The 114,800-nt window shown below is 62.3% G+C and carries 108 protein-coding genes and 1 pseudogene (1 of these 109 running past the window's edge); 49 read left to right on the forward strand and 60 right to left on the reverse strand.

The window, feature by feature from the left end; translation table 11 throughout:
- Positions 1-144: 144 nt before the first annotated feature.
- The 11 genes from BN2476_RS03690 to BN2476_RS03740 all read left to right on the forward strand — a co-directional run bounded on the left by BN2476_RS03690 (position 145) and on the right by BN2476_RS03740 (position 12,661).
- Complete coding sequence (locus BN2476_RS03690; protein ID WP_235850684.1) at positions 145-618, forward strand: GntR family transcriptional regulator; 474 nt, start codon at positions 145-147, stop codon at positions 616-618.
- Positions 619-679: 61 nt separating this feature from the next.
- Entirely contained in the window at positions 680-2,179 is a 1,500-nt protein-coding gene (locus tag BN2476_RS03695) for an aldehyde dehydrogenase (protein WP_087732813.1), read from the forward strand.
- Positions 2,180-2,183: 4 nt separating this feature from the next.
- Entirely contained in the window at positions 2,184-3,077 is an 894-nt protein-coding gene (locus tag BN2476_RS03700) for a dihydrodipicolinate synthase family protein (protein ID WP_087732814.1), read from the forward strand.
- 72 nt (positions 3,078-3,149) lie between these two features.
- Positions 3,150-4,421 carry an NAD(P)/FAD-dependent oxidoreductase gene (locus BN2476_RS03705; RefSeq protein WP_235850685.1) on the forward strand — a complete coding sequence of 424 codons (1,272 nt, stop codon included), beginning with the start codon at positions 3,150-3,152 and terminating at the stop codon, positions 4,419-4,421.
- Between the two features lie 59 nt (positions 4,422-4,480).
- A complete protein-coding gene (locus tag BN2476_RS03710; protein ID WP_087732954.1) occupies positions 4,481-5,368 on the forward strand; it encodes an ABC transporter permease in 888 nt (295 codons plus the stop codon).
- Positions 5,361-6,476 (forward strand): quaternary amine ABC transporter ATP-binding protein, encoded by a 1,116-nt coding sequence (locus BN2476_RS03715; protein ID WP_087732816.1) that lies wholly within the window; start codon positions 5,361-5,363, stop codon positions 6,474-6,476. The genes BN2476_RS03710 and BN2476_RS03715 overlap by 8 nt, the downstream gene beginning before the upstream one ends.
- A 26-nt stretch (positions 6,477-6,502) precedes the next feature.
- Entirely contained in the window at positions 6,503-7,750 is a 1,248-nt protein-coding gene (gene glyA / locus BN2476_RS03720; protein ID WP_087732817.1) for a serine hydroxymethyltransferase, read from the forward strand.
- Positions 7,751-8,015: 265 nt separating this feature from the next.
- A complete protein-coding gene (locus BN2476_RS03725) occupies positions 8,016-9,017 on the forward strand; it encodes a glycine betaine ABC transporter substrate-binding protein (RefSeq protein WP_087732818.1) in 1,002 nt (333 codons plus the stop codon).
- 99 nt (positions 9,018-9,116) lie between these two features.
- Positions 9,117-10,034, forward strand: coding sequence for a LysR substrate-binding domain-containing protein (locus BN2476_RS03730; RefSeq protein ID WP_087732955.1), 918 nt, complete (start codon positions 9,117-9,119; stop codon positions 10,032-10,034).
- 301 nt (positions 10,035-10,335) lie between these two features.
- Positions 10,336-11,592, forward strand: a complete 1,257-nt coding sequence (locus BN2476_RS03735; protein WP_087732819.1) for an aromatic ring-hydroxylating oxygenase subunit alpha — start codon at positions 10,336-10,338, stop codon at positions 11,590-11,592.
- 160 nt (positions 11,593-11,752) lie between these two features.
- Entirely contained in the window at positions 11,753-12,661 is a 909-nt protein-coding gene (locus BN2476_RS03740) for a DMT family transporter (protein WP_087732820.1), read from the forward strand.
- A gap of 145 nt (positions 12,662-12,806) precedes the next feature.
- On the opposite strand, the gene BN2476_RS03745 is transcribed toward BN2476_RS03740, so the two are convergent.
- The 16 genes from BN2476_RS03745 to BN2476_RS03825 form a co-directional block, all read right to left on the reverse strand.
- A complete protein-coding gene (locus BN2476_RS03745; RefSeq protein WP_087732956.1) occupies positions 12,807-13,232 on the reverse strand; it encodes a VOC family protein in 426 nt (141 codons plus the stop codon).
- Positions 13,233-13,969: 737 nt separating this feature from the next.
- Positions 13,970-15,097, reverse strand: a complete 1,128-nt coding sequence (locus BN2476_RS03755) for a porin (protein WP_087732821.1) — start codon at positions 15,095-15,097, stop codon at positions 13,970-13,972.
- A 170-nt stretch (positions 15,098-15,267) separates the two neighbouring features.
- On the reverse strand, positions 15,268-15,939 hold the full coding sequence (locus tag BN2476_RS03760) for a response regulator (protein ID WP_087732822.1): 672 nt from the start codon (positions 15,937-15,939) through the stop codon (positions 15,268-15,270).
- A 10-nt stretch (positions 15,940-15,949) separates the two neighbouring features.
- Positions 15,950-17,317, reverse strand: coding sequence for a sensor histidine kinase (locus BN2476_RS03765; RefSeq protein WP_087732823.1), 1,368 nt, complete (start codon positions 17,315-17,317; stop codon positions 15,950-15,952).
- A 411-nt stretch (positions 17,318-17,728) separates the two neighbouring features.
- Positions 17,729-18,691: an aldose epimerase family protein gene (locus tag BN2476_RS03770; RefSeq protein WP_087732824.1), complete on the reverse strand. Its 963-nt coding sequence runs from the start codon at positions 18,689-18,691 to the stop codon at positions 17,729-17,731.
- A 21-nt stretch (positions 18,692-18,712) separates the two neighbouring features.
- Positions 18,713-19,792, reverse strand: a complete 1,080-nt coding sequence (yjfF, locus tag BN2476_RS03775) for a galactofuranose ABC transporter, permease protein YjfF (protein ID WP_087732825.1) — start codon at positions 19,790-19,792, stop codon at positions 18,713-18,715.
- Positions 19,789-20,829 (reverse strand): ABC transporter permease, encoded by a 1,041-nt coding sequence (locus BN2476_RS03780; RefSeq protein WP_087732826.1) that lies wholly within the window; start codon positions 20,827-20,829, stop codon positions 19,789-19,791. The genes yjfF and BN2476_RS03780 overlap by 4 nt, the downstream gene beginning before the upstream one ends.
- On the reverse strand, positions 20,826-22,340 hold the full coding sequence (locus BN2476_RS03785; protein WP_087732827.1) for a sugar ABC transporter ATP-binding protein: 1,515 nt from the start codon (positions 22,338-22,340) through the stop codon (positions 20,826-20,828). Before BN2476_RS03785 ends, BN2476_RS03780 begins: the two co-directional genes overlap by 4 nt.
- Positions 22,341-22,450: 110 nt before the next feature.
- Positions 22,451-23,419, reverse strand: coding sequence for an ABC transporter substrate-binding protein (locus BN2476_RS03790; RefSeq protein ID WP_087732828.1), 969 nt, complete (start codon positions 23,417-23,419; stop codon positions 22,451-22,453).
- Between the two features lie 203 nt (positions 23,420-23,622).
- On the reverse strand, positions 23,623-24,633 hold the full coding sequence (araH, locus tag BN2476_RS03795) for an L-arabinose ABC transporter permease AraH (protein WP_087732829.1): 1,011 nt from the start codon (positions 24,631-24,633) through the stop codon (positions 23,623-23,625).
- A 66-nt stretch (positions 24,634-24,699) separates the two neighbouring features.
- On the reverse strand, positions 24,700-26,250 hold the full coding sequence (gene araG / locus BN2476_RS03800) for an L-arabinose ABC transporter ATP-binding protein AraG (protein ID WP_087732830.1): 1,551 nt from the start codon (positions 26,248-26,250) through the stop codon (positions 24,700-24,702).
- A 41-nt stretch (positions 26,251-26,291) separates the two neighbouring features.
- On the reverse strand, positions 26,292-27,296 hold the full coding sequence (locus BN2476_RS03805) for an arabinose ABC transporter substrate-binding protein (protein WP_087732831.1): 1,005 nt from the start codon (positions 27,294-27,296) through the stop codon (positions 26,292-26,294).
- Between the two features lie 48 nt (positions 27,297-27,344).
- Positions 27,345-28,274 carry a Gfo/Idh/MocA family protein gene (locus tag BN2476_RS03810; protein ID WP_087732832.1) on the reverse strand — a complete coding sequence of 310 codons (930 nt, stop codon included), beginning with the start codon at positions 28,272-28,274 and terminating at the stop codon, positions 27,345-27,347.
- Positions 28,275-28,292: 18 nt separating this feature from the next.
- Positions 28,293-29,222 carry a dihydrodipicolinate synthase family protein gene (locus BN2476_RS03815; RefSeq protein WP_087732833.1) on the reverse strand — a complete coding sequence of 310 codons (930 nt, stop codon included), beginning with the start codon at positions 29,220-29,222 and terminating at the stop codon, positions 28,293-28,295.
- Positions 29,223-29,330: 108 nt separating this feature from the next.
- Positions 29,331-30,914, reverse strand: coding sequence for an aldehyde dehydrogenase (NADP(+)) (locus BN2476_RS03820; RefSeq protein WP_087732958.1), 1,584 nt, complete (start codon positions 30,912-30,914; stop codon positions 29,331-29,333).
- Between the two features lie 25 nt (positions 30,915-30,939).
- Positions 30,940-32,691 carry an IlvD/Edd family dehydratase gene (locus tag BN2476_RS03825; protein WP_087732834.1) on the reverse strand — a complete coding sequence of 584 codons (1,752 nt, stop codon included), beginning with the start codon at positions 32,689-32,691 and terminating at the stop codon, positions 30,940-30,942.
- Positions 32,692-32,809: 118 nt separating this feature from the next.
- On the opposite strand from BN2476_RS03825, the gene BN2476_RS03830 reads away from it, so the two are divergent.
- Entirely contained in the window at positions 32,810-33,766 is a 957-nt protein-coding gene (locus BN2476_RS03830) for a LysR substrate-binding domain-containing protein (protein WP_087732835.1), read from the forward strand.
- A gap of 29 nt (positions 33,767-33,795) precedes the next feature.
- Here BN2476_RS03830 and BN2476_RS49890 read toward each other — a convergent pair.
- Positions 33,796-33,935 (reverse strand): annotated as a pseudogene (locus tag BN2476_RS49890) (KUP/HAK/KT family potassium transporter); the annotation flags it as partial.
- A gap of 306 nt (positions 33,936-34,241) precedes the next feature.
- Here BN2476_RS49890 and BN2476_RS03840 point away from each other — a divergent pair.
- Positions 34,242-35,573: a Rieske 2Fe-2S domain-containing protein gene (locus tag BN2476_RS03840; RefSeq protein WP_087732836.1), complete on the forward strand. Its 1,332-nt coding sequence runs from the start codon at positions 34,242-34,244 to the stop codon at positions 35,571-35,573.
- A 16-nt stretch (positions 35,574-35,589) separates the two neighbouring features.
- Positions 35,590-36,762, forward strand: coding sequence for a Gfo/Idh/MocA family protein (locus tag BN2476_RS03845; protein WP_087732837.1), 1,173 nt, complete (start codon positions 35,590-35,592; stop codon positions 36,760-36,762).
- A gap of 92 nt (positions 36,763-36,854) precedes the next feature.
- Here BN2476_RS03845 and nadC read toward each other — a convergent pair whose 3' ends face one another.
- From nadC to BN2476_RS03870, 5 genes are all read right to left on the reverse strand, one after another.
- Positions 36,855-37,742: a carboxylating nicotinate-nucleotide diphosphorylase gene (nadC, locus tag BN2476_RS03850; RefSeq protein WP_087732838.1), complete on the reverse strand. Its 888-nt coding sequence runs from the start codon at positions 37,740-37,742 to the stop codon at positions 36,855-36,857.
- A 136-nt stretch (positions 37,743-37,878) separates the two neighbouring features.
- Positions 37,879-38,469: a MarR family winged helix-turn-helix transcriptional regulator gene (locus BN2476_RS03855; protein ID WP_087732839.1), complete on the reverse strand. Its 591-nt coding sequence runs from the start codon at positions 38,467-38,469 to the stop codon at positions 37,879-37,881.
- An 88-nt stretch (positions 38,470-38,557) separates the two neighbouring features.
- A complete protein-coding gene (locus BN2476_RS03860; RefSeq protein WP_087732840.1) occupies positions 38,558-39,628 on the reverse strand; it encodes a porin in 1,071 nt (356 codons plus the stop codon).
- 101 nt (positions 39,629-39,729) lie between these two features.
- A complete protein-coding gene (locus BN2476_RS03865) occupies positions 39,730-40,722 on the reverse strand; it encodes a PhnD/SsuA/transferrin family substrate-binding protein (RefSeq protein WP_087732841.1) in 993 nt (330 codons plus the stop codon).
- A 46-nt stretch (positions 40,723-40,768) separates the two neighbouring features.
- Positions 40,769-42,115 carry an MFS transporter gene (locus BN2476_RS03870; RefSeq protein ID WP_087732842.1) on the reverse strand — a complete coding sequence of 449 codons (1,347 nt, stop codon included), beginning with the start codon at positions 42,113-42,115 and terminating at the stop codon, positions 40,769-40,771.
- A 250-nt stretch (positions 42,116-42,365) separates the two neighbouring features.
- On the opposite strand from BN2476_RS03870, the gene BN2476_RS03875 reads away from it, so the two are divergent.
- A complete protein-coding gene (locus BN2476_RS03875; RefSeq protein WP_087732843.1) occupies positions 42,366-43,331 on the forward strand; it encodes a PDR/VanB family oxidoreductase in 966 nt (321 codons plus the stop codon).
- An 84-nt stretch (positions 43,332-43,415) separates the two neighbouring features.
- Positions 43,416-43,613, forward strand: a complete 198-nt coding sequence (locus tag BN2476_RS03880) for a hypothetical protein (protein ID WP_143810894.1) — start codon at positions 43,416-43,418, stop codon at positions 43,611-43,613.
- 32 nt (positions 43,614-43,645) lie between these two features.
- Here the strand turns inward: BN2476_RS03880 and BN2476_RS03885 are convergent, their stop codons facing one another.
- The 12 genes from BN2476_RS03885 to BN2476_RS03940 form a co-directional block, all read right to left on the reverse strand.
- On the reverse strand, positions 43,646-44,224 hold the full coding sequence (locus BN2476_RS03885) for an NnrU family protein (RefSeq protein WP_087732845.1): 579 nt from the start codon (positions 44,222-44,224) through the stop codon (positions 43,646-43,648).
- A 146-nt stretch (positions 44,225-44,370) separates the two neighbouring features.
- A complete protein-coding gene (locus BN2476_RS03890) occupies positions 44,371-45,144 on the reverse strand; it encodes an ATP-binding cassette domain-containing protein (RefSeq protein WP_087732846.1) in 774 nt (257 codons plus the stop codon).
- Positions 45,144-46,142 (reverse strand): ABC transporter permease, encoded by a 999-nt coding sequence (locus tag BN2476_RS03895; protein WP_087732847.1) that lies wholly within the window; start codon positions 46,140-46,142, stop codon positions 45,144-45,146. The genes BN2476_RS03890 and BN2476_RS03895 overlap by 1 nt, the downstream gene beginning before the upstream one ends.
- Entirely contained in the window at positions 46,139-47,218 is a 1,080-nt protein-coding gene (locus BN2476_RS03900) for a sugar ABC transporter substrate-binding protein (protein ID WP_087732848.1), read from the reverse strand. Before BN2476_RS03900 ends, BN2476_RS03895 begins: the two co-directional genes overlap by 4 nt.
- Before the next feature lie 399 nt (positions 47,219-47,617).
- A complete protein-coding gene (gene denD / locus BN2476_RS03905; RefSeq protein WP_087732849.1) occupies positions 47,618-48,604 on the reverse strand; it encodes a D-erythronate dehydrogenase in 987 nt (328 codons plus the stop codon).
- 58 nt (positions 48,605-48,662) lie between these two features.
- Complete coding sequence (gene otnI, locus BN2476_RS03910; protein WP_087732850.1) at positions 48,663-49,451, reverse strand: 2-oxo-tetronate isomerase; 789 nt, start codon at positions 49,449-49,451, stop codon at positions 48,663-48,665.
- Positions 49,452-49,528: 77 nt separating this feature from the next.
- Complete coding sequence (locus tag BN2476_RS03915) at positions 49,529-50,866, reverse strand: MFS transporter (protein WP_087732851.1); 1,338 nt, start codon at positions 50,864-50,866, stop codon at positions 49,529-49,531.
- Between the two features lie 131 nt (positions 50,867-50,997).
- Positions 50,998-51,654, reverse strand: a complete 657-nt coding sequence (otnC, locus tag BN2476_RS03920) for a 3-oxo-tetronate 4-phosphate decarboxylase (RefSeq protein ID WP_087732852.1) — start codon at positions 51,652-51,654, stop codon at positions 50,998-51,000.
- Positions 51,651-52,967, reverse strand: coding sequence for a 3-oxo-tetronate kinase (otnK, locus tag BN2476_RS03925; RefSeq protein WP_087732853.1), 1,317 nt, complete (start codon positions 52,965-52,967; stop codon positions 51,651-51,653). Before otnK ends, otnC begins: the two co-directional genes overlap by 4 nt.
- Before the next feature lie 18 nt (positions 52,968-52,985).
- Positions 52,986-53,876 (reverse strand): L-threonate dehydrogenase, encoded by an 891-nt coding sequence (gene ltnD, locus BN2476_RS03930; protein WP_087732854.1) that lies wholly within the window; start codon positions 53,874-53,876, stop codon positions 52,986-52,988.
- A 65-nt stretch (positions 53,877-53,941) separates the two neighbouring features.
- Positions 53,942-54,646, reverse strand: coding sequence for a FadR/GntR family transcriptional regulator (locus BN2476_RS03935; RefSeq protein WP_087732855.1), 705 nt, complete (start codon positions 54,644-54,646; stop codon positions 53,942-53,944).
- A 121-nt stretch (positions 54,647-54,767) separates the two neighbouring features.
- Positions 54,768-55,841, reverse strand: coding sequence for a Leu/Phe/Val dehydrogenase (locus BN2476_RS03940; protein ID WP_087732856.1), 1,074 nt, complete (start codon positions 55,839-55,841; stop codon positions 54,768-54,770).
- A gap of 274 nt (positions 55,842-56,115) precedes the next feature.
- Here BN2476_RS03940 and BN2476_RS03945 point away from each other — a divergent pair, with 274 nt between their 5' ends.
- Positions 56,116-56,574: an Lrp/AsnC family transcriptional regulator gene (locus BN2476_RS03945; protein WP_087732959.1), complete on the forward strand. Its 459-nt coding sequence runs from the start codon at positions 56,116-56,118 to the stop codon at positions 56,572-56,574.
- Between the two features lie 6 nt (positions 56,575-56,580).
- Here BN2476_RS03945 and BN2476_RS03950 read toward each other — a convergent pair whose 3' ends face one another.
- Together BN2476_RS03950 and BN2476_RS03955 are read right to left on the reverse strand one after the other, a co-directional pair.
- The gene (locus BN2476_RS03950) at positions 56,581-58,023 is read right to left on the reverse strand and encodes a sensor histidine kinase (RefSeq protein WP_087732857.1); all 1,443 of its coding nucleotides are present in this window, start codon (positions 58,021-58,023) and stop codon (positions 56,581-56,583) included.
- A 49-nt stretch (positions 58,024-58,072) separates the two neighbouring features.
- Positions 58,073-58,750, reverse strand: a complete 678-nt coding sequence (locus BN2476_RS03955) for a response regulator (protein WP_087732858.1) — start codon at positions 58,748-58,750, stop codon at positions 58,073-58,075.
- A gap of 237 nt (positions 58,751-58,987) precedes the next feature.
- Here BN2476_RS03955 and BN2476_RS03960 point away from each other — a divergent pair, with 237 nt between their 5' ends.
- From BN2476_RS03960 to BN2476_RS03980, 5 genes are all read left to right on the forward strand, one after another.
- Positions 58,988-60,004: an ABC transporter substrate-binding protein gene (locus BN2476_RS03960; protein ID WP_087732960.1), complete on the forward strand. Its 1,017-nt coding sequence runs from the start codon at positions 58,988-58,990 to the stop codon at positions 60,002-60,004.
- A gap of 48 nt (positions 60,005-60,052) precedes the next feature.
- Complete coding sequence (locus BN2476_RS03965) at positions 60,053-60,850, forward strand: ABC transporter ATP-binding protein (protein WP_087732859.1); 798 nt, start codon at positions 60,053-60,055, stop codon at positions 60,848-60,850.
- 24 nt (positions 60,851-60,874) lie between these two features.
- Entirely contained in the window at positions 60,875-61,738 is an 864-nt protein-coding gene (locus BN2476_RS03970; protein WP_087732860.1) for an ABC transporter permease, read from the forward strand.
- 171 nt (positions 61,739-61,909) lie between these two features.
- Positions 61,910-62,587 carry a heavy metal response regulator transcription factor gene (locus tag BN2476_RS03975; protein ID WP_087732961.1) on the forward strand — a complete coding sequence of 226 codons (678 nt, stop codon included), beginning with the start codon at positions 61,910-61,912 and terminating at the stop codon, positions 62,585-62,587.
- Positions 62,587-64,038 (forward strand): heavy metal sensor histidine kinase, encoded by a 1,452-nt coding sequence (locus tag BN2476_RS03980; RefSeq protein WP_087732861.1) that lies wholly within the window; start codon positions 62,587-62,589, stop codon positions 64,036-64,038. Before BN2476_RS03975 ends, BN2476_RS03980 begins: the two co-directional genes overlap by 1 nt.
- Positions 64,039-64,081: 43 nt before the next feature.
- Here BN2476_RS03980 and BN2476_RS03985 read toward each other — a convergent pair whose 3' ends face one another.
- The 4 genes from BN2476_RS03985 to BN2476_RS04000 all read right to left on the reverse strand — a co-directional run bounded on the left by BN2476_RS03985 (position 64,082) and on the right by BN2476_RS04000 (position 67,343).
- Positions 64,082-65,416, reverse strand: coding sequence for an ATP-binding protein (locus BN2476_RS03985; protein WP_087732862.1), 1,335 nt, complete (start codon positions 65,414-65,416; stop codon positions 64,082-64,084).
- Positions 65,413-66,075 (reverse strand): response regulator, encoded by a 663-nt coding sequence (locus BN2476_RS03990; RefSeq protein ID WP_087732863.1) that lies wholly within the window; start codon positions 66,073-66,075, stop codon positions 65,413-65,415. The genes BN2476_RS03985 and BN2476_RS03990 overlap by 4 nt, the downstream gene beginning before the upstream one ends.
- Positions 66,076-66,272: 197 nt before the next feature.
- A complete protein-coding gene (locus BN2476_RS03995; RefSeq protein ID WP_087732864.1) occupies positions 66,273-66,725 on the reverse strand; it encodes a Fur family transcriptional regulator in 453 nt (150 codons plus the stop codon).
- 198 nt (positions 66,726-66,923) lie between these two features.
- Positions 66,924-67,343 (reverse strand): DUF1810 domain-containing protein, encoded by a 420-nt coding sequence (locus tag BN2476_RS04000; protein WP_087732865.1) that lies wholly within the window; start codon positions 67,341-67,343, stop codon positions 66,924-66,926.
- A 283-nt stretch (positions 67,344-67,626) separates the two neighbouring features.
- Between BN2476_RS04000 and cyoA the strand changes: the two genes are divergently transcribed.
- Genes cyoA through cyoD form a run of 4 tightly spaced genes read left to right on the forward strand, consistent with a single transcriptional unit; the run spans position 67,627 to position 71,485 of the window.
- The gene (cyoA, locus tag BN2476_RS04005) at positions 67,627-68,523 is read left to right on the forward strand and encodes a ubiquinol oxidase subunit II (protein ID WP_087732866.1); all 897 of its coding nucleotides are present in this window, start codon (positions 67,627-67,629) and stop codon (positions 68,521-68,523) included.
- Between the two features lie 2 nt (positions 68,524-68,525).
- The gene (gene cyoB / locus BN2476_RS04010; protein ID WP_087732867.1) at positions 68,526-70,544 is read left to right on the forward strand and encodes a cytochrome o ubiquinol oxidase subunit I; all 2,019 of its coding nucleotides are present in this window, start codon (positions 68,526-68,528) and stop codon (positions 70,542-70,544) included.
- Complete coding sequence (cyoC, locus tag BN2476_RS04015) at positions 70,544-71,149, forward strand: cytochrome o ubiquinol oxidase subunit III (protein WP_087732868.1); 606 nt, start codon at positions 70,544-70,546, stop codon at positions 71,147-71,149. The genes cyoB and cyoC overlap by 1 nt, the downstream gene beginning before the upstream one ends.
- Positions 71,150-71,485 (forward strand): cytochrome o ubiquinol oxidase subunit IV, encoded by a 336-nt coding sequence (gene cyoD, locus BN2476_RS04020; RefSeq protein ID WP_087732869.1) that lies wholly within the window; start codon positions 71,150-71,152, stop codon positions 71,483-71,485. It begins immediately after the preceding gene.
- A gap of 105 nt (positions 71,486-71,590) precedes the next feature.
- On the opposite strand, the gene BN2476_RS04025 is transcribed toward cyoD, so the two are convergent.
- Positions 71,591-71,839, reverse strand: a complete 249-nt coding sequence (locus tag BN2476_RS04025) for a hypothetical protein (protein ID WP_087732870.1) — start codon at positions 71,837-71,839, stop codon at positions 71,591-71,593.
- A 385-nt stretch (positions 71,840-72,224) separates the two neighbouring features.
- Here BN2476_RS04025 and BN2476_RS04030 point away from each other — a divergent pair, with 385 nt between their 5' ends.
- On the forward strand, positions 72,225-73,763 hold the full coding sequence (locus BN2476_RS04030) for a complex I subunit 4 family protein (protein ID WP_087732871.1): 1,539 nt from the start codon (positions 72,225-72,227) through the stop codon (positions 73,761-73,763).
- Between the two features lie 96 nt (positions 73,764-73,859).
- Here the strand turns inward: BN2476_RS04030 and BN2476_RS04035 are convergent, their stop codons facing one another.
- On the reverse strand, positions 73,860-74,336 hold the full coding sequence (locus BN2476_RS04035) for an outer membrane lipoprotein (RefSeq protein WP_087732872.1): 477 nt from the start codon (positions 74,334-74,336) through the stop codon (positions 73,860-73,862).
- Positions 74,337-74,554: 218 nt separating this feature from the next.
- Between BN2476_RS04035 and BN2476_RS04040 the strand changes: the two genes are divergently transcribed.
- Both BN2476_RS04040 and BN2476_RS04045 read left to right on the forward strand, forming a co-directional pair.
- Positions 74,555-74,947 carry a RidA family protein gene (locus BN2476_RS04040; protein ID WP_087732873.1) on the forward strand — a complete coding sequence of 131 codons (393 nt, stop codon included), beginning with the start codon at positions 74,555-74,557 and terminating at the stop codon, positions 74,945-74,947.
- Positions 74,948-74,964: 17 nt separating this feature from the next.
- Positions 74,965-75,639, forward strand: coding sequence for an antibiotic biosynthesis monooxygenase family protein (locus BN2476_RS04045; protein ID WP_087732962.1), 675 nt, complete (start codon positions 74,965-74,967; stop codon positions 75,637-75,639).
- On the opposite strand, the gene BN2476_RS04050 is transcribed toward BN2476_RS04045, so the two are convergent.
- Positions 75,640-76,497 carry an oxidoreductase gene (locus BN2476_RS04050; protein ID WP_087732874.1) on the reverse strand — a complete coding sequence of 286 codons (858 nt, stop codon included), beginning with the start codon at positions 76,495-76,497 and terminating at the stop codon, positions 75,640-75,642.
- Between the two features lie 138 nt (positions 76,498-76,635).
- Positions 76,636-76,902, reverse strand: coding sequence for a cupin domain-containing protein (locus BN2476_RS04055; RefSeq protein ID WP_087732875.1), 267 nt, complete (start codon positions 76,900-76,902; stop codon positions 76,636-76,638).
- Between BN2476_RS04055 and BN2476_RS04060 the strand changes: the two genes are divergently transcribed.
- From BN2476_RS04060 to BN2476_RS04075, 4 genes are all read left to right on the forward strand, one after another.
- Entirely contained in the window at positions 76,901-77,143 is a 243-nt protein-coding gene (locus tag BN2476_RS04060) for a hypothetical protein (protein ID WP_087732876.1), read from the forward strand. The two genes, BN2476_RS04055 and BN2476_RS04060, sit on opposite strands and share 2 nt — an antisense overlap.
- On the forward strand, positions 77,119-77,538 hold the full coding sequence (locus tag BN2476_RS04065; protein WP_087732877.1) for a secondary thiamine-phosphate synthase enzyme YjbQ: 420 nt from the start codon (positions 77,119-77,121) through the stop codon (positions 77,536-77,538). Before BN2476_RS04060 ends, BN2476_RS04065 begins: the two co-directional genes overlap by 25 nt.
- An 84-nt stretch (positions 77,539-77,622) precedes the next feature.
- Positions 77,623-77,973: a hypothetical protein gene (locus BN2476_RS04070; protein ID WP_173819583.1), complete on the forward strand. Its 351-nt coding sequence runs from the start codon at positions 77,623-77,625 to the stop codon at positions 77,971-77,973.
- 235 nt (positions 77,974-78,208) lie between these two features.
- The gene (locus BN2476_RS04075) at positions 78,209-78,400 is read left to right on the forward strand and encodes a DUF3562 domain-containing protein (RefSeq protein ID WP_087732879.1); all 192 of its coding nucleotides are present in this window, start codon (positions 78,209-78,211) and stop codon (positions 78,398-78,400) included.
- A 171-nt stretch (positions 78,401-78,571) separates the two neighbouring features.
- Here the strand turns inward: BN2476_RS04075 and BN2476_RS04080 are convergent, their stop codons facing one another.
- From BN2476_RS04080 to BN2476_RS04095, 4 genes are all read right to left on the reverse strand, one after another.
- Complete coding sequence (locus BN2476_RS04080; RefSeq protein WP_087732880.1) at positions 78,572-79,417, reverse strand: CHAD domain-containing protein; 846 nt, start codon at positions 79,415-79,417, stop codon at positions 78,572-78,574.
- A gap of 127 nt (positions 79,418-79,544) precedes the next feature.
- A complete protein-coding gene (locus BN2476_RS04085) occupies positions 79,545-80,159 on the reverse strand; it encodes an arsenate-mycothiol transferase ArsC (protein ID WP_235850686.1) in 615 nt (204 codons plus the stop codon).
- Positions 80,160-80,332: 173 nt separating this feature from the next.
- Positions 80,333-80,737, reverse strand: a complete 405-nt coding sequence (locus BN2476_RS04090; RefSeq protein WP_087732882.1) for an FKBP-type peptidyl-prolyl cis-trans isomerase — start codon at positions 80,735-80,737, stop codon at positions 80,333-80,335.
- 204 nt (positions 80,738-80,941) lie between these two features.
- Positions 80,942-81,475, reverse strand: a complete 534-nt coding sequence (locus BN2476_RS04095; protein ID WP_087732883.1) for a carboxymuconolactone decarboxylase family protein — start codon at positions 81,473-81,475, stop codon at positions 80,942-80,944.
- A gap of 225 nt (positions 81,476-81,700) precedes the next feature.
- Here BN2476_RS04095 and BN2476_RS04100 point away from each other — a divergent pair, with 225 nt between their 5' ends.
- Positions 81,701-82,600, forward strand: a complete 900-nt coding sequence (locus BN2476_RS04100; RefSeq protein ID WP_087732884.1) for a glycosyltransferase — start codon at positions 81,701-81,703, stop codon at positions 82,598-82,600.
- Positions 82,601-82,660: 60 nt separating this feature from the next.
- Here the strand turns inward: BN2476_RS04100 and BN2476_RS04105 are convergent, their stop codons facing one another.
- Complete coding sequence (locus tag BN2476_RS04105) at positions 82,661-82,879, reverse strand: hypothetical protein (protein WP_087732885.1); 219 nt, start codon at positions 82,877-82,879, stop codon at positions 82,661-82,663.
- Positions 82,880-83,435: 556 nt separating this feature from the next.
- On the opposite strand from BN2476_RS04105, the gene BN2476_RS04115 reads away from it, so the two are divergent.
- From BN2476_RS04115 to BN2476_RS04125, 3 genes are all read left to right on the forward strand, one after another.
- Positions 83,436-83,816 carry a response regulator gene (locus BN2476_RS04115; RefSeq protein ID WP_235850687.1) on the forward strand — a complete coding sequence of 127 codons (381 nt, stop codon included), beginning with the start codon at positions 83,436-83,438 and terminating at the stop codon, positions 83,814-83,816.
- 90 nt (positions 83,817-83,906) lie between these two features.
- Positions 83,907-85,466 (forward strand): phospholipase D family protein, encoded by a 1,560-nt coding sequence (locus tag BN2476_RS04120; protein ID WP_087732888.1) that lies wholly within the window; start codon positions 83,907-83,909, stop codon positions 85,464-85,466.
- Between the two features lie 257 nt (positions 85,467-85,723).
- Positions 85,724-86,356 (forward strand): lytic transglycosylase domain-containing protein, encoded by a 633-nt coding sequence (locus BN2476_RS04125; RefSeq protein ID WP_235850688.1) that lies wholly within the window; start codon positions 85,724-85,726, stop codon positions 86,354-86,356.
- Here BN2476_RS04125 and BN2476_RS04130 read toward each other — a convergent pair.
- Positions 86,339-87,238, reverse strand: coding sequence for a LysR family transcriptional regulator (locus BN2476_RS04130; RefSeq protein WP_087732890.1), 900 nt, complete (start codon positions 87,236-87,238; stop codon positions 86,339-86,341). The genes BN2476_RS04125 and BN2476_RS04130 overlap by 18 nt on opposite strands.
- Before the next feature lie 75 nt (positions 87,239-87,313).
- Here BN2476_RS04130 and BN2476_RS04135 point away from each other — a divergent pair, with 75 nt between their 5' ends.
- Positions 87,314-88,072: a sulfite exporter TauE/SafE family protein gene (locus BN2476_RS04135; protein WP_087732963.1), complete on the forward strand. Its 759-nt coding sequence runs from the start codon at positions 87,314-87,316 to the stop codon at positions 88,070-88,072.
- Positions 88,073-88,151: 79 nt separating this feature from the next.
- On the opposite strand, the gene BN2476_RS04140 is transcribed toward BN2476_RS04135, so the two are convergent.
- Entirely contained in the window at positions 88,152-88,766 is a 615-nt protein-coding gene (locus BN2476_RS04140) for a hypothetical protein (RefSeq protein WP_235850693.1), read from the reverse strand.
- Between the two features lie 170 nt (positions 88,767-88,936).
- Here BN2476_RS04140 and BN2476_RS04145 point away from each other — a divergent pair, with 170 nt between their 5' ends.
- Both BN2476_RS04145 and BN2476_RS04150 read left to right on the forward strand, forming a co-directional pair.
- Positions 88,937-89,608, forward strand: coding sequence for a nitroreductase (locus BN2476_RS04145; RefSeq protein ID WP_087732891.1), 672 nt, complete (start codon positions 88,937-88,939; stop codon positions 89,606-89,608).
- A 72-nt stretch (positions 89,609-89,680) separates the two neighbouring features.
- Entirely contained in the window at positions 89,681-90,169 is a 489-nt protein-coding gene (locus BN2476_RS04150; RefSeq protein WP_087732965.1) for a free L-methionine (R)-S-oxide reductase MsrC, read from the forward strand.
- 143 nt (positions 90,170-90,312) lie between these two features.
- On the opposite strand, the gene BN2476_RS04155 is transcribed toward BN2476_RS04150, so the two are convergent.
- Positions 90,313-91,776: a catalase gene (locus BN2476_RS04155; protein WP_087732966.1), complete on the reverse strand. Its 1,464-nt coding sequence runs from the start codon at positions 91,774-91,776 to the stop codon at positions 90,313-90,315.
- Positions 91,777-92,215: 439 nt separating this feature from the next.
- On the opposite strand from BN2476_RS04155, the gene sapR reads away from it, so the two are divergent.
- The 7 genes from sapR (at position 92,216) to BN2476_RS04190 (ending at position 99,061) form a co-directional block, all read left to right on the forward strand.
- A complete protein-coding gene (gene sapR / locus BN2476_RS04160; RefSeq protein ID WP_087732892.1) occupies positions 92,216-93,106 on the forward strand; it encodes a sap1 transcriptional regulator SapR in 891 nt (296 codons plus the stop codon).
- 5 nt (positions 93,107-93,111) lie between these two features.
- On the forward strand, positions 93,112-93,678 hold the full coding sequence (ddpX, locus tag BN2476_RS04165) for a D-alanyl-D-alanine dipeptidase (RefSeq protein WP_087732893.1): 567 nt from the start codon (positions 93,112-93,114) through the stop codon (positions 93,676-93,678).
- A 62-nt stretch (positions 93,679-93,740) separates the two neighbouring features.
- Entirely contained in the window at positions 93,741-95,348 is a 1,608-nt protein-coding gene (locus tag BN2476_RS04170; RefSeq protein WP_087732894.1) for an ABC transporter substrate-binding protein, read from the forward strand.
- Positions 95,349-95,370: 22 nt separating this feature from the next.
- Complete coding sequence (locus BN2476_RS04175; RefSeq protein ID WP_087732895.1) at positions 95,371-96,441, forward strand: ABC transporter permease; 1,071 nt, start codon at positions 95,371-95,373, stop codon at positions 96,439-96,441.
- Between the two features lie 58 nt (positions 96,442-96,499).
- A complete protein-coding gene (gene nikC / locus BN2476_RS04180) occupies positions 96,500-97,414 on the forward strand; it encodes a nickel transporter permease (protein WP_087732967.1) in 915 nt (304 codons plus the stop codon).
- Between the two features lies 1 nt (position 97,415).
- Entirely contained in the window at positions 97,416-98,297 is an 882-nt protein-coding gene (locus BN2476_RS04185) for an ABC transporter ATP-binding protein (RefSeq protein ID WP_087732896.1), read from the forward strand.
- Complete coding sequence (locus BN2476_RS04190; RefSeq protein ID WP_087732897.1) at positions 98,294-99,061, forward strand: ABC transporter ATP-binding protein; 768 nt, start codon at positions 98,294-98,296, stop codon at positions 99,059-99,061. Before BN2476_RS04185 ends, BN2476_RS04190 begins: the two co-directional genes overlap by 4 nt.
- Positions 99,062-99,085: 24 nt before the next feature.
- Here the strand turns inward: BN2476_RS04190 and BN2476_RS04195 are convergent, their stop codons facing one another.
- A complete protein-coding gene (locus BN2476_RS04195) occupies positions 99,086-100,258 on the reverse strand; it encodes a 4-hydroxybenzoate 3-monooxygenase (protein WP_087732898.1) in 1,173 nt (390 codons plus the stop codon).
- Positions 100,259-100,462: 204 nt separating this feature from the next.
- Here BN2476_RS04195 and BN2476_RS04200 point away from each other — a divergent pair, with 204 nt between their 5' ends.
- Positions 100,463-100,816, forward strand: coding sequence for a BON domain-containing protein (locus tag BN2476_RS04200; RefSeq protein ID WP_087732899.1), 354 nt, complete (start codon positions 100,463-100,465; stop codon positions 100,814-100,816).
- A 21-nt stretch (positions 100,817-100,837) separates the two neighbouring features.
- Here the strand turns inward: BN2476_RS04200 and BN2476_RS04205 are convergent, their stop codons facing one another.
- The 4 genes from BN2476_RS04205 to mprF all read right to left on the reverse strand — a co-directional run bounded on the left by BN2476_RS04205 (position 100,838) and on the right by mprF (position 108,170).
- Positions 100,838-101,320: a (2Fe-2S)-binding protein gene (locus tag BN2476_RS04205; protein WP_087732900.1), complete on the reverse strand. Its 483-nt coding sequence runs from the start codon at positions 101,318-101,320 to the stop codon at positions 100,838-100,840.
- On the reverse strand, positions 101,308-103,614 hold the full coding sequence (locus BN2476_RS04210; RefSeq protein ID WP_087732901.1) for a xanthine dehydrogenase family protein molybdopterin-binding subunit: 2,307 nt from the start codon (positions 103,612-103,614) through the stop codon (positions 101,308-101,310). Before BN2476_RS04210 ends, BN2476_RS04205 begins: the two co-directional genes overlap by 13 nt.
- Positions 103,615-104,304: 690 nt before the next feature.
- Complete coding sequence (locus tag BN2476_RS04215; RefSeq protein WP_087732902.1) at positions 104,305-105,582, reverse strand: virulence factor family protein; 1,278 nt, start codon at positions 105,580-105,582, stop codon at positions 104,305-104,307.
- On the reverse strand, positions 105,579-108,170 hold the full coding sequence (mprF, locus tag BN2476_RS04220) for a bifunctional lysylphosphatidylglycerol flippase/synthetase MprF (protein ID WP_087732903.1): 2,592 nt from the start codon (positions 108,168-108,170) through the stop codon (positions 105,579-105,581). Before mprF ends, BN2476_RS04215 begins: the two co-directional genes overlap by 4 nt.
- A 688-nt stretch (positions 108,171-108,858) precedes the next feature.
- On the opposite strand from mprF, the gene BN2476_RS04225 reads away from it, so the two are divergent.
- Positions 108,859-110,523: a tetratricopeptide repeat protein gene (locus BN2476_RS04225; RefSeq protein ID WP_087732904.1), complete on the forward strand. Its 1,665-nt coding sequence runs from the start codon at positions 108,859-108,861 to the stop codon at positions 110,521-110,523.
- A 111-nt stretch (positions 110,524-110,634) separates the two neighbouring features.
- Here the strand turns inward: BN2476_RS04225 and BN2476_RS04230 are convergent, their stop codons facing one another.
- From BN2476_RS04230 to BN2476_RS04240, 3 genes are all read right to left on the reverse strand, one after another.
- Positions 110,635-112,194 carry a DHA2 family efflux MFS transporter permease subunit gene (locus BN2476_RS04230; protein ID WP_087732905.1) on the reverse strand — a complete coding sequence of 520 codons (1,560 nt, stop codon included), beginning with the start codon at positions 112,192-112,194 and terminating at the stop codon, positions 110,635-110,637.
- Between the two features lie 104 nt (positions 112,195-112,298).
- Positions 112,299-113,621, reverse strand: coding sequence for an HlyD family secretion protein (locus BN2476_RS04235; protein WP_087732906.1), 1,323 nt, complete (start codon positions 113,619-113,621; stop codon positions 112,299-112,301).
- 34 nt (positions 113,622-113,655) lie between these two features.
- Positions 113,656-114,800, reverse strand: partial view of an efflux transporter outer membrane subunit gene (locus tag BN2476_RS04240; protein ID WP_087732907.1) — the 3' portion only. It continues 355 nt past the right edge of the window; the window shows 1,145 of its 1,500 coding nt (coding positions 356-1,500); the start codon falls outside the window, past its right edge; the stop codon is at positions 113,656-113,658.

A 114,800-nucleotide genomic window follows, 5' to 3' on the forward strand; every position in this document is an offset into this window, starting at 1 on the left:
GTGAGTGTGTCCGTCGGTTTCGTTTCGTAATCTTCTGGTTCCTTGTCGCCGGCCATTATGACCGACTCACGCCCCAGCTTTTCCACTCAATGAACTGTCCGAATTTCCGGAGCCACCTCTAATCGTGCGGCCCGCGTTGCCTCGATGAACTATGACTCGCTGCGCAACTACTTTCTGGCGGCGCCGCTGATTTACGTTGCGACGACCAAGCTGGCAGCAGCACACGCAACGCAGGCCGAAATTGATGGCCTGAAGCGAGTCCAGGAGCGGTTTCGCGCAGCTGTAGAAGGCGGCAGTGTGGATGAGCGAGTCCTGCAGAACGACGAGTTTCACCTTGCAATCGGCAAGATGGCTCACAACCCGTATCTGTTGCCAAGCCTTTGCCGGTTGCTGATTGACCACGCGCGGCTAGGCAAGACTTTCTACCAGCCGCGTGACGAGCGAATGGATGCTGAACTCGCGGAAGCGATGCAGCAGCACGAAGACATCATCGATGCCATTCAGCGTCGCGATGCCGAAGCAGCTGGAGAAATCGTGCGCGCGCACGTGTATCTGGCGCGCCGAAACATGGCGTCGTACGTGGCACCGGATGGCGTCGATGTGCCGATTGATTTCTAGCTTCGCGAACCGGGTGGTTTGTTCGGTTCCTCATGAAAACCCGCATCACTGAGAGACTGATATGACTGATTTGCTGTCCAGGAGCGAATATAAAAAAATCGCTTGCGAGTTGAAGCTGCCGAGCCGGGCCATCATCAATGGCAAGGCTTGCGGAGCGTCGTCAGGCAAGACGTTCGCAACGTTCAATCCGGCAACGGGGGAGCATCTCGCGGACGTGCCGGCTTGTTCGAAGGAAGACGTGGATGCAGCCGTGGCGAGTGCCCGTGCCGCATTCATCGATGGACGCTGGTCCAGGTTGCATCCCGCTGCGCGGAAGCAGGCGATTCTCCGGTTGGCCGACCTCATCGAGAAGAACGCTCTTGAGCTCTCAGTCATGGAGAGTCTCGATGCAGGCAAGACAATCTTCGACTGTCAGATGGTCGACGTTCCCGAAACGGTCAACGTGCTGCGCTGGCATGCCGAAGCAATCGACAAAATCTACGACCAGGTCTCTCCGGCATCGGATAGCCACATCTCGATGATTGTGCGCGAGCCGGTTGGTGTCGTTGGCCTGGTGTTGCCGTGGAATTTTCCGCTGCTGATGCTCGCATGGAAAATCGGTCCGTCTCTCGCAGCAGGCTGTTCGCTCGTCGTGAAGCCCGCCGAAGAAACGTCACTCACGACTATGCGGGTCGCTGAACTCGCGCTCGAAGCAGGCATTCCCGCCGGCGTCTTCAATGTCGTAACCGGCAGCGGTCCCGCCGTCGGTGAACCCATTGGCCGTCATCGAGACATCGATATGGTGTCTTTCACCGGTTCCACCGATACGGGCCGTCGTTTCCTGACGTATTCGGCGGAGAGCAATCTCAAAGAGATTGTGCTCGAAATGGGTGGAAAGAATCCCAGCATCGTGATGTCCGACGCGACAGACCTCGACGAAGTAGCAGGCCACATCGTGAATGGCGCACTCTGGAACATGGGCGAAAACTGCTCGGCAATTTCGAGGCTCATCGTCCATCGCGACATCAAGGCACAGTTGCTCGACAAAATCACCAAGCTCGCCGATGAATGGCGCGTCGGCGACCCGCTTGACCCTGCAAACCGAATCGGGCCGCTGGTTTCGCAGCAGCATTACGAGAAGGTGCGGTCATATCTTTCCGACGACATCAAGGTGCTCTACGGCGGTCAAACGAGCGTGGGACGCTACGTGCATCCGACCATCATCGACGTCGAGAGCAACGATGTGAAGCATGCACGCGAAGAGATTTTTGGGCCGATTCTGTCAGTTATCACCGTGAGCAGCTTGCAGGAAGCAATCAGCATCGCAAACGACACTGACTACGGTCTTGCGGCTTCGGTGTTCGCCGGCAACGGAAAGCGCGCGTTGCGTGCCGCACGCGCGCTTCGGGCAGGCACCGTGACGGTGAACTCATTCGGCGAAGGCGACATCACGACGCCGTTCGGTGGCTTCAAGCAGTCGGGTTTCGGTGGACGCGATAACTCGCTTCACGCGCATGACCAGTACACCCAGCTGAAAACCATCTGGATCGACCTGAACGACAACGAAGCGGACGAAGAGTAACGACATGAAAGACTTTTCCTTTACTGGCATCAATCTGGCTATTAGCACTCCTTTCGATGCGAACGGGAAGCCGGACCACAATCGACTGGAACAACTGATTGAGCAGTATCTTGCTGCAGGCATTCGCGGCTTCGTGCTGAGTTCGGGAACGGGCATGCACGTCTACCTCTCACAAGAGGAGTCGAAAGCGCTCGTGGCGTTTGGCGCGAAGGTCATCAACGGGCGCGCACGAATCATCGCCCAGACGTCCGCGCTACTCGTCGACGACGTAGTGGAGCGCACGCGTCACGCAGCCGACTGCGGCGCTGGCGCCGTGATGGTGCTGCCACCATTCTTCGAAGGGCCGACGGACGACGACGGTGTCTTCGAGTTCTACGCAGCCGTCGCGCGAGCCGGCCTGCCCATCATCGGCTACAACGTGCCACAGGCAGTTGGCGTGGAAATCACTCCGTCGCTCCTGCGCCGTCTCTGCGAGATTCCAGAATTCCTCGCGGTGAAGGACAGCAGCGGAGACTTGAGCAAGCAGGCGGCGCTTGTTCGCACAGGGCTTCCGATGATGAATGGTGCGGACCCGCTCATGCCTTACGCGATATATGCAGGCGTCCGTGGGCTCATCTGGGGCGGTGCAAACTTTGCCCCGAAGACGTGCACCCAGTTCGTTACGGCGGCGCAAGAACATCGGTGGGACGACGCCAGAGAAATCTGGCGGGCGCTTGAACCTGCCATGTCGCTGATTTGGGAGGGAGACTACGTCCAGTCGGTTTATGCAGCGGCGGAAATGACCGGTTATGGGGCGGGTAATCCGCGTCGACCGCTCGCCCGGCTTTCGGCGAAAAAGGTCGACGCCTTGCGCTGCGCGCTCGGTGACCTGGTTGAGCGCGAAAAGCTCGCTGTTTAAGGACTTGGGCAAAACATCATGTACGTAGCGAGCAAACTTCCGCAACACCTCGGCCAATCCGGGTGGGTGTCCATGCTGCCGCCCAGGACGCCGCGCCCGACGCTCAACGGCACCGTGAACGCTGACATCGCGGTGATTGGCGGGGGCTTCGCGGGACTGTCGGCAGCAAGGCGTCTTTCACAACTCGATCCGAGTCTGAAAGTCGTCATCCTCGAGGCGGGGGAAATTGCGGAGGGCGCTACGGGGCGCAATTCGGGCTTCATTATCGACCTGCCTCACGAAGTCTCTTCCGAAGACTACGGCGGGTCTGATACCAACGAGCGGCGGCACGATATCAAGGTTCATCGCATCGCAATTGCACTCGCGCAAGAACTGGCCAACGAGAAAGGTTGGGGCAAAGACGTCTTCGACCCCTGCGGCAAGTACAACGTCGCGTTGGGACCGCAAGGCGACGAGCATGTCGTGTCCTACGCGAAGCAGTTGGACAAGGTGAATGAACCGTATCGGCTGCTCGATGCGAACGACATTGCTGCTGTGACCGGAACCAACTCGTTCACATCGGCGATTTTCACCCCCGGCACCGTCATTATCCAGCCCGCAGCCTATATCAGGGGCCTGGCCGATTCTTTCCGGGGCCCCGTGAAGCTTTACGAGAACACGCCTGCCTTGTCGTTCGAACGACAGGGAGCGTCGTGGCTGGTCAAGACGCCTAAGGGTGCCGTCAACGCGGGAAAAATAATCCTTGCGAACAACGGTCAGGCGCAAAGCTTCGGTCTTTTCCGTGGGCAACTACTGCACGTCTACACCTACGCCTCGATGACGGAAGCGTTCGACCCGAAGCGGCTGGGCGGCCAGCGCTCGTGGGCGGCGACACCTGCATTCCCGATGGGAACAACGGTCCGTCGGGTTCAAGGCGATAAGGGAGACCGGATTTTGATTCGCTCCCGGTACACCTATAACCCTCGTATGCAGGTGAGCAAAAGCGCGATTACCCGGGCCGGTCGGGTGCACGACCGCAAATTCGAAACGCGCTTCCCCATGCTGAAAGGTGTCCCGATGGAGTACCGATGGGCAGGCGCGATGGCGTTGACCTGGAACGGTGTCCCCGCGTTTGGGGAGATTGAGCCCGGAGTATTCGCCGCAATCGCCTGCAATGGAGTCGGCGCAACGAAGGCAACCGCGTCAGGGATAGCTGCCGCTGAGGCCGCATCGGGACAGGATTCGTGGCTGGTTCAGGTCTTCCGGGGTTTTGCAGCACCGAAGCGGCTGCCGCCTCAACCTTTCCTGACGATAGGCGCAACGGCAAATCTCAGCATGAAGGAATGGTCAGCCGGATTGGAGTAATCACGTTTCACGTCGCAAGACAGGAAGCGCTGGCAAGCGACTGAATGATGGAGGAACAAATGGACTGGATAAACAAATTCCCACATATGCAGGACGAGGCGCTTCTGCACATGAAGCGTTCAATCGATGACGGTTTCCGCGCATTCACGGCGGCATACGGCGACCCGATTGACAGCTTTTTCCATCCGCTGCAGGAGTTCCTGATGGCGGCAGAGCGCTTCATGACCCAGACGCCGTGGCCCGTCATCATGCTGCTCGTGCTGGTCATCGCATGGGGTGCAAGCAGGAACTGGAAGGTGGTCCTCGGGTGCTTCGTCACGCTTGCCCTCATTGGCTACCTCGACATGTGGCAAGACACGATGCGCACTGTGTCGATGATTTTCGTGTGCACGTTCCTGTCGATTGTCATTGGCTTGCCAATCGGGATTCTCATGGCGAAGTCGGACCGGGTCCGCAAGCTGGTGGACCCGATCCTCGACGTGATGCAAACCATGCCGAGTTTCGTCTATCTGATTCCTGTCGTGATGCTGCTGGGTATCGGACGTGTGCCTGGCCTTATCGCTGTGGTCATCTACGCGATTCCGCCGATGATTCGATTGACCAATCTCGGCATCCGGTTGGTCGACCGCGACATCCTCGAGGCCGCTGACGCTTTCGGCTCTTCTGGTTGGCAGCGACTCATCAAGGTCCAACTGCCACTGGCACTTCCGACCATCATGGCAGGGGTTAATCAAACCATCATGATGGCACTTGCGATGGTGGTCGTCGCGGCGATGATTGGTGTTCAAGGTCTCGGACAGCCGGTCCTGAAAGCCATCGCGAACCAGTACTTCACGCTCGGTATCTTCAACGGTCTTGCTATCGTGGGTATCGCGGTTATCTTCGACCGCGTCAGTCAGGCATATGGCAAGCGGCTCCAAAAGCATCAGGAGGTGGTCCATGGCTGACATCAAATCCGGCGGCATCCGAATCCAGCATCTGTACAAGATCTTCGGACCCAAGGCCGCATCCCACGTTGAAGCTGTCAAGAACGGCCTTTCAAAGGCTGACCTGCTGAAAGAGACGGGTCATGTCCTTGGACTTCGAGACATCAATCTGGACATCCCGGCCGGTTCCATTCAGGTCATCATGGGATTGTCTGGTTCGGGCAAGTCGACGCTTATCCGGCATATCAATCGGCTTATCGACCCCACAGCTGGGGAAGTCCTGATTGGCGGCGTCGATGTCTGCAAGATGGGGTTTCGCGGTTTGCGCGAATTCCGTCGACGCCAAACGGCGATGGTGTTTCAGAAGTTTGCGCTGCTGCCTCATCGGAATGTGCTCGACAACGTCGTCTACGGCCTCGAAATCTGCGGCGTGAAGCGCAATGCTTCGGTTGAGACAGCCATGCGCTGGATTGACCGCGTCGGCCTGAAAGGCTTCGAGCAGCGCTTTCCCAATCAGTTGTCCGGGGGGATGCAGCAGCGAGTCGGTCTGGCGCGAGCACTCGCCATGGATGCTCCCGTTCTTCTCATGGATGAGGCGTACTCGGCGCTCGACCCGCTCATCCGCATGGACATGCAGACCGTGCTGCTGGACCTCCAGAAGGAGATCAAAAAGACGATCGTCTTCATCACACACGACCTGGACGAGGCCCTCCGCCTCGGCGATCAGATTGCCATCCTTCGCGACGGCTGCATCGTTCAGCAGGGCACGAAACAGGACATCGTCCTGCGTCCAGCCGACGAATATGTGACGAACTTCGTGAAGCAGGTGAATCGCGGGCGAGTCGTCTGTGTCGAGTCTGTGATGTCTCCGTCGCGTGGGGGAGTTGCATCGGTTGGAAACCACGTCGCGGCCGGCACAACGATTGAGGAAGCGATTTCGATACTGACGCACAACCCCGCAATCGAGCAACTGACTGTTGTTGGCGCAGAAAATCATCCGCTCGGCACCGTGAACCTTCGTCAGTTGGCCTGTGCCCTGATTACTTCGGAAGCAGGTTGCGACGCGGTCCGAATGCCTGCCGCAGAGCGCGTTCGCACGGACGCCCCAGTCGCAGTTTCCCGTGTATGAATTCCATCCCCAATCACCGAGCCGATATGTTTAACCGAGCCGAACACACCCTCGAAGCCATTGACCCGGAATTGCTCAAGGCAATCAACCAGGAAAACCGTCGCCAGGAAGACCACATCGAACTGATCGCGTCGGAAAACTACACCTCGCCGGCTGTCATGGCGGCGCAGGGTTCGCAGTTGACGAACAAGTATGCCGAAGGCTATCCCGGCAAGCGCTACTACGGCGGCTGCGAGTACGTGGATGTCATCGAGCAGATGGCAATCGACCGCGTGAAGCAGCTGTTCGGTGCTGAGGCCGCGAACGTCCAGCCGAACTCTGGATCGCAGGCCAATCAGGGCGTGTTTTTCGCGATGCTCAAACCGGGCGACACCATCATGGGCATGAGCCTCGCTGAAGGTGGCCACCTGACGCACGGCGCATCGGTCAACATGTCGGGCAAATGGTTCAACGTCGTGAGCTACGGCCTGAACGAAGCCGAAGACATCGACTATGAAAAGACCGAAGCGCTGGCCAGGGAGCACAAACCGAAGCTCATCATCGCTGGTGCATCGGCGTTTGCCCTGCGAATTGACTTCGAGCGCCTGGCGAAAATCGCGAAGAGCGTGGGTGCATATCTGATGGTCGACATGGCGCACTACGCCGGGCTCATTGCGGCGGGTCTGTACCCGAACCCCGTGCCGCACGCCGACTTCGTCACGACGACCACGCACAAGAGTCTGCGTGGCCCGCGCGGCGGCGTCATCCTGATGAAGGCCGAATTCGAAAAGCAGATCAATTCCGCAATCTTTCCCGGCATCCAGGGAGGTCCGCTGATGCACGTCATCGCGGCGAAGGCGGTTGCGTTCAAGGAGGCGCTATCGCCGGAGTTCAAGACGTATCAACAGGCTGTCATCGACAACGCGCGTGTGCTGGCCGAGACGCTCGTCAAGCGCGGCTTGCGCATCGTTTCCGGTCGCACGGAAAGCCACGTGATGCTTGTGGACTTGCGCGCGAAGAAGATTACCGGCAAGGCGGCGGAAGCCGCACTCGGCGCCGCGCACATCACGGTCAACAAGAACGCTATTCCGAATGACCCGGAGAAGCCGTTCGTCACGAGCGGTGTGCGTCTCGGCTCGCCAGCAATGACGACGCGCGGCTTCGGCACGAAGGAGGCGGAACTGGTCGGAAATCTGATTGCCGATGTCCTCGAGAACCCGGGCGACGTTGGCACGATTGAACGCGTGCGCACTCAGGTCGCAGAGTTGACCAGGCGTTTCCCTGTATATCGCTAGTGCCACCAGCCATATTGGGCTAGTCGAAACGTAAGCGCATGGAGGTTGCCGCTGAGGATAGGCGGACTTATAGCTGCCGATGCGGTAACCGATGTTGGAATGTGAATTCCGAGGGACGACTGGCAGTTGTTGTCAGGCTGGTGATTCAAAAAATCGCAGGTAATGATCGTAGTGCATTCGTTAGCGATCCGATTCAAATGGAAACTTGAATAGCACATGGACCAACGCATACCGGGGAATCTCCGGCAACTTTTTGGGAACTGCAATGAAACTGAAATTTCTAGGGACGCTTGTCGCGGTTGGTATTTTCTGCACCGGCTCGCAAGCCAACGCCGCCAGTTGTGGGAACGTGACGATTGCGAGCATGAACTGGCAGAGCGCAGAACTCGAAGCCGCTGTCGACAAGGTCATTCTTCAGGACGGTTACGGCTGCTCGGTGAATAGCGTTATCGGCGACACAGTTCCGACGATAACGTCCATGGTGGACAAGGGGAAGCCGGATATCGTGCCGGAAGGGGCAATCGACCTGTTGCCCGCCGTCGCCAAGCAGGGCATTGATTCAAAGAAAATCATCCTCGCGGGCCATGTCATCCAGGAGGGCGCGGTCTACGGCTGGTACATTCCGAAATATGTCGCCGATGCGCATCCCGACATCAAAACGATTCCCGATGCCCTGAAGCACCCTGAGCTGTTTCCGGACCCGGAAAATCCCGGGAAAGGCGCGATTTACAACGGCCCTCAGGGATGGGGCGTGACCGTCAATACCGCGCAGTTGTACAAGGCGTTTGGGGCCGAGCAGAAGGGGTTCCGGCTGGTCGACACGGGTTCTGCGGCCGGTCTGGACGGTTCTCTGGTCAAAGCCTATGAACGCAAGCAAGGTTGGCTCGGCGTTTACTGGGCGCCGACTTCACTGCTTGGCAAGTACAAGATGGTTAAGCTGAGCGAGGGCGTGCCTGTCGACCAGGCTGAGTGGAAGCGGTGCACGACGGTCGCTAGCTGCCCTGACCCGAAGCCGACTGGGTGGCCGGGGAGCCGGCTGTTCACGCTGGTCTCAAAGCCGTTCGCCGACAAGGCGAACCCGGACGTCATGAAGTATCTGAATACGCGCACGTTCACAACCGCCGACGTTCAGCAAGTCATGGCCTGGATGACCGACAATCAGGCAACGGGTGAGGATGCCGCAAAGCACTTCCTCAAGGAGAAGCCGGAAATCTGGACGAAGTGGGTGACGCCGGCCGCAGCCGAGAAAATCAAGGCGTCGCTGTAAAAGCGCGGCAAGATGAGTCTCCGGTGGGCGGCGATTGCCGTCCACCGAAGTCACATCAAGACGAGCTATTTCCCTCATAAGCTCACGATGAAAGCAGCTATGGACAGCGCAAAGGGTTATCGTCGACTGATACCGTCGCTAACGGCGCTGGTCGAGTTCGAGGCGGTAGCGAGACTGCGAAGCTTCACACTCGCTGCCGCCGAGCTTGGCGTCACCCAGGCAGCCGTTAGCCGGCAGGTAAGGCTCCTGGAGGAAATGCTTGGCGTCCGCCTGCTCGACCGGTTGCATCGCACCACAACGCTTACGAGCGAAGGCGAGGCTTTGTATGCGGTCGTTGCAGAGGCGATGGGGAAAATCGCAGGCGTTTTTGACCGCCTGTCGACGGGAATCGAGGACGAGGAACTCGTACTTGCGACAACCGCCGCGTTCTCGCATTTCCGCTTGATGTCCAGTCTCGCGAGGCTCAAGCGTCTTCAGCCCACCCTGCGCATTCGCCTCACGACGACCATGTTCACGGCTGACCTTCGCCACAACGAAGTCGATGCGGTGGTTCGCTGGGGCAACGGGCGGTGGAGCGATGGGACATCACACCTGCTTTTCGGCGAACAGGTGTTTCCGGTGTGTTCGCCCGCGTGGAAAGACGAGTACGGTGCTCCCGCGTCCCTGGAAGAACTCGCGAACATGAAGCTCATCGCGTACGACCCGACGTCTGAAGGATGGCTGACCTGGGAGGAATGGTTCCGGGCCGTGGGCGCGCGTCCAACGAAACTCAAGTATGGCGTGCGTACCTGTCTTTATACGGACGCAGTCCAGGCGGCCCGCCTTGGCCAGGGCGTCGCGCTTGGCTTTGGAAGTCTGCTGCACGAGCACCTCGCATCAGGCGAACTCGTGCGTCTGACTAGCGCTTCCATTACGCTGAACGACGCCTACTATCTGGTCGTGCCACACGGCAAGGCCATGTCCCCGACGATTCAAACGCTGATTGAGACGTTGAGAAACGCGGTCGGGATTTCCTGAGAAGCTACTTTTCGGAAGGTCGGTGCGCAGCGCCTGCACGTCTCGGTGGAGGTACTGTGTGTCAAGCTTTTCGCCGCGTTCTGGCGCCTCCCATTCCAGGCACGGCCTGATATCCTCTCGCCCCGTTCAAAAGCGCCCTCCGCCCGGCCGGCCGGCGTTTGCAAGACACGCCCCACCTATAATTTAAAGTAATACTTCCGCGAAAATAAAGCGCATTGACGCCGTTTTTGGGTAATCCAATACTCAGGGGTAACGCGGGAACATTCGAAGTCCCGATACCCCTAAACGTTGGAGAAAGACGATGTCTGAGTTCGTGTTGAAGCCCCTTGGTGAGCTCGTTCGAAGCCGCGAGCCTGGGTGCGGATTGCCCGGAGAGGTTTTTAGCCGACAAGATGTTTTTGAAACTGACATCGATATTTTTTTCCACAAGCACTGGATTATGGTCGGCGTAACAGCGGATGTTCCGGAGCCCGGTGACGTTTCCGTCGTCGATATCGGTAAGGCGTCGGTCATCATCGTGCGCGATGACGACGAGAACATTCGCGCATATCGCAATGTGTGCCGCCATCGTGGCGCTCGGCTGAAAGAAGCCGGGAAGTCGACGGTAGGCATGCTCGTGTGCCCATATCACCAATGGACGTACGACCTTGACGGCAGCTTGCGTCACACCAGGCACATGGGGAAGGACTTCGATGCTACCTGTCGCAGTCTGCGGCCAGTGCATCTCAAGGTTGTCGGCACACATGTATTTGTGTGTTTCGCAGAAGAGCCGCCGGTTGACATTGCGAAGCTCGAACAAACGATGGCGCCGCGCTTCGCTCCATACGAGTTGCAGAACACGAAGATTGCGTTCGAGTCGGAGATAATCGAAGACGGCAACTGGAAGCTGGTAATGGAGAACAACCGGGAGTGCTACCACTGCGAAGCGGGGCATCCGGAGCTGAAGATGTCGTTCATTCCCGAGTCCACCAGCTCGACCTCGGACGGCATGGATGAAGAAGCGCTGAAAGCCTTCGACGAATATAACAAGCTCACGGCCGACAGTCAGAGAGATTGGGAAAGCGAGGGATTGTTTTGCTCGGCGGTTGAAGAACTCAGCGGAGACGTCGCCACACATTTCCGCACCCAGCGGCTGGTCATCGCAGGCCATGGCGAGTCGCAGACGATGGACACCAAGGTCGCATGTCAGAAACTGCTGGGTAATCTCACCCGTCGTGACCTCGGCGACACACATATGTGGACACACAACTCATGGACGCATGTGATGAGTGACCACGCGATGATTTCCTACATCATTGCGCTCACTCCGGAAAAGACCCTTGTTCGTACGAAGTGGCTGGTCCACGCCGACGCCGTGGAAGGCGTGGACTATGACCTCACGAAACTGACCGAGGTTTGGGTTGCCACGAACACCCAGGATGCAAGTCTCGTCGCAATCAATCATCGTGGCGCGCAGGACCCGGGCTATATCCCGGGACCGTACTCGCCGTCGACCGAAACCTACGTCGACCAGTTCGTCGACTGGTATGCGGGGCGTCTGAAAGCGCACGGAATCTAACTCTTCAGACACGCACGAGCAAGCGGACAGTCGATGTGTCTGTCGGGTCGGCACGAGCCCACCGCACACAGGTTCTTATCCACATGCGAACGCATGTTCTTCACGAAGGAAGGACGGGCTTGCCCCGTCCTTCGTTGTCTCTTTGCCACCAGAAGCGTCCATGAAACTTTCAACGGTTGCATTCGTTTTCCTGGGCCTCCTCGGGGGTATGAATCTCGTTTACATGAAATGGGCCACGGTACTCATCAGCCCGATTCAGGTGGCGTTCTTGCGGGTCTTATTTGGTTTCCTGCCGCTGGCACTTGCGGCATGGCATCAACGAGCAATTACTCGGCACCAGCTGCGGCTTTTGCCGCACTTTCTGATTATGGCGGCGGGAGCAACGGCCTTCTACTTCATCGCTATCATCAAAGGCACGGCAATGGTTCCGTTAGGAATAGCTGGAGTTCTTGGCGGTTCGATTGCACTATTCACTGCGATTTTTTCTCTGGTCCTTCTGCGAACAGAGAAGCTAACCGTAGTCATGGCTACTGCTGTGGTGCTTGGCTTCCTGGGTATCGTTCTAATTGCTCGCCCGTGGGAGGGCGAAAGTGGCGCGATAAACGCGGCAGGTGTTCTGTGGTTACTGGCGAGTGCCAGCGTTCTGGGACTTTCCTATATATACGTTCGAATATTTTTGTCTCCAGCGAATCTACCCCCTCTCGCCTTGGCCACATGGCAAATGGGCTTGGCGCTGCTTATTCTGTCGTTATGCACAGACTTCACAGGGATGGGACGCTTGCTCCAGGACTGGCGTGCGACCGCTGGTGTCGTTGTCGGTCTTGGCGTTCTGGGGACTGGCGTGGCCTTCCTCATCTACTACTACTTGCTGGAGCGGCTTGGTGCTGTTGCATCGTCGAGTGCAAACTACCTTGCTCCCGCAGTGGCCTTGTTGATAGGCTGGGCACTTGGTGAGAGATTCGGATTTCTGGAGCTCGTTGCCATTGCTCTTGTTTTTGCCAGCATTGTCCTGGTTCAGATTGCGCAACAACGGGCAGTGATACTTCCTGCGTCGCGCAGTGACACATAGTCGAAGTCGACGGCGCCGTTGGAATACAGCTCGTTGAACTATTGCTCTATCGTCGGCTTTGGATCAAAACATGCAGCCGGAAAACAATCACGTACGTTCGCACCAGATCAGTCATCGCACGCAGGAAGGCCACTGTGGCGGCCATTTAATTCTCGTGCCGCATCGATGGCGTAAAGGTGATTCCTACCAGCAATCCTTCCGGCCCAATGAAGCGACTCACGGTCTGGCCCCACGGCTCATTCCGGTTCCTCACCAGCATACGATATCCTCGTGATTCAAGTTCTTCCGTAGCCGCTCCGACGTTGTCGACATCAAACTCAATCCAGGCTTGCGGGATGGGCATGTCACGCGGCCACGAATCCGTGCCGAAGCACGACTGAGCGGCCTGAGAGAGCGGCCACAAGGCGAAAGTGTTCGCGCCTTTCAAACTCTCCGTATGGAGGTAGCCGCCTTTCTCCTCCTTGAAGGGAATACCGAAGGCCCGACTGTAGAGCTCGCGGCTTGCCTGGGCTTCAATCACAATCGGGCCAAAGCCTGCGATGAACAAGGCCGTGGATTTTAATTTTTCCATGACTGCTCCTTTGCCGCGAATAAGCGGCGCCATGAGGAACGAACATGTCCGCCCGCGCCTGTCGAACCGATGTGGCGGTATTCACATCGCGCGGGGCATGGATGAGTGTAGGCCTGTTTCAGGTGGTCGGCAGGTACTCCACCCCCGCAGCGAACGGCGATCGGGCGAGGTCGGTAGCGCTCGCGGCATCGACTGTGTGCCTCACGTCACAAGCGTACTACTGACGCTGTATTGTCCCTTTCCGCAAAATCGGTCGCACCACCTCGCAGCCGCAATGTCTAAGTCAGGTGGAAATAAGGAGCGAATCATGCGGACTCGAACCTTGAACATTGCTTTCGCCACAATGGGCACCGTCTGGTGCATCGGTTCCGTTGCAGCGCAACCAGACTACGCGTATACGACGACGGTACGTGTCAGCGACGGTAAGACGCTGAGCTGCGCAGTGAATGAGCCACTGCCTGACGCATATTCGTCAGGCCAAATGCTCACGCGACGCGAGCAACGTGAAGCGGACGTGCTGGCGACCCAGCCGTTGCGCATGCTCAGCGGGCCGTCTTCCGAGTATCCGTCGCCCTATACTGCGCCGTCCGTGAATTGCAAGTCGATCAGCTGATGCGATAGCCGCATCTGCGGGCTTTAGCGCGAACGGGACGGACGATTCACAAGCGTGCGTCCCGTTCGCGGGGGACGCGTTTGACTGCCGGCAAGCGCATGCCTTCTCCCCCTTGAACGTACGCTCAGAATCGCGTACGGATGCCCGTTGTCAGTTCGAGCTGATTCGACGCGCCGAACGTGCTCGCGACCGTATAGCCGCCGTGCAGTCTCATGTAGTCGCCAGCCAGATAAAGTTCCGTGCGCTTGGACAGGTGATAGAACGCCGACCAGTACAGCGTTTCCTTATACCCCTTATGCAGGCCCGAGGCAGGATCGAATGTGCCGATGTTGGCATTCGGAATGTCACCGTCTGCGTTATAGGCGGCATTCTTGACGCGCATCTGTTGATAGCCGAGTTCGTAATCCAATGGACCCTTCGGCGCGACCTTCAGCGATACCGTCCACGCATCGTCATGTCGTTGTCCGAGCGCGCCCTGATCGCCGAGATAATGGAAATAGCCTGCATTCATGCGAACAATGCTGAATGTGTAATTGCCACCGACCGAATAAGACTGGTTGGTATTGCCAGCTTTGTTCGCGTGACTGTAGAAAGCGGAGACGGCGAACGGCCCACCGTTATAGCCGACGGCTGCCTGGTAGTTCGAACCAGTCGGAAAAGACGTCGTGTTGCCGAACGCATAACCTGCCGCGAGGAACAGACCATTGTCGAAGAGCTTCTTCCAGGCTACGCCGTTGGTGTAGCGCGTACCCGTTGCACTCGCCGCATAGAAGATCATCTGCTTGAAGTTGTTCGCGTTCGTCCAGCCGCCTTCTTCCGTGGTCAGCTTCGCGTTGCCATAAGGATCGCCATAAATCGCGGACGCATCGCGTGCAATTGTGTTCTGGAAGCCGAACGTGAGCTTGCCGAAGCGGTCGTCCTGAAGGCCAACCCATGCATCGCGATCGAAGATCTGGCCGGGGTCTTCCATCTGGCCGTCGCTCACGCGGTACTCGCTTTCGAGCCTGAAAATGATCTTCGAGCCGCCGCCGATATCTTCCGCTCCTTTGAGGCCCCATCTGCTCCCGCTGAACCAGGGTTCGCCGTCAATACCCATCCCCACTACGTGATCACCTTTTTCGTCGGCGTGAGTGACGTAGGTGGGCACACTCAGATCGATCAGGCCGTACAGCTGAACGCTCGACTGCGCATGTGCGCCCGTCGCCGCGATCGCACCGGACGCGAGAGCCAAGGTCAAGTGCCGTTTCTTCAAGATTGTCTCCTCTGTTTGCCGCGTTGAGATTGTGTTTCCTTGTATGGTCCTGGTCCGTTGACACAGCCAGAACCTGTCTCAATGCTAGCGAGGCCAATCCTTCATGGCGCTATCGCGATCGTCTCGGATTTCTAAGTACATTTACCGATAGAGGCTCACTCCAGGTCGATTCAAACATCGCGCGTCCGCAAGATATAACCCAGTCCTCTCAACGTCATGATCTGCGCGGTCGACGCGGATAGATGCTTGCGGAGGCGATGGATATAGATATCGATGGCATCGACGCTCGGCTCGTCATCGAGACTGAATGCACTTTCCATCAGCGTCGCCTTGGATACCGTCTTTCCCTGCTTCAACATCAGTGTTTCGAGAATCGCGTGTTCCCGGCGGCGCAACGGAAGCGGCGTATCGTTATGACGGAATTCGCGCGTATTGAACTGATAGTGCAGATCCCCGCAATTCAGTGACACGGCCTTCTCGGAGCACTGGCGCCGCACGAGTGCCTTGATGCGTGCAACAAGTTCGCGCGCATCGAACGGTTTGACGACGTAGTCGTCCGCACCTGCTCCGAAGCAGTCGACCTTGTCGTCGATCGACCCGTGGGCGGTCAGCATCAGGATGGGCACATTGTTGCCGCGCCGTCGCAAGCGTGCCAGCAAATCCTTTCCGCTCATGCACGGTAAGCGCATATCGAGCAACAGGACGTCATAGCTTTGATTCCCCGATATCGCCTCAGCCCGCTCGGCATCGGGCACGCTATCCACGATGAAGTTCTCCGCGCGCAACAGATTGACGATCCAGTGCGCGAGGTCAGCGTTATCTTCCACCAGCAGTAGTTTCATTGCGACGTCCTTAGCTGCTCCATGCGGGCATTCGCACGGTCACGACCAGCCCCCTGGAATCCTGGGCGTGCCCCAGCGTGACCGCACCGCCGTGCAGTTGCGCGATCTCCCGCACGATCGACAGGCCGAGACCTGTTCCTTCGACACGCGTCGCGCCGCGATAGAAACGCTCGAACACATGCGCGCGCGCTTCGGCGGGAATGCCGGGACCGTTATCGATGACCTGGAGCACGGAATCGTCGCCCTGGCGGGTGCATAGCGCCGTCACGTGTCCGCCGTTCTGTGTATATCGGATCGCGTTATCGATGAGATTCGCGACGAGCGCGTGCAACAGGTTTGCGTTGCCTTCGACATGCACGTCGGCTGCAAACTCTGCGCCCAGATCGATGCCACGACGATGTGCGACCACAATAAGTTCTTCGAGCACCGATGCGACCACTACGGACAGATCGACCCGCGTATGGTCGTGCGCCGGTGCAGCTTCCGCCTGTGCCAACAGCAGTAGCTGATTCGTCATGTCCGTCATTTTCTGCGTGCTGCGCCGCATCCCGTCGAGCGCAGCGGAAACTTCGAGATCGCGATGTTCGCGCAGGGACGCATACTGGATCTGCGTATCGAGCAGCGTCAACGGCGTGCGCAACTGATGCGCGGCGTCCGCGATAAACTGGCGCTGCCTCGCCGTATGAACCTTGAGCTGCGCAATACATTGATTGATCGCATCGACGATGGGACGCAGTTCCCATGGCAGCCCTTCGGCGCGCATCGGTTCGATTTGCATGGGCTCGCGATCAGCGACGTTGTTCTTGAGCTTCATCAGCGGGCGCAACTCGACGGTCAGGCCGAGTGGCACGAGTGTCGCCACGAGGGCAAGCATCAGGCATTCGCGAAGGAAATGCGGCCGCCAAAGCTGTTCGAGCATGGCGTGATGCGATGCCTGAGTCTTGCCGACCACGACCGTGACAGGCTCGACCTTGCCGGAGTCATACAACTGGCGCGTGTACGCGACCACTCTAATGTTGCGCCCATCCAGCGTCGAATCGTAAAAGACGGGCTGCGCCGTTTCTTGCAACGGCAACACCAGATCCGGGTCGCCGCCGAGCAACTGCTTGTCGGCGGCGACTATCTTATAGAACACCTGGTCCTGATAGGGCGACTCGAATATTTCCAGTGCAGCGGGCGGAACATTGGCAGTGAGCCTGCCTTCGACCCAATCGATATCTTCGCCAATCGTGCGCGCCGACGAAAGCAACGCCGCATCCTGAACAACACTGGCGGTGCTGCTGGCCGAGTCATATGAAATCATCGCGGTTACCGCGACGAATACCGCCAGCGGCAAGATCAACCACAACAGCAACCGCGCGCGCAAGCTTAGCGTCAATTTGAACTCCCTGTTTCATTCATCGACGCCAACCGCTGATTCCCCGCATGCCTCGCGTCTATGGCGCGATTCTATGATGCTCAACCCTTCTTATTACTTTCACTGCAGATCGATTCACGTACGGGATTTCCACTATCACGAGTGCTCTCCGCGCGAGTAACAGCGCGCGATAGGCTTTGGAAGAATTTCAATCGGACATTTTCTGAAGAACACATTAAGGCGTCGAAATAGAACTCAAAACTTTCAGAGCCTTTCTTCACTTGATCGACTTCAGTACGCGTTTACGCCATGCCTCGCATTCGAAGAATTTCGGACTCGAGCGTGCAGCCTGATCGTCATATGCGCTGTTTAACGCCGCGTGAATCATAGCCCGCACATCCCGTAGAAGGAACGGCTTTACGCCCGTCAGAGTCATGCGTGGTGCACGCCGAACTTTGTTAGCGATCCAAGGCGTCCGACAGTGAAATCGAACCGGCGAGAAACTCTTGCCCCGGCGTGAACACTTGCAGTGCCATCAAGCGTGTCGTAGGGCTGAAAAGAGAAGAAGCGCTCCTGACGTGGCGCATGAAGTCTATAGCTGGCAGCGTCTGATGAAATCTCGAGCGAGAACTGGCGCGTGGGCCATTCGAACAACGCACGGCCGCCCCAACCCTTGAATACGTGATCAACCCGTGACCGAGGCAACGGATAGGTCACGCCGAATTGCCAGGCGGGTGGTGTCGGTACGTACCGCGAGCACACGTCCCCATCCCCTGAAAGCCACAGGGAACTGGCCGGTGCGCACACTGAGGTATCTGCATCACGGATCAGGAACGGACGAATGCCAATCGAAATCGGTATCGCCCTTTCCCTCCTGTTTTCGATCTCGATCTTCACGGTTAGCGTTGGACCGTCAAGCTGATATTCCAGAATTGCGTGATACGCTTTTTGTAAGGCACTCACGGCACTCAGCTTTAAGCTTCTCGCGTCTATCTGTTCGATCTGCCAGTCCTGCAAACCAACGACCTCCGCAAAAGCATGCTCTTCCGCGCAACTCCGGATTGTCCCGAGCAGATCTTTCGGAAGGTGCGACTGACGTCGATGAACGCCGGGACTCTGCAATAGCGGATAACACGCCAATTGATTCTTTTCCACGCCCGATGTCACCATCGAAGGCCGCACAAACACGGGTGTCCATATACCGCGATCATTCCACTCGAACCGGGAAATTCCTCCGCCCAAGCCTGGCAGAACTTCAAGCTTCAGGTACGCGTTCGCAAGCGTCGCACGACTACTGAAATGACTCGCTTGATTTGTATGTCCGATGACCGTCGGTGTGGTGTCGATGACGACCGAACCTGTCGCGTCGATTTCGTGCGCTCGCAAGGTAGACATATCTTCCTTCCTGTCGGTGGGTCATACCGTCTTGACAAGCGCTGTCTCGTCGTGAACGCCGGTGTCCGGTCGCGGGGTGCCAGGCGGCGAATCGGGTTTCGTGCCCAGACCCGTGCCACCCGATTGCCGTCGCGCCGCATGACGCTCGATGATTCGTTGCAGCAGACAAAAGACACATAGCAATGCGCCGATCACGATGCGCGTCCACCAGGAACTGAGCGTGCCGTCGAACGTGATCAACGTCTGGATCGTGCCGAGTATGCCGACGCCGAACAAAGATCCGATCAGGTAGCCAACCCCGCCAGTCAACAACGTGCCGCCAATCACGGTGGCTGCGATCGCGTCGAGTTCCATGCCCTGGGCCTGCAGCCCATAGCCGCTTAGCACATAAAGGGTAAATACGACCCCTCCCAACGCGGAACACAACCCGCTGAGCGCATACACGCTCACCTTCGTGCGCGCGACGGGCAGCCCCATCAACAGCGCCGACCGTTCATTGCCTCCGACCGCATAGACATTCCGGCCGAAGCGCGTGAAGTGCGCAACGTAGAGCGAGCATGCGAGCATGCCGATCGCGATGAGCGCACCTGCGTTGAGTGATCCGCCGCCAACTGGGAAATTCAGGCTGGCGATCGCATGAAAGGTCGGTTCGTGGATCGTGATCGACTGCGTCGTAATGAGGAAGCACGCGCCGCGTGCGAGAAACATGCCGGCGAGCGTCACGATAAACGGCTGCAGCCTGAAGAAGTGAATCAGTGCGCCCATCGCCGCGCCGTACAGTGCACCAAAGGCCAGTACGAGCGGCGCGATGACCCAGATCGGCCAATGCAGCCGTTCGGCGCCCATCGCGCAGAGAACCGTCGTCAACGCAACCACTGCACCGACGGACAGATCGATGCCGCCCGACAGGATCACAAACGTCATGCCGATCGCGACTATCAGAAGAAATGCATTGTCCACGAACAGGCCCGTCAGCACCTGCATCGAGAAGAAGCCGGTGTACATGATCGAGCCGAATCCGAACAGCGCGGCAAACAGCAGGATCGTCACGATGATGGGCAGCGTACGAGGGTCGGCCAGGCGGCCAATGAGCTTGTTCATGACGTCGTCGATCCCGTGGCTGCGCCCGGCTGCGCGGAAGGGAGGACCCGCCTGATCTGCCTGACCAGCAAGCGGCGAGTGGCTTCTGACTGGATCATGCTGACCACGATCACGACGACCGCTTTGACGACCAGCGTCGCTTCTGGCGGAACTCCGATCGAGTACGTCGTGTAGGTGAGCGTCTGGATGATGAGTGCGCCGAGCACCGTGCCGGCGAGGCTGAAGCGGCCACCGAGCAGCGATGTACCGCCGAGCGTCACCGCCAGGATCGCGTCGAGTTCGAGCAGCAGCCCCGCATTGTTGCCGTCCGCACTGCGCACGTTCGAGCTCGCGATGATCCCCGCAATCGCCGCCATCGCTCCGCAAAACACGTAGACGCTAAACACGATGGCGCCAGAGCGCAGTCCGACAAGCCGGGTCGCGACGGGATTCACGCCGATCGAGCGGATGAAGAGACCGAGTGCCGTGCGATGAATGAGCAGCGCCGTCACCGCGGTCACGGCTATCGCGATCCACACCGAACACGGCACCGTTGCGAAGTAGCCGTCGCCGAGCTTCAGGTAGCCCGGCGCGCCGATAGGAATGATCTGTCCACTTGTCAGCAACTGCGCGACCCCGCGCCCCGCGACCATCAGGATGAGCGTGGCGATGATCGGCTGCATGCCGACGAATGCGACGAGCACGCCGTTCCAGACGCCCGCGAGCACGCCGACGCCGAGCGCCGCAAGCAGTGCACCGCCGACGCGCGATGGGTCCTCCTGCAAGACGATAGCGGCCGCCGCGCCCGCAATCGCAACGATCGCGCCGACCGAGATGTCGATGCCGCGTGTCGCGATGACGAGCGTCATGCCGAGCGACACGATCACGAGCGGCGCCGCGCGGTTCAGGATATCGATTGGCGCGCCGAAAAGATGGCCGTCGAGCAGCGTGACGGAAAGGAAGCTGGCCCGATGCGCGAGGTCGAGCGCGAACAGCAGTACGAGCGTCAGCGCAGGCCAGACCAGTTGATGGTGAAGCAATGTCCTGATCCGGTTCATGACTGCCCTCCTGCGATGAGTCGATACACCTGGTCTTCCGACAGTCCTTCGCCAGAAATCTCCGCGATCTTGCGCCGGTCGCGCAGCACGGCTATCCGGTGACTGACACGCACGACCTCGCTGACTTCCGACGAAATGAAAAGAATCGCGAGACCTTTCGCGCACAGTGAAAGCACGCGATCCATGATGTCGAACTTCGCCGCCACATCGATGCCGCGCGTGGGTTCATCGAGGATCAACAGCCTGGGTTCGGTGGCGAGCCATCGTGCAAGCAGCACCTTCTGCTGGTTGCCGCCCGATAGCAGGCCGATGGGTTGCTCCGCATCGCGCGCCTTGATATCGAGCCGCGCGATGTACTCGTCCGCGATCTCGCGCTGGCGCGACGGCCGGATCATGCGCCACCAGCCGCGTCGTGCCTGGAGTGCGAGAACGATGTTCTCGCGAATCGACAGCGCGGCAACGATGCCCTCCTTCTTGCGATCCTCTGGACAATACGCAATGCCATGGCGCACCGCGTGATGCGGCGACGTGAGCTTCACGTTCGCGCCGTCCACCTGCGTCGTGCCCGTGTCGGCGCGCTCCGCGCCGAACACGAGGCGCGCGGTCTCGGTACGCCCCGAGCCGAGCAGTCCCGCAAGGCCCACGATCTCCCCTGGCCGCACTTCGAGATCGACGGGATTCATCAGTCCGCGCCGGCCTACGCCGCTCATCGACAGGAGCGGCTGCGTGTGATTGTCTTCGCGCGCCGCCTCCGACGCGCCTTCCTTGAGCCGCTCGCTCATCCGTTCATGGCCCGTCATCTTCGCGACCAGCACGTCGACGGGCAAGTCACTTGCCAGATACTCGCCCTCACGCTCGCCGTTACGCATCACGGTAATGCGATCGGAGACGGCATAGGTCTGTTCGAGAAAATGCGTGACGAAAAGTATCGCCATCCCCGATGCCTTGAGTCGGCGCAAGACGGAAAACAGTCGCGTGACCTCACCGTCGTCGAGGCTCGATGTCGGCTCGTCGAGAATCAACACGCGCGCGTCGACCGAGACCGCGCGCGCGATCGCAACCATCTGCTGCACGGCGATCGGATAGGCGTCGAGCGAGCGCGTGACGTCGAGGGAAAGATCGAGGTCCGCAAGTACCTTGCGGGCGCGCACATGGATGGTTTTCCAGTCGATCGCACCGCGCTTCATCGGCTGCCGGCCGACGAAGATGTTCTCCGCTACCGACAGGTTCGGGCACAGGTTCACTTCCTGATAGATCGTCTGGATTCCCGCTGCTTCAGCGTCGAGCGGGGCCGCGAAATGGACGGTCTGCCCGCCTAGCCGGATCTCGCCTCGATCATGTCCGAGTACGCCCGTCAGCACGTTGATGAGCGTCGATTTGCCCGCACCGTTCTGGCCCATCAGCGTATGGATCTCGCCCGGAAAGAGCCGGAAATTCACCTGCTGCAATGCCTTCACGCCCGGGAACGCTTTGTCGATGCCGGACATTTCAAGGATGGGTGTTTGGTTCATGGCCGTTACGCACCTGAAAACCGCGCTGCCAGAATGATCGCGAATATGCGGCAGCGGTCTGGCTGGCAGCACCAGACCGCCTTGCGAAAGCAGTCAGCTTCGGGCGCCCGTCAGTACTTTCGGCTCGGGAGAGTCTGCGCCGCGACGTTCATTGGGAAAACCGTCTCGTTCGTCACGATGCGCTTCGGCACCTGCTTGCCCGCAACGACGTCCTTCACGGCCGACATCAACTGTGGTCCGAGAAGCGGGCTGCATTCGACGTCCACGTTGATCTTGCCGGCGATCATCGCCTCGAAGCCGCCTTTGGTTGCATCGAACGATACGACGGTCACGTCCTTGCCCGGCTTGATGCCCGCCTCCTCCATGGCCTGGATCGCGCCGAGCGCCATGTCGTCGTTATGTGCGTACACGACGTTGATCTGCTTGCCGTAGGTCTTGGCGAACGCTTCCATGACCTGCTTGCCGCCAGCGAGCGTAAAGTCGCCGCTTTGCGAAGCTATGATCTTGAACTTCGGATCGTTCTTGACCACTTCCATCAGGCCTGCGTGACGATCGTTGGCTGGTGCCGAACCGACTGTGCCTTGCAACTCCGCAATATTGATCGGGCCTGGCTCGTTCTTGTAGCGTTCTTCGAGCCACCGGCCGGCTCGCCGTCCTTCCTCCAGAAAGTCGGAGCCAATCATCGTCACGTAGAGCGACGTATCTTTCACGTCGACAGCACGATCGGTGAGGATCACCGGAATGTGCGCTGCCTTTGCTTCGTTCAGCACCGGTTCCCAACCCGATTCCACAACCGGCGAGAACGCAATGACATTCACCTTTTGCGCAATGAACGAACGGATTGCCCTGATCTGGTTTTCCTGTTTCTGTTGGGCATCGGAGAACTTCAGGTTGATCCCCGCATCCTTTGCCGCACTTTTCACCGACACGGTATTTGCCGTACGCCACGCGCTTTCTGCGCCGACCTGTGAAAACCCGAGCGTAATCTGCTTTTCCTGAGCCGACGCGCTGGTGCCGGCCGCAAATGTCATCGCCGTACTGACGAGCGTGCCTAACGCAAGCCTGCTGATGAGTCTCATGTTCTGTCTCCTATGTACTAAATCTGTTAGTACTGCCTTCCCGCTTGATACGGGCCGACGTCTCGACGTGGCATAACGACCATCTGCGCGGTCAGAGCGCGTCTGCGAGGCCCTACTTCGCTCGTGTCCTCCTTTCCGGATCACTGATTACAAGTACCCGCGCATGCTCGTCCGGAATCTTCGCCGCGCGGGTCCGGTTAAAGTCAGACCGCCCGCTTGCTACGCCGGAACTGGTCGAACAGCACCGCGAGCAGCAGAATGCCGCCGCGAATCAGGTATTGATAAAAAGTGGGCACGTTCATGAGGCTCATGGCGTCCTGGACCGCGCCCATGATCAGCACGCCGACCAGCACGCCCGAAATCGTCGCCACGCCGCCCGTGAGTGACACGCCGCCCAGCACGCATGCGGAGATCACACCGAGTTCCAGTCCCACCGAAGTCTTAGGGTCCCCGAGGCTCATCCGCGATGCGAGCATGACGCCGGCAAAGCCCGTCACGAGACCTTGCAGGACGAACACCGCGACCTTGATGCGCGTGACGGGCAGGCCCGCCAGCAGCGCTGCTTCGCTATTTCCGCCGACCGCGAGTACGTTCTTGCCGAACACGGTCTTCTTGAGCAGAAAGCCGAAAACGGCGAAGCCGATAATGTTGCTCCAGATAGGAAAGGAGATGCCGAGGAAAGAACCGCCGCCGAGATCGAAGAAGCGCTCCTCGGAAATCATCACGGCATCGCCATTCGAAGTCAGGAACGCGAGACCGCGCACGGCTTCCATCATCGCAAGCGTGGCGATCAGCGAGTTGATCCTGAAGCGGGCAATCAGCACGCCGTTGACGAGCCCTACGGCTCCGCCCGCGAGCACGCCCGCGGCGACACCGAGCAGCACGCTATGCGACTGTGTAATCACGGTCGACGCAACGACACCCGAAAACGCGACGATTGAAGCAACGGAAAGGTCGACCTCGCCCAGCGCGAGCACGAACATCATCGTGACCGCGATCGAGCCGATCAGCGTAACCGAGAGCAGAAGGCCCTGGATGTTACGGGTCGTGAGGAAGTCCGGCACCGTTGCGGAAAGCACCGCAAACAGCACCACGAATACCACGACGATGCCCGACCTGTTGATCATGTCCCACGCGCGTGCGCGCGAAGGCGTGATGGGCGCGGCGGACTGGTTGGCGGCGGAAGTGCCCTGTGATTGCATGGCTTGACTCATCTCTGGTTCATCATTCGAATCGTGAGCGCCGCAGATGCTGCGAGCACGCACGGCAAATCAGTTGCTTCAGTGCGGCAGCGCCATTCTGATCAGTTCATCAGGCGACGCCTGGGCCTTCGGCACGCAGCCCGCTATGCGCCCTTCGCGCATGACGATGATGCGGTCCGCCACGCCAATCACTTCGGCGAGATCGCTTGACACCATCACTACCGTGCGCCCCGCCTCGGCCAGCTCGTACAGCAGGTTGTAGATCTCGGCACGCGCGCCGACATCGATGCCGCGCGTGGGCTCGTCCATCAGAAAGACTTCAATGCGTTCGGCGAGCCAGCGAGAGAGGATGACCTTCTGCTGGTTGCCGCCCGAGAGCGTGCCGATCACCGTTTCGCCGTTGCGCGTCTTGATCGCGAGCTTCTGGATGTAGTCCTGCGCCAGTTCACGCTCGCGTCGCGGATCGAGCAGGAACCGTGCGGGACTGAAGTGACGACGCGCGCTGATATTCAGGTTGTCCGCCACTGAGGCGATTGCGACGATGCCTTCCTGCTTGCGGTCTTCGGGACACAGCGCGATGCCGGCGCGCACGGCATCGCGCGGGCTCGCGAAGTTCACGCGTTTGCCGTCGAGTTCGACGTGCCCTGCACTGGCGCGCGTTGCCCCGTAGATCAACTTCATGAGTTCCGAGCGGCCCGCGCCAACGAGCCCGAAGAAACCGACGATCTCGCCGCGCCGTGCCGCGAACGAGATCGGTTCGGCCAGTCCCGGCCCGAGCAGTCCCTTCGCTTCGAGCAACACGTCTCCCGCCTCGCGCGGACGATAGCCGTAGACATCGGAAATCGAACGGCCCACCATCGCGGCGATCAGCCGGTTGCGGTCGAGTTCGGCGACGGATTCGAAGGTCTCGATGCGCTTGCCATCGCGAAACACCGTGACGCGGTCGCACAGCTCATCCACCTCGTCCATGCGGTGCGTGACGTAGATGATCGCGCGCCCTTCTGCACGCAGCGCGTTGATGATGCGAAAGAGGTTCTCGGTTTCGCGCGCCGACAGCGAACTCGTGGGTTCGTCGAAGGCGATCACGCGCGCGTCGCGCATCAGCGCCTTGCCGATCTCGATCATCTGGCGCTGGCCGATCGAGAGGTTCTTGATCGGCGTGCGTGGATCGATGCGCTCGCCGAGACGCTTGAGCTCATCCATCGCACGCTCGACGAGCGCGCGCTCGTCGAGCACGCCAAGGCGGTTAGGAAGTTGTCCGAGCATCAGGTTTTCGGCGACCGTCAGCTCGGGCACGAGATGCAGTTCCTGATAGATGATGGCGATGCCAGCCTCGATCGCAGCCTTCGTCGTCGTGAACCTGTGTTCGACGCCGTTCAAACGCAAGGTCCCTTCCTGCGGCTGATTCACACCCGACAGCACCTTGAGCAGCGTGGATTTACCCGCGCCGTTCTCTCCCATCAGGCCGTGCACTTCACCAGCGCGCACTTCCAGCGACACTCTGTCGAGCGCGCGCACGCCCGGAAAGCTCACGGTGATCCCGTGAAGTTCCAGATATGCGCGCTTGCCCTCTTGAGCTTCAGCGTTCGCCGCTTCCGTCGCGCCCGCACAAGTCATGGTTTCAGTCATTGCATCCCTGCTCTTCTTTCGCCTTTACGCTCGGGCAATCGTCAGATACCCAGTTCCGTGCGCACGGCCTGCCAGTTGTCGCGCGTCATCAGCTTGCCGGTGGTCTGCGTGTCCGCGGGCGGCTCTTTGCCGTTGCGAATCCAGTCGATGAGGTTCTGCGCGCTTTGCTTGCCGTGGTTCGTCGAGCTGACGGCGATCGTGCCGAAGAAGCCCGTCTGATCCTTCTTCTGGAACTCGGCGAACGCTTCACCTGCGCCGTTGATGCCAACGCCAATCACGTCCGCTGAAGGAATGTGCAGCTGCTCGGTCGCGCGCACGCCGCCCAGCACGCTTTCCTCGTTCAGCGCGAAGACCACCCACTTCTTGATGTTCGGATGTTTGGACAACACGGGCGATGCCGCATTGAAGCCACCTTCGTCGTCAGTGGTCTTTTGCGGCGCGTCGAATATGTTGTCCTTCTTGAAACCGTTCGCGAGCAGAGTCTGCGTCGCACCATCCGTGCGCAACTTTGCAGTCGGCAGCTCATAGTCGGTGATGCGGATCGCACCCACTTCTTCCGGCTTCCAGCCGCGCTTCTTCATTTCGTCGGAGATCGCCTGCCCGACCTGATTGCCGATCTTGAACGCGGACATGCCGAGGTGCGGGACGTCCGCAAGCGGCTTGCCCGAGGAATCGACCAGCTGGTCATCGACGGTGACGACCTTCATGCTGTAGCGCTTTGCTCTTGCTCGAATGGCCGGTCCGAGACGTACGTCGGGCGCGCAGATCACGAAGCCCTGTGCCCCTTGTGCGCCGAGATTGTCGATCGCGGCGAGCACCTTCTCGCCGTCGGGCGTGCCGATGTTGACGACCGAGAAGTTCTCTTTCTGGCCAAGCGCCGTAGCAGCCTTCTGCTCGTTGATGAACCACGCCTGTTCCGGCATCTTGACGAGAAAGCCGATCTTGGTTGGCGAATCGGCGTGGGCCGCCATGTTCATGCCGAGCGGCGCAATGCACATTGCCGCAAACATCGCACGAAGCGTGAATCGGCGGATTTTGCTGGTCATGTTGCTAGTCTCCTCTGATATGGTTGTTGCGAAGGGTCGATAAAGCGTCTAGCGGCCGAAGGCCTCAACTTCAATCTGCTTGCCAAGCAGGAATGCGTCTGCGACGAGGCGCAACGGTCGCACGTCCACGTCGTCGGTGCCGTGCGCGATGAGCCAGTGAAAGCGTTCATAGAGCGCCGCGTATTCACGCTCCGGTTCGAGCGCGACAGGGTCGCCCGCGATTGCGAGGCGCTTGCCGCCTTCGCTGATCGAAAGCAGGCCATCCGTCGTTTCGACATCGATTTGCCATTGCTCGACAGGGCCGTGGCGCCAGTCGAATTCGACGTGCACGGGCGCGCCATTGGTGTCGATGCAATCGAGTTCGGCAGCGATGGGCGTCGAGCAATCTGCCGGCACATGAAGCGTCGCGTCGCGCAGAAGAACTTCATGCGGCAGGATGCGTGTCACGATCGACAGCGCGTTGATGCCCGGATCAAACACGCCGAGGCCGCCCGATTCCCAGATCCATTGCTGCCCCGGATGCCAGCGGCGCACGTCTTCCTTCCAGCGCACGTGTACAGCGCGGATCTCGCGCTCGGCGAGCCAGTAGCGCGCGGGCTCGACAGCGCTGGCACAACGGGAATGCCACGTGGCGAACAATGTCCGGTTCTGCTTGCGTGCAAATTCAGAAAGCGCTATGACCTCGCTCACGCTCGCACCAGGCGGCTTTTCGAGCATCACATGCTTGCCCGCTTCGAGCGCGGCGCGCGCCTGTTCATAGCGGACCTGCGGCGGCGCACACAGCGAAACCGCGTCGAGGTCGGTTTCGGCCTCGAGCATTGCGCCAATGTGCGTGTAGTTGCGCACGCCGTTGACCTGCGCGTTGCGGCTCGCGGTCGCGACGAGCGCAAACCCCGGGTTGCCCGCGATCGCCGGCAGATGTTGGTCGCGCGCGATCTTGCCCACGCCGACGATGCCCAGTCTATAAGGTCGGTTCATGCTACTCGGCCCAGAAATTTATTTGCCCCACTGCAGCACAAGCGGATTCAGACGACGCGCGATGTCAACCAGCTCGGCGCGTGTGTCCGGATGCATCGCGGGCAGCGGATGGCGCGGCAGTTCGCACGCAATCACGCCGCCCTCTTTCATCAGCGACTTGCAGGCGAGCAGACCGGCCTGGCGGTTCTCGTGATTGATGAGGGGCAGCCACTTTTGATAAAGGTCGAAGGCGTCGTCGATGCGGCCCTCGCGATGCGCTTCGATGATCGGGCGAATGCCGTCCGGAAACCCGCCGCCCGTCATCGAGCCCGTCGCGCCCGCGTTCAGGTCCGCTAGCAGCGTGATCCCTTCCTCGCCGTCCCACGGTCCTTCCACCGCATCGCCACCAAGCCGGATCAGCTCTCGCAACTTGTTTGCCGCGCCCGGCGTCTCGATCTTGAAGTACGAGACCTGCTCGATCTCGCGCGCCATGCGTGCGAGCAACGCCGCCGAAAGTACGGTGCCGCTTGCGGGCGCGTCCTGAATCATGATCGGAATATCGATGGCGTCGGACACGCGCGCATAGAACTCGAAGGTCTGCGACTCGGGCACGCGGAACGTGGCGCCGTGATACGGTGGCATCAGCATGACCATTGCCGCGCCCTGCTCCTGTGCGCGCCTGCTGCGCGCGGCGGCCACGTTGGTGCCGTAATGCGTGGTGGTGACGATCACGGGCACGCGGCCCGCGACGTGTTCGAGCACGGTGCGTGTGATGACTTCGCGTTCCTCGTCCGAGAGCGAGAACTGCTCGGAGAAGTTCGCGAGAATGCATAGGCCGTCCGAGCCCGCGTCGATCATGAAATCGACAGCGCGCTTCTGGCTGGCCAGATCGAGTTCGCCGGTTTCCGTGAACGTGGTCGGCACGACGGGGAAGATGCCCCGGTAGCGGGGCGTACGGCTCATATTCATGTTGTCAGTCCTGCTTCAAAAGTTTCGTTACCCCGCGCGATCGTTGCTCTCACCACGTTCATGATTCGCAACGCGCACTGGCGCGCGCGGATCTTCCTGGTCCGCGCTTCACGGAGTGCGCTGCGTTTCCGGTTTGCCTGCGACGCGTCGGCGCAGGTCGAGTGGATTGGCGTCGCGCAGTGCGTCGGGCAGCAGGTTATCGGCGAGATTCTGGTAGCAGACCGGGCGCAGGAAGCGCTCGATGGCCGCCGTTCCCACTGAGGTGCTCCGGCCGTCCGAAGTGGCCGGAAACGGGCCGCCGTGAACCATCGCGTCGCAGACTTCGACGCCAGTCGGGAACCCGTTCGCGAGCACACGGCCCGCCTTGCGCTCGATGAGCGGCAGCAGCGAGCGCACGAGTTCGCCGTCGGCGGATTCCGCGTGCAGCGTGATCGTCAGCTGACCTTCAATCTTGCGCAGCACCGCGCGCAGCTCGAGCGCATCGGCGCATTCCACGAGTACGCTGCTGGGCCCAAATACTTCTTCGCCGAGCGTCGGGTCCGCGAGCAGGTCCTTTGCGCTCACGCGCAACAGTGCCGCTTGTGCGCGGCCGGGCGCTGCGTTACCACGTGCGAGCGTTGTCACCTGCGGGTGTTGTATCAACCGCTCGATGCCGCGTTCGTAGTTGCGCAGAATGCCCGGCGTCAGCATCACGCCCGCGCTCGCGCCGCTGAATTCCCGCGCGGCGTTGGCAGCGAAGGCGTCGAACTCGGTGCCCGCGAGCCCGAGCATCAAGCCGGGATTGGTGCAGAACTGCCCGCAGCCCAGCGTCGCCGATGCGGCGAACTCGCGCGCCAGCGTCTCGCCGCGCGCGGCAAGCGCGCCGGGCAGCAGCACGTTTGGATTCACGCTGCTCATTTCGGCATAAACCGGGATCGGTTCGGCGCGCGCCACCGCGAGCTTGATCAACGCAAGGCCGCCCGCGCGCGAGCCCGTGAAACCGACTGCGCGGATTGCAGGATGCTGGACCAACGCGCTCCCGGCTTCGTGGCCCGCGTCGAACAGCAGCGAAAAGACGCCCGCAGGCAAACCGGCAGCCGCGACCGCGTCCTGGATTGCGCGGCCCACGAGTTCCGATGTGCCCGGATGCGCGGGATGGGCCTTCACGACAACCGGACAACCGGCAGCGAGTGCCGAGGCGGTATCGCCGCCCGCAACCGAAAACGCCAGCGGAAAATTGCTCGCGCCGAAGACCGCCACAGGACCGACGCCGATGCGCCAGAAGCGCAGATCGGTGCGCGGCGGCTGACGCTCGGGCAACGCGGGTTCGATGCGCGCATCGAGTGCGTCGCCGCTGCGCACGAGTTCCGCGAACATGCGCAACTGGTTCGCCGTGCGCGCGCGTTCGCCTTCGAGACGTGCGCGCGGCAGACCGCTTTCCGCCATCGCGCGCTCGATGAGTCGATCGCCGAGCGCTTCGATACGCGCCGCGCAATCGTCGAGAAATTGCGCGCGCTTTTCGGCGCTCAACGCGCGATACACGTCGAACGCTTCGTCGGCAAGCTCGCCGACGTGATCGACGTCGGTGCTCAATGCGCTGTGGAACACGGGTTGCGCAATGGGTTCGCCGGTTGCCGCATCGAGCGCCTGAAATGGCGCGCCTTCGCCGCGCTTTGCGCGGCCCGCAATCAGCAGTTCACCCGTGAGTTGGATCGTCATGATCTGCCTTCGATGCGCGTCAGTGCGAATGGCGCGGCACGGCAGCGCCACGTTTTCCAACGAGGAAATCGAGGTCGCAGCCTTCGTCTGCCTGCAGCACGTGATCGACGTAGAGGCGCGCGTAACCGCCCTTACCCATCTGCTCGGCGACGCCCGGTGCAGCAGCCGGATCGGTGTCGGAGAGACGGCGCTTGAGTTCTTCCTCGCTGATGTCGAGATGCAGGCGCCCCGCTTCGCAATCGAGTTCGATCCAGTCACCGTTGCGCACGGCGGCAAGCGGGCCGCCCGCCGCCGCTTCGGGCGCGACGTGCAGCACCACCGTGCCGTATGCGGTGCCGCTCATGCGCGCGTCGGAGATACGCACCATGTCCTTGACGCCCTGGCGCAGTAGCTTCGGCGGCAAGCCCATGTTGCCGACCTCGGCCATGCCCGGATAGCCTCGCGGTCCGCAGTTCTTCATCACGAGGATCGAGTCCTTGTCGACGTCGAGCGATTCGTCTCCAATCGTTGCCTTGTAGTGATCGAAGTTCTCGAACACCACCGCGCGGCCGCGATGCTTGAGCAGCTCAGGTGTAGCCGCCGACGGTTTGAGCACGGCGCCACGCGGGGCGAGATTGCCGCGCAGAATGCAGATGCCGCCGTCCGCGATGAGCGGCCTGTCCAGCGGGCGAATCACCTCGTCGTTGAAGTTGGGCGCCTCGCGTACGTTGTCCCAGATCGACTTGCCGTTGACGGTCAGCGCGTCGGGATGCGGCAGCAGATTCGCCTCGCCCAGGCGCCGCAGCACCGCCGGCAAGCCCCCTGCGTAATAGAACTCCTCCATCAGGAAGCGACCCGACGGTTGCAGATCGACGATGGTCGGCGTATTGCGGCCGATGCACATCCAGTCTTCCAGTTCGAGCGGCACGCCGACGCGTCCCGCGATCGCCTTCAGATGGATGACGGCATTGGTCGAGCCGCCGATCGCCGCATTCGTGCGGATCGCGTTCTCGAATGCCTCGCGCGTGAGGATCTTCGAGAGCTTCAGATCTTCGAGCGCCATTTGGACGATACGGATGCCCGACATGTGCGCGAGCACGTAGCGGCGCGCGTCCACAGCCGGGATCGCCGCGTTGTGCGGCAGCGATACGCCGAGCGACTCGGCCATGCAGGCCATCGTCGAAGCCGTTCCCATCGTGTTGCACGTACCCGCCGAGCGGGACATGCCCGCTTCCGCCGACAGGAAATGGTGGAGATCGATCTCACCCGCCTTGAGCGATTCGTGCAGTTGCCACACTGCGGTGCCCGAGCCGATGTCCTTGCCTTCGAGCTTGCCGTTGAGCATGGGACCGCCCGTCACGACGATCGCGGGCACGTCGACGCTCGCCGCGCCCATCAGCAATGCGGGCGTGGTCTTGTCACAGCCGCACAGCAGCACGACAGCGTCGATTGGATTGCCGCGAATCGCTTCTTCCACGTCCATCGACGCGAGATTGCGCGTGAGCATCGCTGAAGGACGCAGGTTCGATTCGCCGTTCGAGAACACCGGAAACTCGACGGGGAAACCACCTGCTTCATAGATGCCGCGCTTGACGTGCTCTGCGAGCTTGCGGAAATGCGCATTGCAGGGCGTAAGTTCCGACCACGTGTTGCAGATGCCGATGATCGGACGGCCGTCGAATTCGTGATCGGGAATGCCCTGATTCTTCATCCAGCTTCGATACATGAAGCCGTTCTTGTCAGTGGTGCCGAACCACTGTTGTGACCGCAATTTGGGTTTGGTTGCCGACATCGTCCGTCTTTTAGGTAGGCCAGATTTGCGTGCAGTGTATGAACAAAGTTGATAACCTACTAATGAAAAGTTGGACGTTTCCCATATCAGTTCATATATCGGTATTAATACTTAGTCCATGCTGGATACGAACCCCTGGTACGTGCGCACGCGCCTGAAAACACGGCAATTGCTGCTGGTCGTCGCGCTTGCAGAGGAAGGCAACATCCATCGCGCCGCGGCGGCGCTGAACATGACACAGCCAGCCGCTTCGAAGCTGCTGCGTGAACTGGAAGAGATGGTCGGGGCCGTTCTATTCGAACGCATGCCGCGCGGGGTGCGGCCAACGCTCTATGGCGATGCGCTAATCCGGCACGCACGTATCGTGCTGGGCAGTCTCGAACAGGCTCAGGATGAACTCGCCGCTCTCAAGGCCGGACGGCTCGGTCACGTTGCGGTAGGCGCCATCACATCGCCAGGTGTGCGCGTTCTTCCGGCGGCTGTCGCGGCTGTCAAGCGCATGCACGCGAACATACGTATTTCGGTCGAAATAGACACCAGCAATGTGCTGCTCGAGCATCTGGGGCAAGACAAGCTCGACATAGTAATCGGGCGGCTGTCGGCCGAACACGACAAGCTTCAGTTGCGTTACGAGGCGCTTGCAGGCGAACCGGTCCGCGCCGTGGTTCGCCGAGGTCATCCGCTGCTGACCGGGGCGCCAATGGAGCTGTCCGACGTCCAGCGCAGCGCGTGGATCGTGCCACCAGCGGGCAGTGTGCTACGGCACCGTTTCGAGCTGATGTTTCAGCGCGCAAGCCTCCCTCCGCCGTCGAATGTCGTCGAAACGGCCGCTCTGCTCTTTGTCACGCGTGTGCTGGAAAAAAGCGACATGATTGCCGTGCTCGCAGAAGACGTTGCGCGCTACTACGCGTCTCACGGCATGGTTCAAATTCTGCCTCTGCCGATGGAGTGCAGGATGGACGACTTCGGGTTGATCACCCACGGTGAAAAACTGCTCTCCCCCGCTGCTGCCCTGATGATCGACGCGCTGCGCGCAGCGAGCCGCGAGACGTATGACCTGCCCTATCCCGCCTGAACACGCGCGATCGATGCCGGTTCAAACGACGGATTGAGCGCGACCAGAATGACGGGGGCCGCGAACGTGTTGACGGGTCCCGCGATGCCGATCACGAAAACCAGAACACCATCACAGGACCGAACACGGCGCCGATGCCGCTAGCGCCATGCTTTCGCATGGTGAAGACCGGTTCCTTGAACGCTTCGTCCGACATGACGACATCATGCGCGCACCCCGCGCCGATGAAGCCGATTATCTGGCCGCCCCACTCGATTGCGGCGTAGAGCCCGCTTTGGCGCGATCTCCCGTCCGGGTACTGATTCCACCACCCTTTGCTCCTCTGGCTGACCCCATATCCCCGCCCTGTTCTCGCGCGCCAATACGTCCGTAGTTACCCGAAGTCCCCCGCAAACGGGCTTGCGATTTTTCCTAGATATCTAATAGAATTTGGCAACACCTGTTGATGAAGGCGACCTCTCGCCGGGAGACAAACATGCTGACCCACGAAGAAAATGAACTGCTGTGCCGTGTTGAAGGCGATGCCCCGATGGGGCAGTTGATGCGCCGCCACTGGACCCCCGTCTGTCTGATCGAGGAAGTGAGCGAGCCGGACGGCGCGCCGGTGAAAGCGCGCGTGTTTGGCGAGGATCTGGTCGTGTTTCGCGATACGGAAGGCCGCGTTGGCGTGATGGACGAGTATTGCCCGCACCGCCGGGCATCGCTGGTTTATGGCCGCAATGAAGACTGCGGCCTGCGCTGCCTGTACCACGGCTGGAAGTTCGACGTGCTCGGCAACGTGATCGAAATGGTGTCCGAGCCCGCCTCGAGTTGCATGACCGACAAGGTCAAGCACAAGGCCTACCCGGTGCAGGAATGGGGCGGCATGGTGTGGGCATACATGGGCCCGCAGGACGCCGCGCCCGAATTCGTTCCGCCCGCGTGGGCGCCGGGCGCGGACACCCGCGTGAGCATCGCAAAGGCGCTGCTGCCCTGCAACTGGGCGCAGATTCTCGAAGGCGCGATCGATTCCGCGCACAGCTCGAGCCTTCATTCGTCGGACTTCGTGCCGGCGCGCGTTGGCGGCGCCGAGGCAACTTCGAAGAACTGGCTGCGTCCCTCCACCGACAAGGCGCCGCGCCTGCAGGTCGAGCGCACCGGTTACGGTTTTCGCTACGCCGCGCTGCGCCGCCCGATCTTCAACGCCAACACGCACGACTACGTGCGCTCGACGGTATTCGTTGCGCCGGCAACCGTGCTGATTCCGCCGAACAATCTCTACAACGTCGCGAACATCAACGTGCCGATGGACGACACGAACACAGCGTTCTACTTCATCGCATGGGGCGATCCGGCGACCACGCCGGAAACCGAATCCTGGCGCAAATTCCTGCATCAGCAGGTCGGTATTGATCTGGACGAACGCTACCGTCCGCTGCGCAATCACGAGAACCGCTTCTGGCAGGACCGCGCGGCGATGGCGACCGGAAACTTCACCGGCATCACGGGTTTCCCGAACCAGGACATCGCGATGTGGGTCACGATGGGTCCGATTGCGAACCGTTCGGACGAGCGTCTAGGCGCGAGCGATCTCGCCATCGTCGAATTCCGCCGGCGCATGCTCGACGCGCTCGCCGAATTCAAGCAAGGTGACGAAGCGATCGGCACGGGTGCGAAAGCGATTTCACACGACGTCTGCTCGTATCAGGCAGTCGTGCCGAAGGAGATCGACTGGCGCACCTATGAGGCGCGCTATGTCAGCACGAAGCACGCGCTGCCCGACGACCAGTCGGCCGTAGTCGCGACCGACTACCAGGTCTCGCAATAACGGAGGGCGCACGGCCATGGAAGATCGCCGCTTGCGCATTGGGGTAGCAGGACTGGGGCGGGCGTTCTCGCTGATGTTGCCCACCTTCCTGCGCGACCCGAGAGTCCAGCTCGTTGCCGCGTGCGATCCGCGTGAAGAAGCGCGGCGGCAGTTCGCCGCCGACTTCGACGCGCGAACCTACGCCGACGTGCTGCAACTGGCCGACGATCCCAACGTGGAAGTCGTCTACGTGGCGAGCCCACATCAGTTCCACGCGCAGCACACGGAAATTGCCGCGGCGAAAGGCAAACACGTGCTGGTCGAAAAGCCGATGGCGCTCGACGCGGCCGACTGCGAACGCATGATCGCCGCGTGCCGCGCCGCGAACGTGCATCTGATCGTCGGCCATTGCCACAGCTTCGACACGCCGTATCTGCGCGCACGCGAACTGATCCGGGAAGGGGATTTCGGCGCGGTGAAGATGATCCAGGCGGTCAACTACACCGACTACCTTTACCGGCCGCGCCGGCCCGAGGAGCTGATGACGGCCGAAGGCGGCGGCGCCGTTTTCAGCCAGGCGGCTCACCAGGTCGATATCGTGCGCTTGCTCGCCGGCTCTCGCGCGGTTCGGCTACGCGCGAGCGTCGGCCGGTGGGACCCGGCACGCCCCACCGAAGGCGCGTATTCCGCGCTGATCTGGTTCGAAAACGGAGCTTACGCTTCCCTCTCCTACAACGGATACGGCCATTTCAACAGCGACGAGTGGACTGGCTGGATCGGCGAGATGGGCGACCAGACGAGCCCGGATGCGTACGGCAATGCTCGCAGGCGTCTGGCGACGCTCGCCTCGTCGAACGACGAGGCAAAGTTGAAGGCCGCCGGAACGTACGGCGGATCGGCATACAAACCGCCTTGCGCCTCTGCGGACGAACCGCCTCGATTTCATCAGCATTTCGGTCCGGTCATCGTCTCGTGCGAACGTGCGGACTTGCGGCCCCTGCCCGACTCTATCGTCGTGTACGGCGACCGGCGCGAGACGCTGCCGCTTTCGCGCCCCGCCGTGCCGCGCGCCGAGGTCATCGACGAACTGTATGGCGCCGTTGTCGAGGGACGACCGCCTCTTCACGACGGAGAATGGGCAAAGGGCACTCTGGAAATTTGCCTCGCCATACTGAAGTCGAGCGAGGCGGGCGCAGACGTCCTGCTCTGATATCGACCTGCTGCTCCGCCAATCGGCGACAACGAAAAAGCCTTCGCACGCGAAGGCTTTTTTACTTCTGTGCGAGCGTCACCGATTCACCGCTACGCGGCGCACTCGCGCGCCAGGTCGGGCTGCGCGACGCATGCCCCGACGTACGCCCCAAAGCGCAGCGAAAAATCGACCGCCCTCACGTGCTTCGTGAGCCCACCCACGGAAATGCGGTTCACGCCCGTCTCGGCAATCGCGCGCAGCGTTTCTGTCGAGACACCGCCCGACACCTCCAGACTGGCACGCCCCACGTTGAGGCGCACGGCCTCGCGCATGGCATCGTGCGAGAAGTTGTCGAGCAGGATCGACCTGGCGCCAGATTCCAGCGCCTCGGCCAGCTCGCCGAGCGTTTCCACTTCGACCTGAAGCGGCACTTCCGCACCAAGCGCCTGGGCGGCGCGAATCGTCGGCGCAATGCCGCCGCCCGCTGCGATGTGGTTTTCCTTGATCAGCATGCCGTCGTAAAGTCCGCGCCGATGGTTCTCTCCGCCGCCCACGCGCACCGCGTACTTTTGCGCAAGGCGCAGACCCGGCAGCGTTTTTCTCGTATCGAGAATGCGCGCCGCCGTGCCTTCGACAATGCGCGCCATGGCGTGCGTTGCCGTGGCCACGCCCGAAAGCAGCTGGAGAAAGTTGAGCGCGGTGCGCTCGGCGGTAAGCATGCCGCGCGCGGGCCCGGCGATCTTGCACACGGCCTGTCCTTCACGCATCCATTCGCCTTCGCCGACGAACCATTCGACAGCGATGCGCGGGTCCGTCTGCAGGAGCGTTTCGTCGAACCATGGCCTGCCGCACAGGAGCGCGGCCTCGCGCACGGTGAGGACTGCCTCGGCCGAACCGGCAGGGTCGATCAGTTGTGAAGTCCAGTCGTTATCGCCGACATCTTCCGCGAGCGCTTCGCGGACATTGCGCGCCACGGCCGCGCGGGTCATTGCATCCATTTCAGGGTCCGTATATTGAGCGGGAAAGCAGCTTGAAGCCACCTGCTGCCGCGCACAGGCGCGGCCGTCAATATTACTAGATATTTAATAAAATGGAACCCGGAAAACGACCTATGAAATCATGAAACCGCCGGCCTCAGTTGCTTTCGTACTCCTCGCCGCGCGTTGCGATCAGGTTGCCCATTTCTCGTGTCGACGGAATGCGGCGCGCCGGATCGCTCGACTCGGCTTCGTCGCGCGCCATGTTTTCGATAATCGTTAGCAGGACCTTGCGCGCGACGTTGATCTCGGTGGTTTTCAATCCGGCGACGCTGATCTCGTTGACTTCTTCCGCAAGCGGAACAAGCTTTTTTTTCAGGCCCCGGCCGCGCGGCGTGAGATACACGTGCGTGTTCTTGCGATTGCCGGGCGCATAGCGGCGCTCGACGTACCCGAGCTTTTCCATTGCCGACACCGCGCTGAACGTGGTGGGCGTAGTGGTGCCCGTCTCGTCGCTGAGCTCCTTCTGCGTGAGCCCGTCGGTGACCCACAGCACACGCAGATACGCCCAGTGGCCAAACGAGACTTCATGCTGCGCCAGGCGCATTTGCAGACCGCGAATCATCGCGCGGCCCGCATCCTTCACCAGGTGAGCAAGACGATCATCCGGCACCGCCTCGCGCCAGTGCCGCAGGATGGGGTCCTCGCTCGCGACCCCGCCCTTTCCCGAAGTACCTGCTGCTGCCATACCTTCCTCGCCGTTATTGTGACCAGACTGGCGACAATCATAGCGCTTTAGCCGGCGCGAGAGGCACTGTTCCGCAGCGCGCGGCCGCTCAGAAGGTGTGGCGAATGCCCACAGTCACGCCCGCCTGGTCCATGCCGGGAGCGATGTCCACGCCTGTGCCCCGAATGCCGACATTGGAAAATGAACGATTGGAGACATACGCGCCTTCCGCGTACACATCGGTGCGCTTCGAGAGCGCGTAGTCGACCAGCAACGCCCCCATCGTCGGGCCGCCGTGCGGATTGCGAAACTGCGTGTGATAGACGCTGGCGGAAACGGAGAGCGGCGTATTCACCCGCCAGGTCACACCGCCCCAATAGAGCAGCGAACTGGGTGGCACGTCCGTGTTGCGTGTGTTCAGCCAGCGCAGGCCCGCCAGCGCCTTGACGGGCCCGATGTCGTACGAAAGGCCGAGCAGCGCGCGCTGCTGCGTGTTGCTCTGCGTGGCGATCGAGGTGCCCTGCAACTGGTCGTACGTCACACCGATGCTGAACGGCCCACGGTCGTACAGCACCGCGGCGCTCATCTCGCGGCCCACTTTCGTCGCGCCGGGCACGTTGGCACCGTTTGGAATCGTCGAGTCAAAGCCCGTGCTGTACAACGCCGCGAACGTCACGTCGCCGAGATGCACGCCGTAGCGCACCGAATTGTCCGCGCGGTTCACGAACTGGCTATCCATGCTTTGCGCGGAATAGCTCGGATTGAACGTCAGCGCGTCGTACTTGTACATCAGCTCGTAGAGCAGGTTCTGGTGACGTCCGAGCGTAAGCGTGCCGTACGGTGTCGCGAGGCCAACGAACGCCTTACGGCCGAACAGCCGCCCGCTCTGGCCGAGCGTTCCGTTGTTCACGTTGAATCCGCCCTCGAGCGTGAACAAAGCCTTGTACCCGCCGCCAAGATCCTCCGAGCCTTTGAGCCCCCAGCGCGATCCGGCAAGATTGCCCGACTGCTCCCGGATCACCGAGCCCGTCTGTTTACCCTGGGCCACGCGGTTGACGTATTCGACGCCCGCATCGACGATGCCGTACAGCGTGATCGAACTTTGCGCATGGGCCGCCGTGCAGGCGAGCACCAGCAGCCCGCCGCACGCGCGCGGGAATGTGTGTCCCTTCATGTTCATTTGTATTATGGATTCCTGATTATATTGTGTTGTCCCCTTCCACGCTGGCGTCGCGCAGCCGGTAACGGGCGGATGCGCGACGCGACGACTGCCGCGGGAGGTCAGATCTTGAAGCTCTCGAGGCTCGCTGGATGGAACAGCTCAGCGGGTTGAAGGCGCCGGCTCGACAAGCCCTCGGCGTGGTGCTGCGCAAGGAAGCGGTCGATCACGTGCTCGTTGCTGGCGAATCCGTACGACCAGAAGTCGGAGCCCATCAAACGTCGCGCGTTGCGCAACTGGTCTTCGATGAACGGCAGTGTCACCTTGGTCGCCGAGGTGTCGCTCAAACGCGCGAGCGCCACCTGCTTCGCGTGCTCGAACGCCTTCGCGATAGCGCCAGGCAGCCACGGATGCTGCTCCGCCAGCGTCTTGCGGATGCCGAGCGTGTGCATGATCGGAAAGAGCTTCCTGCGCTCGTACCACTCGGCAGCGCGCTGTTGGGGGTCATCGAAGAGGTACTTGACCTTGGGATGCCCGCGCTCGAAGCACGACGGCGCGCGCGGCCCGATCACGCCGTCGATCTCGCCGTCGGCCAGCAGGTTCGAGATCGTCTGCCCTTCGGGCGCATTTTCCAGCACGACGCCTTCGGGCAGCTTGAGCGCGATCTTCTCCACACGCGTCGGGTCCTCGTAGCCGCCGCGCACCCAGCGGATATCCGAAGCCTTCACGCCATATTCCTCTTCGAGAAAGAGCCGCACCCACACGTTGGCCGTGAGCTGGTATTCCGGCACGCCGATGCGTTTGCCCTTCAGGTCCTCGGGCCGGTCGATCCCACGGTCGGAACGCACGTAGATCGAGCTGTGCCGGAACGCGCGCGACGGAAACACCGGCACGGCGATGTAGGGCGAGGTGCCCGCGGCCGTCTTCACCGAATAGCTGCTCAGCGAAAGCTCGCAAATGTCGTAATCCGCGTGCCGGAACGCGCGAAAGAAAATTTCCTCCGGGTCCTGCAGCATGAACACAGGATCGACGCCGTCGATCTGGACGTCGCCGTCGATCAACGGCCGCATCCGGTCGTAATTGCCCACGGCGATCGAAAGTTGAAGCTTGCTCATTCCTGCTCCTGTCTGACTGTCAAAATGCGGTCCGTCACGTGCATCGTCACGCGCCGGACTGAGGCGCCTGCCGCTCGCGCGGCACGCCGAAGAAGACGGCAATGCCGCCAATGAACACGAGCGCCGCGACCAGCAGGATGCCGGCCGAGAAGCTGCCGGTTACGCTCTTCACCCAGCCAAGGACGATCGGCGCGAAGAAAGCGCCCACCTGCCCAAGACTGCTGATGACGCCGATTCCGCCCGCAGCCGCCTCGCCTTTGAGGTAGTTCGGCGGAATGGTCCAGATGATGGCGGCGGCCGCGAAATAGCTCACTGCAACGAGACTCAGGCACGCGATTGCGGCAGCCGAGTTGTGCGTGAGAATCGTGAGCAGCACCGCGCCCGTTGCGCCCGCTGTCGTCGACAACACGAAGTGCCAACGGCGCTCGAGCCGCAGATCGGAGCTGCGCGCGATCAGCAGCATGGCGACGGCGCCGACGATGTATGGCAGCGCGGACAGCAAGCCGATCTGCAACATGTTGGAAACGCCCGCCTGCTTGATGATGGTAGGTGTCCAGTAATTGAGGATGGTCCCGCAAATGGGCACCGTGGCCCAGCCTGCGGCGATCACATACACGCGCGGGTCGCGCAGCGCGACGAGCAGACGGCTCGGCGCATCGTGCGGCTTCTGCCGGTGTTCTTCCTCGAGCGCGTCCATGACGATGCGTTTTTGCTCATCCGTGAGCCACGACGCATCCTGTGGCTTGTCCGTCAGGTAAAACCACGCGACCACGCCGGCGATCACGGCGGGCAAGCCTTCGAGAAAGAACAGCCACTGCCAGTTGCGAAAGCCCCATACACCCATGAAGTTTTCGAGGATCAGCCCCGAAAGCGGGCCGCCGATAATACCCGCGGCGGCAATCGCGAGCAGAAATCGCGACGTGATGCGCGCGCGGCGTTTCGCGGGATACCAGTACGAGAGGTAGAGAATGATCCCTGGCCAGAAGCCCGCCTCCGCGGCGCCGAGCAGCGTCCGAGCGAGGTAGAACTGCCAGGGTGCGGTCATGAAGGCCATTGCGGTGGAAATGGCGCCCCACAGCAGCATGATCCGCGTAACGGTCCGGCGAGCGCCGATGCGCCTGAGCAGCAGCGTGCTCGGAACTTCCAGCAGGATGTAGCCGATGAAGAACAGGCTCACGCCGAGCCCATACGCGGCATCGCTCAAGCCGAGGTCGTGCTTCAACTGCAACTGCGCGAAGCTGACGTTGACGCGATCGAGATAGTTCAGGACCCAGCAAAAGAAAAGAAAGGTCATCAACCTTAGTGTGACCTTGCGATACGTCGCCTCGACGACCGCCGAATCGGCGACACGAAGCGGGGGCGCATCCTCGTAGCTCAACGTTGAATCTGTCATGTCCGGGGCTCTCCTGGTTTCAGACTTTTTTGTCTGCGGAAACGGACAAACATTCCCTCCCGACGAGGGTCTTGCGTCTGCGTTCCGCATAATTAGACATCTAGTAATTAGGCTACGGGGCGTTGGTCACGCTGGCAAGTGGGGGTTTATACCGACGGGGGGATTGCGCTGGATCAACTTGCTTAATTAGATCTCTAGCAATATCATACGCTCCATGGTAGCGAAACGAATCGAGCGGAAGGAGACAGGCATGACCACCCCCGAAGGCGGTTTTCTGCATCTGAAGATTGCGGAAAAGGAGAAAATTGCGCGCGACATCTGGCGCTTTGAGCTAACCCATCCGCAGGACGCCCCGCTGCCGCCGTTCGAAGCAGGGTCGAATTTGACCGTCGTTGTGCCCAACGGCGCGCGTCGCAGCTATTCGCTCTGCAACGACTCACAGGAGCGAGATCGCTACGTCATTGCGGTGAAGCGGGACCGCCACGGGCGAGGCGGTTCCATGAGCCTCGTCGACGAAACCTCCGCAGGGGACGTGATCGAGGTCTCGCTGCCGCGAAACGAATTCCCGCTCGACGAGCGGGCGAAATCGTTCATTCTCGTCGCTGGAGGCATCGGCATTACGCCCATGCTGTCGATGGCGCGCCAGCTCCGGGCGGAAGGCCTGAGACAGTTCAAGCTGTATTACCTGGCCCGCGATCCGGAGGGCACCGCGTTTCTTGACGAACTCAGCAGCAATGAGTGGCGCGCGGCGGTAAAGATTCACCACGACTTCGGCGACCCGGCGAAATCGTTCGACTTCTGGCCCGTATTCGAGAGGTCGAAGTCGGCACAACACGTCTACTGCTGCGGGCCGCAGGCGCTGATGGACACCGTGCGCGACATGACGGGCCATTGGCCGTCCGGCACCGTGCACTTCGAGAGCTTCGGGGCGAGCAACGCCAACGCACGGGAAAGCACGCCATTTACGGTTCGGCTCAAGCGCAGCTGCACGTCTCTGGAGATCCCCGCCGACCGCTCGATCCTCGACGTGCTGCGCGCCACGAACGTGCGGGTGCCAAGCTCGTGCGAAAGCGGCACCTGTGGCTCATGCCGCACAGGACTATGCTCGGGAGAGGCCGACCATCGGGATCTCGTACTGCGCGATGACGAAAAGGAAACTCAGATCATGGTCTGTGTTTCGCGCGCGAAATCTGCGGAGCTAGTGCTGGATCTCTGAGCACGCATCGTCGGAGTTACGTTCGCCCCCTCACAGTTCGTGCGCCCACGTCGAACCTGCTCGCGCCAGATCATGCGGATGCCTGTGTCCCAGACGAACGCGACCTATGGCACCAAGGCTGCAAGAAGCCGCCGTCACCTGGCTGCTCTCGACATCGAGTTCGCCCGTCAATGGTGCAAGGCTGCCGAAACGGCGCACGAACTCGAAACGCGCTACACGCTCGTGCTTCCCGATGAAACGATCATGCGGCCCAGCAACCTGTCATCGCCGTTGAGCCCATGACGCTTCACCTTGCCGCTAGCGCGAACTGAAGCTCACCCCATCGGCTTCACGCCGATCCACCACCCGTGCAGGAAGAACGCGAACACGACCCAGGCGACGACGCCGACCACGACGGGAATCACATCTCGCGAGAAGCTCCCGCCCGGATAGACGATGCCTTCGACGCGATCCCGCCTTCGCGCGGCGGCGACATCGGCGAGCGCCCAGACGAGAAACGCGCCGAACAGGATGACCGCGTTCAGCGTCCCGTTCGCCAGCAGATGCGCGAAGGCCCACAGCGCGACGCTGATCGTCATCGGATGCTTGACCAGCGCCTTGAAGTGATTACCCGGCACGTACGCGGCCGGAAAGAGGATGAACGCAACGAGCGTGAGGATGCCCGCGAGATGCGGCGCCCATGCGGGCGGCGACCAGAGCATGACGGGCTCGCGCCGCGCGAGTCCATATCCCCAGATGATCAGCACGAGTCCGATGATGGACACGATGGAATACGCGCCCTTCCACGGCTTCTCGCCCATCTGCGCGATCCGCGCCTTGCGCCAGTCGTCCGCGAAAATGCGGACGGAATGCGCACCCAGGAACAACAACAACCCCAATATCAATGCGATCACGGCGGCTCCTCGTGTCGGATGTCGACAGGTTGCCGCGATTGTCCCGCATGATGTCTGCCGTGCCAATACGGGCGCCGATTGAAAGCGGGCTGATCGTGCGCGTGCAACGGATTGTGTCGGCAACCAACAACACGCCGAGCCGCCGCTCACGCCCCTTGCGTGCGCATCGCGCGATATTCGCGCCTGACGATGTCCATCAGCTCGGCAACGGACGTGCTGACCGTCTCGCGCTGATACGTCACGCGCCCGCGTTGCATCAGCATCACGCGATCGGCGATATCGAGCGTCTGCGCGTAGTTGTGCATGATCATGATGATCGACAGACCGCCCTTCTCCTTCAACCGCAGGATCAGATCGATGATGAGCCCCGCTTCGCGCGCGCCCATCGCAGCGAGCGGCTCGTCGAGCAGCAGGATCTTCGCGTTCGAGTTGACCGCGCGCGCCACCGCGATAGCTTGCCGTTGTCCGCCCGAAAGCTGCTCGACAGCGAGGTCCACCGACGGCACATGCACGCCGATCTCTTCGAGACATTCCGCGGCGCGCTCGCGCATCGCGCGGTGGTTCAACAGACGGAACGGCCCGGGCCTGAGAATCTCCCGGTTCAGGAACATGTTGTGGTAGATGCTCAGCGAGTTGGCGAGCGCGAGATCCTGATACACGCATTCGATGCCGAGCGAACGCGCGTGATCGACGGAACGCAGCATCGTTTCCTGGCCGCCGAGAAACAGCTTGCCGCTCGTCTGCTGATGAAAACCGGTGAGGATCTTGATGAGCGTCGATTTGCCCGCGCCGTTGTCGCCCAGAATGCCGAGGATTTCCCCTTGCCTGAGCGTCAGCGACACGCCGTCGAGCGCGGTCACGGCGCCGAAGCGCTTGACGATGTCCTCCCCGCGCAGCGCTTCTTCCGGCGACGAGGACATCACAGCTCTCCTTTGCGCGCGAGACGTACGACGTGGATATTGAAGATCATCGCCGCGAGAATCGCCGCGCCGAGAATCATGTTGAACGTGAACGCGTTGATGCCGATCAGCGTGAAGCCATCGTTCAGAATGCCGAGCACGGCCGCGCCGATCAGCCCGCCGATGATCGTCCCCGAGCCGCCCGCGAGCGGCGTGCCGCCGATCACGGCAGCGGCGACGGCAAGGAACATGATCTGGTTGCCGCCCGCTTGCGGATCGATCGACGAAATGCGGAAGCATTCGAGCATGCCCGTCAATCCCGCGAGCACCGCCGCAAGCACGAAGTTGCCGAGCTTCAGGCGCCTGACATGAATACCCGCCTCGCTCGCGCCGAGCGGATTCGCCCCGGACGCGATCGTATGCAGGCCCCAGCGCGTGTGACGCAGCAACACATGCATGATCACCGCGAGCGCGATCGCCCAGATGATCTCGCTGTAGCCCCACGCTCCCATGAACTCGGCAAAGAGACCGTCCTCGGGCGGGGAAACGGGCGTGCCTCTCGATATCGTCAGCGTGAAGCCGTTGACGAAGAAGAGCGTGCCGAGCGTCGTGACGAACGACGGAATCCGCAGATAGACCGTGACCGCTCCGTTGACGAATCCGATCAGGCCCGCCGCGACCAGCCCCGCGATCACCGAGAGCCATGCCGGCAGGCCCGCCTCGTTCGTGAAATGCATGATGAAAGGCGCGAACGCGAACACCATGCCGGCGGAAAGATCAATCTCTCCGCCGATCATCAACATGATTTCGCCGAATGCGATGATGGCGACGGGAGCGATGAACTGCGACAGGTTTTGCAGGCTCGCCGACGTCAGCAGGAAGTCGTGATTGGCCGTCTCGAAGTACGCGCACAGAATGACGGCGACCGCGAGGATGCGAAGCTCGCTCGAACGCAGAAACGACCGCGACGAGCGTCGCGGCCGTTGCGCCTTCTTGATGTCCGCTACAGGAGACGTCACCCTTTGATCGCTCCCGTGTGCGGAACGATTTGCGGCTTCGTGCTCTTGCCTTCGTAGCGTGTCGACGTGTTCAGGTAAGGATCGACGGAGGCCTTCGTCACGAACTTCAAACCGGTGTTGACGTTGGCCGGTCCGACGAGCCCGCCCGATGCGAGATACACGAACGCCTGGACCACGGTATAAAAGCCTTGCACGTAAGGCTGCTGATCGATCGTGAAGTCGAGGAAGCCATCGTGGATCAGCTGCACGGTGCGCGGCAACAGGTCGAAGCCGCCGCCGTGCACGCCCTTCGCCGGCAGGTTGTTCTCTTTCATCACTTCGGCGACGCCCTGGGTGCTGCCCGCGTCGACCGCGAACATCCCCTTCAGGTCCTGGTGGCCCAGATAGAACGACTTGATCTTCGAAAGCTCTTCGTTGACGGTCGCCCCCGTCGCGATGGTCTGCACGTCGATCTTCTTGCCCGACTTCTTGATCGCGGCGACGGCGCCGTCCAGCCGCGGCTGGATGTTCAGCTGGCCGGGCGTCGCGATGAAGAGTCCGACCAGACCGCTGTCGATCAGGCTCGCGATTCGCTCGCCCATCTGATAGCCGGACAGATACAGGTCCTGGCCGATGTACGACAGACGCGGATTCGACGAGCCCTGGGGCGCGTCGGCGTTATAGGCGAACACGGGAATGCCCGCGTCGAGCGCCGCCTGGATCGGCTTGTCGAAAGCCTTCGGATCGACGATCGGCACGGCAATCGCATCGGCCTTCCCGGCGATCGCCGCGTTGACGGCATTCACCATCTCGGCGATGTCGGCGTTGGCCGAGCCCGTCCACTGGTAGTCCATGCCGAGCAAAGCGGTGGAGTCCTGAATGCCGTACTGCGTCGGGACAAAGAATGGGTTTGTCGTCACGTGATTGACGAATACGATCTTCCAGCGCTTGTGAGCCGGAAACGGCCCCGCCTCGGCAGCCTGCGCCGGCGTGATCGCGCCGCCGAGCACTGCCAACGCTGCACCGAGGCCAGCGCCCTGCAGCATTCCACGACGCATGCTCTGGACTTCGTCCTTGGGTTCCTGCTTACCGGCCATGTCATTCTCCAGTCTTTGAGTTATTGAATAACTTGCTGTGCATGACGGCGCAGGCGAGGGAAGCGCCGGTGCCGGGAGGCACCACACTTCACGAACCCCGTGTGCATGCGTGTGCCCCTGACAACCCTGCGGAAAATCCTATATCACGTACTTTTGCCGATTAATCAACGTATACCCTAAAGTAGTCGGACTATTTAAGGGCTGCCTATAGAGTGCTGCTTCCGGACCGTTTCAGGGGCCGCTCCACAACGACGAAAAGACCGGCTGTGCGGTCTTTTCGGAGTGTGTTGTGTCAGATAGTGGGCCGGAAGCTAACGCAGATGTCAGATGCGTGAAGTCATCTTGCCAATACGCGCGGCCTTGCGTCGTAGGCTTTCGTATGACCGCGACCCGCGCGGATCACGCCGGAATCGTCCCGCCCAGTTCGTCGTCGATAAACGCGCGGACGATATCCTTGAACGACGCATCGCCGGCAAAGCCGAGCCGCTGAGCGCGCGACGTGTCCCACTGCGCAGGCCAACTACCGACGATCTTCTCGACGCGCTCATCCGCCTTCCATTCGATCCGGGCCGCGACGGCATCGCCTGCCACATCGCGCAGCGCCGCGATCATCTCGTCGACGCTCACCGATACGCCCGGCAGATTCACCGTGCGCCGGTTGCCGAATGCGGCCGCGTCGATCTCGCATCCGGCCACGAGGCATTCGATCGCCTTGCGTGGCGACAGCAGCCACAAGCGCGTCGCGCCGTTCACGGGACACACGGCCTTTTCGCCCGTCAGCGGCTCGCGGATGATGCCGCTCGCAAACGATGACGCCGCCGCATTCGGCTTGCCCGGCCGCACGCTGATGGTCGGCAGGCGCAGCACGCGGCCATCGACGAAACCGCGCCGCGAATAGTCGTTCAGCAGCAGCTCGGCGCCCGCCTTCTGCGCGCCATATGACGACTGCGGATTCAGCGCCGTATCGTCGAGCACGACCTCGGGCAGCTCGCCGCCATAGACGGCGACCGAGCTCGTAAACACGACACGCGGCTTGTGTCCGCGCATCCGGCACACGTCGAGCAGCAATCGGGATGCGTCCAGATTGATGCGCATGCCCAGATCGAAATCGCTTTCGGCCTGGCCGCTGACGATGGCGGCGAGGTGGAATATCGCCGATGTCTTTTCATCGATCAGCCGTTCGAGCACGCTGCGCTCGGCAATATCGCCGACTTCGATCCGCACGCGCGCGTCGTCCGGGCCGGGCGCGGCCACGACGTCGAGCAACACCAGTTCGGTGATCGGCTGGCGCTGCCCGTCCGTGCCCTTCAGTTCGCGGCGCGCGAGCAGTTCGCGCGCGAGACGCTGCCCCAGAAAACCCGCGCCGCCTGTGATCAGTACTTTCATGTGCCGTCGTTCCTCAATATGTGGGTCTGTCTGTGGATCTGTCGTACGCGCCTGTCGGTCAGCCGCGTGCCTTCACATACGGCCTGATCCATCCAAGGCCCGCCGACGTGCCCGCGCGCGGCCGGTACTCGCAGCCGATCCAGCCGTCGTAGCCGAGCTCGTCGATCAGCGAGAACAGATACGGATAGTTCACTTCGCCGATATCCGGCTCGTGCCGCTCGGGCACGCCCGCAATCTGGATATGGCCGACGCGCGGCATGTCGCGTTTGAGCTTTACAGCGAGATCGCCTTCGACGATCTGGCAGTGGTAAAGATCGAACTGCACCTTCAGATTCGCCGCGCCGACTTCGGCGCAGATCGCCTGCGCGTCGTCCTGGCGGTTCAGAAAGAAGCCGGGAATGTCGCGCGTGTTGATCGGCTCGATGACGACGGTGATGCCGTCCGCCTGCGCGGTCTTCGCGGCATACGCGAGATTCTTCAGGTACACGTCGCGATGCGCGGCGCGCGATTGCTCCGGCCTGATCAGACCGGCCATCACATGCAGCTTGTCGTTGCCGAGCACGCGTGCGTACTCGAGCGCGGTATCGACGCTGCGGCGGAACTCGTCTTCGCGGCCCGGCAACGACGCGATGCCACGCTCGCCCGCTGCCCAGTCGCCGGGCGGCGCGTTGAAGAGCGCTTGCGTAAGGCCGTGCTCGTCGAGACGCGCTTTCAGATCGGCGGCGGCGTATTCATAAGGAAACAGAAACTCGACGGCCTCGAAGCCGTCGCGCGCGGCAGCGGCGAAGCGGTCGAGGAACGCGTGTTCGTTGTACATCATCGTCAGATTGGCGGCGAAGCGAGGCATCGAAGCAACTCCTGTATCTATCTCTATCGAACGTTAGCCGGATACGCGACGCATCCGGCCTTCACGCAATTGTGCGTTTAGCGGTTCACGAGCCGCGCGGGCGTCAGCCATACGGCGATCGCGCCGAGCACGAGCATCGCGGCGAGCACGTACATGCCGGACTGCGTGCTGTGCGTGACATCCTTAAGATAGCCGATCATGTACGGGCTCGCGAAGCCCGCGAGATTGCCGACCGAATTGATGATCGCGATGCCCGCCGCAGCCGTCGCGCCCGACATGAACGCCGTCGGCAGCGACCAGAAGAGCGGCGCGCACGTCAGCACGCCCGCTGCGGCAATCGACAGGAACGTAATCGACACGGCCGTGTTGTTCACGAACGATGCCGCAATCGCAAAGCCGACTGCGCCCGCGAGCGCCGGGCCGATCAGATGCCAGCGTCGTTCGCGGTACTTGTCCGCGCTGCGGCCCATTACGTTCATCACGACGATCGCGGCGAGAAACGGAATCGCGCTCAAGAGACCGATTTCGAATGCGCCCGTCACGCCCGTCGATTTGACGAGCGTCGGCATCCAGAACGTGAGTCCGTATTGGCCCGTGACGAACGCGAAGTAGATCAGCGACATCCACCACGTGCGCGGATCGCGGAACACCGCGCCGAGCGAATGTGACTTCGCTTTTTCGTGCGGCTGCGCGGCGATTTCATCGGCGAGCAGTTTCTTCTCGCGCGCAGTCAGCCACTTCGCGTTGGCGATGCCGTTGTCGAGATAGAGAATCGTCGCGATGCCAACCGCAATCGCGGGCACCGCTTCGATGACGAACATCCATTGCCAGCCGGCAAAGCCGTGATGCGAATCGAAGGTCTGCATGATCCAGCCCGACAGGGGATTGCCGAAGATGCCTGACACCGGAATCGCCGACATGAACACAGCGATGATCTTCGCGCGCCGGTGCGACGGGAACCAGTAGGTCAGGTACAGGATCACGCCTGGGTAGAAACCGGCTTCGGCAAGACCGAGCAGAAAGCGCAACGCGTAGAACTGCGTCGGCGTCTTCACGAACACGAACAGTGCAGAAAGCACACCCCATGTGATCATGATCCGCGCGATCCAGATACGCGCGCCGAGCTTGTGCATCAGGATGTTGCTGGGCAATTCGAACAGAAAGTAGCCGAGGAAGAACACGCCCGCGCCGAGTCCGAACACGGTCTCGCTGAACGCGAGGTCCTGCGACATCTGCAGCTTCGCGAAGCCCACGTTGACGCGGTCCAGATACGCGACCACGTAGCACAGCATCAAAAATGGCACGATGCGCCAGAAGACCTTGCCATAGGTGCGTTCGATTTCAGCGGCGCCGGGTTGGTTGGCGGCTTCGGCGGGTGAAGCGGGGCGAACGGATGCCGCCTGATAACCAGTCATGTGTTGTCTCCTTCGGAATGGCGCCGGTTTCGGACCGCTCGCGTCACGTCGGGCGGTCTCCGGCTTTTTTGCCTGGGTTGATTGATACGGGCGGTTCGCGTCGTTTCGCGGACCAGTTGAACATCGCCGCTTTACCAGCGCGCGCCGAACACTTCGCGCAGTTCCTTGAGCGCCGCTTCGTCGAGCGGCGCGGGACGCGGGTTCGTCATCAGCCACAAGCGCGCCGTCTCTTCCAGCTCCTCTAGCGCATACGAAGCCTGCGATACCGAGCGCTCCCACACGACGGGCCCGAGCCGTTCGAGCAGCACGCCGCGCACGCTGTCGGCGAGCGCCGCGATCTGCTGCGCGACCTGCGGATCGCCGGGACGTTTGTAGCGGATCAACGGAATGTGGCCGACCTTCATCACATAGTAGGGCGTGATGGGCGGCAGCACGTCGGCGTCGCTCCATACGCCTGCGAGCGTCAGCGCGACGAGATGCGACGAATGCGTGTGGACGATGCCGCGCGCGTCGCGATTGCGCTCGTAGACGCCGCGATGCAGCGCGAGCGTCTTCGACGGCTTGCCGCCCGAAACCGCGTTGCCCGCAAGATCGACCTTCGCGATCTGCGCGGGGTCGAGCCTTCCGAGACAGGCGTCCGTCGGCGTGATCAGCCAGCCATCGTCGAGGCGCGCGCTGATGTTGCCCGCGCTGCCGACCGTGTAGCCGCGCTCGTACAGGCTCGCGCCCGTCACGCAGATCTCTTCGCGGATTCTCGCTTCTTCGCCGATGTGAATGGCAGGCGTCATTGCGCGCCTCCATCCAGATGACGCAGCGCCTTCGCGAAGAAATCGACGGCGCCGAAGTTGCCCGATTTCAGCGCGAGCGCAAGCGGCGCAGCGCCGATGCTCGCCGTCGCGGGAACACCCGGATCGATCTGCCTGCCGATGCGCAGCATCTCGACGCCGAGCGCCTGCACCACGGCCCCCGAGGTCTCGCCGCCCGCGACGACGAACTTGCGCACGCCGAGGTCATGCAGGCCGCGCGCGATCGAAGCCAGCGTGCGCTCGCCTAGATGCCCCGCTTCGGCCACGCCGAGCTCGCGTTGCGTGGCCTTCACTTCTTCAGGCGTTGCCGTTGCGTAGATCAGCACGGGCTGCGGCTGCGCGGCGTTCATGTGCTCGCGCGCGAAGGTCAGCGCCTGTTCGACGACAGGCTCGCCGCGCGCCGCCGCAAGCGGATCGATGCGGAACGCGGGACGCGTCTCGCGCCACGCGGCAACCTGCGCGTTCGTCGCCTTCGATGCGCTGCCCGCCAGCACGGCCGATGTGCCTTCGACGCGCGGCAGCTCGCCCGCATCATCCGTATCGCCGAGCAGGCCCGCGCGGCGGAAATTCGCGGGCAAGCCGAGCGCGACGCCCGAACCGCCCGTGATCAGCGGCAGGTCCGCGCACGCTTCGCCGAGCGTGTAGAGATCGGCATCCGAAATCGCATCGGCGATGGCCATGCGCACGCCGTCGCGCTTCAACGCATCGATCGATGCCCGCACCGCTTCGGCGCCTTGCGCGACGGCGTCACAGCGCACGAGCCCGACCTTCGATTGCGTCTGCCGCTGCAGCACGCGCACGAGGTTCGCGTCCGTCATCGGCGTGAGCGGATGATGCTCCATGCCCGACTCGTTCAGCAGCACGTCGCCGACGAACAGATGCCCGCGATACACCGTGCGCCCATTCTCCGGAAACGCGGGGCACGCGATCGTGAACGGCGTGTCGGCGCGCGACGCATGCAGCGCATCGAGCAACGCATCGGCGACGGGGCCGATGTTGCCCTTGTCGGTCGAATCGAAGGTCGAGCAGTACTTGAAGAAGAACTGGCGGCAGCCTTGCGCGCGCAGCCACTCGAACGCGGCCAGCGATTGCGCGACGGCATCGGCGGCGGGTATCGTGCGCGACTTCAGCGCGACCACCAGCGCGTCGGCTTCGATGCGCGTGTCGGCGGCAGGCACGCCGATGGTCTGCACGGTGCGCATGCCGCCGCGCACCAGCATGTTCGCGAGATCAGTGGCGCCCGTGAAGTCGTCGGCGATGCAGCCGAGCAGCGGCTTGTTGGCAGAGATCGTCATGTCGTGCAGTCCCCTCGCTTAGCGCGCTGCCGGAACATCGATGCCCGGGAAAATCTTGATCACGGCGGAATCGTCTTCGCCGCCGTGGCCCGCCGTCGACGCCATCATGAACATCTGATGCGCCGCCGCCGACAACGGCAGCGGAAACTTCGAACGCCGCGCGGTATCGAGCACGAGGCCGAGGTCCTTCACGAAGATATCGACGGCCGACAGCGGCGTGTAGTCGCCATTGAGGATGTGCGGCACGCGGTTCTCGAACATCCACGAATTGCCCGCGCTGTGCGTGATCACGTCGTAGAGCGCAGCGGGGTCCACGCCTTCGCGCAGGCCGAGCGCCATCGCCTCGGCGGCGGCCGCGATGTGCACGCCCGCGAGCAACTGGTTGATGATCTTCACCTTCGAGCCCGCGCCATGCTGCTCGCCCAGCCGATACACCTTGCGCGCCATCGCGGCGAGCACGTCTTCGCAGGCAGCATAGGCGGCTGCGGGGCCCGAGGTCATCATCGTCATTTCGCCGGATGCCGCGCGCGCCGCGCCGCCGGAAACGGGCGCATCGAGCATCAGCAGGCCGGCCGCTTCGACGCGGCGTCCGAGGTCGATCGCGAAGTCGGGCGCGACGGTCGCGCATGCGATCACGACGCTGCCGGGCTTCATCGACTTCACGGCGCCGTTTTCGCCGAACAGCACAGCATCCGTTTGCGCCGCGTTGACGACGAGCGAAATGACGACGTCGCATTGCGCACCGAGTTCGGCGGGACTTACGCAGCGCGTGCCGCCATCGGCCGCGAACGCGTCGAGCACTTCGCGGCGGACGTCGCATGCATGGACATTGAACCCGCCGCGCAGCAGCGAGCGCGCGACGCCCATGCCCATTGCGCCAAGACCGATCACTCCGACTTTTCTGGCCATAACTTTCCTCTACGAACGTTGCTTCAGATTGCGGCTTGCGGCTTTCGAACAGCCGCATGTCCGGATCAGCAGATGCCTGCTTCGGCGAGCCGGCGCGCTGCGTTGTACATGTGCGTCTGCGCGGCGTTGCGCGCGGCCATCGGGTCGCCCGCGCGAATCGCCGCGACGATCGCCGCGTGCTCGTCGCGCACCTGACGCGAAAAGTCCTCGCGCAGCGCTTCGTTGCGGCGCGTAACGACGGTGCCCGCTTCGAGATACTGATTGAGGAACGCGAGGGTCTTCATGAAATACGGATTGCCCGTGACGGCCGCGATCGCGCGATGAAACGCGACGTCCTCGGCCACGCCGTCGCGGCCTTCGACGACGGCTTCGTCGATCTTGGCGAGCGCGGCGTCGATGGTCGTCATATCGGCGTCCGTGCGGCGCATCGCGGCCTCGGACGCCACCTCGGCTTCGATCGCGCGCCGCACCGCGAGAATCTGCAAGACCGAGCCGCCTTCCATCGCCTCCGCATAGTCGATCCGCAGCGGCCGGATCGCGCCATGCACGGACACATAGACGCCGCTGCCCTGGCGCGGCTCGACCACGCCCTCGTTCTTCAGGCGCGAGATCGCTTCGCGGATCACCGTGCGGCTCACGCCGAACTCCTGCGCGAGCACGGCTTCCGTCGGCAGCTTGCCGCCGCGCGCAAACGCGCCCTTGTCGATCTGCGCGAGCAACTGCTGGGCGACCGTGTCGCTCAGCGCCTTGTTGGGGATTTTCTCGAACATGTTCCGCAAATTCGCGATGTCATAAGGTCATCATACAAATTTGCGAAAACGAAGGGCCATCCGTTTTAACCCTTAGCCCAACGCGCCGCGAGGCATCGCCCCGCGACGCGGCACATCGAAATCAGACGGCCTTCATCTGCTCCCGCGCCCAGGCCACGGCCGCGCGCGCCGGCGCGATGCCCGTCGTCTTCACGCGTTCCGCGAGTTCGAACACGCGCGGACCGATCTGCGCGACTTCCGCGAGCACGGCCTCTTCGTCGGCCGAGCCCTGATACTCGCGCACGCAGCTGATGATGCCGCCCGCGTTCACGAGGAAATCGGGCGCGTAGAAGATGCCGCGCTTGTGCAGCGTGTCGCCCTCGGCGAGCGACATCAGCTGATTGTTCGCGCCGCCCGCGATCACCTTGAACTCGCATTGCGCGGCGACGGCTTCCGTGATCGAGCCGCCGAGCGCGCACGGTGCGAACACGTCCGCGTTGACGCCCGCGATGCGTGCCGTGTCCGCGACCTGAGCGCCGAACAGATGCTTTGCGCGCTCTGTCTTGCCTGCGTCGATATCCGCGACGATCAGCTCCGCGCCCGCGTTATGCAGCCGCTCGCACAGATCCCAACCCACGGAGCCGAGCCCCTGCACCGCAACCGACACGCCGTCGAGCGTGTCGCGCCCGAGCGCGACCTGCACGGCTGCCTTGAGGCCCACGAACACGCCGTACGCGGTGCGCGGCGACGGGTTGCCGCCGTACACGTCGTTGTCGCGCGGAATGCCGCTCACGTACGGCGTTTCGCTTTGCACGGCGCGCATGTCGTCGGCCGTCGTGCCGACGTCTTCCGCCGTCAGATAGATGCCGCCGAGCGATTGCACGAGACGGCCAAACGCCTTGAACATCGCGGTGCGATCCATCTGTTCGGGACGCTTCAGGATCACAGCCTTGCCGCCGCCGAACGGCAGACGGGCCAACGCGTTCTTGAACGCCATGCCTTGCGACAGGCGCAGCGCGTCGTGATACGCCTCGTACTCCGATGCGTACTGCCAGTAGCGGCAGCCGCCGAACGCGGGGCCGCGCGCCGTGCTGTAGACGGCGATCACGGCCTGCAGGCCGGATTGCGCGTCGCTGGCCACGACAATGCGCTCGTGGGCGGGTTCGCCGTGAAGCCCGAAAAGCGTTCCGGCGAAATTCGTCGTCAGTCGGTCCATCTGTGTTCCTTCCTCGTGGGCAGGCGGTTGAGTCGGCGCGAAGCGATGGCTACGCGGCGGCGGGTCGCATGTCGTCCGGGTTGCGAACGCATGCGTCGAATCGCGAGGGCAGCGGATGCGCCGAACCCCCGATCGCAAAAGTGTAGGCGGCCAAAATCGGAGATTCGTTCTGTTTATCTGGAATTCGGTGCGTCATGGCAGAATAATCGCCTATGCAAAACCGACCGTGAAGACGATTCGTCTTCCGATTCATCAGCAAGCCTCGGCCGCACACATGAAACTCGACTCCACCGACCAGCGGATACTGCGCGAACTGCGCAACGACGGACGTCTTTCCAACGCAAAGCTCGCCGAGCGCGTCGGCCTGTCGGCGACACCATGCTGGAACCGCGTGCGTGCGCTCGAGGAAGCGGGTGTCATCGAAGGCTATGCGGCGTTGCTGAACCAGAAGGCGCTCGGCCTGCCCGACACGGTGATCATCGAAGTGAAGCTCGCGAAGCACGATGAGCGCACGCTGGAGCGCTTCGGCGAAGCGCTCGCCGATCTGCCCGAAGTGGTCGAGGCATTTCTGGTGTCGGGGGAGTACGACTACCTGATCAAGGTCGCGGTCGCGGGCACGGAAGGCTACGAATCGTTCCTGCGACGCAAGCTGTATCGGCTGCCGGGGTTCCAGGACAGCCGCTCGATCTTCGCGTTGCGGTGCCTGAAGCGCTCGGTATCGGTCGAGCCGTGATGCGCGTCATGCCGCCTTCGCCGATGCCGCGGCAAACGTGACCCGCGCTGTCAGGCCGCGCGCGTCGCCGATCGCGCCCGCCGCCTTCTCCCCTGTTTCGAGCGAGATCTCGCCGCGATGCGCCTGCACGATCTCGCGCACGATGGCGAGGCCTAGACCCGTGCCTTCCGTATCGGCGGATGCGCGGTAGAACGGCTCGAACACGCGGCTGCGCGCTTCGGCGGGAATGCCTGGGCCGTTGTCGGAGACGGCCAGCGTGATGTGCTCCGCGTCGCCGCGCACGGCGACCGTCACGTGCCCGCCGGGCTGCGTATAGCGAATCGCGTTTTCGGCGAGATTCGATACCAGCGCGGAAAGCAGGCCCTCGTGTCCGATCATCCACGCGGACGCGTCGAGTTCCGCACCGAGATCGATGCCGCGATTCTGCGCGAAAAGCGCGAGCTCTTCGACGACGTCTTTGGCGATCGCCGCGAGATCGACGGGCTCGTTCGCGAGCCGTGTGTAGTCGGCGGCTTCCGCCTGCGCGAGCAACAGCAGCTTGTTCGTGAGGCCGACCATCGAGCGGTTGCTTCGCTGCATCGCGGCCAGCGCTTCGCCCAGCGACGGCTCCAGCTCGCGATGCTGCCGCGCGTACTGCAACTGCGTGTCGAGCAGCGTGAGCGGCGTGCGCAACTGATGCGCGGCATCCGCGATGAAGCGCCGCTGCGCGGCCACCTGCAAGCCGAGCCGCGCAATGCATTGATTGATCGCATCGACGATGGGCCGCAATTCCGTATGCAGGCGATCGACGCGCAACGGTTCGAGCTGCATCGGATCGCGGTCCATCACTTCGTCCTTCACCTTCAGCAGCGGACGCAGTTCGAACGTCAGGCCGATGCACGCGAGCGCCACGGCAAGCAGCATCATCTCGATCTGGCGCACCAGTTGCGGCCGCCACAGTTCGCGCACCATTGCATCGCGCGAAGCCTGCGTCTTGCCGACCGACACCAGCACGCGCCGCGTCGCGCCGCTGTCGTACATGCGCCGCACGTAGCCGATCGCGCGTATCGTCGAGCCGTGCAACTCGGCGTCATAGTACATGGGCCTATCCTGCCCATCGTTCGAATCGGGCGTCGTGGAAGCGGATGACGGCGCCGATGCGCTCAGCGGAAAATCCGGCACGCCCGCGAGCAGCCGATCGTCGTCGACGCTCACGTTGTAGAACACCTGATCGCCATACGGCGACGCAAAGATTTCCAGCGCGGCGGGCGGGATATCGACGCGCAGCATGCCGTCCGCCCATTCGACTTCGCCCGCGATCATCCGCGCCGACGACAGCAGCGTGTTGTCCTGCACGAGATCGGCAGTGCGGCGCGCGTTGTCGTATTCGGCCTTGCCCGTGACGAACACGTAGATCGCCAGCGGCACGAGCAGCCACCACAGCAGACGGATGCGCAGGCTGCTAGTCATCGCGCGTTGCGCCTCGGGTCGTGCCTTGGATTGCGCCTTGAATGGTGCTTCATTCGACGTCGTCCTTCTTGCGCAGCAGATAGCCGAGCCCGCGCAGCGTGACGATCGCGGCCGAGCTGCCGTCGAGCTTCTTGCGCAGCCGCGATACGTAGATTTCGAGCGCGTCTTCGCTGGGCTGATCGTCGTGCGTGAAGATCGAGTCCATCAGCGCGGCCTTCGACACCGTCTTGCCCATGCGCAGGATCAGCGTTTCGAGCACGCTGCGCTCGCGCGGCGTGACGTTGAGCGGCGCGCCCTTCAGCGCGAACTGGCGCGTGTCGATGTCGAACACGAGATCGCCGCACGCCACCTCGTTCGCGGTCGAAGCCGTCTGCCGGCGAATCATCACCTTCACGCGCGCGACCAGCTCACGCACTTCGAACGGCTTCACCAGATAGTCGTCGGCGCCCGCGCCCAGCAGCTCGACCTTTTCGTCGATCGAGCCGCTCGCCGTCAGGATCATCACGGGCGTCGCATCGCCGCGCTGACGCAGACGCCGCAGCACGTTCTTGCCCGACAGCCTCGGCAGGTTCAGATCGAGCAGCACGACGTCGTAACGGTTCGTGCGCAACAGTTGATCGGCGGCTTCGCCGTCCTGCACCGCATCGAGCGCGAACGCCTCCTGCTCGAGCATGCGTGCGAGCCAGTGCGACAGCGTCGGATTGTCTTCGATCAACAGCAGTTTCATCGGTCAACGGAATGCATGTAAAAGCAGCGCCGGGTTCGCCATCGCGTGTGTGCGGCACTGCCGCGCGATTGTATGTCGACGGAATGTCGGTGCTTGCATCGGGTTAACACCCATATTTCGGCGTTGCTCCCGAAAGCTGACAGAAGGTTTGAGCTTTCTATAATCGCCCCACTCATTCAAAAAGGCGCGATGCCGCGATGCCAAAGCGGCCGGCGCCTCACCACAAGGAGACTGATGATGCGTACCTTCCGCCAGATCGCAGCCGTGTCCGGACTCGCTTTCGCCCTCGCCGCTGTTTCCGCCAGCGCTCACGCCGAGAAGATCTCGATCATGGTCGGCGGCGCCGCCAAGATCATCTATCTGCCCGCCAAGCTGACGGAGCAACTCGGCTACTTCAAGGACGAAGGGCTCGACGTCGAGATCCTTTCGCAACCGGCGGGCGTCGATGCCGAAAACGAACTGCTCGCGGGCGCCGTGCAAGGCGTGGTCGGCTTCTATGATCACACGATCGATCTGCAGAGCAAGGGCAAGGAAGTGCAGGCGCTCGTGATCTTCGGCCAGGTGCCGGGCGAAGTCGAAATGGTGTCGACGAAGGCAGCGGGCGAGATCAAGAGCATGGCGGACGTGAAGGGCAAGACGCTCGGCGTGACGGGCCTCGGTTCGTCGACGAGCTTCCTCACGCAATACCTCGCGCAGCGCGCGGGCGTCCCGTCGACGCAATACACGCTGCTGCCCGTCGGCGCCGACAACAGCTTCATCGCGGCGATCAAGCAAGACCGCATCCAGGCGGGCATGACGACCGAGCCGACCGTCTCGCAACTGCTCAAGATGGGCGACGCGAAGGTGCTGGTCGACATGCGCACGATCGAAGGCACGCGCGCGGCGCTCGGCGGCACGTACCCCGCTTCGAGCTTCTACGTGCAGCGCGCGTGGGCCGAATCGCACAAGGCCGAGGCGACGAAGCTCTCGCATGCGTTCGCGAAGACGCTGAACTTCATCGCGACGCATAGCGCCGACGAAATCGCCGCAAAGATGCCGAAGGACTACTACGGCGCCAACAAGGACCTGTACGTGGCCGCGCTGAAGGCCTCGCTGCCGATGTTCACGAAGGACGGCAAGATGCCCGCGGACGGTCCCGAGACGGTGCTGAAGGTGTTGTCGGCGTTCAATCCGTCGGTGAAGGGCAAGCATATCGATCTCGCGAAGACCTACTCGAACGACTACGTCTCGACGGTCGCGACGGCCTCGAAGTAAGCCGTATCGTCGTCCACCTATCACCCGCAAGGAAAGAGGCAGCACGCGATGAATCAATCCAGGCCGCACGGCGCACCCGCCATCGAGCTGCGCAACGTATCGTGCCGGTTCATTTCACCGGACGGCAAGGCGACGGTCGCATTGCGCGACTTCAGCATGTCGGTGGCGAAGGGCGAGTTCGTCGCCGTCGTCGGACCGACGGGCTGCGGCAAGTCCACGACGCTCAGCATGATCACGGGCCTGCTCAAGCCGACGACGGGCGAAGTGCGCGTGATGGGCGCGCCCGTCGACGGCATCGATCCGCGCATCGGCTTCGTGTTCCAGGCCGATGCTGTGTTTCCGTGGCGCTCGGTACTCGACAACGTGGCGGCCGGTCCGCTCTATCGCGGCCGCTCGAAATCGGCCGCGTACGACGAGGCGAACGAATGGCTGCGCCGCGTCGGGCTCGACAAGTTCGGCAAGCATTATCCGCATCAGCTGTCGGGCGGCATGAGAAAGCGCGTCGCGCTCGCGCAGACGTTCATCAACAAGCCGGAAATCCTGCTGATGGACGAGCCGTTCTCCGCGCTCGACATGCAGACGCGCACGCTGATGCAGGACGAACTGCTGCAGTTGTGGTCGGCGAATGCGGGCTCCGTCGTGTTCGTCACGCACGATCTCGAAGAAGCGATCGCGCTCGCGGACCGCGTGTTCGTGCTGACAGCGCGGCCCGCGACGCTGAAGAAGGTCTACGAGATCGATCTGCCGCGTCCGCGAATCACGTCGGAAGTCCGCTATGACCCGCGCTTTATTGAAATCTCGCGCGACATCTGGCACGACCTGCGCGAAGAAGTGCAGATCGGTTAATTCAATCAGGCTGGAGCTCGCTTAATGTCTACTACGCCTCAACAAATGATGCCCGCCGGCCTCGACGCCAGTTCGCTCGCGCAGGTCGAACGCATTGCGCAGAAGCGCATCCGTCAACGCAACGCGCTCGTGATCGGGCTGCGCATCGCCGTCCTCGTGATCGTGCTGGGCGGCTGGGAACTGTCGGCACGCATGAAGTGGATCGATCCGTTCTTCTTCTCGATGCCGTCGGCGATCTTCGAGCAGATCGTCGACTGGTTCGTGAACGGCACGTCGCAAGGGCCGCTGCTCACGCAGGTATGGGTCACGCTCGAAGAGACGGGACTCGGCTTCATCATCGGCTCGGTCGCGGGCGTGTTCTGCGGCATCGTGCTGGGACGCAACAAGCTGCTCTCCGATGTGTTCAGCCTCTACATCAAGATCGCCAACTCGATTCCGCGCGTGGTGCTCGGTTCGGTGTTCGTGATTGCGCTGGGTCTGGGGATGGCGTCGAAGGTGGCGCTAGCCGTCGTGATGGTGTTCTTCGTCGTGTTCGCAAATGCGTTCCAGGGTGTGCGCGAAGCGGACCGCTACATGATCGCGAACGCGCAGATTCTCGGTGCGTCACGCCGCCAGGTGACGACTTCCGTCGTGATTCCTTCGGCGCTGAGCTGGATTCTCGCGAGTCTGCATGTGAGCTTCGGCTTTGCGCTGGTCGGTGCCGTGGTCGGCGAGTTTCTTGGCTCGAAGCAGGGCATCGGCCTGCTGATCTCGACGGCACAAGGCGCGTTCAATGCAAGCGGCGTGTTCGCGGCGATGATCGTGCTGGCCGTCGTCGCATTGGCCGCCGATTATCTGCTGACGGCCGTCGAGCAGCGCTTGCTGAAGTGGCGGCCGAATATCAGCTGATTGAATTTCTCGCAGTGGTTGTGTTGTTGCAATTGAGCGCCTCCTTCTGGAGGCGCTTTTTTTATTCGCACGGCTTGCCAACGCGCTAACGCCCGCACATTACCGAAATGTAATCAGCCCTCATCCCCACGCCGGTATGATTAAAAAATCAATCCGCAGCGGAGCATGGCGATGCGCATCCTCGTGATCGAAGACGAGCCCAAAACGGCCGCGTATCTGAAGAAGGGGCTGGAAGAATCCGGCTATTCGGTCGAAGTGGCGAACGACGGCTCTCATGGGCTGATCCTCGCGCAAGAGGAGGACTACGACGTCATCGTTCTCGACGTGATGCTGCCATGGATGGACGGCTGGACCGTCGTGAAGACGCTGCGCGCGACGCGCACCACGCCTGTGCTCTTTCTCACCGCGCGCGACGACGTCGACGACCGCGTGCGCGGCCTCGAACTCGGCGCCGACGATTATCTCGTCAAGCCGTTTGCATTCGTCGAACTGCTCGCGCGCGTGCGCACGCTTGCGCGACGCGGCCCACCGCGCGAGAGCGAGCTGATCAGAATCGGCGACCTCGAAATGGATGTGAACCGGCGGCGCGTCAAGCGCGGCGGAATGCGCATCGATCTCACGCCGCGTGAGTTCTCGCTGCTGCAACTGCTCGCGCGCCGCCACGGCGAAGTGTTGAGCCGCACGCAGATCGCGTCGTACGTGTGGGACATGAATTTCGACAGCGACACGAATGTCGTCGAAGTCGCGATTCGCCGTTTGCGCAGCAAGGTCGACGACAACTTCCGCGTCAAGCTGATTCATACGGTGCGCGGCGTCGGCTACGTACTCGAAATCAAGGAACCGGCCTGATGCGCGGCCGCTCGATCACCGCCACGCTCGCGCTCGCATTCGGCGCGACGACGCTCGCGGTGTTCGTGCTGGTCGGCAACTTTCTCTATCGGGCGCTGGAACGCGAAGTCAGCTCGCAGGATGACATGAGCATCGTGCTCGCCGCGCGCCACGCTCGCCGCCTCGCCGAAGAGATCGATACGACGGCGGGCATTCGCGAGCACGGCGACCGCATCACGAGCATCGTGCTGGGCAATCCGGGCATGTCGATGGAAGTGTTCGATCCCGATGGACAGCTCGCAATCGAACACAACGTGGTGAGCACGCTCGGCGCGGCGATGCCCGTCGGCGACAGCTCGATTCTGTCGGCGGGGCGCTCCATTGCGCGAGTGCCCGAAACGGCGCGCATCACGGAGACTTCGATCGCCGGCTGGACGAACGGGACAGGCTCACCGATACGCGGCATCGCCACGGATGCGAAGCTGCGCGACGGCGAAATGGTCAGCATCCTGATCGCGCGCAACATGAGCGACCGCTATGCGCTGCTCGATCACTATCGCGATACGCTCAAGATCTACGGCATCATCGGCGTGATACTGACGACGGTGCTGAGCTATCTGCTGATACGCGCGGCGATGCGGCCCGTGCGCGATATCGCGGCGAGCGCGAGCGAAGTCACCGTCAACCGCCTGAATACGCGTATCGCCGTGGCCAGCGTGCCGCGCGAACTCGAAACGCTGGTGACGACGCTCAACGCGATGCTCGAACGCATGGACCATGGCTTCAAGCAGATGTCGCGCTTTACGGCCGACCTCGCGCACGACATGCGCACGCCGCTGAGCAACATGCGCGGCGCAACGGAAGTCGCGCTCGCGCGTCCGCGTTCCGCCGACGAGTATGAGGCTTTGCTCGCGTCCAACCTGGAGGAATGCGAGCGGCTGTCGCGGATGATCGAGAACGTGCTGTTCCTCGCGCGCGCGGAGCATCCGCAGTTCGTCAAGCACATGCGCGTATTCGATGCCGTGCAGGAACTGACGCATATCGGCGAGTACTTCGAGGGCGTCGCCGAAGATGCCGACGTGCGCATACGCGTGACGGGCTCCGCGATGCTCACCGCCGATCTCGAACTGTTCCGCCGCGCGGTCAGCAATCTGCTCGCCAACGCGTTGCGCTACACGCCGCGCGGTAAGGAGGTCGTGCTCGACGCACATCAGATAGACGATCGCGTGCGCGTCACGGTGTCGAACGAAGGCGAGCCGATTGCGCCCGAACACCTCGAACGGATTTTCGATCGCTTCTATCGCATCGATCCGTCGCGCAGTTCGCTGACTTCATCGCGCTCGTCGCAAGGATCGCCGGGATCGACGGGCCTTGGGCTCGCGATCGTGCGCACGATCATGGAGCTGCATGGCGGTACGGTGCATGCGGAAAGCGATGCGAGCGGGACGCGGTTTGTGCTGGTGTTTCCGTGATGGCTGGTTCGCCTGGCCATTCATGCAAGCCAAAGCCAACCCCCTACTCCCCCCGCAAACCCGCCAACGTCACCCGCAGCCCCGGCCGCTCATCATTGTTCTCCATCCGAAGCACCGCGTGGTGCCGCTGCGCGATATTCAGCGCAATCGCGAGCCCCAGGCCGCTGCCATGCTCCTTGTTCCCCGCGCTGCGATAGAAGCGGTCGAACACGCGCTCGCGCTCCGCCTCCGGAATGCCCGGACCGCTGTCCGATACGCCGACGCTGATGTCCGCGCTGCTGCGCGACAGGATCACGTCGACCTTGCCGCCCGGCGGCGTGTAGCGAATCGCGTTGTCGATCAGATTGTTGAGCAGCACCTCGATGCCTTGCGCTTCCGCCCGAACCTTATAGGCATCGTCGACGTCACGTGCGTGATGGCATTCCAGGCCGAGATCGATTCGCCTCGCCTCCGCAATCAGCGAAAAATCTCCGACTGTGCGCTCGCACAGTCTGCGCAGGCTCACCGGCTCGAACCGCGCGCTGCGCTGCGCCTCCTCGCGCGCGAGCGTCAGCAACTGATGCACGAGATGAATCAGCCGGTTCAGGCGCCCTTCGATGCGCTCGAATGTCTGCTTGCTGCCGACCAATGAGCCGTCGCGCTCGGCCGCCTGCAACTGCAATTTAAGCGCGGCAAGCGGTGAACGCAGCTCGTGCGCGGCGTCGGCAACGAACGTGCGTTGCGACTGCGACGCGATGTTCAGGCGGTTCAGCAGATCATTGAGCGCATCGACGAGCGGCTTCATTTCGACGGGCATGCGCCCATCGAGACGCAAGGGTTCCAGCGAATCGAACGAACGCGTCGCGAGCGCGCGCGAAATGCTGCCGAGCGGCGCAAGCCCACGCCCCACGACGAAAAGCACGATCAGAATGATCGCGGGAATGAGCAATGCCAACGGCCAGAGCGTGCGCAATGCGAGCCGCAGCGCCAGGTCGTCACGCACTGACACGGGCTGCGCGACCTGCACGAAACGGTCGCCTTCCTCAACGCCGAACACGCGCCAGTGATACTCATCGCGCTCGATCGTGCGCAGGCCCGCGGGAAAGCGCTGAAGGTCGATGCCGTCCAGCGACTTGTAGATGCTCATGCCCCCCTGATCCCAGACCTCGATGAAGAGACGATCGTCGGAAAGGCCCTCGAAATCCGGCGTGCTGTGCGTAAGCGTATCGATGCTGCTGATGTTCGCGGGCACGGAAAGCGCGACCGTGCGGAGCTCATAGTCGAAGAGTTCGCTTGCCTCCACGCGCGCGGTATAGAAGATGCCGTACCCCGCGATCAGCGCTGCAGCGGCCAGGCCGGCAATCAGCCAGCCCAGCAGCCAGCGCCGGATCGATGTCACTCGCACCTCTTCAGCCGATAGCCGACGCCGCGCACCGTCACGATCTGATCCGCACCGATCTTGCGCCGCAAGCTGTGCACGTGCACTTCGATCGTGTTGCTGCCCACTTCCTCGCCCCAGCCATACAGCTTCTCTTCGAGTTCGGGGCGCGTGAAGACGCGCATCGGTTCTTCGATCAGCGCCTGCAACAGGCTGAATTCGCGCGGCACGAGCGACAGCAGTTCGCCGTTGAGCGTGGCTTCATGCGTGGCTGGGTTCAGCGTCAGATCGCCGTGCGAATAGACGGGATTGGTGTGCCCCGTGCGGCGGCGTAGCAGCGCGCGCACACGTGCAGCAAGCTCGTCGAGATCGAATGGCTTGACGAGGTAATCGTCGGCGCCCGCATCGAGTCCGACGATGCGGCTTTCGACGGCATCGCGCGCCGTCAGGATGATCACGGGTGCGCTGCCGCCGCGCCGCCGGTAGCGGTTCAGCACATCGATGCCATCGGCCTTCGGCAAGCCGAGATCGAGCAGAACCAGATCGTAGACGTCGTTGTCCAGAGACAGCTCGGCTTCGCGTCCGTCGTGCGCCCAATCGATCGCATATCCGGCGCGCCGCATCGTCTCCACGACGGGCTCGCCGATCATCTCGTCATCTTCCACCAGCAGCAAACGCATCGCGCTGTCTCTCCTGAATAGCCTCCATTGTCGGCACCATTAGCTTAACGCGCCCTTAGCAAACTGGGCGGCGCGTCGTGCCGACACGAAGATCGCGGCAATCCGCGTGCGGATGCTGCTCGTGCTGCTTCAGTCGTCGATGAAGACGCGTCGCCATGACGGCGACGCGGCGTGAAAGATGGTTCGAAACGAATGCGTCAGCTGGCGCCCGCCCGCCGCGCCGATTCGACGGGCAAGCCTTCGCATTCGGCGCAGCGACCGAAGATCACCAGATTGGAACTGGAGTAGTGAAAGTGATGCTCGGCTGCGATCTTCGCCTGCTGCTCTTCGAGGCCCGGATCGTACGCGTCCTGGATGCGCCCGCAACGATTGCAGACGAGATGATAGTGGCGCTTCCCGCGATTCAGTTCGTAGACGATGCGCGCGTCGCCAAGGGACGCACTGGAGATGAGATCGGCCTCATGCAATTGCGCGAGCGCGCGATAGACGCTCGCGAGACTGCACGCTTCCGTATCCTGCGAGAGCCTGCGGAACACCTGATCGGCGCCGAAGTGCTCGTTCGGAAATTCATGGAAGAGCTTGAGTACGGCAGCCCGGCTGGACGTCGGACGCAAGCCGGCCGTTTTCAACGCCGCGTAGATCGCAATCATGTATGTGCCCCGTCATGATGGCAAAGCCTCGTAGCGGGCTTCGCGACGCAACATTGTGGCCGTGCGAACCTTAAGAATCGCTTATCGGCGCTGACGTATCGGGGCTGACAAGATGATGCGCATAGCGACGCTGCGTGGACTGATGCGCGCGGCGGACGCGGCTTCATGCGCGAGCCGCTGGCCGCCGTTGGATCACGTTCAGATGAGTTCGAGTGTCCGCTCGTCGGGCTCGCCGTTGAAGTACTTCGCCAATGCATTCGCGAATACCGGGTCGCCTGGCGCCGCCCTCGAAAACAAGGTCATCGACGAACGGAACTTCAGATAATCCGGGTAGCCGAAGATGGTCTCGATCGTCGACCCTTCGACTTCATTGACCGCCTGCGTGGCCTCCCGCAAACGGGGACCGAGCACCGGATGTTGCAAATATGCGACAGCTTCGGGCAATGACGTGATCGCAAATTTTTGGGACATCGGACTATCTCCGAGCCCCTGAATCTGCGGAAACACGTACCACATCCAGTGGCTTCGCTTGCGTCCGGCGCGCAATTCCGCTAGCGCCTGCGCATAAATCGGGGCCTGAGCGTCGACGAAACGTCGAAGGTCGAACTGATCGTCCATCGCGTCCTCCGTAGTCCTGTCGCATGCCGCTCGGGATGCATCCGGCATGCCCACCATCTCCATACATAGACCTTACAGAGCCGCTTTTTCGGCCGCGCGACCGAGCCGGAAATCGAAAAAATGCGGCATTGCGACACTATGTCTCACCGCTTATTACGCAATAGTTCGTTCGCATCAAAGTGCTGTACTGCAACACGGGTTCTTCGTATTATGCGAGCGCTTATAAAAGGAGCAAGGAAATGCAAGCGTTCGTTTGTTTGATTTTGTAGAGAGGGCCGCGACGATGAAAAAAATCGCGGGCCGGTTAGTCGGTCTCGTTTCAATTGCCCCAGCGTTCCTGCTATCGGGGTGCAACCTCGAAGTGCTCATGCCGAAAGGCCCCATCGGCGCCGCCGAGAAGTCGCTGATCGCGACTTCGACGTGGACGATGCTGATCGTCGTGATTCCCGTCATCCTTCTGACGCTGCTGTTCGCCTGGCGTTATCGCGCCTCGAACAAGGCGGCCGAATACCGTCCGGACTGGGCGCATTCGACCGCGATCGAAGTGGCCGTCTGGGCGATCCCTGCGCTGATCATTCTGTTCCTCGCCGTCCTGACGTGGAAGAGCACGCACGAGCTCGACCCGTACAAGCCGCTGGAATCGGATGTGAAGCCGATCAACGTCGAAGTCGTCGCGCTCGACTGGAAGTGGCTCTTCATCTATCCGGATCTGGGCATCGCTTCCGTGAACCAGCTCGCGATTCCCGTCGGTACGCCGGTGAATTTCCGCATCACGTCCGACACGGTGATGAACTCGTTCTTCATCCCGCAACTGGGCGGCCAGATCTACGCGATGGCAGGCATGCAGACGCGTCTGCATCTGCTGGCGAACGAAGTCGGCGACTATGCCGGCGCGTCGGCCAACTTCAGCGGCAAGGGCTTCTCGGACATGAAGTTCCGCACGCTCGCCGAAACGCCTGAAGACTTCAACGCATGGGTCGCGAAGGTTCGCGCATCGACGGATCACCTCAACATGGACCGCTACTACAAGGTGGCGCAGCCTGAAGAGAAGGCGCCTGTGTCGTACTTCTCGTCGGTCGATCCCAAACTCTTCAACAACATCGTCGCCCGCTACAACAACGGTCACGTCGTCGACAACATGAAGGACGCGAACTGTGGGCCTAACGGTACCAAGGGGTAAGCATGTTCGGTAAATTAACCCTCGCGGACATTCCGTACCACGAGCCGATCATCATGGTCGCAGGCGCGGGCATGATCCTGGGCGCGCTCGCGGTGCTCGGCGCAATCACGTATTTCGGCAAGTGGCGCTATCTGTGGACCGAATGGCTCACGTCCGTCGACCACAAGAAGCTCGGCGTGATGTACATCATCGTCGCCCTCATCATGCTGCTGCGCGGCTTCGCCGACGCGATCATGATGCGCACGCAGCTCGCGCTCGCGTATCACGCGCCCGGCTATCTGCCGCCGCATCACTACGATCAGATCTTCACGGCGCACGGCGTGATCATGATCTTCTTCATGGCGATGGCCTTCATGGTCGGCCTGATGAACATCATCGTTCCGCTGCAGATCGGCGCGCGCGACGTCGCGTTCCCGTTCCTGAACTCGTTGTCGTTCTGGATGACGGCGATCAGCGCGGTCCTGATCAACATCTCGCTTATGATCGGCGAGTTCGCGCAGGTCGGCTGGCTCGCGTATCCGCCGCTGTCCGAGCTGCAATTCAGTCCCGGCGTCGGCGTCGACTACTACCTGTGGAGCATTCAGCTCTCGGGTATCGGTACGCTGCTGACAGGCGTGAACTTCTTCGTGACCATCATCAAGATGCGCGCGCCCGGCATGACGCTGATGAAGATGCCCGTGTTCACGTGGACTTCGCTGTGCGCGAACGTGCTGATCATGGCATCGTTCCCGATCCTGACCGTCGCGCTCGCGCTGCTCGGCCTGGACCGTTACCTCGGCATGCACTTCTTCACGAACGAAGCCGGCGGCAACGCGATGCTGTACCTGAACCTGATCTGGGCATGGGGCCACCCTGAGGTCTACATCCTGATCCTGCCGGCGTTCGGCATCTTCTCGGAAGTCATCGCGACGTTCGCGAAGAAGCCGCTGTTCGGCTACAAGACGATGGTCTGGGCGACCTGCGCGATCATGGTCCTGTCGTTCCTCGTGTGGCTGCACCACTTCTTCACGATGGGCTCGGGCGCCGACGTCAACGCGTTCTTCGGTATTGCGACGATGATCATCGCGGTCCCGACGGGCGTGAAGGTGTTCAACTGGCTGTTCACGATGTACAAGGGCCGCATCGAGTTCACGACGCCTGTGCTGTGGACGGTCGGCTTCATGGTCACGTTCACGATCGGCGGCATGACGGGTGTGATGCTGGCGATTCCGGGCGCGGACTTCATGCTGCACAACAGCCTGTTCCTGATCGCTCACTTCCACAACGTGATCATCGGCGGCGTGCTGTTCGGCTATGTCGCGGGCATGAACTACTGGTTCCCGAAGGCCTTCGGCTTCAAGCTCAACGAGAAGCTCGGCAAGGCGGCATTCTGGTTCTGGCAGATCGGCTTCTGGGTCGCGTTCACGCCGCTGTACGTGCTCGGCTTCATGGGCATGACGCGCCGTCTGAACCACTACGACAACCCGGCATGGCATCCGTGGCTGCTCGTCGCCGAAGTGGGCGCCGTGCTCGTCGCAATCGGTATCGCATGCCAGCTGCTGCAACTCGTCGTGTCGATCCGCGATCGCAACAAGCCGGAAAACCGCGACATGACGGGCGACCCGTGGGGTGGCCGCACGCTCGAATGGGCGACGACCTCGCCGCCGCAGATCTACAACTTCGCGACGCTGCCCATCGTGCGCGAGCTCGATGCATTCGTCGAGATCAAGGCACGCCGCAAGGTGGAACGCAGCGAGCCCGTGTACCGCGACATCCATATGCCGTCGAACACGAGCGCTGGTGTGTGGATCGGCGGGTTCAGCCTCGCGCTGGGCTTCGCGCTGACGTGGCACATCTGGTGGCTCGCAATCGTGAGCTTCATCGGTGCGATCGCGACTGTGATTGCCCGCAGCTTCGATAACGACATCGACTACTACATCCCGGCCGATACGGTTCAACTGATCGAAGAGCGCCACGGCGCCGGATCGGGTGCAGGTGCAGGCGCAGCCAAGCGCATGCCCGAGCCTGAGGAGATTGCCTGATGCTTCAAAAAGCTATTCTTGCGGAGCCGCATCACCACGCGGAACACGCTCCGTCCCATTCGGTGTTCGGCTTCTGGCTGTATCTGATGACCGACTGCATTCTGTTCGCGGCGCTGTTCGCGACGTTTGCAGTGATGAGCCATCAGTTCGCCGGCGGTCCGAGCGGCAAAGACCTCTTCGAGATTCCGGGCGTCGCGATCGAGACGGCAATCCTGCTGTTCTCGAGCATCACGTACGGCTTCGCGATGCTGGGCGCGCACAAGAACAACAAGAGCGCGACGCTCTTGTGGCTCGCGGTGACGTTCGTGCTCGGCGCGGCGTTCGTCGTGCTCGAAGTGCGCGAGTTCTCGCATCTGATCGCCGAAGGCGCAGGTCCAGACCGCAGCGCGTTCCTGTCGGCGTTCTTCACGCTGGTCGGCACGCACGGCCTGCACGTCTCGGCCGGTCTGCTGTGGATGATCGTGATGATGGTCCAGGTGGTGCGCGCGCACGACCTCGGCGAACGCGAACTGCGCCGCCTCACGTGCCTGAGCCTCTTCTGGCACTTTTTGGACATCGTGTGGATCGGTGTCTTTTCGTTTGTCTATCTTGCGAGCGTGATCTAAATGAGCAGCCATTCTCACTCGTCACATTCGGAAGAAAGCCACGGCAGCTTCGGCAGCTACACGATCGGCTTCGTGCTGTCCGTCATCCTGACGGCAGCCGCGTTCGGCGTGGTGCTGACGGGCGCATTGACGGGCACGCAGGCGATCTATGCGATTGCCGGCCTCGGCCTCGTGCAAATCATCGTGCACGTGATTTTCTTCCTGCACATGAACGGCTCATCGAGCCAGCGCTGGAACCTGACGGCGTTCGCATACACCGTGCTGACCGCCGTGATCGTAATCGGCGGCACGCTGTGGGTCATGCATAACGTCAGCATGAACATGATGTCGCGCTAAGCGCGCACATCGTCCGGTGCCGGTTGCACACGTCGTATCGTGCAGCCGGCACGTTTCCCCTGCCCTTCCGCCTCAATAGCGCCGCAATAGCGCCTCGATGGCGCATCAATTACGCGCCAGCATCTCCGTCGGACGGCCGCGCCCCGTCACGAGACACCCCGACCTGAACGCCTCGCCCTGGCTGCTCGCAGCAGCGTCGTCGAATCCCCGGCCTAGCGCATCCAGCTTCACTTGCTCCGCGCCCTGAGCGCAAGCGAACGTGCTGGCTTCGCGAGCCTGCGCGTGCAGAAGCGCCCGGTCAGCAACCAGGTAGGCTAAAACGGTAATGACAGCGATGTGGAAAACTTTTCTCATGGTTCGGCTCCTCGCGACTTAAGCGTATCGCGAACAACGGCCGCTTCAATCTAGGGCAACCCCTGTAAGCAACTGTTGAGTTCGATCGCATGGAAGCGCTTCCACTGCCATTTTATTGTGCAGCGCAAATTACCTGCTCAGGCCTATGCATCAATGTCAATAGCGAGTTCTGCAACAAATTAAATTGGACCTTGTGGCATCGCAACATTATCGTTTTGCTGTATGCTCGTTAACCCTGACCGTCTCATGCGTTTGGGTTACGCGTGTGCGCAAGACCGCGCATCGTCCCGCTCCGCTCAGGGGCCGACCGTCGAAATGTCCATGTAAGGTTTCTTCTCCCTTCGCCTTTTCAGGCGAGGGCCTGCTATTCGCGTCGAACGAGTAAATGCACTTCCCATCAGTCCTCGACCTCCTGATCTGGGTCCCGATCCTCGCCGGCCTCGTCGTGCTGGCCTCCGGCTCCGAGAGCGCCCCGAACCGCACGCGCTGGCTCGCGCTGGCGGGCGCCGCCGTGAGCATCCTGCCCGTCATCCCGCTCGTGTCGGGCTTCGATTCGTCGCTGGCGACGATGCAGTTCGCCGAGCAGCTGCCCTGGCTGCCCGATTTCGGCATCTCGTATCACCTCGGCGTCGACGGCATTTCGCTGTGGTTCACGGTGCTGACGTCCGTGACGACGCTGATCATCGTGATCGCGTCGTGGGAATCGGTCACGAAGCGCGTCGCGCAGTACTACGGCGCGTTCCTGCTGCTGTCCGGCTGCATGCAGGGCGTGTTTACGTCGCTCGACGGCATGCTGTTCTTCGTTTTCTTCGAAGCCTCGCTGATCCCGCTCTACCTGCTGATCGGCACATGGGGCGAAAAGCGCCGCGTCTATGCGGCCGTGCGTTTCTTCTTCTTTTCGCTGGTCGGCTCGCTCGCGATGCTGGCCGCGCTGATCTATCTGTGGGCGCAGTCGCATACGTTCGACATCGCCGCGTGGCGTGCGTTGAAGCTCGACTTCACGCCGCAGTTGCTGGTGTTCATCGGCTTCCTCGCCGCGTTCTCGGTGAAGGTGCCGATGTGGCCCGTGCACACGTGGCTGCCTGACGTGCACTCGGACGGCCCGACGGGCACGGCCGTGTTGCTCGGCATGCTGAAGATGGGCGGCTACGGCCTGCTGCGTTTCGCGCTGCCCATCGTGCCGGACGCCTGCCACTTCTTCGCGCCCGCAATGATCGCGCTGTCGCTCGTCGCCGTGATCTACGGCAGCCTGCTCGCGCTCGCGCAAACCGACATGCGCAAGCTGCTCGCGTACTCCGCGGTCGCACACATGGGTCTCGTCACGCTGGGCCTCTTCACGTTCGATCGCATGGGCACGGAAGGCGCGGTCGTGCAGATGCTGTCGTACGGCATCGTGGCGGGCGCGATGCTGCTGTGCACGGGCATGCTGTTCGACCGCACGAAGAGCGGCGCAATCGATGCGTACGGCGGCGTCGCCAACTCGATGCCGAAGCTCGCGACATTCGCGATGCTGTTCTCGATGGCGAACGTCGGGCTGCCGGGCACGTCGGGCTTCGTCGGCGAATTTCTCGTGCTGATGGGCGCGATCCGCTTCAACTTCTGGATCGGCGCAACGGCTGCACTGACGCTGATCCTGAGCGCCGCCTACACGCTGTGGATGTACAAGCGCGTGATGTTCGGCGCGATCCGCAACACGCGCGTCGCAAGCCTGCGCGATCTGTGCAAGCGCGAGTTCGTGCTGCTCGGCGCGATGGCCGTGCTGGTGCTCGCGATCGGCGTTCATCCGAAGACGTTCACCGACGCGATCGGCCCGTCGGCGGAAAATCTCGTCGCGCAGGCACAAGGCTCCGCGCTGCCGACGGATACGGGCGTCGCGTCGAACAGCCATGCGACGGTGGCCGTTGCGAATCGCCTGCCGGGTTGAGCGCGGTTGCCTGGATTCCAGACAATAGCGGCCTGAATGAACCATGAAACGGCCTCGCATTGCGAGGCCGTTTTGCTTTTGAGCGTCACGCGTCATTCAAACCGTCACGCGCGTCACGCCGCCGCTCGACAGCAGGCGGACGCGTTCGCCCGCACGGAACATCGGACCGTCGACGCTTTGCGTCACGGCGCGCAGCGAGCCGTCGTCGAGCCGCACGGTGATTTCCACGCCATGCTTCTGCGCGAAATGGCTCTGCACCTGATCGCCCGCCACCGCGCCCGCAATGCCGCCGATGGCACCCGACAGCAGTGAGCCGTGCCCTCCGCCGATCGCGCTTCCCGCGACGGCACCCAGCAGCCCGCCGCCGAGCGCGCCGAGTACGCCGGGCTGCCCGTTGCTCGCATCGATGGTGACGCCGCGCACGCTTTCGACGGTGCCGAAGCGCACCGTTTCTTCACGCTGCGCTTGCGAGGCCGAATAGACATTGGCGGACCCGTCGAACGTCGCACAGCCGCTCAGCGCGAGCGAAACGACGAGTGCCCATGCACATGCTTTAACCCATGACCTGTTCATGATTTTCCCCTCTCACCACAGCGCGCCGGATGATGCGGCGCGCTGCGCGTTGAATCGATGGGTGCATCGTAGGCTTGACGAATGAGCGAAGAATGAGCAAGGTTTTCTGCACGCATTCGCGCTCATGCGCGCCCGTCTGTCATTTCGCTTCGGTCTGAAACATCGTCGCAGCCGATGGCGTTACGATGGCTTCGACATCACGCACGAGGAGCACCGCGATGAAACGCGAGATCATCCGGGTCGAACCGCTGTCGAACTGGCTCGAACGATTCAAGGCGCCGACTTCCGTCGTCACGCGGCACGGCGACACGATCTATGTATCGGGTCTGCCGCCGTTCGATCCCGTAACGGGTGAAGTCGTGCATGCGCCGCTCGAGCGTCAAACGGAACTCGTGCTCGAACAGTTGAAGCTGTGCGTCGAGACAGCGGGCTCGTCGCTCGACAATATGTTGAAGTGCAATGTCTACTGCACTTCGGTCGAGCAGTTCGCGACCGTCAATGCCATCTATGCCCGCTATTTCCCGAAAGATCCGCTCGCGCGTATTTTCGTTTGCGTGCCCGCGTGGCCAGGGCACTTCGATATCGAAATCGATTGCATTGCAGCCGTCTGAATACGGGGGAAAACACGATGTTTTCAGTGCTGTTCGAAGTGAATCCGCGCGCCGGTCAATGGGACGCGTATCTCGGCTACGCGAAAAGGCTGAAGCCGGAACTTGAGCAGATCGATGGTTTCATCGACAACATTCGCTATCGCAGTCTCACGCGCGAAGGGTGGCTGCTGTCGCTATCGGGTTGGCGCGATGAGAAAGCGCTCGTGCGCTGGCGCACGCAAACGCTGCATCACGGGATGCAGGAGAAGGGCCGCGCGCAGACGTTGCGTGACTATCATTTGCGCGTCGGCCAGGTGACGCGCGACACGCACCCGCCCGAAGGCTATGCGATCGAGGAACAGCGGCTCGACGAAACGCAAGCAGGTGACGCGACGACGATCATGCTGATCGACGCGCGCCGCGAAGCCGAATGGGTGAAGCAGACGAGCGCACACGACGTAGCGATCGCATTGGGCCTACGTGACGACGCAGCGGGCCTCGTTTCGTGGGACGCGTTCGAAGCCGTCCTGACACCGGGGGACGTGATTCTTCTCACGGCATGGCGCGACAAGCAGGCCGCCGACAGCTACGCAAATACGCTCACGCTACCCGACGGCGCGCGGCTGCGCAGCGTGCGCGTGATACGCGATTACGGCATGCACGACCGGCGCGAAGCGCCGCAATACTATCCCGACGCGCCACAGCCTGAGTGACTACTTTGCGCCATCGGGAAAGTCTGCGCCGAGGCTCGTCTTGCGCCACGCGTCGATGTCGGCGAGCGCCGCATGCAGGCGCTTCGACACCGCATCCACGCCGAACGCGCCCAGCACGAGGTGACGCGGCGGCTCGTCGGTTTCGGTGATGCGGATCATCGCCTCAACTGCGCGCGCCGGATCGCCCGGCTGATGGCCGCTGGTTTGCGCCGTCGCCTGCATGCGCTTGCCCGCCGTCTCCGCGTAGTCGTCGATGCGGCTCGGCGTCTGCTTCAGCGAGCGGCCGGCCCAGTCGGTGCGAAACGGCCCCGGTTCGATGCAGGTCACGCGGATGCCGAGCGGCGCGGCTTCCGTTGCGAGCGCATCGGACCAGCCTTCGACGGCGTGTTTGGTCGCCGCGTAATAGCCCGAGCCCGGAAAGCCCACGAGACCCGCGACCGACGTGATGTTCAGCACATGTCCGTTGCGGCGCGCCCGCATGCCCGGCAGCACCGCGCGCGTCATCGCGAAGAGGCCGAACACGTTCACGTCGAACTGCGCGCGTATCTCGTCTTCGTCGCCTTCTTCGACCGACGACTGATAGCCGTAGCCCGCATTGTTCACGAGCACGTCGATCGCGCCGAAACGCTCTTGTGCGGCATCGACGGCGGCCGCGATCTGCGCGTCGTCAGTCACGTCGAGCTTCAGGCGCAGCAGACGCGCATCGGCATCGCTGCCGGGCTCGGCAAGCTCCGCAAGCGACGCGACGTTGCGCGCCGTCGCCACGCAGCGCCAGCCACGCGCGAGCACCGCGTGGGTCAATTCCTTGCCGAAACCGGTTGAACAGCCAGTGATGAACCAGACGGGCGTCGTCGTCATTCAGGGCCTCCTCGAAAGTGAAGTGATCGGTAACGCGCAGGCGCATCGCACGTCAACGCGCGCTCCAAAAAAATATTAACGGCTCGACACAGACCTTGCAGCCAGGCTGCCATCACCCCTCGCGGACTCCCGCTGCCTTCACTTGCGGCCAACCAGATATTGAACGCCGTCAGCCCCGAAACGCTCCGAATGGCTTTCGTTTGCGCGCAAATGAAATACGTCGCCCGTCCGGTAGACGTGCTCCGTATCGCCGACTCGCAACGTCAACTGGCCATGCAGAATCAGCGCTTTCGCTTCGAAAGGATGAGCGTGATCGTCGAGCGTGCCGTGCGCATCGCGTGTCACGGTCACGATTTCAGCGAAGCCTTCGCGCTTCAGCGTGTCGATGAATTCGTCGCGTTCCATGGCGGCCTCCTTTCAGTTGCCGTTCGACGGCGAGCGATTCGGCATCACCAGCATAGCCCGTTTTGCAAAGCGAAATCGGCTGCGCGAACGCGTAGCAATCGATGTGCCGCCACTCCCCCGGCCGCAGAAGATGAAACGCGAAGCGCGCGGTAAACTCATCGACAAGCATTGCATTTGGCAACGACACAAGACATACGGCACATCGGAGAACGATTCATGCGCCAGGCTATTCGACATCTGAACGTGCGGGCGCGCGCTCGCGGATTATTCGATTTCACTGCGGAGGTCGCCGCGTTCGTGCGCGACGAATCGATGCAAACGGGCATGCTGACGGTCTTTTGCAGGCACACGTCGGCGTCGCTGTTGATTCAGGAGAACGCGGACCCTTCGGTGCAACGCGATCTCGAACGGCACTTCGCGATGCTCGCGCCCGAAGACCCGGGCCGATACGAGCACGACACGGAAGGCCCCGACGACATGCCCGCGCATCTTCGCACCGCATTGACGCAAGTGCAGCTCTCGATCCCCGTCGAACACGGCCGCATGGTGCTCGGCACATGGCAGGGCATCTATCTGTTCGAGCATCGCGCGCGGCCGCAGGAACGCGACATCGTGCTGCATCTGATCGGCGAATAAACGCGTCGCTCTTTTCGACCCGAGTGCAATCATTCGCAGGACGCACCCGCTTATGATCCGACATCATCAATAAGGAATTGAATCATGAGAATGCGCGCCCATGTTCGCCACGTCCTGCACGCACGTTTCGCGGCGGCGGCGCTCGCGATGCTGGCGACGGCCTGCTCCCACACGGGTCCCGTCGAATTTTCGGCGACAGGCGCGGACGCGCCGTCGCTGCACCACTCGAGCGACATGGACTTCGGACCGATGGACCACTCGATCGCGCAATGCAAGACGGTCGCGATGAACTCGGGTCCGGGCCAGTGCACGAAGGTGCGCGCGTACGAATCGTGCATGAAGAGCAGGGGCTATATCACGGTGCTCGGCCCCGAGAACCCGAAAGGTTGTGGCGAACCCGACTGGGAAAAAGACGTACGCAAGTGGCTTCAATGACGGCGAGCTTTCATCGTCGATTCGGCTCCGCGTTATCCACAATTTCTGTGCACAGGCCTGTGGAAAAGTTCTTGTGCACGCGCGCTATCTGTCTGATCAATCAGGCATTCTTCGCGCGGTGCGGTACAACGGCACCGGTCCGGGCCCGTCGATTGCGAAGTTCTATTGGCAGTCACCGGCCGTGTGTTCTTCAATTCAAGCTCTCGACTACTGACTGAACGATGGGAGACCCCGGATGAAGACGGCCGACTCGCAAAAGATCGTGCACGAAATTGCAGAATCCACGGACAGCCCGGAGGAGGTCGTATCGCAGATGTACACAGATGCCGTCGAGGACTATGAGCGCGAAGCACGCATCCTCGACTATGTGCCGCTCTTCGCGGCGAAGCGCGTCCGCGAGACATTGCGCTCGCGAACAGGGCACTAACAACAGGACGTCAAACGGCCGCCAAGGCCCGCGCGATTGCCTTGACGCATCCGTCGCGTTGCAACGCGATTGCATTTCTATCGATATGACACATGACGTGTGAGCGTTGGAGCGCTACCCGGTAGCGCTTCTGCATTGACGCGTCATCACGAGCGGCATCGTTTGCGCCTGTCATAACAGCCTGGCTGCCGCGCGCATGCGGCGCTTGCGTTCCTTCGCAAGTGAGTCGAGCGCACGAGCGCTCAACGCTTCGTCGGAAAACACACTCTGGTTGTCGCGCAACAATTGCTCGCTCGCGACGACGTCGTTCAACTCGCCAAAGCGCTTCTGAAGCTTCTTCAGCGAAGTGACGGACTTCACCTGTTTCTTCTTCAGCACCGGCTCGAAAAACTCGATCAGATAGCGGAGCTTCTTCCCTGCCTTGCGCACTTCGTGATAGGACGCGTAGTCCGAGCGCTTCGCGTGTGACGCCCGCTTCATGCGCTTCTTCATCGACTTTTGCGCCGACGCGAGCCGCTGTTGCGCGAACTTCGACAGCGGCGTGCGATCGTGCGAGGTATTCAGTTTGCGGTTCGCTTCCTTGAGCGCATCGCGCAGCGCGCTCTTCACGTTGGCGCGCGCAAGCGTTTCGCGGCTCGCGTCGAGCGACTTTGCACGCGCTGCTTCGAGCGCCTCGCGGGGTTGACCTTGCGCGTCGGATGTCTCTTCGAGCAAGCCGATCAGAATGTCCCAGTCGCGGGTCTTGCCGGCCGCGTTCGCGAAGAACTTGAAGAGCGCGCTCTGCTGCGCGTCGAACGTGTCGTCAAGAAGCGGCCGGTACGCCCACAACAACGTACGCAAGCGCCTCAACGACGCGCGCAGATCGTGCAGCACTTCCGCGTCCGGATTGGCGCGCAGCGCGGCCGCGCAAGCGAGTGCGCGGTCGATCAACGGTGCGGCGTAGTGAGAAAAATGGGCTTCGGCCATGCCGTCGTGCGGCAGTGCACGACTGGCTTCGGTATTGGCTTCGACTTTCATCGGGTTCCCTGATTGTGTGAGCACTCGGTGCCGATCATGACTGACCAAGCAAATCAGGTTCCCGATGTAGCTGCGTCCCGTGGCTGCGCTTTGAGCCGTCGCTCTGGGCCGTTACTACTTTAAGCCGTTACTGGCCGCTCAATAGCAGGTCGCACGCATCGGACGCGCAAGGTGCAACCGACGGCAATGTCAACGAGGGCCAGGGGCGGCGTTCGGCGGCGATGAAATCTTCGACGCGCTTCAATATCTGCCAGAACGCGTATTCGAACGCGCCCGAAGCGGAGCGCGCGGACGGCGTCAGCGTCCAGTGAAGCAATTGCGGGCGGCCGTGAAACGCGCGCATGTCGACGCGCGACGACTCTTCGCACAAGGTAATGACGAAGTCCATGTGCGGCGCCCATTCGCTCGTGAACTCCAGCCAGCTCTTCGGATTGAGCAGCTCCAGGCTGGAAAAACCATGACGCAACTCTCCCATTGCCGCCGCGTGGACTTTGTCGGCGGGTTCGAGACCTGCGCTGAAAGCGTCGAAATGCAATCCATCCAGCTCGCGTAGCAAGGCTTCCGCCAAGATGCTAAGCGCTGCGTTGTCCCGGCAGAGGAACAGCACCCTTTGTTTTCTGGTCACCCTATACCCCGTCATGCAAATCTTATTTTTTGCGGGATTCTGAGCGCGCAGTTTTTCATATTGGTGACAGAATCCCAATCGTCCATCTGACTCGCCGCAAGACCAATTAGGTATCACGCCAATTTGACTTCTGCCAACCAGCGTTAACGATAATCAAACGATTCAATACGGGATTTGCGCCGCCAGAGCTTTCGCTCCTCACGATGTGGAATGCGAGGCGGGAAGAAGTGCAGCGCCCACGCCACAATAGAACCACGTGGTGAACCAAGGCGCTGCGCGAAGAGAGATCGTTACTTGACGATCGCGAGCAGTTCGACTTCGAACGTCAGATCGCTGTTCGGCGGGATCGGGCCGACGCCGCGCGAGCCGTAAGCCGTTGCGGCCGGGCAGGTCAGCTTCGCCTTCTCGCCCACTTTCATCGTGGCGACGCCTTGCGTCCAGCAGGGAATCACGCGGCCGAGCGGAAATTCTGCCGGACCGCCGTGCTTGGCCGAGCTGTCGAACTCCGTGCCGTTCGCGAGCGTGCCGCGGTAGTTGACGCGCACGACATCGGCGGCCGTGGGTTGCGGGCCGCTTCCCTGCGTCAGGTGTTCGACGACGACGCCCGAGGGCAGCTTTTCCGTCGATGCAGCTTGAGCGGTGAGCGCCGTTGACGCGAGCGCGGCTGCGGCGAGCAGGGCAACAACTGATTTCACGCGAATCTCCTTGGTTTAAAAAAGCGAGCCTCATTCTAGCGGATCGAACCTATGCAGCCCGAGCGCTGAATCAAATCGCTACAAATGAAACCAGGGAGACGCGCTGCCGCGCAGCCATACGCGATCAACTGAAAACGCCCGTGACGGGCAGTGGCCAGTCACGGGCGCACGGCAGCCACCCGACGCGAGCGGCGTGCCGTTGCGTCAGACCTTCGGAAAATCCACGACGGTATCGTTCACGCGATTGAACAGGTTCGTGAACGTGATGTCGGCGATTGCGAGCAGCGTCTCGACGATCTGCTGGTTGCTATAGCCCGCGGCCTTCACGGTATCGACGACTTCGACGGGCACGGTGCCGCGCGTCGTGAACACCGTGCGCGCAAACGCTGCGATTGCATTCAGATGCGCGTCGGCGGAATCGCGCCCTTCGCGCAGCGCGGCGATATCGTCGGCCGCGATGCCGGCCTTGCGGGCCGCCAGCGAGTGAGCCGCGAGACAGTAATCACAATCGGCGACGCCGCTGATCGCGAGCTTGACGGCTTCCACTTCCTTGCGCGACAGCGCACCCTTGCTCAGCGCGTCGCCCGTGGTCAGCACGACTTGCAGTGCAGCGGGGCTGTTCGTGCCGATGTCGACATACGCATTCGGCACCATGCCGACAGCGCGCTTGATGCCCGCAAAAAGATCGGCGGCCTGGCCGGTGGCTTCGCTGACGGTTTGGCTATTGAGACGTCCCATGATGTGCTCCAGAGAATTGACCGAAGGGTGGTTGCGTGACGGTGTCAACGCATGGAAGCCATTCTAGGAACGAACGATGCTGCGATGAATGCCGGTTCAAATCAGCTTTATGCTCGAACGGCTCATCCGCATTTCAGCGCTTCTCTGCTAGCTTCTCTGCTATATTCGTGCGAAATTTGCCCAGCCGGATTGACCAGCCACGAAGCTGTCAGCGGGAGCGCCGTCATGAGCACTCAGCGGATCATGCGTATCACGAGGCGACTTGCGTTCATGGTCCTCGCGCTTTTGGGCCTGTCGCTCGGCGCGCTGACATGGGCCGACGACAACGCCACGGCGCTCAGGGACAAGTACGATGCGCTCGCGCCGCAACTCAAGTCGAACGCTTTTCATCGCCCGATCCATCTCGACTCGGAAGAAACGCAGAGCACGTTGAAGGGCGATATCTACGCCGTCGTCGATTACCCGTTCGAGCTCGTCAACAGCGCGCTCAACGATCCGCAGCAAGGCCCCGCCAACTGGTGCGAAGTGCTGATCCTGCATCTGAACACGAAGTACTGTCACGCTGCTTCAGGCAGCAACGGCGCGATCATCAGCATGAACGTGGGCAAGAAGACGGAACAGGAACTCGGCGACACGTACCGTGTGCAGTTCAACTACCGTTCGGTGGCGACGGGCCCCGACTACTTCCAGGTCGAACTGAGCGCGGCGACGGGACCGCTCAGCACAAAGGACTATCGCATCGTGCTCGAAGCCGCCGACATCGGCAATGGGCGCACCTTCCTGCATCTCACCTACTCGTATGGATTCGGCACAGCAGGGCGCATCGCGATGAAGGCCTATCTCGCGACGATAGGCAGCGGGAAAGTGGGCTTCACGAAGGCGCCGGACGGCGATTACATCGGCGGCGTGCGCGGGCTCGTCGAACGCAATACGATGCGCTATTACCTCGCCATCGACGCGTATCTGGCTTCGCTCGCGATGCCCGCCGACAAGCGCGTCGCTCGACGCTTCGCAACATGGTTCGATGCAACCGAGCAGTACCCGCGCCAGTTGCACGAGCTCGACCGGCAAGAGTACCTTGAAATGAAGAAGAACGAGCACCGGCGCCAGCAAACGGCGCAATAGGTATTGCGTGTTCTTCCACGCGGCGTGGGACTGCAGAAGCCGGGCGATAAAGCTGTCCGGCTAGTCCCAGTTTTCATCGATCCATTCGATCGCCCACGTTCGCGCGCATGTCACCGCGTCCGATTCGTCGACGAATGAATCGATGTCGCCCGATTGATGCACTTCGGCGGGCGTATGCGCCGTCGCCGCTCGAGTGAGCTTGGCCTGGGCGACGTAGTGACCGTCTTCGTCGTGCCTCGCCCGGCAGTCGATGCGAAATCCCTTGTAGTCGAAGTGCATGGCAAGCCTCCTGCAGCGAAGAAAGTGCGATGCAATCCGGGGCTGGGTTTCTCCCGGCGGATGACGGCATCGTAGCATGGCAAATCGCCCGCCAGGCCTTTGTCTATGTGCCCATCGACACACGCAGCCGTGCGTTGCAGACCGCGTTCGCCCTGTTGCGTTCCGCGCTTGCGCCGCCGCTCGCCGATTCGGCCCTCGTGGCATATGGAAAAGCTGCAATCCGCGTGACGGACTTTCATGGTAGACGCGCGGCGCTTCTGACATGCCGCGTGCGCGATGCGGCTTCCGGAGCCCAACGAACCGCGCGCGAACTCGCTGAAAAATCAGCGTTTTCCGGCATTGCGCGGCGGCTCATGTTCAGGGTTTGAAAGCTCGCCGGATGCGTGGTTGGAATGGCCGTTGCTGTGTCTGCTTACAAGACAGACGACCAACCGCAAACAGCGACGGACCAATCAGGGGGAGCAGCATGCGCAACACGAGCTTCAGGCCAACGCGAAATCGCATATGGACGGCAGCGCGCTTCGCCGCGCATTCGATCCCGCCACGCGTACTCGTCGTGGACGATTTCATCGATTCGGCCGACTCGCTGGCTGCCTTTCTCGCCAGCACCGGCTTCGACACGCACGTCGCCTACAACGGTTGCGACGCGCTGAAGATCGTGAACGAATGGCATCCCGACGGTGTCGTGCTCGACGTCGCGATGCCGTGCGTGTCGGGGCTCGCTGTCGCAAGGACATTGCGCGCGTCGCCCGAGACCGCGTCGGTGCCGCTGCTTGCGTACACGGCCTATGAAACCGACGACAACTTCGACGAGCTTCGCGCCGGCGGTTTCGACGCCGTCTGCGCAAAGCCCGTCGATCCCATGATGATCGTAAAGATCCTGACGCTGCTGATAGGCACAGCGCCGACGAACCGCACCTCTTCGCTCGACTCGTAAAGCGGTGCCACGGCAGCGCTCCCCTTGTTCCACTTGTAACCGCCCAACGCTCCCGCTAATCTGACGCGCATCCCGTTGCGGAGCGCGCACATGAGCAAGCTACGAAGTCTTCTCGCGGCCTTCACCGTCGCATTGCTGACTTCGTGCGCAAGCTTGCCGCCGCAGACGGACCGCGTCGAGACGCATGCCGTCGCCGATACGCAGAACACGCGCCTTGCCAACGCGTTCACGCGGCAAGAGCAGCAGCACCCGGACGAAAGCGCGTTCCATCTGTTGCCCGACGCCGTCAATGCGCTCGTCGCGCGCCTCGTGCTCGCGCAAGCCGCCGATCGCACGCTCGATCTCCAGTACTACATCTGGCACGACGACCTGACGGGCCGCGCGCTGGGCGCTGCGGTGCTGCGCGCCGCCGATCGCGGCGTGCGCGTGCGCATCCTGCTCGACGACCTCGGCACCAACGCCGACGACAAGCTGCTGCTCGCGCTCGACTCGCATCCGAACGTGCAGATCCGCCTCTTCAACCCCGTCGCCAGCCGCACGTTCAAGAAGCTCGGCATGGCCACCGAGTTCTTTCGCGTGAACCGGCGCATGCACAACAAGTCGATGATCGCGGACAACGAAGGCGCGATACTCGGCGGGCGCAATATCGGCGACGAGTACTTCGGCGCGTCGACCGACGTCGCGTTCGGCGACCTCGATGTGCTCGTGCACGGCCCCGTGGTGCGCGACGTATCGACGGCATTCGACCTGTACTGGAACTCCGACGCGTCGTATCCCATCGCCAGCCTGATGGGCCGCAAAGCGGATGCCAACGCGCTCACGGAGGTTCGCGCGAAGCTCGACGCGTATCTCGCATCCGAGGAGAACAACCCGTACGTCGTCAATGCGCGAGCGCGGCTCACGCAGGTGATCCATTCGCAGGACGCGGCGCAATTCTCGTGGGGCAAAGCCACGCTGCTCTACGACGACCCTGCGAAGATCACGCGCTCGCCGACCAACGCGCAAGGCCATCTGATGACGCAACTGAAGGCGCTCCACCTTCAGCCGGAGCATCGGATGCTCGTCGTCTCGCCTTATTTCGTGCCCGGAAAAGAAGGCGTCGCGTGGCTTACGGGACTCACGCACAATGGCGTGCGCGTGACCGTGCTGACCAACTCGCTCGCCGCCACGGATGTCGCCGCCGTGCACGCGGGCTATCAGCGCTACCGCAAGGCTTTGCTCGAAGCGGGCGTGCGGCTGTACGAACTCAAGCCCGTGGCCAGCGCGAATACCGGCGAGGACAAGAAGCATCTGTTCGGCTCGTCGAAGGCATCGCTGCACGCGAAGACCTATGTGTTCGATCGCGACACGCTCTTTATCGGCTCGATGAATCTCGATCCGCGTTCCGTCGAACTCAATACGGAAATCGGCGTGTATTGCGAAAGTGCGGCGGCCGCATCGCAAGTCGTCGATACGCTCGAGCCGAGCTTGGACCACATCGCATGGCGGCTAGAACTGCGACCGAATCCGAACGGCACGAACAGCATCGTGTGGATCGATACGGCGCCCGACGGCAGCACGAAAGTCCTCGACAGCGAGCCGGACGTATCGGCGCTGCGCAAGGCGGGCGTCTGGCTGCTCGGCATACTGCCGATCGAATCGCAGTTGTAGCGGCGTTTTGCCACCGCGTTCTGCCAGCGCGTTCTGCCACCGCGTTCTGCCAGCGCGTTCTGCCAGCGCGTTCCACCAGCGCGTTCCACCAGCGCGTTCCACCACCGCGTTCCACCAGCGCGTTCCGCGGCACGTTTGCGCGGCATTCAGGTCGCCAATGCCTTTACGCGATCTTTACGCGCCGAACGCACATCTTTTGAAAATCTCGATGGCAGAGTGCCTAGAGTGCTTGCATTTGGGCTCGCACCAGACGAGACATGCAAGAACAACAACACGCACGGCGTGCCCTCGCCAGCGCAAAGTGGAAATACACGCTTCTCAGGTTCGCGCTGATGGCGGCAAGCCTCGCGCTATGCAGCGCGTTGCCGTTCGCGCATGCGCAAGCGGAAACCGCGCCCGCCGCCACCGATGCGTCCTTTCTGCCCGCGCCTGAAGATATCGTCGCGACGTTGCGCGCGCAGTTTCGCGTATCGGCTGCGGATGCGCTGACCATCGCGCAAGCCGTCCTCACGGAAGCAAACCGCTATTCGATGTCGCCCGTGCTGCTGTTGTCCGTGATGGCCGTCGAATCGGGATTCGATCCGCGCGCGGTGAGCACGCTCGGCGCGAGAGGCCTGATGCAGGTGCTGCCTGCCGCCCATCCGCGCGCCGTCGCCGACGTCAGGCAACTCGATGATCCCGCGATCAATGTGCGCATCGGTTCGTCGATCCTGCGCGGCTATCTCGACGAATCGGGCGGCGACATCGATGCCGCGCTCTTGCGCTATAGCGGCGGCGGCAAAGGCTACGCGCGCCGCGTCGCGCTGCGCATGCAGCGTTTCAATGCGACGTTGCGCGGCAATGGCAATGCGCAGCCGCTCGAAAAGGTGTCGCTAGGCGCGATCCGCTAGCGTCATCAGCTGTTTCGCGAGTGCGTGCGCATGCGGCGTGAGCGCCGCAAAGTCCCGCGCGCACAAGTGCAGGCGCCGCGATGTCCAGGCTTCGGACAACGGCAAGATCGCGAGATTCGCGTCGCGCAGCGGCTGTGTGCACGCAGCAGGCAGAATCGCGATGCCGACGCCCGCTTCGATCAGCCGGCCGAGATCGGCGACGTTGCGCAGACGCACGCGGTATTGCATCTGCCGCCCGAGCCGCGATGCGCGCTCCGTAAGATGCCGCTCCAGCGCTGCATCGGAAAGGCCGACAAAGGCCTCGTCGACGATATCGGCGAACGCGACGCGCGCTTCGTTGGCAATGCGATGCGCGCGGCTCGCGACAACCACCAGTTGATCGTCCGCGATCAGATATGTTTGCAGCGCGGCCAGATCGGCGATATCCGCGACGATGCCAAGGTCGGCGCGCCCTTCGGCCACGGCGCGCACGATGTCGGCGCTCGGCCGTTCGTCGATGTCGACGGAGAGATCGGGATGCGCGCTCAAGAAGCGGCAGAGCTGCTCGGGCAGAAACGATGCGAGGGCGGCCGTATTCGACATCAGATGCACGCGGCCTTTCAGGCCCGTCGCATAGCTGCGCAGCTCGCCGCGCATCTGCTCGATCTGCCCGACGATCAGCCGCGCGTGACGCACGAGCGCCTCGCCTGCGGGCGTCGCGCGCACGCCGCGTCGCGTGCGTTCGAGCAACGGCGTGCCGAGCGCGGACTCCATGCCCGAAATGCGCTCGCTCGCCGAAGCAAGCGCGAGATGCATCGCCTGCGCGCCGCGCGTGAGGCTGCCGTGCTCGACGACCATCAGGAATAGCCGCAGATCGGTAAGGTCAAAACGCGACGTCGTCATCTTCGGTTGGGGCGAACGCTGGCATCGGAGAATCCCGATTGTATCCGCGAAGCCGCCGCCGCTATGATGCGTCGCATGAACGGTCTATTCCTTGTAGCGGGCGCGGGGCTGCTCGCAGGCGGCATGAACGCGCTGGCGGGTGGCGGCTCGTTCGTCACGCTTCCCGCATTGATTGCAGCGGGCGTGCCTTCGGTTCAGGCGAACGCTTCGAGCACTGTCGCGCTCTATCCCGGCGGCCTCGCGAGCGCGTGGGCGTATCGCGACGGACTCGGGCCGATCGGCTCCGTGTCGTTGCGCGCGATGATTGTCACGACGCTGATCGGCGGTATTTGCGGCGCGTTGCTGTTGCTGCTCACGCCTGCAAAGACATTCGATTTCGTCGTGCCGTGGCTGCTGCTGTTCGCGACACTCGCGCTCGCATTCGGCCGGCGCTTCGGCGAATGGATGCGCGAGCGCTGGCACATCGGGCGAGCGGCCGTGCTCGTCATCCAGTTCGTGCTCGGCGTGTATGGCGGCTATTTCGGCGGCGCAGTCGGCATCATGATGATGGCCGTGTGGGGCCTGCTCGACAGCCGCGAACTGAAGCTGCTCAACGCGCCGCGCACGCTGCTCGTGAGCGCGGCCAACACGATGGCCGTCCTCGCGTTCATCGTCGCGCACGCGGTGCATTGGCCCGAGACTCTCGCGATGCTGATCGGCGCGACGCTCGGCGGATACGGCGGCGCACACGTGGGACGGCGCGCGCCCGCGCGCGTGATCCGCTACGGCACGCTGATGCTGACGGCGTGCATCACGATTGCTTTCTTCGTGCGCGCGTACGGTTCGGGAAAGTGAACTGAGCCATCGCTAACATCGGCGCTGCACGGCGATGATCGCGCCGTGCACGACGCCCGACCTTACGATGAACGGGCGCTCAGCCCGCGTGCCCCTGCCGGTGCGGCACCTGCTGCTGGGCCTCGTCGACGTGCGGCGGCCGGTTGTGGCCGCGCGGTCCGCGATCGTTGCCGTGATGCTCCGCCACGCGCGCCGCTCCCGGCTGCAGACGATGCCCCGCTGATGCATGCCGCGCAGGCGCGCTTTCACGACGATCAGCCCGATGCGGCACACGCATGTCACGATGCGCGACGACCGCGTGGCTCGGCGCGTGACCGCCACGACGAGCCATCTCGGCGCGCAGATGCTCGCGTCGTCGGAACACTTCAGCGCGACGGTCGCCGTGCGCGTAGAAATGCCGATGACGCCGGCCATCCAGGCCCACCACCCATAGATACGTGTTGCCGCCGACGAACACCACGTCGCGATCCACGACGCCTGCGATATAAATGTCGCTGGGCGCGGACACGTACACGGGCTGCGCAACGGGCGCAGGCGCCGGCGCGCGCACGACGACGGCAGGCGGTGGAGCCTGCACCGCGACGACCGCGGGACGCGGCCGTGCAGGCGCGGCGGAGATCTGCTGCTCGCTCGTGACGCAACCGGCCAGCGCAACAAGTGCAGCGATCGCGGCGACATGTGTTGCCAGCTTCATCGTATTCAAATGCGGCTCCCCGTTTGTGTTTGCGTATGTGGTCATCGTGGTTTGGTCGCTGGGTTTTGGTCCAATTAACGGCACCGCCTTACAGAAGCTTTAGCAGGACACGCGGATCCTCGCCTGTATCATCGGCATATCTCGTTGGCCATGACTCGTGGAGAAAAAGCTTGAACGTCAGTGATGCAGTCACCAGCCGCAAATCGGTGCGCCAGTTTCTGCCCAACCCCGTCGCGCCCGACGTGATCCGCCGCGTGCTCGCCACCGCTGCGCGCTCGCCTTCGGGCGGCAATCTGCAGCCGTGGCATATCCATGTCGTAGGGGGCGACGCGCTCGCGCGACTCAAGCACATCATGCGCGAGCGCATCGCGGATGCGCCGGGCGGCGAAGAAACGGAGTACCACGTCTATCCGCCGAATCTTCATTCGCCGTATCGCGAGCGGCGTTTTGAGGTCGGCGAAGACCTGTATCGCAGCATCGGCATCGCGCGCGAGAACCGGCCTGGACGTCTCGCGCAATTCGCGCGCAATTTCGCGTTCTTCGATGCGCCGCTTGCGCTCTTCTGCACCGTCGATCGCCGCATGGGACCGCCGCAATGGTCCGATCTCGGCATGTTCATGCAGTCCGTCATGCTGCTGTTGCGCGAGGAAGGGCTGCATAGCTGCGCACAGGAATGCTGGGCAATGTATCCGAAGACGATCGGCGCGTTTCTCGACTTGCCCGACGAGCGCATGCTGTTCAGCGGCATGGCAATCGGTTACGAGGATACGGGCGCCGCGATCAACCAATGGCGTGCGCAGCGCACGCCACTCGACGAGTTCACGGAGTTCATCGGCATCTGACACGCCTGCCGTCGCGTCGCGCCCATTGATGCGAGAATGGTTGCTTCGATGAAGCAGACGCGAGTGCATCCGATGTTCGAAGCCACCATCAATACCGCGCTGCCCAAGGCCGAGTTCTATCGCGAACTGGCCTCGCAGGCGCGCTCGCTCCTTGAGGGCGAATCGAATCAGATCGCCAATGCGGCGAATCTGTCAGCACTGATTTTTCACAGCCTGCCGCAACTGAACTGGGCGGGCTTTTATTTCGCCATCGACGGCGAGCTCGTGGTCGGCCCGTTTCAGGGCAAGCCTGCCTGCGTGCGCATTCCGATGGGCCGCGGCGTGTGCGGCCACGCGGCGCAGACGCAACAAACGCAAGTCGTGCCGGATGTCGACGCGTTCCCCGGGCATATCGCGTGCGACTCGGCCTCGCGTTCGGAGATCGTGATTCCGCTGCAAAAGGCGAATGGCGAACTGGTCGGCGTGCTTGATATCGACAGCCCCGTGCTTGCGCGCTTCGACGACGATGACCGGCGCGGACTCGAAGAGGTCGCGCGCATTTTCGTCGCGTCGCTTGAGTGACCTAAGCGCGCGTCGGCTCTTTGGTGCGGCCCCGAAGATCGGCCTCGCAGCCGACCTTCGGGGAGCGCTCAGGCTAAACGCTACCTTGCATCGCCACATCACGTGCGCTGCGCGGTGCTCATCTTATAGCGGCTCATAGTGGCTCACACCGCGCGATTCGGCGTAGCGCTGCTTTTTTTGATCGACTCAAGCGCTGCCGTAACGCCTTTTCCATAAGCTGGATCGGCCTTCGTACAATGCTCGATGTGCAGCTTCTGGATCGGCTCCGAAACGCCCGCGAGCGAGCGCGCTGTATTGTCGAACAGCGCCTGCTTCTGCTCAGCACTCATCAGCCGGAACAGCGCGCCCGGTTGCGAGTAGTAGTCTTCGTCGACGCGATGATTCCAGTGATCCGCAGCGCCTTCGATCGACAACGGCGGCTCGCTGAAATCCGGCTGATCGAGCCATTCGCCGCGCGTGTTCGGGTTATACGGCGTGGCGCCGCCCATGTTGCCGTCCACGCGCATGAAGCCGTCGCGGTGATAGCTGTGCACCGGGCACCTCGGCGCATTCACGGGAATCAGGCTGTGATTCACGCCGAGGCGATAGCGCTGCGCGTCGCCGTATGAGAAGAGCCGGCCTTGCAGCATCTTGTCGGGCGAGAAGCTGATACCCGGCACGATGTTGGCCGGATTGAACGCGGACTGCTCGACATCCGCGAAATGATTCTCCGCGTTACGATTCAATTCCATCACGCCGACTTCGATCAGCGGATAGTCTTTTTTCGGCCACACCTTCGTCAGATCGAACGGGTTGTACGGGCACTTCGACGCGTCCTTCTCCGGCATCACTTGCACGTACATCGTCCACTTCGGGAATTCCTTGCGCTCGATCGCTTCGTACAGGTCGCGATGCGAGCTCTCGCGATCGGCGCCGACAAGCGCGGCCGCTTCCGCATCGGTCAGATTCTGGATGCCCTGCTGCGTCTGGAGATGGAACTTCACCCAGTAGCGCTCTTTCGCCGTGTTGATAAAGCTGAACGTGTGGCTGCCGAAGCCATGCATATGACGGAACGACTTCGGAATGCCGCGATCGCTCATCACGATGGTCACCTGGTGCAGTGCTTCGGGCAGTTGCGTCCAGAAGTCCCAGTTGTTTTCCGCGCTGCGCAAGCCCGTGCGCGGATCGCGCTTGACCGCGTGATTCAGGTCGGGGAATTTCAGCGGATCGCGCAGAAAGAACACAGGCGTATTGTTGCCGACGAGATCCCAGTTGCCTTCCTCCGTATAGAACTTGATCGCGAAGCCGCGAATGTCGCGCTCGGCATCGGCGGCGCCACGCTCGCCCGCGACCGTCGAGAAGCGCACGAACAGTTCCGTCTTCTTGCCGACTGCGGAGAAGATCTTCGCCCGCGTGTACTTCGTGATGTCGTGCGTGACAGTAAACGTGCCAAATGCGCCCGAACCTTTCGCGTGCATCCGGCGCTCGGGAATCACTTCGCGGTCGAAGTGCGCGAGCTTTTCGAGGAACCACACGTCCTGCAATAACGCCGGGCCACGCGCACCCGCCGTCTGAATGTTCTGGTTGTCTACTACAGGTGCGCCAAAGGCAGTAGTCAGCTTGTTCACGTTCAGCCCCTCCAACACTAATAAGAAAGTCCGGCGGACCTTCTGCCGGAGCGTACAGTGGGTCTTACATGGGCAGCGGGCAACTGCGCCGTTGCTTCCAAAGGCGAAATCCGGACGGCATGCCAATGCAATGCTGTCGGTGTTACGTCGGGATTAAAGTCGCGTGGTGCTCGACACACGCGACCCGGATGCTCCGGCGTTGATCTTAGCGCCATTCGGATCGGCGAGTAGATAAGGGCGACTATTACTCGCGCTGCAACGCATGACAAAAGAATGACACTCAACGCGCGGCGCATCCCTTTTCTATTGGTTTTTGGAATTCGATTAAAAATTTAAGTTAGCACTCGCTTTATTGTCCTTGTCATATACATACCAGCTCGCCGAGCAATGACAGATAACTAACCGACACGACGCAGAACAAGACCCGGAAGACGACTCGATGTCCACCGCGTTCGCCCACACAGTCGAAGCGAGTTTCGCGACGCTCACGCCCACGGCCAAGCGTATCGCCAGTTATATGCTGGCGAACCTGGAGCGCCTTGGCCTCGAGACGGCGGACCAGATCGCGCAGCAGACGGGCACAAGCGGCATTTCGGTCGGACGCTTTCTGCGCAGCGTCGGCTATCGCAATCTCGACGACCTGAAGCGCGAATTGCGCGGCGCACAAGCGCGACCGTGGTTCATCACCGACCGGCTCGACGCGTGGCGCAGCGAGCGCCACCACGGCAACGCAAACAACAATATCAGCGACGACGCCACGCGCGACACCGCTCTCGCCCGTTCGCTCGATCTCGAAGTCGATGCAATCCGCTACGTGTACCAGCTTGCGCAAGCCGAAACATTTGCGCGCGTCGCGCAGCGCATCGCCACGGCCGATGCCGTCTTTATTCTCGGCATTCAATCGACGCGCGGCATTGCGAACGCGTTCTACAGCTACCTCGAATATCTGCGGCCGCGCGTGTTCTACTCCGACGGCATGTCGGGTTCGTATGTCGATTCGCTGAATTCGGAATTCGCATCGCCCTATCTGATCGTCACGGACACGCGCGCGTATTCGCGCATCGCACGCCGGTATTGCGAAGCGGCCGCGCGGCGCGAATTGCCATTTGCGCTCGTCACCGATCTGTATTGTCCGTGGGCGCGCGACTTTCCCTCCGATCTGTTGCAGGTGAAGACGGATGTCGGCCAGTTCTGGGACTCGCTCGCGCCGCTCACCTGCCTCTTCAATCTGCTGATTACGTCGATCGTCGAACGGCTGGGTCCAGCCATCGACGAACGCGTCGCGCGCAACCGCGAGTTGCAGCGCGAGCTCGATCAATTCGACCTTTGACTCTCATGACCGACAAACCTCAACTGATTCATATCACGCAGGAAACACACGGCGTCAACATCGACCTCGTTTATGCGACCGACCGCAATTTCACCGGCAAGGCCATCTATAAACAAGCGCACTGCCTGCTGCTTCCACCCGCCGAAGCGGGCTTGCGCAAGGCCGTCGAACTCGCCGCGACCATCGGCATGAAGCTGCACATTTTCGATGCTTACCGTCCGCCGCAAGCGCAACAGGTGCTATGGGACTTTCTTCCCGATCCGACCTATATCGCCGAGCTTGGCCGCGGCTCGAACCATAGCCGCGGCACCGCGCTCGATCTGACCTTGCTCGACAGCGACGGCGAGCCCCTCGACATGGGCACGGGCTTCGACGCGATGGTCAAGGAGTCAGAGCATTTCCATCAGGGCCTGCCGCAGCACGTGCAGCGTAATCGGCTGTTGTTGCTCGGCATCATGCATGCGGCCGGCTTCACGCATATCCCGAGCGAGTGGTGGCATTACGAATTGCCGGGTTCGCGCGCGCTGCCCGTGATCGACAACAGCGAAAGCGGCCCTTTGAAATTGATGTAATCGCGTTGGTGCTGTCCGTTAGCAGGTCTCTCACCGCACTTTCCTCTCGATACGGAGCGAGTATGAATCTGGTTTTGCGCAATGCGCTGGCGGCAGTCGCGGTCGTATCCGCGCTGACGCTTACGATGACGACAACAAGCACCGCATTTGCGGCGACACCGAAAGACATGCTGGTGATCGCCACCACGCTCGACGAATTCTCGACGCTCGATCCGGGCGAAGTCTACGAGCTGGTGCCCGAGGAATACGTCGCGAATACGTATGACCGTCTGGTGCGCGTCGATCTGAAAGACCCATCGAAATTCAACGGCGACGTTGCGCAATCGTGGACGGTCAGCCCCGACGGCCTAACCTTCACGTTCAAGATTCGCCCCGGCCTCAAGTTCCACTCGGGCAATCCGCTGACAGCCGACGACATCGCGTGGTCGATCCAGCGCTGCGTGCTGCTCGACAAGGGCGCGGCCGCCGTGCTGCAAGGCATCGGCCTGACGAAAGACAACGCGCTGCAAAACGTGAAGAAGATCGACGACACCACGGTCAGCATCACGACCGACCAGAAATACGCGCCTACGTTCGTGCTGAACGTGCTGGGCGCCTGGCCTGCATCGGTCGTCGACAAGAAGCTGTTGATGTCGCATCAGAAGGGCAACGACTTCGGCAATGAATGGCTGCGCACGAACGAAGCCGGCTCCGGCGCGTACAAGCTCGTCAAATGGACGGCGAACGACAGCATCATCCTGCAGAAATACGACGGCTACCGCGTGCCGCTCGCGATGAAGCGGATCGTGATGCGCCACGTGCCCGAAGCGTCCAGCCAGCGCCTGCTGCTCGAAAACGGCGACGCGGATGTCGCGCGCAATCTGAGTCCCGACGATCTCGCCACGCTCACGAAAGCGAACAAGGTTCAGGTGATGTCGGTGCCGCAAGCGACGCTGCTCTATCTCGGCCTCAATGTGAAGAACGCAAATCTCGCGAAGCCGGAAGTGCAGGAAGCGATGAAGTGGCTGATCGACTACGACGGCATTCAGAAGAACGTGACGAAGAGCACGTTCAAGGTTCATCAGACGTTCCTGCCCGAAGGCTTTCTTGGCGCGTTGAATACCAATCCGTACCACCAGGACGTCGCGAAGGCCAAGGCGCTACTCGCGAAAGCGGGCTTGCCGAACGGCTTCAACATGACGATGGACGTGCGCAGTGCTTACCCGTACAACGAAATCGCGCAAGCGGTGCAGGCGAATCTCGCGCAAGGCGGCATCAAGGTCGAGATCATTCCGGGCGACAACAAACAGACCCTCGCGAAGTATCGCGCGCGCCAGCACGATATCTATATCGGCGAATGGTCGGCGGATTACATCGACCCGCACAGCAACGCCCAAGGCTATGCGTGGAACCCGGACAACTCCGACAAGTCCTCGTACAAGATGCTCGCGTGGCGCAATTCGTGGGACATTCCCGATCTGACGAAAGAGACTAACGCGGCGCTCGCCGAATCGTCGACGACGAAGCGCGCGCAGCTCTATCAAACGATGCAGAAGGAAATGCTCGCGAAATCGCCGTTCGTCATCATGTTCCAGCAGGTATCGCAGGTGGCGATGCGTCCGGGCGTATCGGGTCTCGAAGTCGGTCCGATCAACGACCTCGTGTCGTATCTGCATGTGAAGAAGCAGTAAGCGCACGCGACTCTCCAGGCACATGTCGACTACGCTCACTCCGATCGATCGCATTCGCGCTGCGTCCGCGCGCAGCGCGAGCGTGCGCTGGACGCTGCGCGTGCTGCGCTGGGCGCTCACGCTCGCCGTCACGTTCACGGGCCTGCTCGCCGTGACCTTCGTGATCGGCCGCAAGGTGCCGATCGACCCTGTGCTCGCGATACTCGGCGATCGCGCGTCGGCGAGCGCGTATGCGGCGGCGCGCATCCAGCTTGGGCTCGACAAGCCGCTCGCCGAGCAGTTCTTCATCTACGTGCGCGCGGTGCTGCACGGCGATCTGGGCGTATCGCTGCTGACGGCGAACCCGGTGATCGACGACATCAAGCGCGTGTTTCCCGCGACGCTGGAACTCGCGACGCTGTCGACGATCATCGGCGTACTGGTCGGCGTGCCGCTCGGCGTGATTGCCGCTACGCGGCACAATCGCTGGATCGATCACGTCGCGCGTTTCATCGGCCTGATCGGCAGTTCCGTGCCCGTGTTCTGGCTCGGGCTGATGGGGCTGCTGCTCTTCTATGCGAAGCTGCATTGGGTGTCGGGACCGGGACGAATCGATCCCGTGTTCGACGGCATGGTCGACACGCACACGGGCAGCCTGCTGATCGATTCGCTGATCGCGGGCGAATGGGATGTGTTCTTCAATGCGCTGTCGCACATCGCATTGCCCGCCGCGATCCTGGGCTACTACTCCGTCGCCTATCTGAGCCGGATGACGCGCTCGTTCATGCTCGACCAGTTGAACCAGGAGTACATCACGACGGCGCGCGCGAAAGGCCTGTCCGAGCGGCGCGTGGTGTGGGTGCATGCGTTCGGCAATATCGCGGTGCCGCTGCTGACAGTGATCGCTCTGTCATACAGCTTTTTGCTCGAAGGCTCGGTGCTGACCGAAATCGTATTCGCGTGGCCCGGCATCGGTTCGTATCTGACGGGCGCCCTGCTCAATGCCGACATGAATGCCGTGCTCGGCAGTACGCTCGTGATCGGCATCACATTCATTGCGTTGAACCTGCTGACGGATGCGCTCTATCGCGTGTTCGATCCGCGCGCCCGCTGATGCAACGGAGAACTTCTACGTGCGTCCCACTGTTGACCGCTCGAAGCAGGACTGGCCGATGAACGCGTCGCGCCCGACGCTCAGAGCATGGCTGCTGACCGATACGCCCGCTTCGCGCAGACAGGCGGCGCTCGGTCTCGCGTATCGGCGCTGGCGGCGCTTCGCGGGCAATCCGCTGTCGGTATTCGGCCTGTCGATCCTCGCGCTGCTCGTGATCGTCGCGATCATCGGACCGTGGATCGCGCCGCATGATCCCCTCAGGCAGATATTGTCGGATCGCCTGCTGCCACCCGGTTCGGCCTCTCACTGGCTCGGCACCGATCAACTCGGCCGCGACATTCTCTCGCGCGTGATCTATGGATCGCGGCTCACGCTGTCGATTGCAATTCTCGTCGTCGTGGTCGTCGTGCCGATCGGTTTGATGATCGGCACAACGGCGGGCTTCTTCGGCGGCTGGGTGGATAACGTGCTGATGCGCGTGACTGACATTGCGCTCGCGTTTCCGAAGATCGTGCTCGCGCTCGCTTTTGCAGCAGCACTCGGCCCGGGCGTGTTCAATGCGGTGATCGCAATTTCGATTACCGCGTGGCCCGCCTACGCGCGTCTCGCGCGCGCCGAAACGTTGAGGCTCGTGCAAGCCGACTTCATTCACGTTGCGCGCCTGCAAGGCGCCTCGAATCTGCGCATTCTGCTGCGCTATATCGTGCCGCTGTGTTCGTCGTCGGTGATCGTGCGCGCTACGCTCGACATGGCGGGCATCATTCTGACCGTCGCGGGTCTTGGCTTTCTGGGGCTCGGCGCACAACCGCCCAGTCCCGAATGGGGCTTCATGGTCGCGTCGGGCCGCAACGTGCTGCTCGACGCATGGTGGGTCGCGACGATACCGGGTTTTGCAATCCTGCTCGTGAGCCTCGCATTCAATCTGCTCGGTGACGGGCTGCGCGACGTTTTCGATCCGCGTCATGGAGACTGACATGCGCACGAACGAAACGACCTCCCCGCTGTGCGAGATCGACGATCTGCGCATCGCGTTTCGCATGCACGACGGCACGTTGAACGAAGCGGTGCGCGGACTCTCGCTGAGTCTGCGCAAGGGCGAGCGCCTGGGCATCGTCGGCGAATCGGGCTCGGGGAAGTCGCTGACGGGCCGCGCGCTGCTCGGCCTGTTGCCGCCCGCCGCGCACTGCACGGCGAAAACATTGCGCTTCGACGGGCACGATCTGCTGACGATGCGCGCCGACAGGCGCCGCCAACTGTGCGGTCAGCAAATGGGCATGATCCTGCAAGACCCGAAATACTCGCTGAACCCCGTGATGACCGTCGCGCGGCAGATGCGCGAAGCGTTCGCGCTGCACGACCCGAAACTGGGCCGCCGCGCGATGCGCGAAAAGATCGTCGCGGCGCTCGAAGCGGTGCATATCCGCAATCCCGAGCGCGTCGCGGATTCGTATCCGCACGAGCTTTCGGGCGGCATGGGGCAACGTGTGATGATCGCGATGATGGTGTCGACGGGACCGCGCCTGCTGATCGCCGACGAGCCGACCAGCGCGCTCGACGTGCTGGTGTCGATGCAGGTACTCGCCGTGCTCGACGAGATGATTGCGAAACATGATACTGGCCTCATCTTTATCAGCCATGATCTGCCGCTCGTGATGTCGTTCTGCGATCGTGTCGTCGTGATGTATGCGGGCCGTGTCGTCGAAACGTGTGCGGCGCGCGATCTCGTGCATGCGCAACACCCGTACACGCGTGGCCTGCTCGCCGCCAATCCGCCGCTTGCCGATCCGCCCGCCGAACTGCCCGTTCTGTCGCGTGATCCCGCATGGCTCGACGATGCGCAAGGAGCGTCCGCATGATCGACGTCGATGCATTGACAGTGCGCTTCAAGACGGCGGCGGGCACCGTCGACGCCGTCCGCAACGCGAGCTTTCATGTCGCGCGCGGCGAAGTGTTCGGGCTTGTCGGCGAATCGGGCTCGGGCAAGTCGACCATTCTTCGCGCGCTAAGCGGCCTTTCGCCTATCGCGCAAGGGACCGTGCGAGTCGAGCAGCAAGGCGAATACGAGAGAAAGCGCAACGTGCAGATGGTGTTTCAGGACCCGTACGGCTCGCTGCATCCGCGCTTCACTGTGGACCAGACACTGCGCGAGCCGTTGCGCATCAATGGAATCGGCCAGCATGAAGAACGTATCGTCAATGCACTGCGCGAAGTGGGACTGAATGCGTCGTTTCGCTTTCGCTATCCGCATCAGTTGTCGGGCGGCCAACGGCAGCGTGTGGCGATTGCGCGCGCGCTGATCGTCGAGCCGCGTGTGCTGTTGCTAGACGAACCCACGTCAGCACTCGACGTCTCCGTCCAGGCGGAGATATTGAATCTGCTCAAGCGCCTGCATCGCGAGCGCGATCTGACGATGATTCTCGTGAGCCACAATCTCGCCGTCGTGGGCTTTCTGTGTTCGCGCGTTGCCATCATGCGCAACGGCGAAATCGTCGAAGAACTCGACATCGGGCAAATTCGCGCGCAGCAGGTCGACAACGAGTATTCGCGCAGCCTGCTGCTTGCGACGGGCGGTTATCAGCGCAAGGCCGTCGAGGCGCTGGGGATCGACACGGAAGGCTGAGCGTTCTCGCTCGACCCGCGCCGCTTACACGGGTGCCGTGCCGACATAGTTCTCGGCCATCGACATCGCAGCACTGCGCGACGTCGTCACGTACTCCAGTTCCGCGACCTGCAACTGCTGCTCGAACGGCGATGCATCGTCGAGGCGGTGCATCATGCGCGTCATCCAGTACGAGAAATGCTCGGCGCGCCAGATGCGCTTGAGCGCCGTTTCACTATAGCGAGCCAGCAGATCGGTGCCGTCTTGCTTGTAGAACGCTCGAAGTGCTTCCGACAACACGCGCACGTCGGAGACCGCGAGATTGAGACCCTTCGCACCCGTCGGCGGCACGATGTGCGCCGCGTCGCCGGCAAGGAACAGCCGGCCGTGCTGCATCGTCGTCGAGACAAAGCTGCGCATGCCGATAATGTTCTTTCGGAAGATCCTGCCTTCGATCACCTTGTGCCCCTCGTCCGAATCGACGCGCGCGTGCATTTCGGCCCAGATGCGATCGTCGGACCAGTGATCGACGGTATCTTCCGGATCGCATTGAAAGTACATGCGCTGCACGTGGTGCGAACGCGTGCTGACGAGCGCGAAGCCGCGCTCATGGCGCGCGTAGATCAGTTCATCCGACGTCGGCGGCGCTTCGACGAGAATGCCAAACCACGCAAACGGATAGACACGCTGATAATCGCGGCGCAGCGCTTCAGGAATCGCGTTGCGCGAAATGCCCTGCGCACCGTCGCATCCGATGATGAAATCGCAATGGAGTTCGCGGGCTTCGCCCTGATGCCGGTAGCGAATGCTCGGCGCGCCGCTTTCGATGTCATGCAGCGATACGTCCGACACTTCGAAATGCAGTGCGCCTTGCGCGGCGATGCGCGCGGCAACCAGATCCTTGATCACTTCGTGCTGCGCGTAGACGGTGATCGATTTGCCCGTCAATCCAGTGAGATCGAGGCGCCGGCGCTTGCCTTCGAACGCGAGTTCGAAGCCATGATGCAGCGCGCCCTCCGCTTTCATGCGCTCGCCGACGCCCGTTTCCGTGAGCAGATCCGCCGTGCCCTGTTCGAGCACGCCCGCGCGTATCGTCGATTCGATCTGCTCGCGGCTGCGCGATTCGAGCGCGACGGAATCGATGCCTTGCAAATGGAGAAGATGAGAGAGCAGCAGTCCCGCAGGACCCGCGCCAATGATGCCGACTTGCGTACGCATATGTGTCTCCTGATAATTGTCTTGTTTTGCGTCAAAGTGTGCAGGCCACGCTTTTATCGAGCAACGCAATAGCACGAATAAGCGATATCTCCACTCGCGATAATCGACAGCTGCGGGTTTCCCCTTATTCGTATGAGCGGCTTTATCCGAAGCGGAATGTTGACTATCTTTGATTCACGATGCGAAGCCGAACAGAGGGCAATCATGAAAGCACGCAATGTCGTGAAGCTGCTTGTCGCCGTGGGATGCTTGACGTCGATGCCGAACGTCCACGCGCAGGCCAGCGATGGCATGTCGATGTCGTCGAGTCCGGCTGCGCATTCGGGCAAGGCGACGCCGTCGGACAAGAATCTGGCTCGCGATGTCCGTAAGGCGTTGGCGAAAGCGCCCAATTTCAATGTGTCGAATGTGTATGTGAAGGCACGCGACGGAGCGGTCACGTTATCGGGCAGCGTGCCCGATGGTCCGCAGATCCAGCAGGCGGCGGACGTGACGAAGGGCGTGCCGGGCGTGACGTCGGTGAGCAATCATCTGACGCTCTACAACAAAGGGTATTAGCCCTTCTTTTAGCCCCGTCTCTTAGCCCTTCTCGCAGGGACTCGCGTTGCTCCTGACCTGCCCCGTTGCTTCGAGAATCGCCTGCCTGATGCGCGGATAAGTGCCGCAACGGCAAATGATGCCGTGCATCGCGCAGTCGATATCCTTCGTGTTCGGATGCGGATTATTGAGGATCAGCGCGCTCGCGGCCATCAACTGCGCGCTCTGACAATAGCCGCACTGCACGACGTCGATACGCGTCCACGCTTCTTTCAGCGCACGCGCTTGCGGCCCGTGCAATCCTTCAATTGTCGTCACATCATTGGCGCCGATATCGGAGAGCTTTTCCTGGCAAGAAGTCTTCGCTTCCTTGCCGACGAGAACCGTACACGCTCCACACACGCCGACGCCGCAACCGAACTTCGTGCCCGTCATCTTCAGTTCGCAGCGCAAGACCCAGAGCAGCGGCGTCGTGGGATCGGAATACACGTCGACCGTCTTGCCGTTGATGTTCAGCTTGAGCATGTTGTACTCCCGGAGTACAGCTTCACTTTGAACGGCAACGTGCGAAAGCGCATGCCCGTCAGTGCGAACAGCGCATTCGCGACGGCGGGCGCGATGGGCGGCAGCGCGGCTTCTCCGACGCCTTGCGGATGTCCTTTGGACGGCATGATCTCGACGCAGATGTCGGGGCATTCGTCCATGCGCACGACATCGAATTCGCTGTAGAGGCTCTCGACCACTGCGCCGTCGTCGAGCGTGATTTCTTCCTTGAGCGCGGCGGAAAGGCCAAATACAATCGCGCCTTCCACCTGCTGCCTGATCAGATTCGGATTGACGGGCAGACCGCAATCGATCACGCAAAACACGCGGTTTACCTTCAACGCATTGCCCGCTTCCATCGACACGTCGACGACCTGCGCGACCACGCTGCCGAATGCTTCATGCAGCGCGACGCCGCGCGCATGCCGGATACCGTTTTCGGACCATACGAGGGGCGCATGCCATCCGGACATGCTCGCCACTTTCTGCAGAACCGCCAGATGCCGCGGATGCCGCGCCAGGAGATTCGCACGAAACGCGACAGGGTCTTTGTGCGCGGCGGCGGCCAGTTCGTCGATAAAGCTCTCGATGAAGAACGCCTGATGCGAATGCCCAACGGAACGCCAGAAGCCGACGGGCATCGGCAAATCGATCGTGCGTTGCCCGATCCACACGTTCGGCATTTCATAAGGCTGATCGAACGCACCTTCGGAAACGGTCTTGTCCAGATTGAGGCCGATGTCGGGGATGTAGTAATTGCGCGCCATCCACGTCGTGACGATCGATTGGCTCACCGATGCGTTATGCCACGCGATCAGTTGTCCCTGCTCGCCGAGTCCCGCCTTGAAACGCGACAGGCAGGCGGGCCGATAAAAGTCGTGGCGCATGTCCTGCGGACGCGTCCAGAGCGTTTGCACCGGGCGTCCGCTGGCTTCGCGCGCAATCGCCACCGCTTGCACGATGAAGTCGACTTCGAGCCTGCGCCCGAACGCGCCGCCTATCAGTTGCTGCTGCAAATCGACCTGCCCGGCGTCAATGCCCAGCAGCTTCGCGACATGCATGCGCGCGACGGCGGGCACCTGGGTCGCGGCCCAAACCGTTGCCGTGCCGTCCTTGATTTGCGCGGTGCAGTTCAAAGGCTCGAGCGCCGCATGCGCGAGATAGGGCACGTGATACTCGGCCATGACGATTCGCGCGGCGCGGCCCAGCGCGACATCGACGTCGCCGTGGCTGTACCATGCGTGGCCGTCGCTCTCGTCGAGCGCCTGCGACAAACGCTCCACCACGGCTGCATTGTTCAACCCTTTGGTCGCGCCGTCGTTCCATTCGATCGACAGCACGTCGAGCGCATTCATCGCGACGAACATGTTGTCCGCGATCACGGCAACACCGCCCGTGCCGCCGTTGTACGCATCGACAGCGAATACGCGCTGCACGCCCGGCAGCGCCGCCGCCACCGAGCCGTCGAATTTGCGCACCGTGCCGCCGAGTGTCGGGCACATCGCGATGCTTGCGTACAGCAGGCCATCCGGCAGCACGTCGATGCCGAAGCGCGCGGTGCCGTCCATCTTCGAAGGCGCTTCGATACGCGTGAGCGGCTTGCCGATCAGCTTGAAGGTATCCGGGTCCTTCAGCACGGGTTTGCGCGGCAGCGGCTGGCGCGCGGCTTCGGCGGCGAGTTGCCCGAACGATGCGCTGCGCCCCGAGCCGTGCAGCACCTTGCCCTTTTCGACGCGGCACTCCGACGCCTTCACGCTCCAGATTTCGGCGGCCGCGCCAATCAGCATTGCACGCGCGCATGCGCCGGCCTCGCGCATCGGTTGCCAGAGATCGTTGATGGTCGACGAGCCGCCCGTCATCGACGTGCCAAAATCGCGCGCGAGCTTGCGCGCAAGCCATACCGCGAGTTCCTTGATGACGCCGTCTTCGTCGGGACGAAACGGCAGATCGCCGACGACGCTCTCGACATTGTTATAGATGCCGTCGATCGGCGCATGGGCCACGCGGATGTCGCGCCAGTCCGCATCGAGTTCCTCGGCCACCAGCATCGCAAGCCCTGTGTGCACGCCCTGTCCCATCTCGGCCCGGCACATCATCACGGTGACGGTGTCGTCGTTGGCGATCTTCACGTAGCCGCTGAGCGCCGTTTCACCTGGCCGCACGGGCACGGTCGCCGATGCGACGATCCGCTGACGCGGCGGCAGCGCCGACCATCCGACGATCAGCGCGCCGACCGCACCCGCACCGCCCAGCAGGAAGGTTCGACGCTTCAGCATGGCATCTCTCAGAGGAATACAGCACGGACACCAGTAAAACGCACCAGTCGCGGCTCAACTGAAAATCTGTGAACTCACCTGCCGACGATGCGCCGCTGTGTACTTCCATTACCTGTTCGAAAAGCGCCAATTCAATCGGGTCAAAGATCATATTAGTGCGCATTCGCCGAATTGCGGCGCACTTGATGAAAAAGCCAATAGAGATTGAAAGGATTGCGACAGTGCGGCAAAACCCGCATTGCCCGCCCGTGGAAAACGAACGCAATGCGCAAAACACATGCGCGTGGAATCGCCATGAATAAGCGCTCGAGCCAAGCCGCATCAGAGCCTTAGCGCAGATACAGCGCCATGCTGCATCGCAATCAAAACCCAGTGGCATATCGCTTGCATCGATCTCTGCCAAGCGCTGTGTCACGACGACCGCCTGGTCTCGGCAGTCGCACAGGGAGAAAAGAAATGGCTTATCTGATCGGTTGGTTGCTAGGTGTGCCGCTTATCGTCCTCGTGATTCTGTATTTGGTTTTTCACTGAGGACGCACAACTCATGCGGCCATCGCGGCCGCAACCGATATTCGAAGAAGCGGAACACACCCACGCGTTCCACCGCAAGCGCGGCGACTGTCGTTCATCCACAGTCGCCGCGCTGCATTCGCCATCAAGCTGATATCGAGCACGATACCAAACGCGATATCAAGCGCCGCCAGCCTGCTTTTTCAGTGCGCCGAGAATACGCTTTTCGAGCGCCGCGTAGTCATGCCCGAAATGATGATCGCCCGACGTGCGGATCACTTCGATACCCGTCTTCGTGAGCGTCGGGCACAGCGTATCTTCTTCGTGCTCGCCATAGAAGCACTGCACGATCCGCGGCGGCAGACGTTCGAACTCGGGCTTCACCTTCAGCGCCTTGTCGCTGGCGGGCATGCCGAGCCAGCCCGTCACGCGAATCTGGAAGTCCGCTGCGGGCGCGAAGCCGAGCAGCGAAATCAGCGAGACTTTCGCGCGCATCGCATCGGGCAAGCGGTTGTACGCGAACGGCATCACGTCGGCACCGAACGAATAGCCGATCAGCGCGACGTGTTCCGCATGCCAGCGCGTCGTGTACGTTTGCAGCACACGCGCGAGATCGTGGCTCGTCTGTTGCGGTGAGTGCTCGGACCAGAAGTAACGCAGGCTGTCCCAGCCGATCACGGATACGCCATCTTTCTGCAGCTCTTCGGCGATCGTCTTGTCGAGGTCGCGCCAGCCGCCGTCGCCTGAGATCACGATCGCCATCAGGCCGTTCGGATGCGCGGCGGGCAGTTCGATCAACGGCAGATCGGAGACGTCCTCTTCCTTCATCGGCGCAACGCGCAGATGCGGCGTCGTCAGATCGACGATGCGCTGCGTGCCGGCGGAAGCGTTAGCATCCGTTTCGACAAAGCCGGGCAAGCCAGGCCCGTGGGTGATGGTCGGGTCCGGCGGGCAGGGGTTGAAACGCTTGTCGAGACTACTCTGCGCCGCGACCGACACGGCGCCCGCCACGGTGTTCTCCGCCGCCTGCTTGAGCACTGCCATCGCGAGCGTCGCGCCCTGGCCCGAGCCAGCGACGATCGGCATGAAGTAACGATTCGACTGCACCTGGCGTTCGAGCTGATGACTGACGGCCTCCGCGTCGCCTACGATCTGATGGCAAGTCTCTTTCTGCGCGGCGAGATTCGACGCGTACTTTTTCGTATCGACGCCGACCACCATTGCACCGTTCTTCGCGAGCGCGGCGGCGGCCTGCTGATCCGCAGCGCTCCAGCCGCTTTCGCGCGAGAACATCACAACGAAGCCGTGCACTTCGCCTGCGGGCTTCGTCACCGTGACCTGCCCATAACGGCCGCCGGACACCGTTTCAAATGCGTGCGCCGTCGGCGCGATGCCCGCGAGCGAGCACAGCGAAACGCTCGCCAGTGCGGCGAGCCGGTAAAACTTTTGCTTGATCATGAACGCCAGCCCCCTGCCAGCAATGACAGATCCGCGAGCGTGAAGAACACGCCGACAGACCCCGATGCAGCGAGATAGCGCGGCTCCCATTGAGGCTGGAATTTGCTCTTGAAAGCGCGCAGTCCGCGGAAGTTGTAGAAGCGGCCGCCGAAGCGCCACACGATGCCCGCGAGCCGGTGCCAGCGCGACGCGAGCGGCGTCGGCGACATGCCGGAGAACGGCGCCATGCCGAGACTCAGCGAACGGAAGCCCGCGTGCTTCAGATGCAGCGCGAGCTGGGTGAACAGGTACTCCATTGCGTACGGCGATGCTTGCGGCACGTGGCGCATCACGCCGACGGTCGCTTCCGTGTTCAGATCCGTCGTCATGAACGTGACGAACGCGACGGGCTCGCCGTTCTGACGCACGAGCATCACCGATTGCGCAGCCAGATAGTCCTCCGTGAACGCGGCGACTGAAAAGCTCTTTTCGCGCGCATCGCGGCTGTCGAGCCACACGTCGGAGATCGTGCGCAGCGTCTCCATCGATTCGGGCACGCGCGCCGGCTCGATCACTTCGACCGTGAAGCCGTCGCGCTCGCCGCGCTTCAACGCATAGCGCAGATGCGCGCGATGCGAGCCCTTCAGATCGAATTCGTCGAGCACGACATGCGCTTCCTCGCCGAGCTTCATCAGCGTGAGACCCGCGTCGAGATAGAGCGGCAGCGCGTTCGCGCGCACCTGATAGAACGCAGCGCGCCCGCCATGCGCATGCGCGAGCGCGACGAACTCGCCGATCAGCTCGGCCCACTCGCAGCGCGGACCGACGGGATCGTGCAGCGCGGCCCACGTGCGACCGTACTTCGCGTACATCAGGAAGGCCTGGCGCGACTTGGAGAACAGGAAGCTCTTGTCGCCCATCAGCGCGAGACCGGCGTCGCTGCGTTCCTGCGCGCGGAAGATGCGGGCTGCGTCCTCGAGATCCTGCTTCGCCGGCATCACGAAGCGGCCCGCAGCGGGGCGCAGCAATTGCCAGAACGCGAACGTCGCCGCGAACAGGCTGGCCGCAAGCGTCGCGCGCAACGCGCGCGGCGCGCGTTCGTCGAAGGCGAATTGCCACCACAGGTCGCGCGTATAAGGCACGTCGCGGAACGCGAACAGCATCACCCACACCGCGAGCATCAGCACCATCATCACCGACACAAGCCAGGCAGCGGTGAACGGCTCGGCAAAGAGCGACGAGCGGCGGTTGAAGCGCGAGCGCGTCGCGAGAAGCAGCACGATCAACGTGGACAGCACGCCTGCTTCGACGAACGCGAGACCCTTTGTCAGCGACAGCGCGAGACTCAGGACAACGAGACCGAGCGTGAGCCACCACGCGGCATCGAGACGCCGCGACAGGCCGCGCGCGACGAACAGCAGCGCCACGCCGACGAGGCTGCACAGCATCTGCGAGCCTTCGAGCACCCACAGCGGCAGAAAGTCCCGCAGGATCGCGATGCGATACCAAAAGGCGGGCGTCGCGCTGGAGATCACCAGCATGCCGCCGACGACGAACGTCACGAGGCTCAGAAACAGCGGCGCAAGCTGCGATACGGTGGCTGCATGATGCAGCGGCAGATGCTTCTTCAGCGCGCGTCCTTCGAAGCCGGCCAGAAGTCCCGCCGACACGATCAGCGGCAAGCCGAAATAGATCGCGCGATAGGCGAGCAGCGCGGCGACCATGTAGTGCGTCTGCACGCTGCCGCCGAGTGCGAACACCATCGCCGCCTCGAACACGCCGACGCCGCCCGGCGTATGACCGATCAGCCCGAGCAGCATCGCAGCCGCGTAGATCGTGATGAACGACACGAAGCTCACGTCCGTGTGCGGCAACAGCGCCCACAGCGCGAGACCGGCGGCAACCACGTCGAGCGCGGCGAGCAGCACTTGCGCGATGAAGTCGCGGCGCGACGGCACATCGAACGCGAGCCAACTCCAGCGCGTGCGGATTTGCCGCGTGTTCTTGCTGCACGCGAGCGTGATGAGCCCGAGCAGCGTCAACAGCCCCGCGCCGCCCCATGCGAGCGCGCCTGTCGGGCTGTGGAGCATCGGCGCGAGCGTCGTTGCATCGCACAGCATGCCGAGCGCCGTCATCAGGACGAGCGCGAGCGCAAGCGAAACGCTCGTGAAGACCGTCATGCGGCCGATCTGCGCGGGCGTCACGTCGGCGACGGCGTACACGCGCGCGCGCACCGCGCCGCCCGTCAGCGCGCCGAAGCCGGTCACGTTGCCGAGCGCCGAGCCCGCCGTCGCGCCGATCCAGAGCGCCGCGCGCGGCACCGTCTTGCCGACGTAGCGCAGCCCGACGGCATCGCGGCCCGCGAGAGCGATATAGCTGAGCACGGTCGCGCCGAGCGCGGCCGACCATTCGCCCGCCGTCAGATGACGCAGGTGGCTGATCACCGAGCGATAGTCGACAGCTTGCGACAGATGCTGGAAAACGATCAGGAGCAGCACGCAGACGCCCAGCGACATCACGGGCGACAGCAGCCGCCGGCTGCCAAGCGTGGCACACGTTCGCTGAAGCAGCGCGGCAGCGCGGCTCGAAAAACGGGGTTGGTCAGACATGGATGAATTCGGGTGTTGCCACGATGCGCAGCAATGGTCTCGTTGCGTCCGCATCGAATAAGGTTGGATTTCGGAGCGAACCGGGGGGCGATGGCCGCCCTGACTTCGCCTGTTTCAACTCTTTACAAACGGACAACGGCAATTTGCCCAAAAGGTTGACACCGGGAGGAACCCGGAGACGATTTTTTGCGGTTTTCGCTTAAGAAATCCTGATGTGGCCGGCATTCGGCCTGACATTGAGGCGGATCTTCCCGACGACAATTTGTCCTGACCGGACGCTGCCCCATGACGGACGGCAACATGCCGACCCGCATGGAAGCTTGCTCTTCGGCCGGCGCGGGGCCGGCTGATGTACCGGTTGGAACAAATCCCGGCGATGCGGGTTTTCGCGTTCAGACTGATCGAGCCCGCGCGCACGATACCAGATTTGTCCTTACGTTTACCCTTATTTGACATTCCTCCCGCTTTCATTGCCATACGGATGGTGAAAGCAGACCGGGCGGCAACTGTTAAATCAATGCCGTGTGGTGCCCGTGGTCCAACTCCTGCCTGAAGATCGTTGCCCGCCTCCCAACACCCTTGCGCTCTGGCGCCCGCCTGGCCCTGTTTCTTCCAGTCTCAGACGAATTGGCATGTTCGATGCCTTGTGACAGGTGCGCCAATCGCAGCGCAACGCAAGGAGACCCCCGTGAAATCTCTCGACAATCCGCTCGCCGCGTTGATCTGGGCGATACGGTTCCTGTGCCGCCACGTGCTGTATCTCGGCATTGTGATTCCGCTCGTCCTCGTCGCGGCGTTCTATCTTGGGCCGCGGATCATCGCGCTGTGCGGCGCCTGGTTCGATCCGATGACGCTCGTCGAGCCGATCGAGGTCTCCGACGATTTCAAGCACCGGGGCTACACCGATCAGACCTTGCAGCATCTGCTCGTCGATACGCTCAGCGATCTGCGCAAGGAAGCCGAATCCGTCACGCCCGCAAACGATACCGAGCACGTCCTGTCCGAGTTCAAGCTGCCCGACATCACGGTGCCCGGCACCGGCCTGTCGATCCGGCCGCTGATCGAATTCGCGCGCACGCTGCTCAAGCGCGACTCGTCGGTGTATGGCACGGTCGTCGGTACGCCGTCGTCGTTCGCGATGATGCTCACGCTGCGCGATCCCGACGGACGCACCGTCGCGCTCGGCAACGGCCTGTCGTCCGAAGCGGCCGCGTACGCCGATGCATCGAGCGAATCGCAAGCGCTCACGCAAGCGCTGCGGCAAGCCGCGATGACGATCCTTCAGCATCAGAGCCCGCTGCTGTACGCGTCGTATCTGACGCAGATGGAGCAGAAGCGCTGCTTGAAGGGTGACGCGGGCGACGCGCCTTGCCAGTTCGACGACATGCGCGAGCGCTTCGAACAACTCGCGGCGGGCTCGGGGCGCGACGCGTCGGGCGCATCGAAAGAGGACGCCGCGTGGGCGCTGCTCGCGCTGTCGAAGCTCGACACCTACACGCGCGATTACGAAGGCTCGATCCGGCACGCGCGCCGCATCGTCGACATGAGCGGCGAGCTGCATGCGTGGAAGAAGGTGCGTCCGTGGGCGTACTACAACTGGGGCGTCGCGCTCGCCGACATGGGCTGCTACCAGCACGCCGCCGAGGTGCTCAAGCGCGCCGTTCAACTGCACAAGGACTACGCGCCCGCGCACAACGCACTCGCCCGCGCGTGGCTCGGGCTCGCGCAGATGCCTGCGCTCGCGGGTGCTTCGATGCAGCCGGGCACCGAGTACATCGACTATCGCGCCGCCGCCGTCAACGAACTGCGGATCGCGATCGCGAAGAATCCCGGCTATCAGGAAGCGTATGTGAATCTCGGCGACGCGCTGCGTCTGCCGTCGAGCAAGACCAGCCTCGTTTCGCCCGCCGCAATGGACGAAGCACGCGATGCGTATCGCACGGCCGTTGCGCTGAACATCGACGATGCCGGGCGCGCGTATGAGCGGCTCGAAGCGCTGCACGACAGCGCGTTCATGAAGGTTGCGGCGCGCATCACGCGCAGCCGCGCGCAATGCTCGACGGGAATGGCGCGCTCGCTGCTCGAATCGTGGGGATGCAGCGACGCGCAGATCACAGCGGGCGCGGACAAGGACTCGACTGACATGCAGCCCGTCGCGATGCAGCCCGAAGCGCGCGCGAAAGCGTGCAACAAGCCCGAGTTGATGCTGCCAACCACTGCGCCTACGAACAGCGTCAAGGCTCGCGGCGCTGGCATCATCGAAGTGAAGAACATCGACGCGACGCGGGCGCCGCATGACGCAACACCCGCTGTCGATCCCGTTCGCAAGACCGTCGCGCCGCAGCGAGGCTGAGCGCTTGACTGTCGCTGCCACCGACGCGTTCGGCTTCAGCGAAAAGCCCCGGTCTATTGATTGGACCGGGGCTTCACACGTGCGCTCGCGATCGGCTCAATCGGCTCAGGCTCAATGCGCGCCCGCCGCTGCCGCGCCGCCACCGCCGCCCTTGGCGGGCCTCGTCAGCCAGATCAGCGGAATGATCACGATGAAGATCATCGACGACAGCCAGAAGATGTCGTTCAGCCCGAGCATCGCGGCCTGTGCATTCAGCGACCGCTCAAAGAACGCGACGGCCTGATCCATGCTGCCGCCGAGCGTCGCGTGCACGTTCGCGATCGCGTTCGTGTACGCGGGGTTGTTCACGCTCGACTGCTCCGCGAGTTGCGCATGGTGCAGGATGGTCCGGTTGTTCCAGCCCGTCGTGACGAGCGACGTGCCCACGCCGCCCGCGAACACGCGCACAAAGTTCGACACACCCGCTGCTGCCGGAATCTTGTCGGCGGGCAGGCCCGACAGGATGATGGCCGTCAGCGGCACGAAGAACAGCGCAGTCGGAATGCCTTGCAGCAGAGTCGGCAGAATCAGCGTCCATGGGTCGACGCCCGTCGTGTAGTTCGAGCGCATGAAGAACACGCCTGCGAAGCCGATGAAAGCGAGCGTCGCGAGCACGCGCGCGTCGGACTTCGGCATGATCTTCGCCATCACGGGCGCGAGCAGCACGGCGAAGATCCCGAGGGGCGCCGTCACGAGGCCCGCATCTACCGAACGATAGCCGAGATAGCCCTGAATCCACTGCGGCAGGATCACGAGATTTGAGAAGTACAGCGCATACGCGACCGAGATCGCAATCGTCCCGCCGCGGAAATTGCGCACCGCGAAGAGCCGGATATCGACGACCGGGTTCTTCTCCGTGAACTCCCAGATCAGGAAGAACAGAAAACTGATCGCCGCGATGGCCGCGAGCGTGCAGATCACGGGCGAGCTGAACCAGTCGAGATCCTTGCCCTTGTCGAGCATGATCTGCAGCGACGCGACCCATACGACGAGCGACATCAGGCCGACCTTGTCGATGGGCAGCTTGCGTGTCGGCGATTCGCGGTCGCGATAGATCATCCACGTCACGGCGGCGGCGAACAGGCCGACGGGAACGTTGATATAGAAGATCCACGACCAGCTGTAGCTGTCGGTGATCCAGCCGCCGAGCGCCGGACCCGCAATCGGGCCGACCGTCGCCGTCATCGCCCACAGCGCCAGCGCCGTCGAGCTTTTTTCCTTCGGATATGAGCCGATCAGAATGGACTGCGATAGCGGAATCAGCGGACCCGCGACGGCGCCTTGCAACACGCGCGCGGCGAGCAGCACGATCAGGTTCGGCGCGACGCCGCACAGCCACGACGAGAACACGAACAGCACGATCGCGGCGACGAACAGCCTGATCTGCCCGACGCGCTGCGTAAGCCAGCCCGTCAGCGGAATCGCGACGGCATTGGCCGCCGAGAACAGCGTGATCACCCACGTGCCTTCGTCGACGGACACGCCAAGATTGCCGGAGATGGTCGGAATCGCGACGTTCGCAATCGACGAATCGAGCACGTTCATGAACGTCGCCAGCGCGACGGCGATCGTCGCGAGGACCAGCTTGCCGCCTGTGAGCGGTGGCGGTGAAAGTTGCGTCGAGGGATTCATGTCAGTTCAAATCCAAAGTTTTCTATCGGTTGGCGGCTTTTATCTGACCAATCAGATAATTGGGCGAACCGGGACATGATGTGCGCCACGTCCCGGCGTGCGAATTAGCCGGCACGCTGTGAACCGCCGCGCCTGTCTCCCTTCTCGCCCGCGTCGGGCTTCGCAAGTGGCCGCGACGATGTGGCGCTGGCCATCGGGCTCGCATGCATCGGCACGCTGTTCTGCGCGATGATCTTCTCGATCTCGGCATCGGCCTGCGCGCCGTATCCATCGAACACATCCGTGTGATACGTCGTGTTCATGGCCGTGCCGAGTTGCGCGCCGGTTTCGTCGCGCGTGTCGACATTGACTTCCATCGAAAGACCGATACGCAGCGGATGCGCTTCGAGTTCCTTCTGGTCGAGCTGAATGCGCGCGGGCAAGCGTTGCACGACCTTGATCCAGTTGCCCGTCGCGTTCTGCGCGGGCAGCGTTGCGAACGCGCTGCCCGTGCCCGCCGAGAAGCCGGCCACGCGGCCGTGATACTGGACCTTGCCGCCATACACGTCGGCCGTCAGCGTCACGGGCTGACCGATGCGCATGTTGCGCAACTGGCTTTCCTTGTAGTTCGCATCGACCCACACGCCGTCGAGCGGCACGACCGCCATCAGCGGCGTGCCCGGCGACACGCGCTGGCCGACCTGCACCGAGCGCTTCGCGACATAGCCGGTGACGGGCGCAGGCAGCGTGTTGCGCGCATACGCGAGGTACGCGTCGCGCACTTTCGATGCGGCAGCCTGCACGTTCGGGTGCTGTTCGATCGTCGTGCGATCGGTCAACGCGCGGTTTGCTTCCGCCTGTTGACGCGCGGCGTCGAGCGCGGCCTGCGCGGCCGTCACGGTGTCGCGTGCATGTGCGATGTCTTCCGCCGACACCGCGCCCGTATCGGCGACGGCCTGGCGGCGGCGCAGATCGTCCTGTGCGCGCGCCAGTTCGGATTGCTTCTGCGCAACGTTGGCCGCATAGAAATCGTTGTTCACGTACAGGCTGCTCACTTGCCGCACGGTCTGTCCGAGCGTCGCTTCGGCGTTGCCGAGCGCAACCCTCGCATCGGCGTTGTCGAGCTTCACGACGGGGTCGCCCACTTTCACGACCTGCGTGTCGTCGGCATTCACGGCGACGACGGTGCCCGTCACCTGCGGCGTCAGCTGCACGAGGTTGCCGCTGACGTACGCGTCGTCAGTGGTCTCGTGATAGCGGGCATACGTCATGTAGTACGCGCCATACGCGGCCGCCGACACGACGACGGCCGCGCCGAGCAGCGCGAGCAGCAGCTTGCGCTTGCGCGTGCCGGGCTCGTTCGCGGCGGCATCGCGCTTCGCGGGCGCTGCTGCCGTGGCTTGCGAGTCTTGCGTCGCTTGACGCTCCGGGGTGTTGAGTTCGCTCATTTCGATTCTCCAGGCGGATTCGATAAGTTGCCGCTCAGCGTGCGGCGACGGCAGACGTGTTGGGATCGGACGCATTCGACGCATCGACGAAGCCGCCGCCAAGCGCGGAAGCCAGCGCGATCTGCTGGTCGCGGCGATCCATGCGCAGGTTGGCGACGGCCTGATCGGCGGAAAGCGCGTTGACGTCGGCATTCAGGACGGTCAGCTGATTCGTGAGTCCGGCCTTGTACTGCACCAGCGCGAGCTTGTCGGCCTGGCGCGCGGCATCCTGCGCGTTCTGCGCATCGACGAGCTGTCCGTCCGTCGAGCGCACGTCGGCGAGTTGCGTCGCGACTTCGCTCAATGCGGTGACGAGCGTCTGGTTGTAGGTCGCGACGGCGTAATCGAAATCGGCGTAGCGGCCCTTCAGTTGAGCGCGCAGTTCGCCTGCATCGAAGATGGGCAGATGGATCGCCGGGCCCACCGACGCGGTGCGGCTCGCCGCCGTCAGAAAGCGGCCGAAGCCGAACGCGTCGAGACCGATCGCGGCACTCAGGTTGATGTCGGGATAGAACTCGGCCTTCGCTTCCTTCACGTCGTGCGTCATCGCGTCGACGCGCCAGCGCGCGGCCACGATATCGGGGCGGCGGCTCACGAGATCCGCGGGCAGGTTATCAGGCAGACGCACTTCGTCGCCAATGCCGAGCGTCGGACGCGCGATCTGCAAGCCACGGTCCGGCCCTGCGCCGAGCAGCGCGGCGATCTGATAGCGCGTCGTGAGAATCCGGCCGTCGAGCGCCTTCAGCGTGGCGCGGCTCGTCGCGAGATTGGCCTGCGCGGTCTTGCGCTCGACTTCTGTATCCAGCCCCGTCGCAATGCGGCCCGCCGTGATGCGGTCGATCTGCTCGCGCTGCGCGATCTCCTGTTGCGCGATGTCGCGCAGCACATACAGGCGCGCGAGCTGGTTATACGTGCGGGCAATCGATGTCGTCAGCGTCAGCTTGACGAGTTCCGCGTCGGCCTGGCTGGCCTGAAGCTGCGAGACCGCCGACTTCAACGCTTCGCGGTTCTTGCCCCACAGATCGAGATCGTACGAAGCGCTCAGCAGGCCCTTGTTTTCCGTCTGCCACGAACCGCCGTATGGAGGCGGAACGAGCGCCGTGCTGGAGAACTGCTGGCGCGTGAGCGAGTAGCTTGCGT

The sequence above is a fragment of the Paraburkholderia piptadeniae genome (assembly GCF_900007165.1).
Classification (GTDB): domain Bacteria; phylum Pseudomonadota; class Gammaproteobacteria; order Burkholderiales; family Burkholderiaceae; genus Paraburkholderia; species Paraburkholderia piptadeniae.

Coding starts and splice junctions, on each gene's coding strand:
- BN2476_RS03935 (WP_087732855.1), bottom strand. CDS start 54,646: ATGTTCGAGAAAATCCCCAACAAGGCGCTGAGCGACACGGTCGCCCAG.
- BN2476_RS04130 (WP_087732890.1), bottom strand. CDS start 87,238: ATGACGACGTCGCGTTTTGACCTTACCGATCTGCGGCTATTCCTGATG.
- BN2476_RS04075 (WP_087732879.1), top strand. CDS start 78,209: ATGAAGACGGCCGACTCGCAAAAGATCGTGCACGAAATTGCAGAATCC.
- BN2476_RS04040 (WP_087732873.1), top strand. CDS start 74,555: ATGAAACGCGAGATCATCCGGGTCGAACCGCTGTCGAACTGGCTCGAA.
- sapR (WP_087732892.1), top strand. CDS start 92,216: ATGTCCACCGCGTTCGCCCACACAGTCGAAGCGAGTTTCGCGACGCTC.
- cyoD (WP_087732869.1), top strand. CDS start 71,150: ATGAGCAGCCATTCTCACTCGTCACATTCGGAAGAAAGCCACGGCAGC.
- cyoA (WP_087732866.1), top strand. CDS start 67,627: ATGAAAAAAATCGCGGGCCGGTTAGTCGGTCTCGTTTCAATTGCCCCA.
- BN2476_RS04070 (WP_173819583.1), top strand. CDS start 77,623: ATGAGAATGCGCGCCCATGTTCGCCACGTCCTGCACGCACGTTTCGCG.
- BN2476_RS03900 (WP_087732848.1), bottom strand. CDS start 47,218: ATGGCCGGTAAGCAGGAACCCAAGGACGAAGTCCAGAGCATGCGTCGT.
- BN2476_RS04000 (WP_087732865.1), bottom strand. CDS start 67,343: ATGGACGATCAGTTCGACCTTCGACGTTTCGTCGACGCTCAGGCCCCG.
- BN2476_RS03860 (WP_087732840.1), bottom strand. CDS start 39,628: ATGAACATGAAGGGACACACATTCCCGCGCGCGTGCGGCGGGCTGCTG.
- cyoC (WP_087732868.1), top strand. CDS start 70,544: ATGCTTCAAAAAGCTATTCTTGCGGAGCCGCATCACCACGCGGAACAC.
- BN2476_RS03840 (WP_087732836.1), top strand. CDS start 34,242: ATGCTGACCCACGAAGAAAATGAACTGCTGTGCCGTGTTGAAGGCGAT.
- BN2476_RS04100 (WP_087732884.1), top strand. CDS start 81,701: ATGAGCACTCAGCGGATCATGCGTATCACGAGGCGACTTGCGTTCATG.
- BN2476_RS04065 (WP_087732877.1), top strand. CDS start 77,119: ATGCGCCAGGCTATTCGACATCTGAACGTGCGGGCGCGCGCTCGCGGA.
- BN2476_RS03975 (WP_087732961.1), top strand. CDS start 61,910: ATGCGCATCCTCGTGATCGAAGACGAGCCCAAAACGGCCGCGTATCTG.
- araH (WP_087732829.1), bottom strand. CDS start 24,633: ATGAGTCAAGCCATGCAATCACAGGGCACTTCCGCCGCCAACCAGTCC.
- BN2476_RS03845 (WP_087732837.1), top strand. CDS start 35,590: ATGGAAGATCGCCGCTTGCGCATTGGGGTAGCAGGACTGGGGCGGGCG.
- BN2476_RS04055 (WP_087732875.1), bottom strand. CDS start 76,902: ATGGAACGCGACGAATTCATCGACACGCTGAAGCGCGAAGGCTTCGCT.
- ddpX (WP_087732893.1), top strand. CDS start 93,112: ATGACCGACAAACCTCAACTGATTCATATCACGCAGGAAACACACGGC.
- BN2476_RS03950 (WP_087732857.1), bottom strand. CDS start 58,023: ATGACTAGCAGCCTGCGCATCCGTCTGCTGTGGTGGCTGCTCGTGCCG.
- BN2476_RS03700 (WP_087732814.1), top strand. CDS start 2,184: ATGAAAGACTTTTCCTTTACTGGCATCAATCTGGCTATTAGCACTCCT.
- otnI (WP_087732850.1), bottom strand. CDS start 49,451: ATGCCTCGCTTCGCCGCCAATCTGACGATGATGTACAACGAACACGCG.
- BN2476_RS04170 (WP_087732894.1), top strand. CDS start 93,741: ATGAATCTGGTTTTGCGCAATGCGCTGGCGGCAGTCGCGGTCGTATCC.
- BN2476_RS04235 (WP_087732906.1), bottom strand. CDS start 113,621: ATGAGCGAACTCAACACCCCGGAGCGTCAAGCGACGCAAGACTCGCAA.
- BN2476_RS04080 (WP_087732880.1), bottom strand. CDS start 79,417: ATGAAAGTCGAAGCCAATACCGAAGCCAGTCGTGCACTGCCGCACGAC.
- BN2476_RS03770 (WP_087732824.1), bottom strand. CDS start 18,691: ATGTCTACCTTGCGAGCGCACGAAATCGACGCGACAGGTTCGGTCGTC.
- BN2476_RS03815 (WP_087732833.1), bottom strand. CDS start 29,222: ATGAATATGAGCCGTACGCCCCGCTACCGGGGCATCTTCCCCGTCGTG.
- BN2476_RS04175 (WP_087732895.1), top strand. CDS start 95,371: ATGTCGACTACGCTCACTCCGATCGATCGCATTCGCGCTGCGTCCGCG.
- BN2476_RS03715 (WP_087732816.1), top strand. CDS start 5,361: ATGGCTGACATCAAATCCGGCGGCATCCGAATCCAGCATCTGTACAAG.
- BN2476_RS03945 (WP_087732959.1), top strand. CDS start 56,116: ATGAAACTCGACTCCACCGACCAGCGGATACTGCGCGAACTGCGCAAC.
- BN2476_RS03740 (WP_087732820.1), top strand. CDS start 11,753: ATGAAACTTTCAACGGTTGCATTCGTTTTCCTGGGCCTCCTCGGGGGT.
- BN2476_RS03725 (WP_087732818.1), top strand. CDS start 8,016: ATGAAACTGAAATTTCTAGGGACGCTTGTCGCGGTTGGTATTTTCTGC.
- BN2476_RS04200 (WP_087732899.1), top strand. CDS start 100,463: ATGAAAGCACGCAATGTCGTGAAGCTGCTTGTCGCCGTGGGATGCTTG.
- BN2476_RS03990 (WP_087732863.1), bottom strand. CDS start 66,075: ATGCGTTTGCTGCTGGTGGAAGATGACGAGATGATCGGCGAGCCCGTC.
- BN2476_RS04205 (WP_087732900.1), bottom strand. CDS start 101,320: ATGCTCAAGCTGAACATCAACGGCAAGACGGTCGACGTGTATTCCGAT.
- BN2476_RS03780 (WP_087732826.1), bottom strand. CDS start 20,829: ATGAACCGGATCAGGACATTGCTTCACCATCAACTGGTCTGGCCTGCG.
- BN2476_RS03870 (WP_087732842.1), bottom strand. CDS start 42,115: ATGACAGATTCAACGTTGAGCTACGAGGATGCGCCCCCGCTTCGTGTC.
- otnK (WP_087732853.1), bottom strand. CDS start 52,967: ATGACGATCTCTGCCAACAAGCCGCTGCTCGGCTGCATCGCCGACGAC.
- BN2476_RS03960 (WP_087732960.1), top strand. CDS start 58,988: ATGCGTACCTTCCGCCAGATCGCAGCCGTGTCCGGACTCGCTTTCGCC.
- BN2476_RS03710 (WP_087732954.1), top strand. CDS start 4,481: ATGGACTGGATAAACAAATTCCCACATATGCAGGACGAGGCGCTTCTG.
- yjfF (WP_087732825.1), bottom strand. CDS start 19,792: ATGAACAAGCTCATTGGCCGCCTGGCCGACCCTCGTACGCTGCCCATC.
- BN2476_RS03865 (WP_087732841.1), bottom strand. CDS start 40,722: ATGAGCAAGCTTCAACTTTCGATCGCCGTGGGCAATTACGACCGGATG.
- BN2476_RS03955 (WP_087732858.1), bottom strand. CDS start 58,750: ATGAAACTGCTGTTGATCGAAGACAATCCGACGCTGTCGCACTGGCTC.
- BN2476_RS03890 (WP_087732846.1), bottom strand. CDS start 45,144: ATGTCCTCGTCGCCGGAAGAAGCGCTGCGCGGGGAGGACATCGTCAAG.
- BN2476_RS04025 (WP_087732870.1), bottom strand. CDS start 71,839: ATGAGAAAAGTTTTCCACATCGCTGTCATTACCGTTTTAGCCTACCTG.
- nikC (WP_087732967.1), top strand. CDS start 96,500: ATGAACGCGTCGCGCCCGACGCTCAGAGCATGGCTGCTGACCGATACG.
- BN2476_RS03690 (WP_235850684.1), top strand. CDS start 145: ATGAACTATGACTCGCTGCGCAACTACTTTCTGGCGGCGCCGCTGATT.
- BN2476_RS03875 (WP_087732843.1), top strand. CDS start 42,366: ATGACCACCCCCGAAGGCGGTTTTCTGCATCTGAAGATTGCGGAAAAG.
- glyA (WP_087732817.1), top strand. CDS start 6,503: ATGTTTAACCGAGCCGAACACACCCTCGAAGCCATTGACCCGGAATTG.
- otnC (WP_087732852.1), bottom strand. CDS start 51,654: ATGACGCCTGCCATTCACATCGGCGAAGAAGCGAGAATCCGCGAAGAG.
- BN2476_RS04060 (WP_087732876.1), top strand. CDS start 76,901: ATGGCGGCCTCCTTTCAGTTGCCGTTCGACGGCGAGCGATTCGGCATC.
- BN2476_RS03730 (WP_087732955.1), top strand. CDS start 9,117: ATGGACAGCGCAAAGGGTTATCGTCGACTGATACCGTCGCTAACGGCG.
- BN2476_RS03810 (WP_087732832.1), bottom strand. CDS start 28,274: ATGAACCGACCTTATAGACTGGGCATCGTCGGCGTGGGCAAGATCGCG.
- BN2476_RS04045 (WP_087732962.1), top strand. CDS start 74,965: ATGTTTTCAGTGCTGTTCGAAGTGAATCCGCGCGCCGGTCAATGGGAC.
- BN2476_RS04210 (WP_087732901.1), bottom strand. CDS start 103,614: ATGCTGAAGCGTCGAACCTTCCTGCTGGGCGGTGCGGGTGCGGTCGGC.
- BN2476_RS04125 (WP_235850688.1), top strand. CDS start 85,724: ATGCAAGAACAACAACACGCACGGCGTGCCCTCGCCAGCGCAAAGTGG.
- BN2476_RS03745 (WP_087732956.1), bottom strand. CDS start 13,232: ATGGAAAAATTAAAATCCACGGCCTTGTTCATCGCAGGCTTTGGCCCG.
- BN2476_RS03995 (WP_087732864.1), bottom strand. CDS start 66,725: ATGATTGCGATCTACGCGGCGTTGAAAACGGCCGGCTTGCGTCCGACG.
- BN2476_RS03965 (WP_087732859.1), top strand. CDS start 60,053: ATGAATCAATCCAGGCCGCACGGCGCACCCGCCATCGAGCTGCGCAAC.
- BN2476_RS04150 (WP_087732965.1), top strand. CDS start 89,681: ATGTTCGAAGCCACCATCAATACCGCGCTGCCCAAGGCCGAGTTCTAT.
- BN2476_RS03940 (WP_087732856.1), bottom strand. CDS start 55,841: ATGGACCGACTGACGACGAATTTCGCCGGAACGCTTTTCGGGCTTCAC.
- BN2476_RS03705 (WP_235850685.1), top strand. CDS start 3,150: ATGCTGCCGCCCAGGACGCCGCGCCCGACGCTCAACGGCACCGTGAAC.
- BN2476_RS03915 (WP_087732851.1), bottom strand. CDS start 50,866: ATGACTGGTTATCAGGCGGCATCCGTTCGCCCCGCTTCACCCGCCGAA.
- BN2476_RS03790 (WP_087732828.1), bottom strand. CDS start 23,419: ATGAGACTCATCAGCAGGCTTGCGTTAGGCACGCTCGTCAGTACGGCG.
- BN2476_RS03855 (WP_087732839.1), bottom strand. CDS start 38,469: ATGGCAGCAGCAGGTACTTCGGGAAAGGGCGGGGTCGCGAGCGAGGAC.
- BN2476_RS03695 (WP_087732813.1), top strand. CDS start 680: ATGACTGATTTGCTGTCCAGGAGCGAATATAAAAAAATCGCTTGCGAG.
- cyoB (WP_087732867.1), top strand. CDS start 68,526: ATGTTCGGTAAATTAACCCTCGCGGACATTCCGTACCACGAGCCGATC.
- BN2476_RS03735 (WP_087732819.1), top strand. CDS start 10,336: ATGTCTGAGTTCGTGTTGAAGCCCCTTGGTGAGCTCGTTCGAAGCCGC.
- BN2476_RS04230 (WP_087732905.1), bottom strand. CDS start 112,194: ATGAATCCCTCGACGCAACTTTCACCGCCACCGCTCACAGGCGGCAAG.
- BN2476_RS04105 (WP_087732885.1), bottom strand. CDS start 82,879: ATGCACTTCGACTACAAGGGATTTCGCATCGACTGCCGGGCGAGGCAC.
- BN2476_RS04095 (WP_087732883.1), bottom strand. CDS start 81,475: ATGGGACGTCTCAATAGCCAAACCGTCAGCGAAGCCACCGGCCAGGCC.
- ltnD (WP_087732854.1), bottom strand. CDS start 53,876: ATGGCCAGAAAAGTCGGAGTGATCGGTCTTGGCGCAATGGGCATGGGC.
- BN2476_RS03785 (WP_087732827.1), bottom strand. CDS start 22,340: ATGAACCAAACACCCATCCTTGAAATGTCCGGCATCGACAAAGCGTTC.
- BN2476_RS04195 (WP_087732898.1), bottom strand. CDS start 100,258: ATGCGTACGCAAGTCGGCATCATTGGCGCGGGTCCTGCGGGACTGCTG.
- BN2476_RS04190 (WP_087732897.1), top strand. CDS start 98,294: ATGATCGACGTCGATGCATTGACAGTGCGCTTCAAGACGGCGGCGGGC.
- BN2476_RS04185 (WP_087732896.1), top strand. CDS start 97,416: ATGCGCACGAACGAAACGACCTCCCCGCTGTGCGAGATCGACGATCTG.
- BN2476_RS03970 (WP_087732860.1), top strand. CDS start 60,875: ATGTCTACTACGCCTCAACAAATGATGCCCGCCGGCCTCGACGCCAGT.
- denD (WP_087732849.1), bottom strand. CDS start 48,604: ATGAAAGTACTGATCACAGGCGGCGCGGGTTTTCTGGGGCAGCGTCTC.
- BN2476_RS04035 (WP_087732872.1), bottom strand. CDS start 74,336: ATGAACAGGTCATGGGTTAAAGCATGTGCATGGGCACTCGTCGTTTCG.
- BN2476_RS04050 (WP_087732874.1), bottom strand. CDS start 76,497: ATGACGACGACGCCCGTCTGGTTCATCACTGGCTGTTCAACCGGTTTC.
- BN2476_RS03980 (WP_087732861.1), top strand. CDS start 62,587: ATGCGCGGCCGCTCGATCACCGCCACGCTCGCGCTCGCATTCGGCGCG.
- nadC (WP_087732838.1), bottom strand. CDS start 37,742: ATGGATGCAATGACCCGCGCGGCCGTGGCGCGCAATGTCCGCGAAGCG.
- BN2476_RS04135 (WP_087732963.1), top strand. CDS start 87,314: ATGAACGGTCTATTCCTTGTAGCGGGCGCGGGGCTGCTCGCAGGCGGC.
- mprF (WP_087732903.1), bottom strand. CDS start 108,170: ATGTCTGACCAACCCCGTTTTTCGAGCCGCGCTGCCGCGCTGCTTCAG.
- araG (WP_087732830.1), bottom strand. CDS start 26,250: ATGACTGAAACCATGACTTGTGCGGGCGCGACGGAAGCGGCGAACGCT.
- BN2476_RS04120 (WP_087732888.1), top strand. CDS start 83,907: ATGAGCAAGCTACGAAGTCTTCTCGCGGCCTTCACCGTCGCATTGCTG.
- BN2476_RS04215 (WP_087732902.1), bottom strand. CDS start 105,582: ATGATCAAGCAAAAGTTTTACCGGCTCGCCGCACTGGCGAGCGTTTCG.
- BN2476_RS03830 (WP_087732835.1), top strand. CDS start 32,810: ATGCTGGATACGAACCCCTGGTACGTGCGCACGCGCCTGAAAACACGG.
- BN2476_RS03825 (WP_087732834.1), bottom strand. CDS start 32,691: ATGTCGGCAACCAAACCCAAATTGCGGTCACAACAGTGGTTCGGCACC.
- BN2476_RS04140 (WP_235850693.1), bottom strand. CDS start 88,766: ATGAAGCTGGCAACACATGTCGCCGCGATCGCTGCACTTGTTGCGCTG.
- BN2476_RS04030 (WP_087732871.1), top strand. CDS start 72,225: ATGCACTTCCCATCAGTCCTCGACCTCCTGATCTGGGTCCCGATCCTC.
- BN2476_RS03760 (WP_087732822.1), bottom strand. CDS start 15,939: ATGAAACTACTGCTGGTGGAAGATAACGCTGACCTCGCGCACTGGATC.
- BN2476_RS03805 (WP_087732831.1), bottom strand. CDS start 27,296: ATGACCAGCAAAATCCGCCGATTCACGCTTCGTGCGATGTTTGCGGCA.